The 83,981-nt window shown below is 63.9% G+C and carries 65 protein-coding genes; 26 read left to right on the top strand and 39 right to left on the bottom strand.

Annotated features, from left to right (window positions below; translation table 11 throughout):
• Positions 1-141: 141 nt before the first annotated feature.
• Positions 142-1,773, bottom strand: coding sequence for an ABC transporter substrate-binding protein (locus RCO31_RS29255; protein WP_308971832.1), 1,632 nt, complete (start codon positions 1,771-1,773; stop codon positions 142-144).
• A 91-nt stretch (positions 1,774-1,864) separates the two neighbouring features.
• On the opposite strand from RCO31_RS29255, the gene RCO31_RS29260 reads away from it, so the two are divergent.
• Positions 1,865-2,923 carry a D-2-hydroxyacid dehydrogenase gene (locus RCO31_RS29260; protein WP_308971833.1) on the top strand — a complete coding sequence of 353 codons (1,059 nt, stop codon included), beginning with the start codon at positions 1,865-1,867 and terminating at the stop codon, positions 2,921-2,923.
• 59 nt (positions 2,924-2,982) lie between these two features.
• Here RCO31_RS29260 and RCO31_RS29265 read toward each other — a convergent pair whose 3' ends face one another.
• Positions 2,983-3,960, bottom strand: coding sequence for a tripartite tricarboxylate transporter substrate binding protein (locus tag RCO31_RS29265; protein WP_308971834.1), 978 nt, complete (start codon positions 3,958-3,960; stop codon positions 2,983-2,985).
• A 211-nt stretch (positions 3,961-4,171) separates the two neighbouring features.
• Between RCO31_RS29265 and RCO31_RS29270 the strand changes: the two genes are divergently transcribed.
• The gene (locus tag RCO31_RS29270; protein WP_308971835.1) at positions 4,172-5,215 is read left to right on the top strand and encodes a phosphotransferase; all 1,044 of its coding nucleotides are present in this window, start codon (positions 4,172-4,174) and stop codon (positions 5,213-5,215) included.
• Positions 5,216-5,615: 400 nt separating this feature from the next.
• Complete coding sequence (locus RCO31_RS29275; RefSeq protein WP_308971836.1) at positions 5,616-6,380, top strand: SDR family oxidoreductase; 765 nt, start codon at positions 5,616-5,618, stop codon at positions 6,378-6,380.
• 1 nt (position 6,381) lies between these two features.
• Here RCO31_RS29275 and RCO31_RS29280 read toward each other — a convergent pair whose 3' ends face one another.
• A complete protein-coding gene (locus RCO31_RS29280) occupies positions 6,382-7,428 on the bottom strand; it encodes a cyclase family protein (RefSeq protein WP_308971837.1) in 1,047 nt (348 codons plus the stop codon).
• Between the two features lie 285 nt (positions 7,429-7,713).
• Positions 7,714-11,118: a carboxyl transferase domain-containing protein gene (locus RCO31_RS29285; protein ID WP_308971838.1), complete on the bottom strand. Its 3,405-nt coding sequence runs from the start codon at positions 11,116-11,118 to the stop codon at positions 7,714-7,716.
• Between the two features lie 388 nt (positions 11,119-11,506).
• Between RCO31_RS29285 and RCO31_RS29290 the strand changes: the two genes are divergently transcribed.
• Positions 11,507-12,613, top strand: a complete 1,107-nt coding sequence (locus RCO31_RS29290) for a hypothetical protein (protein ID WP_308971839.1) — start codon at positions 11,507-11,509, stop codon at positions 12,611-12,613.
• A gap of 153 nt (positions 12,614-12,766) precedes the next feature.
• On the opposite strand, the gene RCO31_RS29295 is transcribed toward RCO31_RS29290, so the two are convergent.
• Entirely contained in the window at positions 12,767-14,176 is a 1,410-nt protein-coding gene (locus RCO31_RS29295) for an amidase (protein ID WP_308971840.1), read from the bottom strand.
• Between the two features lie 155 nt (positions 14,177-14,331).
• On the opposite strand from RCO31_RS29295, the gene RCO31_RS29300 reads away from it, so the two are divergent.
• From RCO31_RS29300 to RCO31_RS29310, 3 genes are read left to right on the top strand one after another with little or no spacing between them, the layout of a single operon-like run.
• A complete protein-coding gene (locus RCO31_RS29300) occupies positions 14,332-14,739 on the top strand; it encodes a cupin domain-containing protein (RefSeq protein ID WP_308971841.1) in 408 nt (135 codons plus the stop codon).
• Positions 14,736-15,470, top strand: a complete 735-nt coding sequence (locus RCO31_RS29305) for an SDR family oxidoreductase (protein ID WP_308971842.1) — start codon at positions 14,736-14,738, stop codon at positions 15,468-15,470. Before RCO31_RS29300 ends, RCO31_RS29305 begins: the two co-directional genes overlap by 4 nt.
• A 55-nt stretch (positions 15,471-15,525) precedes the next feature.
• Positions 15,526-16,974: a protein adenylyltransferase SelO family protein gene (locus RCO31_RS29310; protein ID WP_308971843.1), complete on the top strand. Its 1,449-nt coding sequence runs from the start codon at positions 15,526-15,528 to the stop codon at positions 16,972-16,974.
• On the opposite strand, the gene RCO31_RS29315 is transcribed toward RCO31_RS29310, so the two are convergent.
• The 7 genes from RCO31_RS29315 to RCO31_RS29345 form a co-directional block, all read right to left on the bottom strand.
• Positions 16,949-18,553 (bottom strand): ABC-F family ATP-binding cassette domain-containing protein, encoded by a 1,605-nt coding sequence (locus RCO31_RS29315; protein ID WP_308971844.1) that lies wholly within the window; start codon positions 18,551-18,553, stop codon positions 16,949-16,951. The two genes, RCO31_RS29310 and RCO31_RS29315, sit on opposite strands and share 26 nt — an antisense overlap.
• A gap of 115 nt (positions 18,554-18,668) precedes the next feature.
• A complete protein-coding gene (locus RCO31_RS29320) occupies positions 18,669-19,820 on the bottom strand; it encodes a PepSY-associated TM helix domain-containing protein (protein ID WP_308971845.1) in 1,152 nt (383 codons plus the stop codon).
• Positions 19,821-19,833: 13 nt separating this feature from the next.
• The gene (locus RCO31_RS29325; RefSeq protein WP_308971846.1) at positions 19,834-22,140 is read right to left on the bottom strand and encodes a TonB-dependent siderophore receptor; all 2,307 of its coding nucleotides are present in this window, start codon (positions 22,138-22,140) and stop codon (positions 19,834-19,836) included.
• A 155-nt stretch (positions 22,141-22,295) separates the two neighbouring features.
• Complete coding sequence (locus tag RCO31_RS29330) at positions 22,296-22,637, bottom strand: hypothetical protein (RefSeq protein WP_308971847.1); 342 nt, start codon at positions 22,635-22,637, stop codon at positions 22,296-22,298.
• Positions 22,638-22,731: 94 nt separating this feature from the next.
• The gene (locus RCO31_RS29335) at positions 22,732-23,817 is read right to left on the bottom strand and encodes a lipocalin-like domain-containing protein (protein ID WP_308971848.1); all 1,086 of its coding nucleotides are present in this window, start codon (positions 23,815-23,817) and stop codon (positions 22,732-22,734) included.
• The gene (locus RCO31_RS29340) at positions 23,807-26,269 is read right to left on the bottom strand and encodes an FtsX-like permease family protein (RefSeq protein WP_308971849.1); all 2,463 of its coding nucleotides are present in this window, start codon (positions 26,267-26,269) and stop codon (positions 23,807-23,809) included. Before RCO31_RS29340 ends, RCO31_RS29335 begins: the two co-directional genes overlap by 11 nt.
• Positions 26,266-26,919, bottom strand: a complete 654-nt coding sequence (locus RCO31_RS29345; RefSeq protein WP_308971850.1) for an ABC transporter ATP-binding protein — start codon at positions 26,917-26,919, stop codon at positions 26,266-26,268. Before RCO31_RS29345 ends, RCO31_RS29340 begins: the two co-directional genes overlap by 4 nt.
• A 121-nt stretch (positions 26,920-27,040) precedes the next feature.
• Here RCO31_RS29345 and RCO31_RS29350 point away from each other — a divergent pair, with 121 nt between their 5' ends.
• The 3 genes from RCO31_RS29350 to RCO31_RS29360 all read left to right on the top strand — a co-directional run bounded on the left by RCO31_RS29350 (position 27,041) and on the right by RCO31_RS29360 (position 30,427).
• The gene (locus RCO31_RS29350; RefSeq protein ID WP_308971851.1) at positions 27,041-28,033 is read left to right on the top strand and encodes a tripartite tricarboxylate transporter substrate binding protein; all 993 of its coding nucleotides are present in this window, start codon (positions 27,041-27,043) and stop codon (positions 28,031-28,033) included.
• A 17-nt stretch (positions 28,034-28,050) separates the two neighbouring features.
• Positions 28,051-28,365 (top strand): hypothetical protein, encoded by a 315-nt coding sequence (locus tag RCO31_RS29355; protein WP_308971852.1) that lies wholly within the window; start codon positions 28,051-28,053, stop codon positions 28,363-28,365.
• Between the two features lie 193 nt (positions 28,366-28,558).
• On the top strand, positions 28,559-30,427 hold the full coding sequence (locus tag RCO31_RS29360; RefSeq protein WP_308971853.1) for an NAD(P)/FAD-dependent oxidoreductase: 1,869 nt from the start codon (positions 28,559-28,561) through the stop codon (positions 30,425-30,427).
• An 80-nt stretch (positions 30,428-30,507) separates the two neighbouring features.
• On the opposite strand, the gene RCO31_RS29365 is transcribed toward RCO31_RS29360, so the two are convergent.
• The gene (locus RCO31_RS29365; protein ID WP_308971854.1) at positions 30,508-31,383 is read right to left on the bottom strand and encodes an MBL fold metallo-hydrolase; all 876 of its coding nucleotides are present in this window, start codon (positions 31,381-31,383) and stop codon (positions 30,508-30,510) included.
• Between the two features lie 93 nt (positions 31,384-31,476).
• Positions 31,477-32,337, bottom strand: a complete 861-nt coding sequence (locus RCO31_RS29370) for a methyltransferase domain-containing protein (protein WP_308971855.1) — start codon at positions 32,335-32,337, stop codon at positions 31,477-31,479.
• A 179-nt stretch (positions 32,338-32,516) separates the two neighbouring features.
• Here RCO31_RS29370 and RCO31_RS29375 point away from each other — a divergent pair, with 179 nt between their 5' ends.
• The 3 genes from RCO31_RS29375 to RCO31_RS29385 all read left to right on the top strand — a co-directional run bounded on the left by RCO31_RS29375 (position 32,517) and on the right by RCO31_RS29385 (position 35,643).
• Entirely contained in the window at positions 32,517-33,515 is a 999-nt protein-coding gene (locus tag RCO31_RS29375; protein WP_308971856.1) for a tripartite tricarboxylate transporter substrate binding protein, read from the top strand.
• A gap of 111 nt (positions 33,516-33,626) precedes the next feature.
• Positions 33,627-34,124 carry a tripartite tricarboxylate transporter TctB family protein gene (locus tag RCO31_RS29380; protein WP_308971857.1) on the top strand — a complete coding sequence of 166 codons (498 nt, stop codon included), beginning with the start codon at positions 33,627-33,629 and terminating at the stop codon, positions 34,122-34,124.
• A 10-nt stretch (positions 34,125-34,134) separates the two neighbouring features.
• Entirely contained in the window at positions 34,135-35,643 is a 1,509-nt protein-coding gene (locus RCO31_RS29385; protein ID WP_308971858.1) for a tripartite tricarboxylate transporter permease, read from the top strand.
• Between the two features lie 21 nt (positions 35,644-35,664).
• Here the strand turns inward: RCO31_RS29385 and RCO31_RS29390 are convergent, their stop codons facing one another.
• Both RCO31_RS29390 and RCO31_RS29395 read right to left on the bottom strand, forming a co-directional pair.
• A complete protein-coding gene (locus RCO31_RS29390; RefSeq protein WP_308971859.1) occupies positions 35,665-36,447 on the bottom strand; it encodes an enoyl-CoA hydratase/isomerase family protein in 783 nt (260 codons plus the stop codon).
• A 38-nt stretch (positions 36,448-36,485) separates the two neighbouring features.
• Entirely contained in the window at positions 36,486-37,490 is a 1,005-nt protein-coding gene (locus RCO31_RS29395) for a tripartite tricarboxylate transporter substrate binding protein (protein WP_308971860.1), read from the bottom strand.
• Between the two features lie 137 nt (positions 37,491-37,627).
• Here RCO31_RS29395 and RCO31_RS29400 point away from each other — a divergent pair, with 137 nt between their 5' ends.
• From RCO31_RS29400 to RCO31_RS29425, 6 genes are all read left to right on the top strand, one after another.
• Positions 37,628-38,857, top strand: coding sequence for a CoA transferase (locus RCO31_RS29400; RefSeq protein WP_308971861.1), 1,230 nt, complete (start codon positions 37,628-37,630; stop codon positions 38,855-38,857).
• A gap of 108 nt (positions 38,858-38,965) precedes the next feature.
• Positions 38,966-39,718, top strand: a complete 753-nt coding sequence (locus RCO31_RS29405; protein ID WP_308971862.1) for an IclR family transcriptional regulator — start codon at positions 38,966-38,968, stop codon at positions 39,716-39,718.
• Positions 39,719-39,751: 33 nt separating this feature from the next.
• Positions 39,752-40,921 (top strand): CaiB/BaiF CoA-transferase family protein, encoded by a 1,170-nt coding sequence (locus RCO31_RS29410; protein ID WP_308971863.1) that lies wholly within the window; start codon positions 39,752-39,754, stop codon positions 40,919-40,921.
• A gap of 147 nt (positions 40,922-41,068) precedes the next feature.
• On the top strand, positions 41,069-42,085 hold the full coding sequence (locus RCO31_RS29415) for an alpha/beta fold hydrolase (RefSeq protein ID WP_374991548.1): 1,017 nt from the start codon (positions 41,069-41,071) through the stop codon (positions 42,083-42,085).
• Positions 42,086-42,252: 167 nt separating this feature from the next.
• Positions 42,253-43,827 (top strand): ABC transporter substrate-binding protein, encoded by a 1,575-nt coding sequence (locus RCO31_RS29420; protein ID WP_308971864.1) that lies wholly within the window; start codon positions 42,253-42,255, stop codon positions 43,825-43,827.
• Between the two features lie 8 nt (positions 43,828-43,835).
• Positions 43,836-44,678, top strand: a complete 843-nt coding sequence (locus tag RCO31_RS29425; protein WP_308971865.1) for a DeoR/GlpR family DNA-binding transcription regulator — start codon at positions 43,836-43,838, stop codon at positions 44,676-44,678.
• 58 nt (positions 44,679-44,736) lie between these two features.
• Here the strand turns inward: RCO31_RS29425 and RCO31_RS29430 are convergent, their stop codons facing one another.
• From RCO31_RS29430 to RCO31_RS29470, 9 genes are all read right to left on the bottom strand, one after another.
• The gene (locus tag RCO31_RS29430) at positions 44,737-55,725 is read right to left on the bottom strand and encodes a filamentous haemagglutinin family protein (protein WP_308971866.1); all 10,989 of its coding nucleotides are present in this window, start codon (positions 55,723-55,725) and stop codon (positions 44,737-44,739) included.
• A 228-nt stretch (positions 55,726-55,953) separates the two neighbouring features.
• On the bottom strand, positions 55,954-56,928 hold the full coding sequence (locus RCO31_RS29435; protein WP_308971867.1) for a FecR domain-containing protein: 975 nt from the start codon (positions 56,926-56,928) through the stop codon (positions 55,954-55,956).
• A complete protein-coding gene (locus RCO31_RS29440; protein WP_308971868.1) occupies positions 56,928-57,533 on the bottom strand; it encodes an RNA polymerase sigma factor in 606 nt (201 codons plus the stop codon). The genes RCO31_RS29435 and RCO31_RS29440 overlap by 1 nt, the downstream gene beginning before the upstream one ends.
• Positions 57,530-58,165, bottom strand: coding sequence for a TonB family protein (locus tag RCO31_RS29445; RefSeq protein ID WP_308971869.1), 636 nt, complete (start codon positions 58,163-58,165; stop codon positions 57,530-57,532). Before RCO31_RS29445 ends, RCO31_RS29440 begins: the two co-directional genes overlap by 4 nt.
• A 225-nt stretch (positions 58,166-58,390) precedes the next feature.
• Positions 58,391-59,344: an arginase family protein gene (locus tag RCO31_RS29450; protein ID WP_308971870.1), complete on the bottom strand. Its 954-nt coding sequence runs from the start codon at positions 59,342-59,344 to the stop codon at positions 58,391-58,393.
• A 12-nt stretch (positions 59,345-59,356) separates the two neighbouring features.
• Complete coding sequence (locus RCO31_RS29455) at positions 59,357-60,625, bottom strand: M20/M25/M40 family metallo-hydrolase (RefSeq protein ID WP_308971871.1); 1,269 nt, start codon at positions 60,623-60,625, stop codon at positions 59,357-59,359.
• On the bottom strand, positions 60,612-61,277 hold the full coding sequence (locus RCO31_RS29460; RefSeq protein WP_308971872.1) for an amino acid ABC transporter permease: 666 nt from the start codon (positions 61,275-61,277) through the stop codon (positions 60,612-60,614). The genes RCO31_RS29455 and RCO31_RS29460 overlap by 14 nt, the downstream gene beginning before the upstream one ends.
• Before the next feature lie 27 nt (positions 61,278-61,304).
• Positions 61,305-62,135: an ABC transporter substrate-binding protein gene (locus RCO31_RS29465; RefSeq protein ID WP_308971873.1), complete on the bottom strand. Its 831-nt coding sequence runs from the start codon at positions 62,133-62,135 to the stop codon at positions 61,305-61,307.
• A gap of 16 nt (positions 62,136-62,151) precedes the next feature.
• Positions 62,152-62,913 carry an amino acid ABC transporter ATP-binding protein gene (locus tag RCO31_RS29470; RefSeq protein ID WP_308971874.1) on the bottom strand — a complete coding sequence of 254 codons (762 nt, stop codon included), beginning with the start codon at positions 62,911-62,913 and terminating at the stop codon, positions 62,152-62,154.
• A gap of 137 nt (positions 62,914-63,050) precedes the next feature.
• Between RCO31_RS29470 and RCO31_RS29475 the strand changes: the two genes are divergently transcribed.
• A complete protein-coding gene (locus tag RCO31_RS29475) occupies positions 63,051-63,947 on the top strand; it encodes a LysR substrate-binding domain-containing protein (protein WP_308971875.1) in 897 nt (298 codons plus the stop codon).
• A complete protein-coding gene (locus RCO31_RS29480) occupies positions 63,944-65,218 on the top strand; it encodes a M28 family peptidase (RefSeq protein WP_308971876.1) in 1,275 nt (424 codons plus the stop codon). The genes RCO31_RS29475 and RCO31_RS29480 overlap by 4 nt, the downstream gene beginning before the upstream one ends.
• A gap of 67 nt (positions 65,219-65,285) precedes the next feature.
• Here RCO31_RS29480 and RCO31_RS29485 read toward each other — a convergent pair whose 3' ends face one another.
• Entirely contained in the window at positions 65,286-66,176 is an 891-nt protein-coding gene (locus tag RCO31_RS29485) for a LysR family transcriptional regulator (RefSeq protein ID WP_308971877.1), read from the bottom strand.
• 123 nt (positions 66,177-66,299) lie between these two features.
• Between RCO31_RS29485 and RCO31_RS29490 the strand changes: the two genes are divergently transcribed.
• The 3 genes from RCO31_RS29490 to RCO31_RS29500 all read left to right on the top strand — a co-directional run bounded on the left by RCO31_RS29490 (position 66,300) and on the right by RCO31_RS29500 (position 67,877).
• On the top strand, positions 66,300-67,025 hold the full coding sequence (locus RCO31_RS29490) for an SDR family oxidoreductase (RefSeq protein ID WP_308971878.1): 726 nt from the start codon (positions 66,300-66,302) through the stop codon (positions 67,023-67,025).
• 10 nt (positions 67,026-67,035) lie between these two features.
• Positions 67,036-67,512, top strand: coding sequence for a carboxymuconolactone decarboxylase family protein (locus tag RCO31_RS29495; protein ID WP_308971879.1), 477 nt, complete (start codon positions 67,036-67,038; stop codon positions 67,510-67,512).
• 92 nt (positions 67,513-67,604) lie between these two features.
• The gene (locus tag RCO31_RS29500; protein WP_308971895.1) at positions 67,605-67,877 is read left to right on the top strand and encodes an Atu4866 domain-containing protein; all 273 of its coding nucleotides are present in this window, start codon (positions 67,605-67,607) and stop codon (positions 67,875-67,877) included.
• Positions 67,878-67,958: 81 nt separating this feature from the next.
• On the opposite strand, the gene RCO31_RS29505 is transcribed toward RCO31_RS29500, so the two are convergent.
• The 7 genes from RCO31_RS29505 to cyoA are packed head-to-tail and all read right to left on the bottom strand — an operon-like array spanning position 67,959 to position 74,938.
• Complete coding sequence (locus RCO31_RS29505; protein ID WP_308971880.1) at positions 67,959-68,492, bottom strand: response regulator transcription factor; 534 nt, start codon at positions 68,490-68,492, stop codon at positions 67,959-67,961.
• A complete protein-coding gene (locus RCO31_RS29510) occupies positions 68,482-69,867 on the bottom strand; it encodes an ATP-binding protein (RefSeq protein ID WP_308971881.1) in 1,386 nt (461 codons plus the stop codon). The genes RCO31_RS29505 and RCO31_RS29510 overlap by 11 nt, the downstream gene beginning before the upstream one ends.
• A 5-nt stretch (positions 69,868-69,872) precedes the next feature.
• The gene (locus tag RCO31_RS29515; RefSeq protein WP_374991549.1) at positions 69,873-70,745 is read right to left on the bottom strand and encodes an SURF1 family protein; all 873 of its coding nucleotides are present in this window, start codon (positions 70,743-70,745) and stop codon (positions 69,873-69,875) included.
• Positions 70,742-71,131 (bottom strand): cytochrome o ubiquinol oxidase subunit IV, encoded by a 390-nt coding sequence (gene cyoD / locus RCO31_RS29520; protein ID WP_308971882.1) that lies wholly within the window; start codon positions 71,129-71,131, stop codon positions 70,742-70,744. Before cyoD ends, RCO31_RS29515 begins: the two co-directional genes overlap by 4 nt.
• A complete protein-coding gene (cyoC, locus tag RCO31_RS29525) occupies positions 71,128-71,757 on the bottom strand; it encodes a cytochrome o ubiquinol oxidase subunit III (RefSeq protein ID WP_308971883.1) in 630 nt (209 codons plus the stop codon). Before cyoC ends, cyoD begins: the two co-directional genes overlap by 4 nt.
• 3 nt (positions 71,758-71,760) lie before the next feature.
• A complete protein-coding gene (gene cyoB, locus RCO31_RS29530; RefSeq protein ID WP_308971884.1) occupies positions 71,761-73,764 on the bottom strand; it encodes a cytochrome o ubiquinol oxidase subunit I in 2,004 nt (667 codons plus the stop codon).
• A 7-nt stretch (positions 73,765-73,771) separates the two neighbouring features.
• Positions 73,772-74,938, bottom strand: coding sequence for a ubiquinol oxidase subunit II (gene cyoA / locus RCO31_RS29535; RefSeq protein WP_308971885.1), 1,167 nt, complete (start codon positions 74,936-74,938; stop codon positions 73,772-73,774).
• 181 nt (positions 74,939-75,119) lie between these two features.
• Between cyoA and RCO31_RS29540 the strand changes: the two genes are divergently transcribed.
• A complete protein-coding gene (locus tag RCO31_RS29540; RefSeq protein WP_374991550.1) occupies positions 75,120-76,478 on the top strand; it encodes an MFS transporter in 1,359 nt (452 codons plus the stop codon).
• Here the strand turns inward: RCO31_RS29540 and RCO31_RS29545 are convergent.
• The 6 genes from RCO31_RS29545 to RCO31_RS29570 are packed head-to-tail and all read right to left on the bottom strand — an operon-like array spanning position 76,475 to position 82,266.
• Positions 76,475-76,990 (bottom strand): zinc ribbon domain-containing protein, encoded by a 516-nt coding sequence (locus RCO31_RS29545; protein WP_308971887.1) that lies wholly within the window; start codon positions 76,988-76,990, stop codon positions 76,475-76,477. The genes RCO31_RS29540 and RCO31_RS29545 overlap by 4 nt on opposite strands.
• A gap of 54 nt (positions 76,991-77,044) precedes the next feature.
• Positions 77,045-77,401 carry a nuclear transport factor 2 family protein gene (locus RCO31_RS29550; protein WP_308971888.1) on the bottom strand — a complete coding sequence of 119 codons (357 nt, stop codon included), beginning with the start codon at positions 77,399-77,401 and terminating at the stop codon, positions 77,045-77,047.
• Between the two features lie 17 nt (positions 77,402-77,418).
• Positions 77,419-78,336: a hypothetical protein gene (locus tag RCO31_RS29555; RefSeq protein WP_308971889.1), complete on the bottom strand. Its 918-nt coding sequence runs from the start codon at positions 78,334-78,336 to the stop codon at positions 77,419-77,421.
• A complete protein-coding gene (locus RCO31_RS29560) occupies positions 78,333-80,048 on the bottom strand; it encodes a radical SAM/SPASM domain-containing protein (protein ID WP_308971890.1) in 1,716 nt (571 codons plus the stop codon). Before RCO31_RS29560 ends, RCO31_RS29555 begins: the two co-directional genes overlap by 4 nt.
• A gap of 14 nt (positions 80,049-80,062) precedes the next feature.
• Positions 80,063-80,563 (bottom strand): hypothetical protein, encoded by a 501-nt coding sequence (locus RCO31_RS29565; protein WP_308971891.1) that lies wholly within the window; start codon positions 80,561-80,563, stop codon positions 80,063-80,065.
• The gene (locus RCO31_RS29570; RefSeq protein WP_308971892.1) at positions 80,557-82,266 is read right to left on the bottom strand and encodes a LysM domain-containing protein; all 1,710 of its coding nucleotides are present in this window, start codon (positions 82,264-82,266) and stop codon (positions 80,557-80,559) included. Before RCO31_RS29570 ends, RCO31_RS29565 begins: the two co-directional genes overlap by 7 nt.
• Before the next feature lie 223 nt (positions 82,267-82,489).
• Here RCO31_RS29570 and RCO31_RS29575 point away from each other — a divergent pair, with 223 nt between their 5' ends.
• On the top strand, positions 82,490-83,866 hold the full coding sequence (locus tag RCO31_RS29575) for a M20/M25/M40 family metallo-hydrolase (protein ID WP_308971893.1): 1,377 nt from the start codon (positions 82,490-82,492) through the stop codon (positions 83,864-83,866).
• Positions 83,867-83,981: the final 115 nt, after the last annotated feature.

An 83,981-nucleotide genomic window follows, 5' to 3' on the forward strand; every position in this document is an offset into this window, starting at 1 on the left:
ACAAACTCGCTCTCGTCGCCTGCGCCAGAAAGCTTCTCGTCTTCGCCAATACCATCCTCGCCCGAAGCACTCCTTGGATCAAATCCCCGGCCGCCGTTTAATGGTTGCTCGCAATGACGGAGGCCAGCCGCGTCAGAACCGTCACTTATCCAGCCATACGTCATCATACCTTACGTAATTGTACTGGCTGTTGTCGTGCGGGACGTAGTTCTTCACGTAAGAGTGCCAGCAATTTCCGGCGACGCTGAACTGGATGACCGGACGAGCGGTATCTTCCACCAGCAGACGCTCGATATCCCAGACGAGGCGCTTGCGCTTCTCGCGGTCCATCTCGCGTGACTGGGCGGCGAGCAGCTTGTCGACGTCGGCGTTGCAGTACTGTGTGTAGTTGCGCTCCGAGCCGCAAGAATAGTTCTCGACGATATTGCCGTCGGGATCGTCGACACTGACGCCCATGACGTTGAGGGCCAGCGTGTAATCCTTTCGCGCCATCCGCGCATACCACTGCGGCGAGTCGATGATCTCCAGTTCCCCTTCGACGAAGATCTTCTTCAACTGGTCGATGACGATGACCGCCGGATCACGATAGGTGACGAGATTGCGGGTCTGGACTTTAAGCTTCAGCGGATTGGCTTCGCTGAAGCCGTGCTTCTGCATCAGCTCACGCGCCCGCGCGACGTTCTTTGCGATGTCGGAGCCGTAGCCGGTGAGCTGTTCCAGCATCTCTCGCGGCATGCCCCATTCGCCGACGGGTTTCGGCAGCATGGCGCCGCCGATCAGCGCCTTGCCTTCCATGAGGATCGTGTTCAGCGCGTTGCGATCGATGACCAATGACAGCGCGGTGCGGATGTCCGCATTGTCGAACGGCGGATTGACGCGATTGACCATCAGCGTCGCCATGGTTCCGGTCGGCACCATCTCGCAGACGGCCTGTGGCGTGCGCGCCTTGATATCGTTGAACAGGGGAACGCTGACGTCGGAGGGGAAGGTGATGTCGAACTCGCCGGTCGAGAACGCCAGCATCCGCGTCGAACGATTCTCGACGATCTTGAAAGTGATCTCGTCGAGATACGGCCGGTCCTTTCTCCAGTAATCCGGGTTGCGCACCAGGCGGATCGAGTCGCCGCGCCTGAACTCGACGAACTTGAACGGCCCGGTGCCGACCGGACGGGTGCGCATCACATTCTGCGGAACATGACACGGATAGACGGGCGAAAGTGCGCTCGCGAGCAGCGCGGGAAGGCTCGGCTGCGGCTCGCTCAGTTCGAACGTCGCTTCATAATCGCCGTTGATCGAAACGTCCTGCACCTTGTTGTACCAGACGCGGCGCGGGTTCCTGCGAAAGTCGGCCACCTCGCTCTTGCCGATCAGCATCCGCCAGGTGCACTGGACGTCCTTGGCCGTGAACGGCTTTCCGTCGTGCCATTTGACACCCTGGCGAAGCTTGAATGTCAGTTTCGTGTTGGTCGGATCCCACTGCCAGCTTTCGGCAAGGTCCGGGATGATAGTGTCGAGGCTCTCATGCACCTTGAGAGGATCGAACCTGACGAGATTGTTGAACACCGACGCGAACGGCGTCACCGAACCGATCGTCGATTCCTCGTGCAGCGACGCACTCGGCGGATTGTCGAGGACGTACAGGCGCAGCGTTCCACCGCGCTTGCCGCTCTCTGCCGCCGTCGCGGGAGATACGACCAGTGCCGCGACGAGCGCGACGACGGAGCAGGCAAGCGACCGGATCGTCGATTGCCGCAATGATGGTCTGGCACACATGTCAACCTCCCCCTATCTCTCTTCTTGTTTTGCGTAAGCTAACGCGCAGGTAAAGCGTGTGGTCAAGCTCGAATGCTTTGGGCAGAATGCAATGCAGCCAGTCAAAATCCTCAGCCTCCAGCGTCTTTCCAGGGGCGCGGCGAAGAAGATCGAAGCGGTCGACGCGCGCGTTCAACTGACGGACGCCGGCGGCTGGTTCGACGGCGAAATCCGAGAGACCTGGCCTGAGTTCAACACACGTCGCTATATGACGGCGGACGCACAGGGTCATGGCAGTCGCGAAGAGCGAAACCGTCTGCTTTCGGACGCAGAAGTCGTTCTTGGAAGCTGGCCCTATCCGCTCGACCTCCGCCAACGTGCGCCCGCGTTGAAATGGTTTCATCAGCTTCCTGCCGGCGCGAGCAACCTGCGCATGGGAGATCTCTGGAACAGCGACGTCATGGTGACCACGTCACGCGGTGTCGGCAGCACGCTCGCCATTGCCGAGCACGCGCTCGCCGGCATCATGCATTTCGCCAAGAGCTTTCATCAGGCAAATTTCGACCGCGTGGCCGGCGAGTTCGACGTCGCGGCCTATCGACCCCTGCTGCTCGACGGCAAAACCGCCTGCATCGTCGGCGCCGGCGGCATCGGCCAGGATGTCGGCCTGCTGTGTGCGGCGCTCGGCATGCGCGTGCTCGGCATCCGCCGTCGGCAGCATGGGAGCGCACCGTTGCCTGAAGGCTTCATCCGGATGGGGACGGCCGCCGACCTCGATGGATTTCTTGCGCAAAGCGATTTCGTGATCGTCTGCGCGCAATGGACGCCGGAAACGACGAAGCTGATCAACAAGCAGCGGTTCGCGGCGATGAAAGACGGGGCGACCCTGGTCAATATCGCCCGCGGCGAGATCATCGATGAAGACGCGCTGCTGGATGCCTTGAAAGCTGATCGCCTGCGCGGGGTCGCGCTCGACGTCTATGTCGGCGAATTCGAGCATCTGCCGCCGGATACGCTGTGGTCCGACCCGCGCGTGCTGATCACACCGCACACCTCCGGCGCCGCCGACGACAACCGCCACGGCGGCATCGACCTGTTCTGCGAAAACTTGCGTGCATACATCGACGGGCGGGCACTGCAAAACGTAGTCGACTGGCAGCGGGGGTATTAGGCCCGATTGACGCAAGCCGGGTGTAAAGCGGATGCATTTAGCCATCCGTGGTGACCGGCCTAATCGGCCTTGATGCCCGCGAACTTGATCACCCTCGCCCACTTTTCCGTAGCTTCGGAGATGATCGCCCCGAATTCCGCGGGCGAGCCCCCAAGCACTGTGCCGCCCAGCTCGACGATACGGGCCTGGACTTTGCTATCGGCGAGGCCGGCATTGAGCTCCTTGTTCAGCATCGTGATGATTTCGGTCGGCGTGTTCCGGGGCACGCCAATGCCCGCAAAGCCACTGGCCTCATAGCCGGGGACAAAGTCTGCAACCGTTGGAACGTCCGGCAACACGTCCAATCGGGACGCGGTCGTTACCGCCAGGGCGCGCAGCTTGCCAGCCTTGATGTGCTCGATCGACTCCGACATCGGGCTGAAAATCACCTGTATGTGGCCGCCGACCAGGTCGGTCGTCGCAGGCGCGCCGCCCCGATACGGAACGTGAACCAGATTCACGTCGGCCATCATCTTGAAGAGTTCGCAGGCAATGTTTTGCGGGGTGCCGCTGCCGGCCGACCCGTAGTTGATCTTGCCCGGGTTGGCCTTGGCATAGGCGATGAACTCAGGGATCGTCGTGACGGGGACCGACGGATGCACCACGACGACGTAGGCCAGCCGCGCCGCGCACACGACCGGCGCGATGTCCCGGACGAAGTCAAAATTGAGATTTGTATAGAGCGCGGCATTGATCGCATGCGGGGTCACGACTTGAAGCAGTGTGTAGCCATCCGCAGGCGCCTTGGCGACCGCCTCGGTCCCGATGTTGCCGCTGGCGCCGGGGCGGTTCTCGACAATGAATTGCTGGCCGAGACGATCGGAAAGCCATTGTCCCATCAAGCGCGCCTGGATGTCGGTGGCCCCGCCGGCAGGAAAGCCGACGATGATGCGCACCGGCCGTGACGGATAGGCTTGCGCGCGGGCAATGCGAGGCATGGTCGGCAACGCAGTGGCACTCATGGCAAGATGCAGGAATGTGCGGCGGGAAAATTTCATGGTGCCCCCCTCCATGTGTCACTACGTCGCGGACATGCAATCCGGCGGGACACGCTGCGGGAAGAGGCTACACCTGACCTGTACGGAGTTGGAAGGGCGAATGTCTCCTCTCGGCCAGTGACGAGCTGGCGGCCGAGCGAGCCTTGCGGTACACCGTCGCGATTGGAACCATATCAGTACGTTTGGCATGAGAGCGGAGCCCTTGCGAACTGTGGCCGACGCCGGACGTATTACAGAGGCACTGCGTCGATCTGGTGCGGCAGGTTCGGCGCGGGTCAGCAATGTCGCAGTGCTGAGCTCGCTGAGGAAAGCCCGCTCCCATACACTGCGGCTGCGGCTGAGCTATGAAGGTTCGGCCAGAGGCGCACCAGGTTCTATCATTCTGAAGATGGGCGACCTCGACAGCGAAGGTCTTCCGTCTTACGCAAATCGTCATGAGATCGTTTTCTATCGTGACGTTTCGCCGGCCCTCTCAGGGCACGTTGTGCCGTTCTGTTTTGAAGCCGTCGAGGCCACCGAAGCCAGCGCGTGGCATCTGCTGCTCGAAGACCTGACGGACTCGCACTTTATTGCCACCGAATGGCCGCTCCCGCCGACGCCGATGCAAAGCGAGAGCATGGTGCAAACGCTTGCCCGGTTCCACGCCGCCTGGTGGGATCGTTCGTGCCTCGGCGTTTCGGTGGGAAGCTGGCGCGACGCGGCCACGTTAGCCAAAGGTCTGCGGAATTTCGCAGAGCAGTTCGCACGCTTCAACAATCGCTACCCAGAACTGATACCTGCCGACAGGCGCGCGTTGTACGAAGGATTGCTCGACAACGCCCCTCGCCTGCTCGCGCGATACCATTCGCGTCGCCATCTGACGCTCATCCACGGCGATGCGCATCCATGGAATTTCTTTCTTCCGCGACCCGGGAGCGGCGGCGACGTCAAACTCATCGATTGGGAAGATTGGAGCATCAACACTGCCACCGATGACCTCGCTTATATGATCTCAATGCTGTGGTATCCGGATCGAAGGCGCAGAATGGAACGGCCGCTGCTGGACCTCTACCATGCCGAGCTCCTGGCTCAGGGCGTAAGTGGATACGACCGTCAGGCTCTGGACGATGACTATCGCCTGTCCGTGCTTTGGCTGATTACCCGACCGATACACCAAGCGATGATCAACATTCCCGCGCGCGTCTGGTGGAACAACTTCGAGCGCATCATGCTGGCGGTGGACGACCTCCGCTGCCGCGATCTGCTAGTCCGGTAACCATTGCACGTGGCTTGCGGCCGGAGATGCCCGGCCAGGATTCCATTCGGGCATGCAATTTCGCTTTCGATGACTTTGCACGCCTTGAAAGGACAAAGCGCCGCAAGCAAACCCGCCCGCGCTGGATCTGAGCTATACTTCAGGTCATCCTGCGAACGCTGAACACTCAAATCGGCTTTTCACGGACCCGCTCCAGAAAGGAGACAGGCCATGAACAGTGAAGCGATACTTCCCGTTGTAACCGTCACTGACGCACCGGATTCATATTCCGATCTTGTCGACTCCGCTCGGACCGACGGTGAGGGAGATCGTCTTCGGACGGCATGGAGGTGAAGGGCGCGCGGCATATCATACCGACTCTCATCAAAGATCTCCTGTCACCGACAAGGAAGGATCAATCATGAAGTTCGTCGTGATCGGCGGCAGCGGCCTGATCGGCTCGAAGACCGTCGCCATTCTGCGTCAGGGCGGCCACGAGGTCGTCGCCGCTTCACCCAAAAGCGGCATCAACACCATCACCGGCGAGGGCCTCAAGCTGGCCATGGCCGGCACGACGGTGGTGATCGACCTTGCCAACTCGCCTGCATTCGAGAATGCAGCGGTGTTGAAATTTTTCGAAACCTCCGGCCGCAACCTTCTTGCGGCGGAGGTCGCGGCAGGCGTGCGGCACCATGTGGTGCTATCCATCGTCGGAACCGACCGGATGCCCGACAATGGCTATTTCCGCGCCAAGGTCTCCCAGGAGAAACTCGTCGAAGCCTCCGGCATTCCCTACACGATCGTGCGCTCGACCCAGTTCCTGGAGTTCCTCGGCGGCATCGCCGCTTCAGGTGCGCAAGGAAACGTCGTCAGGCTGTCACCCGGACTGTTTCAGCCCATTGCGGCGGACGACGTCGCGGCCTTCGTCGCCGATGTGGCGCTCGCGCCGCCGCGAAACGGCATCGTCGAGATTTCCGGGCCCGAACGAGCGCCGTTCAACGAAATCGTCGCGCGCTATCTGAAGGCGATTGGCGACCCGCGTGAGGTCGTCAGCGACCCCGAGGCCCGATACTTCGGCGGCCGGGTCGAGGAGCACTCGCTCGTACCCTTGGGCGAAGTGCGCCTCGGCCGCATTGGTCTTGACGAATGGCTCCGCCGCTCACGGGCGCGCATCCAACCGGGCTAGATCAACGCAGAGCGAGCGGCCGCAAGGCCGTGCCGGCGACTGTGCCGCGTATGGCGTTCGTGGTCAGGATATAGGCGAACTCGTAGGCGCGATCGGCGGCAAGCTGCTCGAGGTTGTTAAACTCGAGGATGTGGACGCCCTGCTGGACGAGCAGATAGACGTGAACCGGATTGAAGCTGCCGCCGACAGCCTGCGAGTCCGCCGGCTTCGGCGGCACATATTCGAGCCCGGACGTATCGGAACCGATGATCAGCGCGCCCTTCTCCTCGACCAGCCACTTCGCCGCTGTCAGGCCGAGACCGGCCGAGTCATGCTGGGCGAGCTTGGCGTGGTCGCGACCGTTCTCGCCCCAGTAGCGCGCGGTTCCGGTACGCAACAGAACGACGGAGCCTGGCGTGACGTCAACGTTCTGCGCCCTCAGCGCGCCCTCGATGTCCGCGACGGTGATTTCATAGGACGCCGGAAGGGCCTCCATGTTCTTGAACCCCGCGACGTCGACCAGGACGCCGCGTGCGACGACCGGCGGGATCGTCGTCACGTCAGCCTTGCGGAGACCGAAGTCGCCGCCCCATTCGTCCGCCCTAAAGCCGTTGTAGAACTCGTTGTTGGGGCCGTGGGTGATGTGGCCGAGCCCGTCGATCTGGGTGGCCACGTTGTCGTTCATGAAGATCGCGTTGCTATGCCAGGCGGTGTGGCCGGTATTGCCACCCTCCGGCGTGGCGAACGACAGGTCCTTCTGGCTCCTCACACCCGCAGGCGAGCGGAAGCTCATGACTTCGCCCGGGCTGTGGCCCGGCCATTTGTAAGAATAGCGGTCGTAGGCAAGACCGAGATCATAGGCTTTGCCCTGTGTCACAAGCTTCAAGGCAGCCAGACGCGACGCATCGGTCATCTCGTTGAGGTTTCCGACTTCGTCGTGGGGTCCCCAGACCCAGCCCCAGCCCTTTCCCTTTGTCCACTTCTTCATGCCGCCGTCCTGCGCATCGGCACCGCCGGCTGCGAGGGCGAGAGCGGCCACGGCGAGCAGGCATCGCGAAACTGCCTTCATGGCATCCTCCCCGGAACGATTTATGGATGGCTTTGAGTCCGGACAGACTAGGCCCGAGCGAAACGTGGATCAACGAGATTGCGACGGCGGTTCAAACCTTCAAACAACGGCGTCGCTTCGCTCGCCTATGGAAGGCGGGCATCCAATACTCCACAGCGAGCGTAGCCCGGATGGAGCGAAGCGAAATCCGGGGCCGATTCAGTGATCCCGCATTGCGCTTCGCTCCATGCGGGCTACAGCTGAATCTGTGGAAGCCGCTGCGTCCCGTTACATTGGGACGAAATCTCACCACGGATCGATGTACGGATACTTCTTTGTGGTGCGGAGCGGCAAAGGCGGCAGGCGCTTCAAGCCGTTGACGATCCACTGGCGCGTGGCGGCAGGATCGATCACGTCGTCGATGCCGCCGCCCATGACGGCGTTGACGGCCTTGGCAGTGTCGTAGGCCTCCGCAGTGCGGCGCTGGAATTCGGCCAGGCGCGCGTCGGGATCCTCGATCGCCATCAGTTCCTTGCGGTAGCCGAGCTTCACCGCGCCCTCGATGTTCATGCCGGCGAACTCGGCGGTGGGCCAGGCGACGGAGAAGAAGCCGACCAGCGAGCCCGCGCCCAGCATCGCCTGGGCGCCAAGGCCATAGGCCTTGCGCACTACGACGGTGAACAGCGGCGCCGTCATGTTGGCACCGACATTGAACAGCCGCGTGCAGTGGCGCACCAGTGCGGTTCGCTCAACCTCCGGACCGACCATGATTCCCGGGCAATCGATCAGGTTCAGCACCGGAATGTCAAAGGCATCGCACAACTGCATGAAGCGCGCGCCCTTGTCGGCGCCGTCGGAATCGATGGCGCCCGCGAGGTGATGCGGATTGTTGGCGATCACGCCCATCGGCCGGCCTTCGAAGCGGGCGAACGCGGTGATGATGCCGATGCCGAACTTGGGACGGATCTCCAGCACCGAGTCCTTGTCGGCGAGCGCGTGCAGGATCTCGCGCATGTCATAAAGCCGCAGCCGGTTCTCCGGCACCGAAAACCGCAGCTTGCGCTGGTCATGCGCCTCCCAGTGCGGGATCGCGCCCTGGAAATAGGCGAGATATTTCTTTACCGCGTCGATGGCGGCAAACTCGTCCTTGACCAGGATGTCCACCACGCCGTTCGGCACCTGCACCGACATCGGCCCGACCTCTTCCGGCGTGTAGATGCCGAGGCCGCCGCCCTCGATCATCGCAGGGCCACCCATGCCGAGCGTCGAGCCTTCGGTGGCAATGATCACGTCGGAGCAGGCGACCAGCGCGGTGTTGCCGGCAAAGCAGCGGCCGTTGACGACTGAGATCATCGGCACGAGGCCGGAGAGCTGCGAGTAGGTTGTGAAGGTCTTCGTGTCGATCGCCACGCGCGGACCGATATGATCGTCGCCGGGCCGGCCGCCACCACCCTCCCCGAACAGGATCAGCGGCAGGCGAAACCTGTGCGCCAGTTCGAACATGCGATCCTGCTTGTAGTGATTGCGGCTGCCCTGCGTGCCCGCAAGCACCGTGTAGTCGTAATGCACCAGGGCCGCGCGCGAGCGGCTTTCGTCGAACAGGTCGCCGTTGATGTTGCACATGCCGGCGACGACGCCGTCGGCGGGCGTGTTCTTCCGCAGCTCGTCGAGGGAATTGCGCTGATGCTGCCGCGCCACGATCAGCGGCCAGTATTCATTGAACGAGCCCGGGTCGACCAGCCGATCGATGTTCTCGCGCGGCATCTTGTGGCCGGTCTTGCGCCGACGGGCGACGGCCTCGGGCCGGTTCTCGTCCAGCGTCAGCGCGTGGCGGGCGATGTTCTCCTTCAGATCATCGCGGACGTGATCGAGGTCGAGCTCGGCCGCAGCCGCCACCGCGTCGCCCGCAACCTCGGCCTCCTTGATGAACACAATCGGGAAGCCTTCGCGCACTACATCGCCCGCAGCCATGGTGATGCTGCGGACGATGCCGGCATGCGGCGCTGCGATGACGTGCTCCATCTTCATCGCTTCGACCACCGCCACCTGCTGGCCCTTGCGCACCGCATCGCCCTCGGCGACGTCGATCGCGACGATCGTGCCCTGAATGGGCGCGGCGACGCCGACCGATCCATCCGGGCCGGCCAGATCGGGCGCGTCGGCCTCATCCGCGGCCTGCACCATCCGCTCGGCCTTGACCGCGGCGTCGTGGGCGAACAGCGCCAGCGGATCTTTCGATTTCACATTGGCGCCGGCGAAACCCGCGCCGCGCGACGCAGCCGACGCCGGCTGCACGAAGCGCTGCCGCCGCTCGGTCGCCGCAGCGAGCGCGGCAACGTGTTCATCGAGCCAGCGCGTGTGGACGCGACCTTCGACGAAATCCGGATGCTCAAGCACGTTGCGCAGGAAGGCGATGTTGGTGGCGACGCCTTCGAGACGGAATTCACTCAGCGCGCGCGAGGCGCGGGCAACCGCATCTGCAAAATTCGGCGACGGCGCGTGCACGATCACCTTCGCCAGCAGGGAATCGAACGCGCTCGAGGTGCGATAGCCGGCGTAGCCGAAGCCGTCGGTGCGCACGCCAGGCCCGTTAGGCGCCTCGTAGATGGTGAGGGTGCCGCCGCCGGGCCGTACGGCGCCGTCTGGCAGCAGCGTCTCCATGTTGACACGCGCCTGGATCGCGTAGCCGCGCGGCGCGAGCGCGTTTTCGCGGTCAAGCCCCAGCGCCTTCAGCGTCGCGCCCTGGGCGAGACGGATCTGCGCCTGCACCAGGTCAACGCCGGTCACGGCTTCCGTCACGGTGTGCTCGACCTGCAGCCGCGCATTGGCTTCGATGAAGGCGAAAACCTGTGCGCCCTTGCGCCCTGAGACATCGACCAGGAACTCGAAGGTGCCGAGGTTGAAATAGCCGACGCTTTTTGCAAGCCGCACGGCGGCGTCGACGATGGCGCGACGGAGCTTGTCGTCGAGCGCCGGCGCCGGCGCGATCTCGACCAGCTTCTGGAAACGGCGCTGCACGCTGCATTCGCGCTCGCTCAAATGCGTGACCGCGCCGGTGCGATCGCCGAGGATCTGCACCTCGATGTGGCGGGCGCGCGGGATCAGCTCTTCCACATAAAGCTCGTCGCGGCCGAACGCGGCGCGCGCCTCGGAGGCACAGCGTGCGAACGTCTTCTCGATCTCGTCGGCGCTGGTCACGACGCGGGTGCCGCGACCGCCGCCACCGGCGAGTGCCTTGATGATCATCGAGGCTTCCGGCCCGAGCGACGCAAAGAACGATTTCGCATCGTCCAGCGTGCAGGCGCGGTCGATGCCGCGAATGACAGGCACGGACGCCGCAACCGCTGCCTGGCGTGCGCGGGCCTTGTCGCCGAACAGGTCGAGATGCTTCACCGCAGGCCCGACGAAGGTAAGCCCGGCCGCCGCGCAAGCCGCCGCAAAATCCGCGCGCTCGGCGAGGAAGCCATAGCCCGGATGGATCGCGTCACAACCGGCAGCCTTTGCCGCGGCGATCACTTGCTCCCCGTCGAGATAGGCGGCCGCCCCCTGTCCTTTCAGCACCTGCACCGCATCGGCAAGCCGCACATGCAGGCTCGCCGCGTCATCCTCGGAATGAACGGCGACGGTCGGCAATCCCATATCGGCAGCCGCCCGCGCGACCCGAATGGCAATCTCGCCGCGATTGGCAATGAGGAGCTTGGTGACAGGCATGGATGAGGCGTTTCCCGTGGTGGTGTTGGTTCAGATTTGCCAGCGATGATAGCGGGTTTTTCCCCTTGGCGACCCTCATTGCGAGCAAGGGTGAGGCTGCTGGGGGCATGACTCTGCACGGTGCGGCCGATGCGCCGCGCAACCGCTGCAGACTGCACGCGATGGTCCCGGACCGAACGAATCACGACGGCGGACGTTCCGGGCGAAGGTACAAACCTGGCCAGGATCGCACTGTCCTACGCCGTACCGATCACTGACTCAAAGAGTGATGACGCAGCTCGCGAACCTTCGGTGTTCGTCGTGCGTCTCATTCGAATGGACGACGTGTGCCCTCGCCCGGCCGCCTAGCCTGATCGCGTCAGAACCTCCGCCCGAAAAGGACGACGCGATGAACAAGCACGCAAGAAACTACGAGGCAAAAGTGACGGTTGAGGACAAGTTGACACCGCTGACGCTGCACGAGCTTGCGTCGATGAAGGACGTGCCGGCGACCGAGCCCGTTCCGGCCTTCGATCAGGCGGTTGAGTACGTGTTCGAGATCGAGGGCGACGCAGCGCCGGCGGTGATCGCCGTTGCGGCCCAGAACCGGCGGCCGGCGCGGACCAAACTGGTCGTCAGGGCAAAAGGGACCATCGCCGAAAGCGGCCCGCTGGCTGTCGGCGAGAGCGTATCCTCAGAGGAGCTGTCGCAATCGGTCGTCGGCAAACCGGCGCCGCACGCGTACCGGCCGAAGTGGCTGGATCTCGTCCATCTGCCACGGCTGGTGACGATCCCGGCGTGCGACGACTTCGGCGTTCCGAATGCACTCAGCCCGCGCGTCGCCGAGCAGACGGCGCGCGACTGGCCGTGGAATTGCGTCGGCAAGGTCGAGATCCGCCGCCCGAACCAGCCGAACAGCGTGGATGTCGGCAGCGGCGTGATGGTCGGCCCCAATCTCATGCTGACGGCAAGCCATGGCATGCCGTGGGGCGCATCGGACTCGACCGTCAAGTTCACGCCCGCCTTCCGCAACGGCAGCGACCCGCGATTCGGCCATGCCTTCGTCGAGCGCTGGCGTGGCATACGCACCGGACCGAACGATCCGAACGGGCTGGACTACGTCATCTGCAAGCTGAACTGGCGGATCGGCGACCGCACCGGCTGGATGGGATCGTTCCATTCGACCGACGACGACTTCTATGAAGACAGGCGCTGGATCAGCGTCGGCTATCCGCGCGCGTTCGCCGAAGGCAAGGTGCCGGCGGTCGAAGTCAACGTTCGTGTCGCCGATGTGGACAACGAAGGCAGCGACGGCCGGGAGATCGAGACCAACCGCTTCCTCAGCGGTGGCTGGTCGGGTGGTCCGCTGTGGGGATTTCTCAATGCCGGCGACCCGCGAGTCGTGGCGATCGCCAGCGGCGCGGAGAAAGACGGCCAGGACCCGCGACGCGACGTGCATGCCGGCGGCAAGCACCTGGTCGACCTGATCAAGTACGGGTTCGCCAACTGGGCGTAAGAAATTCGCCGTCATTGCGAGGCATAGCCGTTCGAAGAACGGCGTCGCTTCGCTCTTCGCCTATGGACGACGAAACAATCCAGCGCAGCGTATGTCGCAACCTCCGACTGGATTGCTTCGCTTCGCTCGCAATGACGGCGGAGAGCCCGCTGCTTACCCGACAACCACCGGGCTTACAGCGCCGGCGAGCCAGCGGGCGAAGCCGGTGATGCGCTCGTCCTCGTGCGGCCGGCCCATGAGTTGCACGCCGACGGGCATGCCGCCGACGGCCAGCAGCGGCATGGTGACGGCCGGCGCGAACAGCATCGAGCTCGGATAGTTGAAGACGGCGTCGCCGGTGGGGCGCGGCGCCAGCGGCTGGCCGGGCTGATCGCCGGCCCACAGCGGCGCCGGACCCGGACAGGTGAGCGTGATCGCCGCATCGGCAACATGAGCGATACGCGCGTATGTGGCCTGCGCGAGCTCGCGTTCGAGCAGCAGCGCGCGATAGTCGGCAGGCGACATCGCTTCCGCCTTCGCGAGCACAGTCTTGGCCCGCGCACTGACGCCTTCGGGGTGCTGATCGACGAGATTGCGCGTGGCCCAGCGGTTCTCCCAACCGGTGATGCCGCTTGCCACCGCCGTGGCATTGGCGATCGCCCGCTCCATGGCTTCAACTTCGGCGCTCTTCTGCCGCGTGACGAGCGTGACACCTTCGCGCGCGATGGCGTCCAGCACTTGCGTAAACGCTGACTTCGACGGCTCATCCAGCCGCGACCAGCCTTCGGTCTCGAGCACCATCAGCCGCCGCGGCTTCTGCGCGGGTGGCGGTGTCATCGATCCCGTCAGGCCTTGACAGCCGCGGTCGCCACCGGCGCGCGCGGCGATCTCGATCGCCACCTGCCACATGTCCTCGATGCAGCCGGCGTGCACTCCATGGGTGCTCATGCTGGTCGCCTGCCGCTCGCCGCGATTGATGCCGCCCTGCGTCGGCTTCAGCGCAAAGTTGCCGCAGAAGGCGGCGGGGCGGATGATCGAGCCGCCGACCTGGGTGCCGATCGCCGCAGGCAGCATGCGCGCGGCCACTGCGGCCGCTGAGCCCGAGGACGAGCCGCCGGCGGTGCGGGCGGGGTCGAACGGATTGGTCGTCGCCGGCGGGTGCGAACCGCCGAGCTCGGCAGTCGTCGTCTTGGCAAGAATGACGCAGCCCGCCTGGCGCAGCGCCCACACCGCCGCGTTGTCGCGCTTCGGGAAATTGCCGCGATAGGCTTCGCAGCCCATCTCAGTCGGCATGTCCTTGGTCTCCAAGAGATCCTTGATGCCGATGGGCAGGCCGTCGATCGGCGACAGCGCGCGGTTGGACTTCCAGCGGGCGCTGCTTTCGTCGGCAGCCGCACGTGCAGCAGGGACATTGGTGGCGGCAAACGCCTTCACGACCGGCTCGCGCGCGGCGATCGTCTCAAGGCAACGCTCGAGATAGGCGCGCGGCGTGTCGCCGCCATCGCCAAAGCGGGCGACCGCGTCGTGGAATGTCAGCGCCTTGAACGTGCGCGGGTCGTAGCTGGAGGCTTTGGGCGTGTTCATGCGTTTGCCGAATCCGGTCGTGGAACGATGTTTGCGACTGCCTGTTGCGCAAGTCAGGCGAATTGACGGAGGATAGCGGCAGACCGTTCCGCTTCGCAATCGTGTCCCGCGCAACGCCGCTGTGCATGGATGCTTCTGACTCAAGGAGTTCAACGATGGACATCAAACGAGCTGGCTCACGGCCGTCGGGCAAGGGTCCGGCGGAGTATTTCACCGGTGCAGTGCGACTGGACCCGCTGTTCCAGGCAGGCGATCCCACGCGCGTCGCCGGCGCGCACGTCACATTTGAGCCGGGCGCCAGGACCGCGTGGCATACGCATCCGCTCGGGCAGACGCTGATCGTCACGAGCGGATGCGGCTGGGTGCAGCGCGACGGCGGCCCGGTGGAAGAAATCCGGCCGGGCGATGTCGTGTGGTTTCCGCCGGGCGAGAAGCATTGGCACGGCGCAACGGCGACGACGGGAATGACGCACATTGCGATCCAGGAAGCGCAGAACGGCAAGACCGTCGAGTGGATGGAGAAGGTAAGCGACGCGCAATACACATCACCGAAACGCGCATGACCGCGCCCGATCTCAAGTCCCACATCGCGCTGGTGACGGGCGGCTCGCGCGGCATTGGAGCCGCGATCGTGCGAGCGCTCGCCGAGGCCGGCGCCGCGGTGGCGATCAACTACCGCGCCGAGGCCGCAGCGGCGGAGGCACTCGCGGCGGAGATACAGAAGGCGGGCGGACGCGCACTCGCGATTGCCGCCGACGTTTCGCAGGCCGATGCCGTCGCGGCGATGTTCGAACGCGCGGCTTCCGAGCTCGGACCGGTCGACATCCTCGTCAACAATGCCGGCATCGCCATCTCCCGCAATGTGGATGATCTCACCGAGGCGGACTTCGACCGGACCATCGCCGTCAACCTGAAATCGGTGTTCCTGTGCACGAAGGCGGCGCTGCCGGCGATGCGGCGCAAGCAGTGGGGCCGCATCGTCAACATCTCGTCAGGTGCTGCACGCGGCGTCGGCGCGATCGGCCCACATTACAACGCGTCGAAAGCAGGCCTCGAAGGCCTGACACGCGGTTATGCCGCGCGTCTCGTCAAGGAGGGTATCACCGTCAACGCGGTCGCTCCCTCGCTGATCGAAACCGACATGATGAAGGGCGCGAGCAACAGCGTCGCGCGCATTCCACTCGGCCGTTTCGGCACGCCCGAGGAGGTCGCCCAGGCCGTGATGCTGCTGGTCGGCAACGGTTACATGACAGGACAGACGATCGCCATGAGCGGAGGAATGGCGTTCAACTGACGCGCCGTCCACCCGCGTTGTGCCATAGCCTTGCGCGCACTACATAAGGGCCATCATGCAGTTTCAGTTCGACAACAGCTATGCCGCCCTGCCTGAACGTTTCTTTGCGCGTGTTGCGCCGGAACCGGTGGCTTCACCGCGCCTCGTGAAACTCAACCGGCCGCTCGCCCACGAACTGCGGCTGGACGCGGACTGGCTCGCGTCCGCCGACGGCGTCCGCGTGCTGGCCGGGCAGACTGTTCCAGACGAGGCCGATCCGATCGCCACCGCCTATGCGGGGCACCAGTTCGGAACCTTCGTGCCGCAACTCGGCGACGGCCGGGCGATCCTGCTCGGCGAGGTGGTCGACCGGTCAGGCCAGCGTCGCGATCTGCAATTGAAGGGCGCGGGGCGGACGCCGTTCTCCCGCCGCGGCGACGGCCGCGCGGCGATCGGGCCGGTGCTCCGCGAATATATCGTCAGCGAGGCGATGGCCGCGCTCGGCATTCCGACCACGCGCGCGCTTGCGGCGGTGCTGACCGGCGAAAAGGTGCAGCGCGAGCGGATGCTGCCCGGCGCGGTGCTGACGCGGATCGCCGCGAGCCATATCCGGATCGGCACGTTCCAGTTCTTCGCCACGCGCGGCGACGACGAGGCCGTCCGAAGGCTCGCCGACCATGTCATCGCCCGGCACTATCCGGAGCTTGCCGGCGAGGCAAAGCCCTATCGCGCATTGCTGTCGCGCGTGATCGAGCGGCAGGCACAACTCGTGGCGAAGTGGATGCAGGTGGGCTTCATCCACGGCGTGATGAACACCGACAACTGCTCCATCGCCGGCGAGACCATCGACTACGGGCCCTGCGCCTTCATGGACGAATTCGATCCGTCCGCGGTGTTCTCCTCGATCGACCAGACCGGCCGCTACGCCTTCGCCAACCAGCCGCGCATCGCGCTGTGGAATCTGACACGTCTGGCGGAGTGCCTGCTGCCGCTGCTGGCGGACGAGCAGGAGAAGGCCATCGAGATCGCAAAGGAAGCGCTCGGCGAATTCTCCGACGCGTTCGATGCTGTCTTTACCACCGGAATGCTCGCCAAGCTCGGCGTCGCCGGCGGCGCGGACGACGAGGGGCTCATCGCCGAGTTCCTGGCATTGCTGGCGGAGAACCAGGCTGATTTCACCTTCGCCTTCCGGCGACTGTGCGATGCCGCCGACGATGACGCGAGCGGCCTTCGCGCGATGTTCGCCGAGCCTGCCGGCTTCGACGCCTGGTCGGTCAAATGGCGGCATGTGCGGGAGCAGCGGCGGCTGGCGAGCGGCGAGATGCGGAAGATCAATCCCGCGTTCATTCCGCGCAATCACCGCGTCGAAGCGGTGATCCAGGCGGCGCTGCGCGACGATTTCGCGCCGTTCGAGGAACTGCTGACCGTGCTGTCACGTCCCTACGACGACCAGCCCGCGTTCGCGGCCTATGCCGAGCCGCCGGCACCCGAGGAGCGCGTCACGCAGACATTCTGCGGGACCTGAGGGCGGTCAGCGCGATCCTCCGCGAGATCCCGATCGCCTGCAGGAACGCCTCGTCATGGCTGACGACCAGCAGCGCGCCGTCGTAGGCGCGCAAGCCTGCCTCGATCGCTTCGGTCGAATGGATATCAAGATGGTTGGTCGGCTCATCGAGGATCAGCAGCGACGGCGGCGACACGCCGAGCACGCAGGCGAGAGCGGCGCGAAGCAACTGCCCGCCGCTGAGCGTCGAAACCGTCTGCAGCGCGGCGTCCGCGCGGAACATGAATCGCGCAAGCGCAGCGCGGCAGGCGGTCTCGTCGGCCTGAGGATTGAGCTTCAGGAAGTTGTCGCGGATCGTGCGTGAGGGATCGAGCAGCCTCGCCCGCTGATCGAACATGGCGAAGCTTACCTTGACCACCACCGATCCGCTCCAGGGGCGCAACTCCCCCGCGATGACCTGCAGCAGCGTGGTCTTGCCCGAGCCGTTCGGGCCGGTGACGACGATGCGTTCCGGCCCGACGATCGAGAACGACAGGTCGCGCAGCACCGGCCGCTCCGGTGCGTAACCGGCCGTCAGCGCGTCGAGCGTCAGCACAGCCCTGCCGGCGGGCAGCCCTGTGCTCGGAAGCGCGACGGTGAGGGATTGAAGGGTCTCGACACGCTGGCGCGCGCTGGTGACGTCATCGCGCGCCTCGTCGTTCCGGCGCTCGGCGAGGCGCGCCATGACGCCGCCGGTCGCCTCGCTCCGGTTCTTGCGCGCGCCGAGCAAAATGCGCGGCGTGCCGCCGCCGGCGCCATGCTTGCGGCCCGCGCTAGTCTTGCGCGCCTGCCGCTCCGCTGCGGCCTGCGCATTTCGCTTGGTCTCGGCAAGACGCTTTTCGGCGTCGGCAAGATCGCGCTCGGCCGCCGCGAGCTGGTGCGCCTTGAGCTCGCGATAGTGGCTCCAGTTGCCGCCATAGCGGGTGACGCCGAGCGACGTCAGCTCGACGATCGCATCCATCCTCTCAAGCAGTTCGCGGTCGTGGCTGACGACGATCGCCCCGCTTCGCCAGCCGGCGAGAAGGTCGATCATCGCCCGCCGTCCCTCGCGGTCGAGATTGTTGGTCGGCTCATCCAGCAAAACAAAGTCGGGTTCGGCAAAGACGAGGGATGCCAGACCGGCCCGCGTCGACTGCCCACCGGACAGTGTCGCCAGCGGTGTTTCCGCCGGCACGTCCAGACCGACGCGGGCAAGCGCCGCAGCGATGCGCGCCTCCAGCGTCCAGTCGGCCGATGTGAGCTCATTCGTGGTCGCTTCACCGCGTTCGGCGCGCCGCAAAAGCGCCAGCGCGTCTCGTGCGCCGAACAGGTCGGCGACCGCTTCATCGGCCTGCTGCTGAACGCGCTGCCGCAGCCAGGCGAGCCGGCCATTCACCGTCACGCGGCCCGATTGTGGACAGAATTCGCCCGCGATCAGCCTGAGCAGCGTGGTCTTGCCGACGCCGTTGCGGCCGACGAGACCCGCGCGCTCGGCGCCGAAGGCGATGTCGAGATTGGAAAAGAGCGGCCGGCCGTCAGCCGGTGACCACGTGAGATCGGAGAGAACGATGGAGACAGGCATGACGACGGACATCCTCAAAGGCAAGGCGGGTAAGCGTTGCGATTGAGTTGATATCCATGTCTGCTCCGGTCCGATGATTAAGGCACACGTCACATAGCGACTTCGCCGCCCACATTCAAGATGCAGCTGTCGCGCCGCGGCGCTCGTCGATGCCGATCACGTGATCGGCGCGCAGTCTGTGCTTGCGCAGCCATAGATAAAGACCGCTGACAAGGACGACGATGGCGAGGACGTCGAGCAACGCCCAGATGATCTTCAGTGGCAAGCCACCGTAATCGCCAAAGTGAAGCGGCTGCGACAACAACAGGGCTTTCGCGTACCACGGCATGTCCAGCACGTCCGAAAGCTCGCCGGTTTCCGCATCGATCAGCGCCACATAGAACAATTTCGCCGTAATCGGCCTGTCGCCGCGCGCGAACACCGCATAGTGATGCGGCGTACTGAAGCCTGCGCCGGGGAAAAAGAACGAGACGAGCTTGCCGCCGGGGAGCGCCGTGCGCGCGGTGGCAATGGCACGATCGACGGAGGACAGGCTTGCAGGTGTTGCGCCACCGTGCCGCTTCGACATCTGGAAAATCTCAGCGCGCACTTTTGCGGCGACGATGTCATGCAGCGTGTTGACGGCGCCGGTGGCGCCGACGACCAGCATCCACACGGCTATCGCGGCGCCGACGAGGTTATGCAGGTCAAGCCAATACAGCGGCCGGCTTCGCTCGCGCCGAAGCGCGCCGAATGGCAGCCTGCGCATGAACGGCGCATACACGACAAGGCCGGACACCAGCGAGGCGATGAACGTCAATGCCATCGCGCCGAGGAACAGCGAGCCATACAGTCCGGCGAACATGTCCGTATGCAGAGAGCGGATGAAATCCGTGAATGCACCGCGCGTCTGCGCGCGCTGGTCGCTGAGCGCGCCGGTCCGCAGGTCGAACGTTGTCTGATGCGAATCCTTGAACGGCGTCCGTACCGTCGGCGCAGACTGCGCCAGCACCGCTGGCCGGTCGCTCACGAAACCCAGCGACACCATGACGTCGCCTGGATACTTCGCCAGCGTCTCTGCAACGATCGCATCGAGCGTTGGCGCCCCCGTGTCCGGTGCGACGGCGGCGAGCTCCGGACGCGGATCAAGCCAGTCGTCGATCTCTTGATGGAAAACGAGCGGCAGCCCCGTCAGGCACAGCATCAACAGGAATGCCGTCGCGACGAGGCTGGTCCATTTGTGGACGAAGGACCAGCGTCGGACGCTTGCTGCACTCAGGCCTCTCATCGGCGCGCGCTGTTCACCACCGGTAGCTCAGCGTCGCAAGGATCGTGCGGCGCGTGCCGAGCGTGCAGCCCTGACCGAAGGTGCATTGGCTCACATAATACTTGTCAGCCAGGTTGAGCGCGTTGACGGACAGCATCGTTCCTTTCAGCTGGGGCGAGAGCCTGCCAAAGTCGTACTGAACGCGGGCATCGAACAGCGCGTAGTCGGGCACGACCCGCGTGTTGGTCACGTCCCAGGTCTCGCCGACATATCGCACGCCGCCGCCAAAGCCGAGACCGCCAAACGTCCCATCCTGCACCTCATAGAACGCCCAGAGCGCCGCCTGATCGACCGGCGTCTGCGGCAGCCGGCGGCCGATCTCCAGCGGATCCGTGCTTTTCGTAATTTCATGATTGAGATGCGCGTAGGACGCAATCAGGCTAAGGCCCTGCACCACTTCGGTCTTGGCCTCCAACTCGAAGCCGCGCACGCGCGCTTCACCGATCTGCACAAAGGAGCCGGATTGCGGAGGCAGGCTCGGGTCCGCGGTTTGGCGATTTTGCTGAGTCAGGTCGAACACCGACGCAGTGATCAGCGTTCTGGTGCCGGGCGGCTGGTACTTGACGCCGGCTTCGATCTGCTGGCCGGTGGTCGGCTTGTAGGCATTGCCACGCAAATCGATGCCGATGGTCGGCCGGAACGAGGTGGAGTACGACACGTAAGGCGTGACGCCATTGTCGAACAGGTAGTTCAGACCGACGCGGCCGGTGAAGGCGTCGTCGTTCTGCGGGGTCGAGAGTCCCGTCCTGCCGTTCAGCGTCGTCGCATCGGCGCGGTCGTAGCGGCCGCCAAGCGTGAGGACGAAGCCGCCGAACTTGATCTGGTCCTGCGCGTAGACGCCGATCTCGTCGGACTTGGACGATGTCCGCACGAAGTTGCTGGTGCCGGGATCAGCGATAGCGACGCCATAGAGCGGATTATAGATGTCGATGGGCGGCGCGAAGCCGCGACCGACATTATAATGGCTGTCCTCATTGCGATACTCGACGCCGAACAGCGCCGTGTGCGCGAACGGCCCGGTGAGGAAGCGCACTTCCGCATTGTTGTCGACGACAAGCGCCTCAGCGCCGGCGTCGATGCCGAACGCCGCTCGATTGAGCGTGCGGTTGTCAGGCAGAAGCTCGCCGTTGCGGTTCAGTGCCTTGAGATCGGCCTGGACGTCGAAGTAGCGCAGGTTCTGCCGTACCGTCACCGCGTCGTTGAAGCGATGTTCGAAAGCATAGCCGATAGTGCTCTGTTCGCGGTCGAAGCGGTCGAAGCTCGGCTCGCCTGCATAGCGCTCGAACGGAATGCGGCCGTTCGGATTGGGCAGCAACGTTCCCGAGGTCGGCAGATAGTTGAAACCGGTCTTGCCGCCCCACTCCCGCATATGGCTCGCAAGGATCGTCAGTGAAGTGTCCCAGGTGGGCCGCCAGGTGAAGGCGGGGGCGATGAAGCCGCGGTTGTTCTCCATGAAGTCGACTTGCGTGTCGGAGACGCGGCCGAGACCGGTGAGCCGGTAGAGGAACTTGCCCTCCTTGTCGATCGGCCCGCCGAAATCGAACGCGCCCTGCGCACGACCAAAGCTTCCGGTCTGGCCCACGATCTCGCCAAAGGGCACGGCCGTCGGCCGCTTGCTGACCATGTTGATCAACCCGCCCGGCGTGCTTTGCCCGTAGAGGCCGGACGCCGGGCCCTTCAGCACTTCGATGCGCTCGAGCCCGTAAGGCTCGGTCACGGTGCTGGCCCAGAACGTGCTCGCACCGCCGTTCGGCAGCCGCAGCGCATCAAGATAAAAGTCGGCCTGAAAGCCGCGGATCTGCGTGTAGGCATCGAACTGTGATGCCGTACCGTACGTTTCGGTGAACACGCCGGGCGTATAGCGCAACGCCTGACTGACACTCTGCGCGCCCTGCTCGCGGATCTGGTCGGCAGTGACGACGTTCACGGTCTGCGGCAGCTCGCGGATCGGTGTATCGGTCTTGCTGCCGGTGCCGCTGCGGGTAGCGACGTAGCCTTGCACCGGGCCATTGGCGCGCTCAGGCCCGGAACCTCCTGCCGGATCGAGGGGCGCCGCCGGCTGCGGCGTTGGCGCGGCCACGCGGCTTGCGCGACGCGCGCGCACAGGATTCGCGCTTCGCGCCACACGCCGCGCCTGCTGCGAGACAGGCGCATCAATGGTGACTGCGGGAAGGTTTGAGGGCGAGGATTGGGCCTTCGCGCCGCTGTCCATGCCAACCGAAAGCGCAAGGCCGCTCACTGCACCCAGGCACGTCGCCTGGGTGAACTTCATCACGTTCATTTTTATTGTTGTCCGAACTCTGTGCCGCACGTCCTTGTAGGCTGCACAGGGCCCATAACACGCGCCCGGCCCGTGACGCCGGCGGGCGCTTTAGAATCGTTTTAAGTCTGCCGTTCGAGACGAAGGTGTGTCCGTCGTGCAGCAGTCCGTGCGCCCTACCGACGCGTGTTGCCGACGCCGCCCGGGAAGCCTGGGGCATTGCTGCTGTCGCCGGGCAGGCCACTGGGCGCCGCGCCTGTTCCGATCGATCCCGGCGTCGACGTGTTCGGAACACCGGAAATCGATGGCACGGACGTCGCACCCGGCGATGACAGGCCCGACCCCGTCGTGCCCATCGAAGGTGGAGAAGGGGTCGACGGCGCACCGATCAACGGACCGGTGCCCGGCGTGGCGCCGATGCCCGAACCCGCGGGGCCAGAGGTTCCCCCGGCAGTCTGAGCGGCGGCCGGTCCGGTGAAGGCAAGAAGCGCGATGATGGCGTAGTGATGCACTCGCATTGGATTTTCTCCTTTTGCGCCTTTTGCAGACCAACACCTGAGGGCAGGCCCTGTTCCTGCTTGTCCATGCGTGACGCGCGGGCTTGCCCCGCAATCAATACCCCGTCATCTCCAGGTAGCCTTCGCCCGCATGACTGCCGGTCACATGCACCGGGCCTTCCCAGTACTTGAAGCGGGTGTCCATCCAGCTCCGCGGGTTCAGCGGCGCGGTCGTGATCTCGAGCCCGCGCGAGGGAATCGAAATCCGCCAGCCAGTCGGCACGTCGCGGTCAGCGATCCGCGTCGTCGCTGTCGGCGTCATACTGATGGCGCCCGGCGCGAGCTGTTCCGATCGCCCGTCGCGGCTGATCCAGTTGCCCGCGAAGAAATGTTTGCCATCGGCATGACGCAGACGGAACAGCATCAGCTTGTCGCCCGAAGCAAGATGCAGCGAGAACCAGTCCCAGCCGGTCTGATCTGCCTTGAGCGGCTGACTGCTCCACTCGCGGTCGATCCAGCCCTGGCCCGTGACGGCGATGGTCTTGCGGTCGAGGACCAGAGAGCCGGTGACGCGCAGATAAGGCTGGCTGTAATAATACGAAGCGTGGCCCTGCTCGGATTTCTTGCTGTAGCCGGCATCGCCCTGCAGAACGAGCTGACGGTCGCCGTCGAGACGCAGCGAATAGGAAAAATCCTTCGCCGACGCGCTCACCTGCAGCGACGCGAAAACCGACGGATCGGCAAACAATGTCCGCATCTGCCAGTTGTCGATCCACGCCTTGAACGGCGCGGCTTCGACACCCGCCTGACCGACGCCGCCGCGCGCAAAGCGCTCGGCGAAATGATGGGTCGCAGCACTCGTGACCGCCGCATGTCCCATCCAGAGCTGCCGGCTGGCCCAACCGCTTGCGTTATCGTTGGGCTTGTTGGCCTGACGAAACAGCGTCCACTGCACGCCGTAGCTGGTCCCTTCCGCATCTTTCAGGTTCGCGGTGAAGTACCACCACTCGATGCGGTAATCAGGATGTGCGCCGTGATCGGCAGGAAACCTCAGCGGCTTGCCGGGCATGACCTGCGCGAAGCCGTCGACGTCCTCGCCGAGACCGGCAAAGCCCTGGGCGTGCGACAGCGTCGTTTGCATCGCGAGCAACGCGACGATTGCGGCCTTCGAAATTATTTCTGTGAACCACCTAACGTTCATCGGCGAAAATCTTCAAAAGCGTGATCGGCTTGATACGCGCGAGCTTGATAGTCGGAAGCAGCGTGGCGAACAGCGCGGCGATCATCGCAACGATCAGCAACTGACCAAGCTGCGCGGGAAATATCGTCAGCGGCAGCCGCCAGCCGAATGCCTTGACGTTGACGACCTCGATCAGACACCAGGCGACGATGATCCCGAGCGGCAGCGCCAGCAGCGCGGTCAACAACGCCAGCAGCATCGTTTTCAGAAGCTCGAGGCCGGCGATCCGCCGACGCGTCAGGCCGATCGCCCACAGCGGCGCAAGCTGCGGCAGCCGCGCCTGCCCCAGCGTCAGAAGACTGGTGAACAGCGCCGTGCCCGCGACCGCCAGCGTGAACGCGTTCAGCGCAGCCGTGATCGCGAAGGTCCGACTGAAGATGCGGCGGGATTCGGCCTTCACCGTCGCCTGATCGGCTAAGCTGGTGCCGCCGAGCGCAAATCTCGCCTGGAGCTCCGCCATCAGCGCCGCCACTTTCGCAGGCGCGATCCGCACCCCGAAGCGCGTGCGCTCCGCGTTGTCAAAGCGGTGCAGGAGCTGGTCGACGTTGACGATGATCTGCCCCTTCGGATTGCCGTAATCAGCGTAGATGCCGCCGACCGTCGCGATCCATTCGCCGGACGACGGAATGCGTAACCTGTCACCGATATGCAAGTTCAACCGGCGCGCCAGCTGCTCGCTGATCAGGATCGCGGTGCCGTCGCGGACACGATCCCAAACGTCCGGCGAGAATTCGAGCAGCGGCCAGAATTCGCGGTACGTGGCATGATCTGCGAGGCCCAGCACCTCGACCTGTTCGCCTGAGAGCTTCGTTTCCGCGCGCGCGCTGGGCAACACGGCGTCCACGTCCGGTCGGCTGCGCAAGTCAGCCTCGATTGCTGCGGCCTGCGCTGGATCTTTGGCGACGAGGTAGATTTCCGACGAAAGGCGGCCATCGAGCCAGCGGTTGAACGTCCTCTCGAAGCTGCCGACCATGGTGCCGACGCCGACATTGACGGCGAGCGCCAGCAGCAGCGCCATCAGTGCCAGCGACAATCCGGACAGTTGCTGGCGGCTGTCCGCCCAAGCCCACATTGCGACCGGCCGGCGCGACATGCCCTCACCAGCGCGCAGCAGCAGATTGAGAAGCGGCGGCAGCAGCAGCGCCGCACCGAGCAGAATACCGCCGAGCACAGCAAAGGCCGCGACGAGGCTTGTGCCAAGCGTCAGGCAGACCGCAGCGACCACGAACGCGGCGCAGGCGAGCACGGCCTGCCAGCGCAGCCAGCGCCGCTGCGCATCCTGCCACGCGAACGGCTGCGCCGAGGCGAGCAGCGGCAGGCGAAACACCTTGACGAGTGCGTGTGCGGCCGCGAGCAGCGCTCCGGCGATGCTCATGCCGAGCCCGGCAAGCCACCATTGTGGCGCAAGCCCCAGTTCGCCGGAAACACTTGCGCCATAAAGCCCGCGCAAACTTGCCGCCACGTCCGGCAGCAGTGCCGAGGCAAGAAAAAAGCCACTGACGACGCCGCCCAGCCCAGCAACGAGAGCCAGCAGCACCAGCTCAACAACGAGCGCCGCAAGAAGCCCGCGCGGCGACACACCGCAGGCGCGCAACGTGCGCAGCATCGGCAGCCGCTGCTCGAACGCAAGCCCGATAGCGGAGTGCACGAGGAATAGTCCGACGAGAAACGACAGCAGGCCGAACGCCGTCAGGTTGAGATGAAAGCTTGCGGTCAGACGCTGCAGATCGGTCTGGGCGCCCGCGTCGACCAGATCAAGGCTATCGCCTGCAACGTCGGCGAGCGGCGTCCGCTCGCCAGCCGCGGCCGAATCGAGCAGAAAACGCGAGATCCGATCCGGCATCCGCAAGGCCCGCTGCGCCCAGGCGATGTCCATCACCAAAAGGTTCGGGGAAAGCTCGCTCGCGAGATGCAACGGAGGGAGCGGCTCGCCGGCGTCAGTCTCGAGTCTGGCGCCTTCTGTTCCCGCGATCTCGCGCGCAGTCTCAGGAGCGATCAGCGTCTGTCCTTCCGCCGCGAGAAATTTTTGCAGCGCCGCCTGATCGATCGACGGCGCAGGCCCTGCGCCGCGCGGCAGGCTGATCGGCTCGATGCCAATGAGCCGGATCTGCCGTCCGTCGATCCGCACGCGGCCCTCGACGACAGGCGAAACGAGCCAGCCCGCGCGGCGCAGGTCCGAGAACAGCGATTGCGGGACGGTCGTCGCATGCGCCGGCACCAGCATCGCCGTCGCTCCGCCGCCAAACGACGCCGCGGCGCGGTCGTAGCTCAGGCGCGCCTGGGTGTTGATCGCCTGCACGCCGCTTAACAGCGCAGTCGCCGACATCAATCCGATCAACAGCGTCGCGAGCTGCATCGGATGCCGTGTCCAGTGACTGAACAGCACCCTCAGCGTCCAGGCGCCGCCCGTCATGCGATGCGCCCACCCGTCAGATGCGTGCGCCGGTCGAGCAGGCTCGCAAGCCGCATCGAATGCGTCACCATCAGCAGGCTGCAACCGCTGGCCTTTACGAGATCGGTCATCAGCTGCACGACCTCGTCCGCCGTCGCCTCGTCGAGATTGCCGGTGGGTTCGTCCGCCAGCACCAGCTGCGGCCGATTTGCGAGCGCGCGGCCGATCGCCACGCGCTGCTGCTGTCCGCCCGACAGTTGCTCGGGATAGCGATCAAGCAGGTCGCTGAGACCCAACCGATCGGCGAGCTCGCGCTGCCATGCCGCGTCGAAGCGATCGGCAATGCGCGCCTGAAACGCCAGGTTGTCGGCGACCTTCAAGCTGGGGATCAGGTTGAATTGCTGGAATACGAGGCCGAGGCGGTCGCGCCGCACGCGCGCCCGCTCGTTCTCCGACAAGCTCGAGATCTGCGCGTCGTCCAGCAGGATGGTTCCGGCGTCAGGATCGTCGAGACCGGCAATCAGGTGCAGCAGCGTGCTCTTTCCTGAGCCGGATTCGCCGGTCAGCGCCAGGCTCTCACCGCGCGCCACCTGCAAATTGACATCGCGCAAGACGGACAGCGCTCCGGATGGAATCCTGTAGCTCTTGTTCAGGCGGGAAACGGTCAACATTCGCGCGAATCTGAAGCAACTTGACGGCCTTGGCCAGAGATATCGGGGCCAATCATCCGTTTGAATGACGTCAATACGACCGGCTTCCCTCTAAACCCGAGTGAATGCAAGGGAGCCTGAAATGACGCGCACCGTGCAAGCATCTGTCGCAATGATCCTCCTGGCGCTGACGGCCATCGTCGGCCTGGCGCCAGGATCAGCCTTCGCGTTTCCTGCGTTCAGCGATTGGCCGTCGCGCACGGTCAAGATCATCGTGCCGTTTCCCGGCGGCTCGCCAAATGACATCGCCGGCCGCACCTATGCCGCCGGCCTCGCAAAACGCTGGCGCCGGCCGGTGACCGTCGAAGGCCGGCTCGACGCCGAGATGATTGCAGCCGGTGGGCCCCTCGCCGACGTTTGGGACGACCACACATTACTCTACGGCACCGCCGGCATGATCGCCACCAAGCCGCTGGTGCGACGAGCGCCTGCCGAAGATCACGTACTGGACATGGCGCCCATCTGCTCCGGCGCCCGCACCATTCTGGTCATCGCGGTGTCGAGCAGCCTACCGGCGCGATCATTGAGGGATCTGGTCGAGCTCGCCCGATCAAGGCCGGGCGAGCTGACCTGGAGCGCAGGGCCGAGCGTGCCCCATCTGGCTTTTGCCACGTCGATCAGACGTCACGGGCTGCATCTTCTGCAAGTCCCCTATCGCGACGCTGCGACCGCGCGAGCCGATCTCCGCGACGGGCGCGTGCACGTGCTGTCGCACTCGTTGCCGGCAGTGGCCGATCTCGTCGCGCAAGGTCAGGCCCGTATCCTCGCGGTCACCAGCCCGCAACGCGAACCGGCGTTGGCAGATATCCCGACGGTGACCGAGGCCGGCTTCCCCGAGATGTCGATCGAAAATCTGTCGGGATTGTTCGGCTCCCGCGCCATGCCGCCCGAAGTGCGGGACCGGATCGCCGCTGACATGCGCGCGGTAGCCCGCGATGGGGCCCTCGTGGCACGTCTCGAGGCGAACGGTCAGCGTGCGCTTGGCAGCACGCCGGCGGATTTTGCCGCTGCGATCGGGCGATATCGCATCCGCGTTCAGCAGATTCTGCACATCGTCGATCCGAAAGCGTATTGAGAATCAGGGTCACGCCAATGCAATCCGCTGACGTGATCGCGCTTGCGTTCGGTGTATTCAACGCGCTGCGGCTCGTCTCATACCTGCCGCAGATCATCGCAGTTGCGAGGGATGCGAACGGAGCGACAGCGATCTCATTGTCGTGCTGGTCGATCTGGATCGGCGCGAATGCGACGGCGGCACTCTATGCGTGGGTCAATGTCGGCGACGCGACGCTCGCGCTCGTCAGTGGCTTCAACGCCCTGAGCTGTCTCGCCGTCTTTCTGCTCGCCGCCCACAAGCGCCTGCGCAGGCACCTTGGCCTCGCGGCGCATGGTGCACAGCAGCACTAAATCACGCCCGTCTCCGATCCCTCGCTATGGGAAGGGCAGCTCCGCAAAAACCGCTGCGACCCGACCCTTCAATGCGCTGCGGAATGAGTTACTCTTTTGATGCCTGGGAGGCAAAAATCAGTCATTGTCGGGTGGCAAACGGCCAGACGCGGCCCGAAATGTCGAATAATCGATTGTGAGAGCCAAATTAAAAATGAACGCACCAATCCGGATCGACGAAATCACAGGGCTGAAAGTCTTCAATACCCGCGCCGCCAAGGCCACAGAGAAGATCACCGGCAAAGGGTATTCAGCCATCGATGATCGGGCGCTGAAGGAACTCCCCCCACCCCCGCCGGGCGCAGTCTTCAATGCCGAGGAGCAGGCCAAGTACCGCGCATACAAGGAGGCGCGACGGGGTGCGGCCGACTACATGGCCATGGAAGGCGAATTCGCGCGGTATCTCGACGACGTCTATTCGGCGCCGCCGGTTCCGCGCGAGCCTTTGACTGACAACTGCGAGATCCTGGTCATCGGCGCGGGCTTCGCAGGCCTGCTGCTCTGGTGGAAGCTGAGAGATGCGGGCTTCAAGGATGTCCGCTTCTGCGAGAAAGGCGGCGACGTCGGCGGCACGTGGTACTGGAATCGCTATCCCGGCATCGCCTGCGACGTGGAAGCGTACAGCTACCTGCCGCTGCTCGAGGAGATGGGCTACTTCCCATCCATGAAGTTCGCTTCGGGCTTCGAGATCCTCGAATACTGCCAGGCGATGGCGAAGAAGAGCGGCTTCTATGACCGCTGCCTGTTTCACACGACGGTGGAACGAACCGACTGGGACGAGAAGACCAGCCACTGGACGGTGTTCACCGATCGCGGCGACAAGATGCGCGCACGTTACGTGGTGCTGGCGAACGGCATCCTGACAACACCGAAGCTCGCACGCATCGAAGGCATGGAGACCTTCAAGGGGCAATCGTTCCACACTTCGCGATGGGACTACACCATCGATCTCACCGGCAAACGCGTCGGAATCATCGGTACCGGCGCCACCGCCGTCCAGGTGATCCCGGAAATCGCCAAGGTAGCCAAAGAGCTCTACGTCTTTCAGCGCACGCCTTCGACGATCGACGTGCGCGACCAGCGCGCGACGACACCTCAAGAAATCGAGGAATGGTCAAAGCAGCCTGGTTGGGCAAAGGCCCGACGCGAACGGCTCGCGACGATCTCGGCGGGACGAACGGCATTGCAGGCCAACGATGATTTCCTCTCGGGCAAAATCGCCGATTTCAAACCACGCAAGCAGCATGAGCGCGAGCTTACGCCTGACGAACTGCTGAAAAAGCAGCTCGACACCAACTTCCGCATCATGGAGCAGATTCGCGCGCGCGTGGACGCTATCGTCAAGGATCCGAAGACCGCTGCGGCGCTGAAGCCCTATTACCCTTACGGCTGCAAGCGGCCGACGTTCCATGACGAGTTTCTGCCGACATTCAACCTGCCGCACGTGACGCTGGTCGACACCGCGCCGAACGGAGTCGGCAAGATCAACACAAAAGGCGTCGTGCATGACGGCAAGGAGTATCCGCTCGACGTGCTGATCTACGCCACCGGTTTCCAATGGATGGCGACGTCCACGTTCAACATGATCAGCGGCCGCGGCGGGCGGACGCTGCGCGACAAGTGGACGACGGAGGGCACCAAGACCTTCCTCGGCCTGCACAACCACGGATTCCCCAACCTGTTCATCATGTCCGGGCCACAGGGCGGCGGCGGCCAGTTCAACTTCACCCGCGGCATCGAGGCGCACACGGATTATGTGGTGTGGATGCTCGACACGATGCGCGCCCGCGGCGCTGGCATCATCGACATCAAGAAGGAGCCGGAAATCGTCTACGCCGCACACTGCCGCGAGGCCGACATCCGCACGGCCGCGTTCCGCGACTGTCTCTCTTATTATAATGGCGAGGGCAACGCGGAGCCGGGCAGCCTCGCCTATTACGGCGGTCCCGACAAATGGCACGCGCTGCGGAAAGCGGCGCAGGAATCGCTGGAGCCGTATGTGTTCGAGCCGGCGCGGGAGTAGAGCCCGGTTTTCCGCGGAAAATGCGAGCAAGTAACCCGATCTATGCGTCACTGCGTTTCGCGCAGCAACGACGCCAAGGCCTACTCCCGCTTGAAGCGATAGTCGAACCGGTCGCCATCCGCCTTGATCAAGCCGACGGTTGGCGTCGGAAAATGGATCGGCAGGATCAGCGTATTGGTGTCCGCCACTTCGGCGAAGAACTTGCGGCGTGACACCGCCGATTGCTTTGCGTCCCAGTCAGGACGCGCAGACCACGCCGGTTCGCGGCATTGGATCGCATGATGCATCAGGTCGCCGGCCACCACCGCGCGCTGGCCGCGCGAAGAGATGTTGATGCAGCAATGGCAGGGGGAATGCCCGGGCGTGGGCGTCAGCGTCACCGTGTCGTCCAGCGCATAGTCGTCATCGACGAGCAGCGCCTGCCCCGCCTCGACGACCGGCAGCACATTGTCGCGAAACACGGTGCCGGGCGGATTCGCGCCCTTCTTGTTCTCGGCTTCCCACGCCGCGTATTCCTTTTTGTGAAAAATGTACTTCGCATTCGGGAAGGTCGGCACCCAGCGGCCGTCGCGCAGCGTCGTGTTCCAACCGGTGTGGTCGATGTGCAAGTGAGTGCAGAATACGTAGTCGACCTTGTCGTAGGAGACACCGAGCGCGAACAACTCATCGCGCCAGCGCTCCTTGCCCGGAAAATCGAACGGCGGCGGATGCCCTTTGTCCTCGCCAGTGCAGGTGTCGACCAGGATCGTATGGCGCGGCGTACGTACGAGGAAGGTCTGATAGGTGATGACCATCTTGCCCGATGCCGTATCGAACACCTCCGGCTCCATGGTTGCGAGGTGTCGCTTGAACACGCCCTCGTCATAGGCCGGGAAGAAATCTTGCGGCTTCCGCCACGGTCCCTCGCGTTCGATCACCGCATCGATCGTGATGTCGCCGATTGTGATTTGCTTCATGCGCTTCCCCCGTCGTTACGTGGCCAAGCGTAACGGCGGCGCGGCGGACCTTCAAGCTGCGAAGTCCGTTCCCCGTTCACGCGCGGCGGCAGCTCAGGAATTGAGCGCCGTGACGATCCAGATCGAGCCGCCAAGCGACACTCTATTATCCTGCAGGAACGGCGCGAGTGCGACGCGGATCGTTTCGGTGGCGGCGGCGATCGCTTCCGCCGGCTGGCCATCGAGCGCCCGACTCGCCGGCCCCATTTGAACGGCGGTTTTCACCGCGGCGTCCAGACCACGTCCGGCCGCCACATCGAGCGAAAGGTCTTGCCGCTCCAAGGCAATTGCCGAGAAGCCAGCCTCACCGAGAATGCGACGAACGCGCTCCTCACTTGCGAACGCGAAGGGCCCCGGATCCTCAGGGCCAAGCTCGGGCAATTTCGGAACATGCTTGTAGGCGGCTTGAAGCGGCACCATCAGCCAGGGATTGTCGCGCGGGGTTCGCCAGCAGGCGAATGCCACCCGTCCACCGGGGCGCAGAGCCCGGCGCATATTAGCGAACGACAGTGCCGGCTCCGCGAAGAACATCACGCCGAACCGCGAGACCAGGAGATCAAAGCTCGCCGGCTCGAAGGCATGCACCGTGGCATCGGCAAGCGCAAACTCCAGCGGCGCATTCGCCGGCGCAAGCTCGCGAGCCCGTGTCAGCATCGGCGCGGAGATGTCGATGCCGAGAACATGCCCGGCTGTGCCGACCCTTTCGGCAAAAGCAACGGTCGTCGCCCCGCAACCGCAGCCGACATCGAGAACGCGATCTCCCGCCTTCGGTCTGGCGCGATCGAGCAGCATCCGGGAGATCGGTTCAAGGAGGATGTCCTGCATTTCTTGCCGATCGACCCAGTGCTGGCCGCCTGGACCATTCCAGTATTCGATCTGATCGGTGTTGCGCTGGTGTCCATGGGGAACAGTCATGGCATCCTCGGTCGCTATTGCCCGCGCCCACTGTGCCGGAAAATCGCCCGGGCGCAAAGCCGCCGAGGATTTCATCTGGCGCATCCGCTTTCTTGTCATGGCCAAGCACTGTGGCTAGCTTGGTCCCTAAGAACACGAGCGGGCGAAGTTCCGTCAACACAATATCCAGGGAGGATTGGATGACCAGACTGACCCGCCGTCAGTTGTTGTCGGCAAGCGCCGCGGCGGGTGCCGCGTCGATCGTTGGCCTCGATGTTGCCAGCGCGCAAGCTGCCTGGCCTGCCCGTCCGGTGACGGTGATCTGCCCTTGGGGCGCCGGCGGCGGCACGGACGCAACGGCGCGCATCGTCGCCGCCATTCTGGAGAAAAACCTCGGACAGCCGTTCAATGTCGTCAACCGCACCGGCGGCTCGGGTGTGGTCGGCCATGCGGCCATCGCCTCTGCGCCGGCCGACGGCTACACCATCGGCATGATCACGGTCGAGATCACGATGATGCATCATCAAGGTCTCACCGAACTCAATCCGACCAGCTACGCGCCGCTCGCGCTGATGAACGAGGATCCGCCGGGCGTCCAGGTCAATTCCGCAAGTCCATACAAGAGCGTCAAGGAGCTGGCCGACGCGATCAAGGCCGCACCGCACGGCAAACTGAAAGCGTCCGGCACCGGCCAGGGCGGTATCTGGCATCTCGCTCTCGTCGGCTGGCTGACAGCAATGGGCCTGAAACCCGATCATGTGGCCTGGGTGCCGTCGAACGGCGCGGCGCCTGCCGTGCAGGATCTGGCGGCCGGTGGCCTCGATATCGTCACCTGCTCGGTGCCGGAGGCGAAAGCGATGATCGATGCCGGCAAGGTGAAAAGCCTTGCGGTCATGGCCAGTGAACGCAATCCAGCGTTCAAGGACGTTCCGACGCTCAAGGAGGCGGCCAGCATCGACTACACGGTCGGCGCCTGGCGTGGCATCGCCGGACCCAAGGGGCTTCCCAAGGAGATCGCCGACAAGCTGACCGCAGAATTAAAGAAGGCCAACGAGTCGAAGGAGTTTCACGAATTCATGTCCAACCGCGGCTTTGGCGTGAAGTGGGCCGATGCCGCGGGCTTTGCGAGCTTCATGGCCGAAGGCGACGCCAAGATGAAGACGGCGATGACCGCGGCGGGCCTCGCGAAGAAGGCCTGATGGGGCTGCGAGTGGCGAGGCCGTCTCGTGCCCATTCGTGCTGGCGACGACCGCACGATGCTTCGCCCCTGCATCTCGACGTAAATCTTGTGCCGCGATATCCGCAACGCAATGCTCATCCCCGATAGAGTCTCGGGCATTATGCTCGTCGGTCTCGGCGCCGCGGCCGCCTATGGCGGCTCGTTACTGCCGCCGGTGCCGGGCCAGCAGATAGGACCCAATGTCTTCCCGATGGTGGTTGGCATTGGACTCTTGCTCTGCGGCGGCCTGATCGCGTTTGGCGTCGGCTCGACGCTGGAGCGCGAAGCCGAAGCAGAGCTTGCGGCACATTCCGACCAGCCGGCGCCGGAAACGGCGCACTCACCGCTGATGAACGGCGCGAAGACGCTGCTGCCGCCTGCCCTGCTCCTGGCTTACGTCTTTGTCGGCGATGCGCTCGGCTTCATCCCGACCGCCTTCGCCATCGTGCTGACCGTCGCGCTCGCCATGGGCGCGCGTCTGCGGCTGGCACTGCCGCTCGCATTGATCGCGCCCGTGTTCGTGCACCTGGTGTTCGTCAAGCTGCTCCGCGTGCCGTTGCCGCCGGGCATTCTGCCAATGCCATGGTGAGGAGACGCGAATGCTGAGCACACTGGCTGAAGCGTTCCGCCTGGTCGCAGCGCCCGACGTGCTCCTCGCGATCCTGCTGTCCTCGATCTATGGTCTCGTGGTCGGATCCCTGCCGGGCCTCTCCGCCACCATGGCAACAGCGCTGTTGGTGCCTGTCACCTTCTATCTGTCGCCGATCGCGGCTGTCGCCACCATCATCGCGGCTTCGGCAATGGCGATCTTCTCCGGCGATATTCCAGGCTGTCTCTTACGCATTCCGGGTACGCCCGCCTCGGCCGCCTACACCGACGAAGCCTATGCAATGACGCGCAAAGGAGAGCCCGAGCTGGCGCTGGGGATCTGCCTGTGGTTCTCGGCCATCGGCGGCATCATCGGCACACTCTCACTGATCCTCCTGGCGCCGCCGCTGGCCGAAATGGCGCTGAACTTCTCGACCTTCGAATACTTCTGGCTGGCGCTGCTCGGATTGATGTGCGCGACCATGGTGGCGCGCTCCAATCCGGTGAAGGCGATCGCCAGCATGCTGCTCGGCCTGCTCGTATCCTGCGTCGGCATCGACAACCCGGCGGGCACGCCGCGATTCACCTTCGGCTCGACTGACCTGCTCGGCGGCATCGAGGTGATCCCCGCGCTGGTCGGCGTGTTCGCGCTCGCTGAAGTGATGCGCAGCATGACCGAGCCCGAACCGCCAAAGATGCCGCGCCGAAAGTTCGGATCACTCCTGAAGGGCATGTGGAAGCTGACGCGCGAATATCCCTGGCCGCAACTCCGCGGCAACGTCGTCGGCATCATCATCGGCGTTCTACCCGGCGCGGGTGCCGACATGGCCGCGTGGGTCAGCTACTCGATGTCGAAGCGCTTCTCAAAAACGCCGTCGAAGTTTGGCACGGGGCATCCCGAAGGGCTGATCGAGGCCGGCGCGTCAAACAATGCCAGTCTCGCGTCCGGCTGGGTGCCGTCGCTGCTGTTCGGCATTCCCGGCGATACCATCACGGCGATTGCGATCGGTGTCTTGTACATGAAGGGATTGAACCCCGGGCCGTCGCTGTTCACGGAAAAGGCGTCGAGCATGTACGCGCTGTACATCATCTTCATCATCGCCAATATCATCATGATCCCTCTCGGCATCGTCATGATCCGGCTGGCATCGAAGCTGCTGTCGGCGCCGCGCTCCGCCATCATGCCGGTGATCGTGCTGCTGTGCGGGGTCGGATCGTTCGCCACCGGCAACAACCTGTTCCTGGTGGTCACGGTCGCAACCTTCGGCGTCATCGGCTATGTGATGGAACGCAACGGCTATCCGGTGGCGGCGATGGTGCTGGGCATCGTCATGGGCACCATGGTCGAGCAAAGCTTCGTCACCTCCCTCATCAAGTCGGACGGCAGCATCTGGCCGTTCTTCAGCCGCCCGGTCGCCGCCATCCTTGCCTTCCTCACCATAGCTGCGGTGCTGTGGCCGGTCGCGTACTGGGCCTGGGGCATGGCACGGCAAGCGAAGATGGCCACGCAGCGCGGGTGAGCCGGGGCGAAACTGAAAGATTCACGTTCCGTTGTAGCGACCGCGCCGCTTTTCTCTAAAGGCCTGTACCGCCTCCTTGTGATCGTCGGTACTCGCAAGTATGGCGGCCTGAGAAGATGCCAGCTCCAGGGCCGAAATCATTTCACTCTGAAGGCTCTGGTACGTGAGTCGCTTCGTTGTCTGCACACTGAGCGGTGGCAATGATGCAAGCTTGTGAGCTATCTCGTGAGTCCTGGTCTTAAGCTCGCCGTGCGGCACCGTGTGGTTGACGATTCCGAGGCGCGCCGCTTCGGTCGCATCGACGAAATCGCCGGTCAGAAGCAGTTCCAATGCGCGGCCGAGCCCTATCAGCCTCGCGAGAAAAAAGGCACCTCCGTCGCCGGGCGCCAATCCCAGCTTGACGTAAGCCTGGGAGAACCGCGCCTTGTCGGAGGCGACACGAATATCGCACATCAACGCGATGTCCATGCCGCCGCCGACTGCGTCGCCGTTGATCATGGCGATCACCGGCTTGTCGATCATTGCCAAGGTCTTCGGGACAATCTGCATCCTGTTCCAAAGATCTGACTTGCGCTGTGCGACCGAGATGGGCCGTCCCATGCTTTTGACGTCGCCGCCTGCACAGAACGACTCTCCAGCGCCCGTGATGACGATGACCCTCACCTGCGGGTCGTCACGAAACGCCAGCAAAATTCGGGCACACTCTTCCAGCATTTCCAGCGTAAAGGCGTTCCTGCTTTCAGGCCGATTGAACATGATCGTGCCGACGTGGTTCTCAACCGAGTGGATGATCGAACGGTTCAAGTGCACCTCCTGATTGTCCATTGCTTCAACGCCATCAGTTACTCAGGCTTGATGTCGGCCTGTCCGACGATTGACTTGAGGGTGTGCATGTCCCTCCGGATGATGGGTTTCAGCTCATCCAGCGGTGGCTGAATTGCGACTGCGCTCGATCCCAGCTCCTTCAACTGCTTTGCAAACTCTGCAGTTGCCTGAATGCGGGTGAATGCCTCGTTCAACCGCTTCACGATCGGCGCCGGCGTTCCGGCCGGCACGAGCAGAAAGTTTCGCCAGCTGAACTCGAAATCTATCCCTTGATCCTTGAATGACGGCGCATCCGGAAAGGCATCGGAACGACCCGCACAGCTTGCCAGCACCTTCAATTTGCCGGCCTGGATCGGGCCGTAGGCGGAAACCGAATCGGCAAAGCCGACCTTGATGTGACCTCCAATCATATCGGTCACAAGCGGCGTTCCACCCTTGTAGGCGACATGAATCATCTGAATGCCGGTGGCGGACGCGATCATCTGCATGCAGACATACGCTGGTGAGGCCGGTCCCCAGGTTGCATAACTGATCTCGCCCGGCGCCTTCTTGGCCATCGTGACCAGCTCGCGAAGATCGTTCGCAGGAAAGTCCGGGTGAGCGACCAACAGGATCGTGCCTTCGCTGATGATGCCGACGGGATCCAGCTCCTTGATGGGATCGACGCGCAGCGACGGCATCATCAGCGGATTGACAATCAGGCCCGTGGACGATGCCAGAAGCAGCGTATAGCCGTCAGGTGCCGAGCGGGCCGCAAGCTCCACACCGATGGAGCTGGAGGCGCCGGGCCGATTCTCGACGATGACCGGCTGGCCCATTGCCGCAAACAGATGCTTGGCGACGACGCGGCCCAGCGAGTCTCCCGTGCCGCCGGGAGGTTGCGGAACAATCAGCCGGATCGGCTTGTGCGGATAAGGTGCGGTCTCGGCGTCAGATGCCGATGCCCCCGTCACCGACGCCATTGTCGCAGTGACGACCAAGAAAGCGATGAGCGCGGCCGTGGTCTGAAAGTGCGGCTTCATCCAGCTCCTCCCGCCTTTGTGCTTTTTGCGGGACGGCTCCCCGCGGGCTTCGCGCCACCTTATGGCGCACAAAACGACTCCACAAGTATGAAAAATTCAGCGTATATATGAATTATGATCTTCGGGGAGAAAGTCAGATGGCCGGACCGCTGAACGGTGTACGGGTACTCGACGTGACGAGCGTCCTGATGGGGCCATTTGCGACACAGATCCTCGGCGATCTTGGCGCCGAGATACTGAAGGTCGAGCCACTGCGAGGGGACGATACGCGCTTTACCGGCTATGCGCGTCACCGCGGCATGGGCTCGAGTTTCCTCAATACGAATCGCAACAAGAAGAGCATCGCCGTCGACTTGAAGAGCGTCGCCGGCCGCGAACTCGTGCTGCGCCTTGCATCGAGTTGCGATGCGTTTGTTTCGAACATTCGCCCAAACGCGCTGACCCGGCTCGGGCTGGATTACGCCGGCGTCTCGATCGCCAATCCGTCCATCGTGTATGTCAACCTTGTTGGCTACGGCCGGAACGGCCGGTATGCGAACCGGCCGGCATACGATGATCTCATTCAAGCCGTGTCGGGCGTCGCAATGCTGAACCTGCGCGCGTCGGGCGACGCACCGCGATATGTACCGTTGGCAATGGTCGATCGGATCGTCGGAACGTCAGCGGTCAATGCAATCCTCGCCGGCCTTCTGCACCGTCATCGTGCCGGCGTGGGACAGGAAATCGAAGTCCCGATGTTCGAGACGATGACGCAGTTCGTGCTCGGCGATCATCTGCAAGGGCGCTCATTCGTGCCGCCCGTTGGTCCGGCCGGATATGCTCGCCTGTTGTCACCGAACCGACGACCATTCGCAACCAGCGACGGATTCGTCGCCGTGCTGCCGTACAATGACGCCCAGTGGCGCAGGTATTTCGAGGCGGTCGGATTGGCCGAGCTGGCCGGCGACAAGCGTTTTTCCGATATGGCAAGCCGCGCCGCCAATATCGATGCGCTCTATGCCATCGTAGGAAAGGTGCTGCTCGAACGCACCACTGCCGCATGGCTCGAAATTCTGGATGCCGCGGACATTCCCGCCATGCCGCTACATACGATCGATACGATCCTGGACGATCCCCATCTGCGGGATGTCGGCTTTCTCAGGACGATGGAACATCCAACGGAAGGCGAGATCCTGACGATCGGCGTTCCAACGAGCTGGTCAGCCACCGCGCCGGATCCCATTTCGCCTGCGCCGCGGCTCGGCCAGCATACCGAGGAGATTCTTGCAATCGCCGGGCTGTCGAGTGCGGAGATTTCCGATCTGATCGGCAGCGGCATTGTCCGTGCGTCAGACGAGATCGGTGACGCAGCCGCCGGCGGGACGTGACGATGTCGGCGCGCTTGCGATCTGGTAACACTGGTTGCATCGCTTCCGCGCGAGGCAGCGCCGCTGTTCTTGTGCCTGATGTTCTTGTGCCTGACCTGCAGGGATGACATGACCGTAAGAACGGCCGACCGTACGCTCGATATCTTCGAAAGCTTCGCCCATCGACAAAAGCCCGTTACCGTATCCGAACTGGCGCGAGAGCTTTCGCTGCCAATGTCCACGTGCTTTGCGCTCGTGAGGACGCTCGTCGATCGGGGTTACCTCTACTACCTGCAACCCCGCGGAGCCTTTTATCCTACCCGACGCCTGTCCCGTGTCGCCGACGAAATCGTCGCTCATGATCCGATCGCACAATATTTGCAGCCGCTGCTGAAAGCCCTGCGGGACAAGACCGGCGAGGCTGTCATCCTCGGCAAGCTGCAGGGAACGGGCGTCATCTACCTCGAGCTCATCGAGTCCGTTCATCCGATTCGTTACACCATGCACGTCGGGTCCATACGCGAGATTCATGCATCCTCGATCGGCAAGGCGATCTTGTCGGCCATGGACGACGGGCCTCGCGATCAACTTCTGTCGCGCATGCGCTTTCCGAAGCTCACCGAACATACGTTGCGAACGCGCGCGCAGCTCTTGCGCAGCGTCGAAGACGGTCGAAAGCGCGGTTACTGGATGAACGTCAGCGAAAGCAGTCCGGACGTCACCGGAATTGCGCAGCCGGTGCATATTCTGGGCGATCTGTATGGCATCGCCCTGATCGGTCCCGGTTTTCGCTTTGAGAAGAACATGACGCGATTCGTCGAGGCGCTAACCAAGACGGCGCGGAAGATTGCCGATGTCTGCGCCCGGTTGGAACGCAGCTAGCGCTCTGCGGCGCCATTGCTGGAGGTGCAAAGAATGAGTGATATCGATCATGGGAAGCGAGGAGGACCACTCGCGGGTCTCAGGGTTCTGGAATTCGCTGGTGTGGGGCCGACCCCGATGGGGACGATGCTGCTCGCAGACATGGGCGCAGAGGTCGTCACTCTGGACCGGATCGAGCCCGTCGAGCTTGGCAATCCCAAGGTGCCCGGCTTCGATCTGCTTCGCCGCAATCGGCTGGTCGTCAAGATGGATCTGAAGAAGGCCGAAGCACAGGCTTGCGTCCTGCGCCTGGCAGATAGCGCCGACATTCTCATCGAAGGTTTTCGCCCTGGCGTGATGGAGCGACTGGGACTTGGGCCGGACGTCTGTCTTGAGCGTAACCCGAAGCTGATCTATGCACGCACGACAGGATGGGGACAGACGGGACCGCTGGCAGACAGGGCTGGCCACGACCTCAATTACATTTCTCTCACCGGCGCGTTGCACGCGATCGGGCGCGAGGGAGGTCCGCCTACGCCGCCGCTGAGCCTGGTCGGTGATTTCGGCGGGGGAGGACTTTACCTGGCCGTCGGCGTGCTTGCCGCACTCCATTCGAGGCAGACAACGGGACTTGGGCAAGTCATCGATGTTGCAATGGTCGATGGCGCGTTGTCGCTGATGACATCGTTCTACGGCGGCTATGCGTCAGGACGAATGTCGCTCGAACGTGGAACCAACGTGGTCGACGGGGGCGCTCCCTATTACGACGTCTATCTGTGCGCGGATGGCGAGTACGTCTCGGTGGCGCCGATCGAGACGCGCTTTCGACGCGAACTCTATGAAAAGCTCGGCCTCGATCCGGACATTCTGTTAGGGAGAGATAGCCCCGCTGAACGCCACAGCGTCAAGCCGAAACTCGCAGCAATCTTCCTTCAGCGGACGCGGGCGGAATGGTGCAAGGTGTTTGAGGGCAGCGACGCCTGCGTCGCACCGGTTCTGTCGGTCGCCGAGGCGGCGACGCACCCGCATCATGTGGAACGCGACTCGCTCCTGACGATTGCAGGCGTCGTGCAGCCCGCGCCGGCGCCGCGCTTCGTCGGCACACCATCGCCGACACCGTCGCCGCCGCGCCGATCGGGTACCGATACGGACGACGTCCTGCCGCGCTGGGGTATCGACACCGAGACCATCGCACGGCTTCGCTCTCTCGAAGCGCTGGAGTAGGCCGCTTCGCCGCAACAGACGGACCCGCAGACGCGGCTCCGGTCGGCGCCCCGGCCATTTTGGATGGATAGCTGCCGATATCGTGACTTCCCTGGTGCAGGTTGCGGCCCTACTTCAGGGCCAGCGCTCTTCTCAGGGATCGATCCGATGAACAGTAAGTCCGTTCCGTCCATGGCGTTGGCCGCCATACTTGCATCGCTGGCGCCGGTGCAGGCCGAAACGCGCCCCGCCTATGGTCCGCAGCTCGAGGGCTTCACCTACCCTCATCCTGTCCAACGCTTCGAGTTCCCGTCGCAACGCCAGACAGTCTCGATGGCCTTCATGGATATCGCGCCCGAAGGACAGGCCAATGGTCGCACCGTCGTTCTCCTCCACGGCAAGAACTTTTGCGGAGCGACCTGGGAGAGCACCATCCGGACACTGACGCAGGCCGGCTTCCGCGTGATCGCGCCCGACCAGATCGGGTTTTGCAGTTCGACAAAGCCGCAAGCTTACCAGTTCAGCTTCGACCAGCTCGCAGCGAACACGCGCGCGTTGCTTGCCTCGCGCGGCATCGAGCGGGCCACGATCCTTGGTCATTCCATGGGCGGCATGCTGGCCGCACGCTACGCGCTGAACTATCCGCAGACGGTCGAGCAACTCGTCCTGGTCAATCCCCTCGGCCTGGAGGATTGGCAGGCGGAGGGCGTTCCTTACGCAACCATCGATCAGCTCTATCAAGGCGAGCTGCGCACCAACTTCGACAGCATCAAAGCCTATCAGCTGCGCTTCTACTACAATGGCCAGTGGAAGGCCGATTACGACAAATGGGTCGCGATGCAGGCGGGCATGTATGCGGGACCGGCCAAGGAGATCGTCGCCTGGAATCAGGCGCAGACGTCCGACATGATCTTCACCCAACCCGTGGTTCACGAGTTCGGCCGCATCGAAGTCCCCACACTTCTGCTGATCGGCGGAAAAGACCGAACCGCGCCAGGTGCCAATCGCGCGCCGGCCGACGTCGCGCAGCGGCTCGGCAACTATGCGGAACTCGGACGCCGCGCGGCCAAGGCCATCCCGCGAGCCACCCTCGTGGAATTCCCCGAACTTGGTCATTCCCCTCAGGTCGAGGCACCCGACCAGTTTCATCAGGCGCTTTTGCGCGGTCTCTCCAACAAGAACTGAACACCTGAGCAACAGCGGCGAGAAGATAAGACAGCTCCCGCGAGGGGCGCTGTAAGCGCCCGCTTGTCTCACACGGTCAATAATCCACATAACCGCACAAAATCCGTCATCTGGGCTTTGCAGTGCCTCCCTAACCTGCCCTCGGATTTGTTGGAGGGAGGCGCACGATGACTGATTTTCACCCGAGCCGCCGGCACGTGCTGATCGGCGCGCTCGCGACCGGCCTTTTCGGCGGGCGAGAAGCCGGCGCAACCGACGGCGAAACGAAAGCGTGGCGACGACTGACCGTCGGTATGTCGGGATTTCCGCAGGCGCTTGAACCGATACTCTTCAACAGCACCGCGACGCGTCGGGTGGTGCCGCAGATGTTCGACACGCTGATCGCCTTCGATCACGCAAAGGGCATGACGTTGCGACCTGCTCTCGCCGAGCGCTGGGAACGGATCGACGCACGGTCGCTTCGCCTCGCCTTGCGCAAGGGCGTCGTCTTCCACGATGGCAGTCCATTTACGGCGGATGATGTCGAGTTCAGCTTCAGCCCGGATCACCTGCTTGGGCCGGGCCGATCCGGCCGCACCATTGCGATGCAGACGCTCGATCGGATCGATCGCGTGGAAATCGTCGATCCCTACACGATCATCATCCATGCCAAGGGTGACGACGCCTTGCTCGAGCAGCGCCTCGCCTCCTGGGCAGCCGAGATTGTCAGCAAGCGTGCGTTCGAAGCGGCTGGATCATGGGAGCGCTGGACGGCGATGCCGATCGGCAGCGGTCCCTACCGGCTCGTCTCGCAGAAGCTCGATATCAACGTCGTGCTCACCGCGCACGAGGCCTATTGGGGCGGTCGACCGCCCTTTTCCGGTGTCGAATTTCGGATCGTGCCCGAGGTCGCTGCGCGGATGAATGGGCTTCTGACAGGCGAGCTCGACATCGTGACCGATATCCCGCCGGACCAGTTCGCGACGATTCAGGAACGACCGAACCTTGAGGTCGCAGGCGGCGCGGTGCAGAACATCCGCTATCTCGGCATCGATCCGGAAACGCCTGGGCTGACCGATCCGCGAGCCCGCAGGGCACTCAGTCTCGCACTCGATCGCAAGCTGTTCGTGGAGACATTGTGGGACAACCGCGTGCCGGTACCCAACAGCTTTCAGTTTCCAAGCTTTGGAGCCGGCTACATCGAGGACTATCCGGCACTCGCCTACGACCCGGACCTCGCGCGCAAGCTGCTGAAAGACGCGGGATACCAGGGTGAGCGGATCACCTACCGGCTGCTCAACAACTACTACACCAACCAGGTCGCCGGCGCGCAGGTCATGCTCGACATGTGGCGGGCGGTCGGCCTGAAGGTCGAGATCGAGATGATGGAAAACTTCACCCAGATCTACAAAAAACCGGTGCGTGCGATCTATGATAGCTCCTCGACCGCGATCTTCCCGGATTATCTCGGCCATGCCTGGCGCGAATTCGGCCCCAACGGCACTTTGCCGAAGCTGGTTGGCATCTGGAGAAACGAGGAGCACTTCGCGCTCGGGGCGGAGCTGCAAGGCACCTTCGATCCAGAAGCGCGTCGCGTCCTGATCCGCCGCATGCTGGAGATCATCGATCGCGACGATCCGCCATGCGTGGTGCTGCACGCCTCCGGTCAGTTCTACGGCAAGCGCCGCGACGTCCCCTGGATCCCGGGACAGACGCTTGACCTCGACTTCGGACCGCGCAACCAGGCCTTCTCAAGGAGCTGATTCATAAAGTGACGAAGCAGGACCAAACGCGTGGGCGCGACGGCGCAAGGCTCAGCGCCGCGCGCCAGCAGCTCATCCTCTCGTTGATCGGCCGCGGCGACATCATCTCGGTCGGCGACCTCGCCATCCGCTTCGGCGTCTCGCAGGAGACGATCCGGCGCGACATTCGCGCGCTGGAGAAGGCGGGCGGGCTGCGCCGGGTTCATGGCGGCGCAGCGCCGACCGGCGCGGTCGACCTGACCGCGCGCCGACCGGTGACTGAGCGGCTCGGCGTGGAGCGCGAAGCAAAAGCGATCGCTGCGGAGGCTGCCCTGCCGCTGTTCGATGCCGGGATGACGGTTTTCCTCGGTGGCAGCTCCACCATGCTGCTGCTGGCCGAGGCGCTTGCACAGCGCGGACCAGCTCTGTCGGTGACCACCAACATGATCGACATCGCCACGGTCCTCGCCGGCTGCGGGCATTGCAAGGTCACGCTGCTCGGGGGCGTGATGAAAGCCTCGACACGAACGCTGGTAGGCCCCGACACGCTCAGGATGCTCGAACATCGCCTGTTCGATCTCGCCGTCTGTGGCACCAGCGCAATCGGTGCCATGCACGGTTTCCTCGGACCCTCGGAATGGCATGCTGCGATCGGCGCGACATTGGCCGAGCGCGCGCGCTTGCTCGCCTTCGTCGCCGATGCCAGCAAGTTCGGCCGCGGTGACGCCTATGTGGTGCAGCCACTCCACAAGGTCGACGCACTCGCAACCGACCACGTGCCCGAATCCGAAATGGTCGCAAGCCTCAATGATGCGGGAGTGAGGCTCCTTCTCCCGCAGCCGGAGGGAGCGCGTCGAGCAGCTTCGAGCTGACATGCGAAGCAAGGCCGTCGGAACGGTTCGCCTCGAAATGCCGGGAAGTCACGACTCTTCAGAGAGAGCCCGGCTCAACAACGAGTGCGTTGAGACGGCTTCGCTCTTCGTCTGTCAGCCTTTTCTTTTGCTCGTCGCTGAGCTTGCCATTGCCGAGCATGTTTACGGCACTGTTCGGATCATAGACATCCAGGCTGCTTCGACGCTCGCGCCGACTTTCGAGCTGCTCGTCCGGCGTCGTTCCGTCACCACCGCCGAAACCTAGAACCTCGACGATGATGATTGAGGCCTGAGCCGCGCCGCTCGAAGCCGCAGGTGTGGTCGCTTGCTGGGCGGCAGCGCCCGCAACATTGGAGGCCTCGGTCAGGCCCGCGATACTCGGCACTTCAACGACCGGAATGCCCTTTGAATTCCCGCCGATCTGAATATTGCCGACATTGAGTACCTGCAGCGCCGCCACGTTGAAATTGCGGGCGACGCGGATGCCCGCATCGCCAGCATTGACCGTCCCCCCAGGTGCGACGAGGTCGACGTCGCCATCGCCAATGGTACCGATGCCGCTGCCCTCCACGTCCGGGCGTTCCAGAATTTTCGTATTGCCATCGAGGTCGGTCTCGATGTCTGGCGCCGAAGGCGTGCGTAGCGTCTTGGCACCACGGCCGGCATCGATGTCGCCGAGCGTCGACCAGATGATCATGTCGTTGCCCCGCGCAACCGCGCTCGGAACGAAGGTCAGGATGCGCGAGCGGTTCACGACGACGTCGTCCCTGGTGAAGATATTGATGTGCCCGGAGCCGAGCGTGATGAGACCGGCGCCCGCCGGCACGCTGGTGCCGAGCGCCGCCACCTGCAGGCCGCCACCCGGGGTCAGCACCTCGATGTCGCCTCCCGCCATGGTACGATAGAGTAAGCGCTGGCTCACCACGTCGCCCCTCCAGTCGCTGCCCGGAAACATCGCCTCGATTGCCGCGTAACCGCGATTGTAGCCGCCGTTGTACGGCTGTCCCCGGCTGTCCGGTGTGTTCTGGTCGCGGCCGGCATCACGCAGCTCCTGCATGTACATGCGGCGCAGGAACACTTCGCGCGTGAATTCCGGCAGAGCCTGGAACCGGGCCCACGCATCCATCGGCGACAACATCTCACCCGTCATGTCGGCGATGAACGATACCAGTCCGCGGCGCACGGTCTTTTGCTGCCCGTTTTTCTCCACCTCGATCAGGTCGGTGAGGTAGATCGGCAGCACTGATCCGTCCGGCATGGTTGCCTTCAGGTAGTCGGGCATCGTCGCCACGTTGGCCGGATCGAGATAGGCTTCCTTGAAGGCTTCGTAGGCCGGCCGCTTCCCCTGCAGTCCCGCCATCAGGCTTATCGCGGCGCCCTGCTCCGGAAGGCCACGAATCTCCGACTCGAGAATGGGGCGATTCGTGAGTGGATCCCATCGCTTGTTGCCGGTGCTGACGACGTTCGAATTGTAGATGTCGCGGCCCGCCGTCAGGAGCAAAGCGCCCGGCCCCTGGATGGTGGCCGCCCAGAGCGTGTTGAACGAGATGTCGTTCTGGAACGAGCCGGCGATGTGTTGAATGTCGTTGCCCGCCTCGAGCAGCGATACATCGGTCGGATGGTTGTTGCGCAGATTCAGGGAAAGCGCACGGATGTCTTCGCCTGCGCGCAACCACGTCTGCTCGTTGCTGAGAATATTGCCGCCGTTGATCGAGCCGGAGCGCGAATAGATGCGGCTCGGCTCATAATCGTCGGCTAGCGGCAGGCGCTCCGGATTGGCATCGCGCGGCCGATACCTTTCGTCTCCCAATACATCGACAATATCGTTGACGAGCGCAACGTCGATATTCGTACCCCACCAATGATATGGATCGCCGCTTGGCCGACCCATGGGCATGAAGGGCTGCGGGATGATGGCCCAGGGCGCACGCGACATCACAATCGTGCCGACTACGACATCAGCGTCGGCGACGAGGCGGAAATCTGCCTGGTCGCCGGGCATGGTGTAGATTGCACCTCGGTTGATGATCGATCCGTTCAGCGCCGCGATATGCGTCCTCGCGGCATAGCGGTCGCGCGCATGAGCGACAAGATCTGCGAAGAAGGGAAGAGAAGCAGGATTCGAGCCGCCCAGCGTGACATCGCCGCCGACAGCGACGAGGCTGAGCGCGGTATCGTTCGTGTAGCCGCTCATGAACGCGTCACGACCTACGATGTCCCACGCTATTGTTCCGAGCGGCACGCGCGAGAGCAGAGGATCGGCCACGGTCGCCACATGCATGGCGCCGCTCGTCTTCACCGAAAGCGCGGAATCGCCGAGCGCGAGCACCGGCGCCAGATTGGCGATGCCCCGGCTGATCGCCAACTCACCCGCCATGATCGCGCCTTCACCACGGCCGATGTAATATTGACCTCCGTGGATTGCCCCACCGGCATCGACCGTCAAGGCGCCGCCGTTGCGCAGCTCCAGTAGCTTGCGCTCGCCTTCGGTGCGGCCGCCGCGCACGCGACCGTTGGTGGGCAGCGCCACCGTGAGGTCGTTGATGTCGCCACCGGCGCTGACCGAGACGTTGCCGCCGCCGAGCGCGCCCACGCCCTGGTTGAAGACGGCGTAGTTCACGAACCACGTGCTTTGATTGTACGGATACAGGAAGTGGGACTCCAGCGTGGCAGGACCTTGGTCGGGGCCCCATTCGAGACTTCCCATGCGATCGAGCCAGGTGCCGAAGAACTGGTAGTTCGCCGGATCGCTAAGTACGGAGCTCACATTGCCCTGTGCTGCGATATCCAGATGGCCGCCCTCGATTCCATAAGCTGCAGTCGCGATGGGAACAAACTGATTGTCGATGAAGGCGGATGGCACCGTCGTGAAATCTGGCCAGGCGGTCGTGTCTCTCCGACCCGCGGTGTAGATTACCGATTCCTCATGCGCCAGATTGAGGTCGCGCCCGACGCGTACGATGATGTCGCCAGTGCCGGTTCGGACCAGTTTGCCGGCGCTCGCGCTACCAACCGTGAGCGAGCCCTTGCCCACCGCCAGTTCGGTCAGCGGAGCAAGAGCCAGTGCATCAGCAGAATCGAGATCGGCGCCCGCAACGAGCCGGATGTCCCATGACGCCGCATCCTGCAGGATGCCGGTGCGATCGGCGAGGTGGAATCCGTCGCTGATGTGGCCGTTAATGAGCAGGTTGCCGGCCGCGCGCAACGTCAGCGTGCCTTCCCGCTGGGTCGCGAAATCGGCGTAGAGATTCCAGTCGCCGTCGACCGTGAGATCACCGTTGCTGCGGATCTCGATGCCAGCCATCACCTGTTTCGGAGCGAGACCGAGTCGGGCGGCGATGGCTCCTGCGTTCGTTGCAAAAGTCGTGGCATCGGCCTTGGCCTCGTCCTTGATCGCTTCCGTCGTAGCGCTTTCGTAGACCGAGAGGCCTTCGAGCACCGTCGAGCGCGCACCGGTGATCGTCGCATTGAGCGTCGTAACCGCGATCTCGTCATGACCAGTAGTTTGGCGCGCGCGAAAGCGGACCTTGCCGCCTTCGCCGCCAGCGACATCGATCCTGCCCGCGCGTATCTCGAGCATCCCGTCGCCGGCTTCAAGCGTCACGCGGCCCGAACCAAGCAAGTTGCTCGTCGCTCCGGCCCTGAGGTCGGCGGTGGCAGTCATTGCAAGACCGCCTCCGCCCCCGATCAGGATCGATCCGCCATAAGTCGCGCGGGCATCGACCGTGCCTGCGATTGTGACGAGGCCGACATCGGCCGAGAGCTGGAAGTCCTCGGTCGCGGCAACGCCGGTGATGACGACATCGCCAGTGCGGATACGGAACTGGCGCGACCGCGTGAACCCGGCAGCGTTCAGCCGTTCGTTCATCGCGGCATAGTCGAGCTCGTTGATGTCGAGCGCGAACGAACCGCCCTTGCCGCCTGTACCGGTCTGGGCGGTGATCGCGCCGTCAAACGCGACTGCGCCGCCATCCGATTTCACCGACAACGCCCCGGCATTGCCGCCGCCCTGTGGCGCCGCGAGGTTCAGCGCTGAGCCGACCAGCAGCCGCACGTCGCGCGATGCCGTCAAAGCGATCCGTCCAGCATCGGCATATTCGGCCACGTCGTAGAACTGCTTGCCGAAGCCGCCAACATCGATTACGGCGCCCGAACCAAGCACGACGTTGCCGGCAGTCGCGATGACTTCGACCGCACCACCGAGTGCGACGATGTGGCTCGCCACATCAACCGAACCGCCCTGCAGGATCAGCCGAGTTCCGAGGCTATCCAAGGCGTTCTTCGGACCAGATCCTGCTCCTGTCAGCCTCAGCGCCCCCGTGGTCGCGAGTGTCTGGGCCGCCCCACCGCGCCCGGTCAGGACCGGCGTCACGAGCGTCAGCGTGGCATCTCCGACATTCACGCGGCCGGCACCTTCGCCGATGATCTGACGCGTGCCCGTCAGCACGACGCTGCTGAAGCCGGTGATCTCCTTCGTGCCGCGTCCGAGCACGAGCTCGTCGGCGACGAGGTTCAGCGTGCCCGTGCCATTGCCCGCCTGCACCATGCTCCCACCCGTGTTCTCCAGCGCAATCGTCCCGCCCGTGATCATGACGGCGCGCGCACTGTGGCCGGCGAGGCCCGCGGCGTCGAACGTCACCGAGGCGAGCCCGGCGCTGCCGAGATCGAACGAGGCGTGGAAATCCATGCTCGTATAGCTGCGCAAGGTCAGGTGCCGTGTCGCCGCGAGCTGCCGCAGCGAGTCGAGCGACAGGACGAGTCCCGTGTTGCCGCCACCGAAGCCGATACGCCCCGACGCCACGGACAGCGATGCTCCCGACAGCGACGCCGTGCCGTCCAGCTCGGTATTGCTGGTCGCATCGATCAGCAGAGAGGCGCCGCCCCTTAGCTGAGCCGCGGCCCCAACCTTCACCACGCCGCCGATAGCGATATCGACATTCTCGCGTAGCACCCGCACCGCATCGCCATTCGAGATCCGGATCAGCGCTCCGTAGTCCTTCGACGGAGTCACGATGATATCGTCGGACGGATCGCCGTCGTCCCAACCGTCGGGATCGGCGATGATCGCCGCCTCCTGCGGAGTTATGACCAGATCGCTGGCCCCGACTGCCGCCTCGCCTTTCGCGAGGATCACGCTGCCCGCTCCGACATCGACCAGGCCGGAGGCGGCGAGGATGATCTCGGGGCCAGTCAGCGCGGAGCTTCCGTCATTGCGCACGACGATGTCGCTCGCGATCACGTCGAGCCGCAGACCGAGCGGATCACCCTTGCGTGTGCCTCCGATCAGAAGGCTGCCGGCACCGAAGTTGGACAGGCTCACCGCATCGATGACAAGATAACCATCGGCCCGGAGTGCTGCCGCATCCGCTCCCGCACCGGCGATGGCGATCCTTGCGCCTGCGATGTCGACCAGGCCGCCGCGGCCACCTGCCGCCGCCTGCGACCTCAGCGAACCATCGAGGATGAGCTGCTGCGTCGCCTTGAACACCACCGAGCCACCGTCCATCGGCAGTCGCGGCGTCACCACGTCCTGCCCGGTCAGCCGGTACTGCGTCAGCTTGAAGGCGTCGGATCCGAAGAAGGTGTTGGCGAAGGCCTCGTTGTACTCGGTGTACCGGCGCAACTGCGCGCCAGTCATCACCCGCCACGATGATGCGAGCTGATCCTGCACGCCGGTCGTTCCGTTGCCGCGCCGACCATTCATCATCATCGAGCCGTCGGCCAGCGGGATCGATCTCGGCATCGGGCTGCTCAGACCGTCTGCCGCGAGTGATACTGCGTAGGCGCCCGGCAGCGTCGCATAGGTCGCGGGCAGCAGTGTATACCATCCCGCTGCCAGCCCATTGCCGCCGGCGAGCCAGATCCGCTCGCCGATGTCCATGCCGCCGCCGGCGGGAGCGATTCCGCTGAAGCCGGGGATCACCGCATATGTATTCGCCGTCGCCAGAATGTCGTGCGAGCCACCCGGCCCCGGCACGAATTCGCGCGCATAAAGATCGCCGCCGCCACGAATATCGATCACGGATCCTGCCGTCGTATCCACGACAGGAGCCTCCAGCGTAATCCGTTTCTCAGGCGGTGCTACGAGATTGCCCTTTGCCGGATCGCTGGGATCGACCACGGTCCCGGACGGCAGCCAGTACTCGCCGTTGCTGAGGTATCCGTACGGCACGATCAGGCCGTCACCTGACACTGAGGTAATGCTGCCTGCGCCGAGCACCAGGCGGTCGCTTGCCTTGAGCGTGATCTGGCCCAACGGCGCCCTCAGCGTGCCGTTCTGCTCTATTACCGGCGCGTCAAGCGTCAAGCTGGCGCCGGCTGACAGGGGCAGAGCGGCGTCGCCGAGGCGCTCGACCGTGATGCGATCGCTCGCCTTGATCGTCGCCACGATACCCGTCGACGGGTAAACCTGACCCGTCCGAAGAACCAGATTCCCTTCGACATCCAGGAGCGCCGTCGGCGTCACAGTTCCCTGCTGCTGCCGCGCCGTCAGACGAACGTCCGAGGCTTCGAACAGCGTCTGCGAAAAGCCGCGGATCGTGCTTCCGCCGGTGATATCGATGACATTGCTCGTGAGGGTCAATGTCCCGGCCGTTGATGCAGAGACAGCAGCAGATGTGTGAAATTCCAAGCCGATATGCGGCGCATGAATGGTTGAGCTCAGCGCGCCCGCATTCGAGATCGGCCCCTGTAGCACGATCGAACGAGCGGAGGACAGCGACACGCCGTCGAGCCTGATCGCATCACTTGAATTGAACTGCAGATCCGCGAATCCGCCCGCCGTCAGCGCCGCTGGCCGCACAAGCAGCGTGTAATCGCCTGGTGGTGACCGCAGGCTCTCGCGCAGAATATCGCTGCCGATAAAGTTATCGCGTAGCAGATCGAGAGCTTCTTCGGTCAGGCCGAATTTCGCCAGATCAATCGCGCCGATGCCCTCGGATCTTGCTGCCTTGTCGGAGACGATCAGCTCGGAGCGAGTCGGCAAGGACAGTCGATCGATCAGCGCTTGCGTGATGATCATCTCGGGCCTGTCGCCAAAGTCCAGCTTCCCATTGTCCGCCCAGTCCCATGCCTCCAAGATGAGACCAAAATCGAAGCCTAGCGGGCTCTGCCCCTCGCAGGTGAACGGCTCCATCTGGCAAGTCGGGTCCATCCAGCTGATCCTCGACCAGATCATTTCGCCAGGCGTCTGGTCTCCTTCACTGGCGGGGGCCCCGAGGTGATCGAGGAGCAGCTTGCCTCCCGCGGCCCCGGCGCCTCCAGGCCGGCCGACGAGCTTTCCCTCGATCGTGCCGATCCCTTTAATCGATATCGTGCCGGCGTCGCTTGCGAGCTGGACGGTCGTGGCCGTGTTCCCGCGCAATCCGCCTCGCGGCACGTCGATTTCGCCGCTTGCGCCGCTGACATCGATGAGAGAATCGCTTTCGACCATCAGCCGATTGCTGGCTTCAAGGCTCACGGACCCGCCGGGAAGCACCTTTCCGCTGCGCAATCCGCGGCCGTCGCGGAAGATGAGCGGCGTACCGCGTGCCAGGAGGCTGCCGCCTGCCGCCAAACGCAACTCCTCGGCGGCCGTGAGAACAATGGTGCCGGCCGGAGCATTGATCACGCCGCGAATGATCACATCGCCGCTGCTGAGCCGTCCGGCGCTCAACGCGACACGACCACCTGGATCCGTGCGCACGACAGCTTCCGCGCCGACCGTGATATCTCCGTTGGTGGTTGACAGAGCAAGCTCGGTCGATTGCAAGCCCGCACGCAGGTGCGGCGGCAGGATGCCGACCGTCCCGACGTCGGTAATCCTTGCACCCGAAGCCGCGTCGAGATAGCCGGAATTCAATTGAACGTTGTACGGCGCATGCTCGATCGTCGCGCCGTCCGGAACGATGATATCGCCGTACGCCAAGATCGACACCGATCGGAAGCCGCGCTCCGCGTAGAGCGAGCCGGGCACATGCAGGATCGATGGATCGGTCGGCGCAATGCCGCCGAGTTGAACGGAGGAATCAATCTCGAAGCTCAGGCTGCCGCCCGATCCGGCGGCGAAGGCACGCAGCTCCAGTCTCGCCATCTCCTCGCCTGCGACCTTCGGCAAGGTGATCTCCCCGGCATCGCCGACTTCGAGCTTGGATTTCCCCGCCTTCAGCCACACGTAGCCGCCACCCGAGACATCGAGCCGCGCGCCGGATTCGACACTCATTGTTATCGCCGACAGGCTGATCGTGCCGCCGTGGATTGCCGGCCGAGTGACCAACGGCCCATCAATCCGCTCGTTGATCCATTCGCCGCTGACATCAATGACCGCATTTGCGCCGAGGTCGATGTTGCGCAGACCGACACCCGCCATGCCGAGGGACACCTCGCCGCCGGCAATGCGGATCGTTCCGTCGATATCGAACACGACACCCGTCGAGGCATTGGATTTCACCGACAGTGACGCTCCAGCGTCGAGCTCAAGCCGGCTGCCACGGTCCACCGCAAAGCTGCTGGTGACGAAAAGATCAAGCGTGCCCAACCCGGACTGGCTCAACATGTCCGCGGCAAGCCAGGTCGTCTTTTCGGAAAGCGGCCAGATATCCGGACGATAGTATCGTTCGCCCACAGGCGTCGTCGCGGCGAAATCGTCCGGCAGCACGACCGGCCGGGCCGTGATGATCAGATCGGCCGGCGTCCAGCCGCGATCGTCGTCGCCGCCGCCACCGATCTCGAGCGAGCCTGCCCGCGGTAGATCGCCGAGCGCCTGTCGCTCGCCGACGATCACGCCGCCCCACATGTCACCCTCGAGGACCAGCGCCTCGCCGGAATAGATTGCGATCTTGCCGGCGTCGCGTCCCTCCGTATAGCCGCGCTCGAAGGTGCGCCCAGATTTGCTGAGCGGACCGGTCCAGGTCTCGGTGATCCCCCAGCGCTCGCTACGGCGGGTGAACCCGCCGCCCAGCGCGACGTAAGTCTGGTCCGGCATCGCCGCACCGATATTGTAGATTCGGCCATCGGCCCCGAGCAGCTTGGTGGTATTGTTCCAGCCGTCCGAATAGCGGACCGAGCCGCCCGAGACGTCGAGCAGCGAGCCCGCACGCGTGATCACCGAACCGCCCGCCTTCAGGATGATCGAGCCGCCCCTGGTCGATAGCTCCTGCAGGTCAGTCTTTCCAAGCCCGACCCAGCCGGTGACGTCGGCGAGCGGCGTGCCGACCCACGCGCCGGGAATGTAATTGCCGGCCTCGTCCTGCACCCATTGCACGCCGGACATCGGGCCGGCACCGAACAGGCCGCTGACACGGCGATCGACGACGACCTTCGTGCCGCGCAGCCAAGAGTCGCGGTAGAGTGGCGTGTCGCGCAGCTCGTTGATGTAAAGCTGCGCTTCGATGAAGTTGCGCTCCATCGCCACCAGTACGTCCTGCACGCCTGCAACGCTCAAATAAGCGTCGCGGTCGATGTAAACGCGACTGCCGTCCTTCTCAGTTGCATCGCCCTGAACCAGATCTTCGCTCGGCCCGTTGGCAGGGGTGAGAATGCTGCTGATCGGAACGGCGCTCGCCACGGCACTAATGTTGCCGGACGGAACCAGCACGCTGGCCAAGCTCTGGACGTCGATCAGCTTGCCACGTAGCTCGACCTTGCCCGGCTTGTAGCGCGTCGCAAGCGCCGACTGTTCGATCTCGCTTCTATCGTTCAGATCCGGCGTTACTGCGGTGACGCTGTCGGGCCTCAAAGTCAGCGTGCCGGCCGACCAATGGAGCATTTGCGGCCGATCCAGGGACGAACTGTGAGCCATCATGCCCTGGCCCCAGGCACGCAGACGGATCGAGCCTTCGCGACTGTTCAGCGCTGATGTCGCCGTCAACGCGCCATGCTGCACCACCTCGCGTGACTGCAGGGTAATGTTGCCGCGCTCGGAGTGGATCGCACCGGTATTGGTGACGTTATAGCCGGCAGTGATAGCGCGAGCCTCCATCCCGGGAAGGACCGTGGTGCGCAACAGTGCTATGTAGCCAGGATCGTAAACTGCCCCCAGGTCAAGCGCGCCAGCCACCTCGCCGTGGTTGAGAAGCCAGGGAGCGGGCGCGGAAACCGCAACATCGAAACCACGTACGCCGCTTAAATCGGGCGCGAGCCAAACCTGCTCGCCCGCCGCCAGGATCACCTGTCCGTCCGTAGCCTCTAATCGGCCGGCATTCGCAATCCTTGGGCCGAACAGCATCAGCTTCCCGCCGCTGCCGGTTCGCAACTGAGCCCCCGCTTCAACGGTCACATCACCGGAAACGCCGGACGGCGCAAACGGAGCCCCCTGCCCCGAGTGGCCCGTTGCATGCTCGCCGAACTGCGGGATGCCCCAGTGGGTGCCTCCCTGCCCATCCTCAATGACGAAGGAATTGTTGATTCCCGCCATGAACTGCTCGTTCGACAGCGCGAGCGACGAAGCGATCAGGGTTCCGACATTCACCTGGCTTGTGCCGCCGAAGATGATGCCATTGCGATTGATCAAATAGACTTGACCGTCCGCCGTGACTGAACCGAGGATGCGGCTCGGCGATGTCGACGGATCGTTCACGCGGTTGAGCGCAATCCAGTTTCCGGCGTTGGTGCCACCGTAAGTCTTCTGGTCGAACTTGAGATCGGTCCTCTCCGAAACGTTGAACGTCTGCCAGTTCAGGATCGCCTTTTCCTGCGTCTGCTGCACCGTCACCTTGATGCGGTCGCCGTCCTGGAATTCGGTCGGAAGGTTCGCACCCTGCCACAGCTGCGTGCCCGGTGCGGCGCCGCTTGCGACCTGCAATCCGCCCGGTTTCAAGCCATGCGGAATGCCGCTCGGTGCTGCCTGAAGCGCCGCGCGTGCTGCATCCCGTGCGGCCTGCTGCGTCGCCTGCATCACCTGGATCGCAAGCGTCGCCCGCTTCAGCGCGTTCTGGGCTTGCCGCGCTACCCGCGAGGCTTCAGCCGCGCCGGATTGCGCCGCCGTCACCGCCGCCGCTGAAGGCGACGGCGGCCGTCCGCCGAGGGGGCGAGCCTCTGCACCCGGAGCCGCAAGCGTCAGTGCGAGCACGCTTACTCCGGCCAGCAATGCGAGATGACGGCGCTTATGACGGGACGGCGTGGCGTGGAAAACAGGGCCGCAGCTCAGCATCGGATCTTCTCTCGGCAGGAGGACGGGCGTCGTTCTGCTCCGCGGAAGAACAGAACGAATGCCTCACTGGTCTGACACCGGTCGAGGATCGAACCTGAACCAAAAACTTGATGACAGGTTTGTGTCACCACGAATGGGCCGGCGGTGTCAGCTCAGCAAGACAATTCCACCAGGCAACGAACGGGACGTGGCGCCGGCTACCCGCTCTATCCAGCCGAGAATCTCATCCGTGCGCTCGATGCGAAACCGGCCGCTGATCGTTTTCTGAGCGAGCGCCGCGCTGAGCACCACGACCTTGCCCGACCGGTAGCGATTGATCTCCGCCACCGCGGCGGAAAGCGGTGTCGAACGAAATACGATGAAGCCATCCTGCCACGAAGTGGCCTCGCGGGGATCGATTGAGACTGCTGGCTGGAGGCCCCTGTTATCATAGGCAACCTGTTGCCCCGCCCTGACTGGTGCCGACCGCTCGCCGAGCTCGACCTGCACCTCGCCATCGAGACAGGTGACAGATGTAGTCGCAGCAATGCTGCGGACGTCGAAGCGGGCGCGGCTGGCGATCGTCTGGCCCTCGCCCGCGAGCACGACCAGTCGATACGATGATTGCACCGGCATCGAGAACGATGCTTCTCCAGTGACCAAGCGAATGCTGCGGGCGTCACCTGCACCCGACGGAATGGCGATACTCGTCTGGGTGTTCATCTGCACCGCGATATCCGCCACTGTCACGCGCTTCTGCTCGCCGATGGCCGTGCGGTAATCCGCCCCCAGTTCTTCCAGCGACGGCCACAAACCCAGTGGCGATTTGACGATCGCGTAGGCCGCCGCAGATGCGGCGATCGCGCCGGTCCCTCCCAGCATCGCGCGGCGCGTCATGGTCGCACGATGCGCGGACCATACCGGCGCGCCCTGCGTTTCGATGAATGCGCGGCCACCCGGGCCCAGGCTCTTCCAGACGCGGATCGCCTCGGCGAAGGCCGCCTCATGGGCCGGACCTTGTTGACGCCATCGCTTCAGTGCATCGGCATCGGTCGTCGTCGCCTCGCCTGATGCGAGCCGCCTGACCCAGCGGCGCGCATCGCGCTTCAACACATCGGCTTCGCTGTTCAGATCCCCGCTCATCAATCGTCTGTTCCTGACCTCGTCGGTCTCTCGCCGACCGGCCCGAAAGCCTTCTGACCAGTTGACACCTCTCGCCGGAACGACCTGAACCGACCGCTCATCATTTTTTCCAGGCGCGTCGCACAGTAGTCGTGCGCCTCCTGCAGCTCCCGCTGCACGAAACGCTCCGACACACCGAACCGCGCGGCAAGTTCGCGCCGCGGCGTGCCGTCGATCCGCGCAGCCAAAAGGATGGCCTGCTGGCGCACGGGCAATTCGCCGATAATGGTCACCAATGCCTCCAGCTCCGCGCGCGCCTCCAGCATGCGCGCAGCATCCGGCGCACCGTCCGCGACGTCGAGCAAGGCATCGACTTCCGACGCGGTCAAGCGGCGGCTCTCGGCGCGCCTGTGGTTGGAGGCGATGTTGATCGCCATGCTGTAGAGATACGTATCCGGATTGCGCACCGTTGTGAGCTCGCCGCCCCGCGCCAGCCGCAACCAGGTATCGTGCAAGGCATCGCTGGCGAGGTCGGCCGATCCGAGATAGCGCGTCAACCGCTTCCTGAGATCCACGTATCGCGTCAGCAGGTGGCGCTGCAGCGCGGCCCAACCCGCCTCCGTCATCGCGCGCTCCTCGCCGGAGACAGGCCCGCAGCATGACATTGACCGAGAAGATCGGGCGTGACGAGGATGATGACAGGCTGCTCGAAACCCGGCGGTGGCGGCGACCCGACGGAGAGCCTGCGCACGGCGCGATCGAAGGCCTCGTCCATCTCCGCTCGTCCGGTCGAACCGAGCGATGCGGCACGCGTCACGGAGCCGGACGGTCCAATCCAAAAGCCAATGGCGATCCGGTGGGCGCCAGACCGGATCTGCGCATCTGCGCAGAACGCGCGCTTGAGGCTCGCCTGGACGCGCCCATAGTAGGCGCGAACATGCGCCGGCGGCTCGTACGGCGTTTGGCGCGCCACGCCCGGGTCCGGGACCAGCATGACTCCATCGGCCGCCAGGAATTCCGGCACGAGCCCCGTTCCGGCGAGCAACATGCGCAACGCTGCCGGAGGCGTAAACTCGCCTTTGACGGGCGCGGACCTGCGACCGATGGCCAAGGCTGCGTCATAGATGATCTGCCAGCCGGAGGCGACGCTGTAGGCTTCAATGGCCGAAGCCAAGGCCTGCGTGGCGAGATCGAAGTTGACCGGCTCATTCGAAGCGGCCGGCGCGGTCCGCGGCCCGGCAGCCGCACTGCCGTACATCAATCCCGCGCCGACAAGCGCGAGCCAAAGGGCACAGCAATACGCTTGGCAATTCCAGCTCACGACCTAACCAACATCGCAGCCGGAACTGATCAAGAAAATCTGCACCGGAGGCTCGCCTCCGCCCGGCAAAGCCTCACGCTTAAGGCTTCTGTCTGACAGTCTTATGTCAGCAGTTCCTCGCTTCCATGCGCCGAGCGCCAGGACAGCGGCGCCTTAGGCTTGTCAGGACCTACGAGTCGGGCAGTGCTGCAGCAGGAGTAACGTCTCGAAAGCCATATAGGCAGCAAGATAGGCCGTCATCTCGTTGACGTCGTGCGGCGGACTGACCGTGTTGATGTCGACCGCGACGATGTCGAGACCCGCTAGGCCGCGCAGCAACTGCAGCCCCTCGCGCGCGCTGAATCCGCCCCAGGTCGGCGTGCACACGCCGGGCGCCACCGAAGGGTCGAACGAATCCATGTCCCACGACAGGTAGACTGGGCGTCCCTTCATCGCATCGTGCAACTCGGCCAGCACGTCGGCCTCGCCGCGCCGGACATAGTCGCGCATGGTGATGATATTGTAGCCCAGCGAACGGGTGTGATCCATCACACCCGGACGGTAGGTCGGACCGCGAATGCCGACGTGATAAGACGCGCTCGGCGAGACCCGCTGTTCGAGCGCCGCGTGACTGAACTGGGTGGCCGCGTCGTAGGGATGTTCGGGATCGACCGGATGACAGTCAGTGTGGCTGTCGATGTGCAGCACGCACAGATCCGGCCATTTGCGGGCGGCGGCGCGGACCAGCGGCACCGAGATCGAGCCGTCACCACCGAAGCCGACCGGCGTCGCGCCGGCATCGACAATCCGCCATGCCGCCTCCTCGATACGCGCGAACGCATCCTCGATCCGGCTCGGCGTCAGTACGACGTCACCGCAGTCCACCAGGTTGAGTCTTGCGCGGATATCGTAGTCGGCAACCTCAGACTCGTAGGCACGGACGAGCCGTGATTGCGCGCGGATCGACGCAGGCCCCTGGCGCGAGCCGATCCGGAACGCATGCGTGCCGCAATCGAACGGCACGCCGAGGATCGCCGCCTTCGCGCCCGCGGCGGAGGTGGCCCAGGGCACGCCCATGAATCCGCGGGTGGTTGCGAGCAGTTGCGCTTCGGTGAAGCTGGAGGCCTTGATTGTCATGTCGTGCCTTCTCTACGGGTCGCTCAAATAGGCGAGCGCGGTCAATGCATGCACCTGGGCGACGGCAACGAGTTCATCCACCAGAATGTGCTCGTCCGGTCCGCCCATCCCGAACGGCGTGCAGCCAAAGACGACGCTGGGCACATCGAACATGCGATAGAGTCGCGCATCAGACGCGCCGACGCGCATGTTGACGACGGGCGCGCGCGCGAGGATTTCGGTCGCGGCCGCCACCGTGTGGCGCACGATCTCGTGGTTCGGTGGCGTGAACCGTGGCGGATACTTCTCGATGACACGCCAGCTTATGCCGTCGATGGCATCGAGCTCGCGCCGCAGTGCCGTCTCCACCTCGTCCAGCGTAACCCCGACCGGGATACGGATATCGGCGGCCGCGCGCGCCTGGGATGGCACGAGATTCGGCGATACCCCGCCGGCGATGGTGCCGATGTTCACCGTCGCGCGTTGCAGCGTCTCCGCTTCCCCCGCGCCGGAAAGGGATTCCGACACCGGCTTTGCGGCCATGATCGCCGCCGTGACCTCAGGCGGCGCGTTGACGGCCAGCGCTTCCAGCCGCTTCAACCCATCGAGTGCGGCGCGTAGCCGATCGATGGCATTGATACCCTTGTGGACATGCGCACCATGCGCAGGCTGGCCCGTCGCCTCGATCTCGATCCAGCAAAGGCCCTTTTCACCGAACCGGACGACCAGCGGCGAGCCGACGTCACCGCTGACCATCGCGTCGCCCTTCGCGTGCGGCACGTTCTCCAAAAGCCAGCGTGTGCCGAGCGAGCCCATGTTCTCCTCGTCACCCGCAAGCGTGACGACGATCTCGCCGCGCCAGGCGTTGCGATGACGCGCCAGCACCTGTGCGGCAAGGATCGAGGCGGCAATGCCGCCTTTCATGTCCGACACGCCGCGTCCATAAAGCTTCCCGTCACGCAAGACTCCGCCAAGCGGTGGAACGGTCCAGCCGAGATCCTCGCCAAGGGGAAACGTATCGAGATGGCCGTTGAAGATCAGACGCCGACCGTCGCGCCCGCTGTCGATCCTCGCCACCAGGCTGACGAGGCCGGGCGCCGGCTCGAACCGATCGATACGGACGCCGTCGATCTCAGCCAGAAGCGCTGCGGCAACTTCGGCGGCCCGCATCACCTCGCCGGGCGGATTGGGAGACGGCGCTGCGACGAGACGTTGCGTCATCGCAATCAGCGTATCGCGGCCGGCTGCGACCTGATCGGCAATCTGGCGCCGCGCGTCAAAATTTCGCTCAGCGTTGTGCAAGACGGTGTTCCCAGATGCGGATCGCCATCGACAACGGCCAACAGATGAAGAAGTAGACGACTGCGACGAAGGTGAAGATCTCGAGCGGCCGGAATGTCGAGGACGACAGCTCCATCCCGCGCCGCGTGATCTCGGTGACCGAGATCACCGCACCGAGCGACGAGAACTTGATCAGCTGCACGAAGTTCGAAGCGAGCGGCGGCAGCGTGAAGCGGATGGCCTGCGGCAGCACGATGCGGCGAAAGCTCTGGAACGGCGTCAGGCCGAGAACCTGCGCGGCCTCGCGGTGGCCCTTCGGCACGGCCTGGATGCCACTGCGGTAGACCTCCGACATGAAGGCGGCCATATAGACCGACAAGCCGATCAGGATCGCCGCGAGCGAGGAGATGCGGATATTGAAGACAATCGGCAGCACGTAATAGACCCAGAGCAACTGTACCAGGATCGGCGTGTTGCGGATCACTTCGCCGATCGTCAGTCCGATGGCCCTCGCGGCGAGATAGCGCGACATGTCGAGGGCCGCGAGCAGCAATCCGCCGATCATCGCGAAGACCAGAGCGGTCGCCGAAATGATCAGCGTCATCTGCAATCCCGACATCAGGAAATCGATGTTGTTCGGGATGATGTCCCATCGGAACTGATAGGTCGGCATCGCGCTGCTCCCGCCGGTCAGTCCGCGTTATGGGGCGACGATCGGGCCAAGCTTGTTCTTCTCGGCGTACTTCATCAGCCGTCCGTCGAGCTTGATCGTATCGATGAACAGGTTGATGTAGTTGAGCCAGATCTGATCGCCCTGCGGCACGACATAGGCGTAAGGCGTCACCGCCAGCTTTTCCTCCGGCACGATGGTCTCGGCCCAGTCGAACTCGTCAGTGACTTTGATTGCTGTTGGATAGTCGGTGATGATCACGTCGACGCGCTGGGCGACCAGCTCGCCTTCGCGCGTGTTGGGCGGCGCGACCGACACCAGTTCGGCGTTCTTGAGATAGGACTTCATGAACGGCTCGATGTAGCTGCCGAGCGACACGGCGGCCTTGACGCCCTTCTTGTCGACATCGGCCCAGCTCTTGATCGGTCCACCCTTGCGGGCGACCGCATAGATGTTGGTCACCAGATAAGGCTTGGAGAACTCTACCGCCTGCGCCCGTTTCAACGAGGCGCCGACGCCGAACATGCCGATCTCGCATTTGTTGGCCTGGAGATCGGCGATAAACGTGCCAAAGCTCGACTCGACGATCTCCAGCTCGGCGCCGAGTTCCTTGGCAAGCTCCTTGGAAAGGTCGGCGTCGATGCCTTCGATCTGTCCGCTCTTCGGATTGCGGAACGAGATCGAGTAATAGAGCGGGTACTGGCACACGCGGAGCTTCTTCGATTTCGTGACCTCGAACAGACGCGACTGCAACGCCTGCGCGCAGGCCGGCGACGGCGCTGCGACAGCGGCTGCGAGCGCAGCGATGCACAGCACGGGCAAAAGGCGAAACGGCAAGCGTGTCAAAGCAAGGCTCGGCATGTTTGTCCTCCTCTGGTCATTCTGCGAACAGTGATAGGAAGCGTCGGGCCCGGTCGGTCTTCGGCGCAGTGAAGAAGGTCTCGGGCGGGGCCTCCTCGACGATCTCGCCATGATCCATGAAGACGACGCGCGTGCCGACCTGGCGCGCGAATCCCATCTCATGGGTGACGACAAGCATGGTCATGCCCTCGGCGGCGAGCTGGCGCATGACGAGCAACACCTCGCGCCGCAATTCCGGATCGAGCGCCGACGTCGCTTCATCGAACAGCATCACCTGAGGTGACATCGCGAGCGCACGAGCGATCGCCACACGCTGCTGCTGGCCGCCCGAGAGGCGCATCGGATAGACGTCGCGCTTGTCGGCGAGGCCCACCTTGGCGAGCAGTTGTTCCGCCAGCGCGATCGCGGCGTCACGCCCCATCCGCTTCACGCGCAGCGGCGCCTCGATGAGGTTCTCCAGAACGCTCATGTGGGGCCACAGATTGAAGTGCTGGAAGACCATGCCGATGTCGGGCCGCACCGCTCGCGCCGCACGCCGCTCCGCCAAATCTGGCTTGGACGATGCGATCGTCGTGCCGCGCATGGTGACGCAGCCGGCGCTCGGCTGTTCGAGCAGTGCCAGGCAGCGCAGCAGGGTGGTCTTGCCCGAACCCGACGGCCCGATCACGCAGACCATGTCCTTCTCCGCGACGGGCAGGCTGACCCGCCGCAGCACCTCGTTGGGGCCGTAGCTCTTGGAGACCTGGTCCGCAGCGATGATCGGCCCTGACGACGGCACCCGGAGCGCTCCGTGTAAGGCAGAACCAGAAAATTTGGTTATGCCAATAGCCAGCCAATAAATAGCTCTGAGCTGAATTACATTACGTACTTGCCAAAAACACAATAACCAAATTTTATGCAGGCATGGATATTCGGTTGCTCGAGGCATTCCGCGCCGTTGTGGAGTCGGGATCGGTGACCCATGCGGCTTCGGCCCTGGGCATCACCCAGCCCGCCGTTAGCGCGCAAATCGCCAGGCTCGAAGGCGAACTCGGCTTTTCCCTCTTCACGCGGACGGGCAACCGCCTCCGCCTGACATCCGAGGGCATCACGTTCCGCGCCGAAGTCGAGCGCACGCTCGATCGCATCGACGATCTAGGCCGTGCGGCAGAGCATATTCGACAGGGACAAGTCGGTTCTTTGACCGTGGCCTCGCATCCAATGGCAGGCGTGGCACTGCTGCCGCCGGTCATCGCCGCTTTCGTCCGGCAGCGACCGAATGTGCGGGTGCAGGTCTTCACGCGTAATTCGGATCTGGTCCGCGGCATGTTTCCGTCGCGCACGATCGACATCGGTATTGCCGAGTTGCCGATCGACCCGACCGGCCTCAACGTCACCCGCTATCGCATGGAATGCGTGGCTGTCCTGCCCAAGGACCACGCACTGTGCGCCCACGAAATCATCACGCCCGCGCTGATGTCCGGACTGCCTTTCGTGGGCATGTCACGGGAGTGGGCGGCCTATCACCTCGTCAACAATGTGTTCGCGGAGGCTGCGACCCGCCTCAACGTGGTGGCGACGTCGGAACTGTTCGCGACGATCTGCGGGCTGGTTGCCAATGGCGTCGGCGTCTCGATCGTCGATCCTGCCTCCGCGCAGCAGTTTCAGGCTGCAGGCCTCGCGATCCGGCCGTTTCGTCCGCTCGTCCCCTATGACATCGCTATCTTTCATTCGACCGATCAGGAGCTGTCACTGATCGGCCGCACCTTCCTGGATGCGTTCGATATGCATCTGAAGCGTTTCAACGCGCCAGCCACGGAGACCGACCGATGATCCTCTCGCCGGACCTCACGGGACGCATCGCGGCCGATCCCGACCTGATGCGTGACTTCGAGCAGCTGTGCGCATTTGGCGGCAGGCTGGCCGGGACGGAGAGTGAGCGCCTTGCCATGGACTTCGTTGCTGAGCGCGGCGCGCAAGCGAGCCAGGTGTCATGCCGAAGCCTTCCGGTAAGCTATGGCGGCTGGCGGGCCTTGCGAGCCGAGTTGCGCCTCGGCGACGGCAGCAGCGTGGCTTGTCATCCGCTCGTGCGGTCGATCGCAACGCCGCCGGGCGGATTGACGGCTGAGGTCGTCGATATCGGACGCGGCACGCCGGAAGAATTCGAGGCGCATCGCGGCGAGATCGCCGGACGCTTCGTGCTGGTCCGGCACGAACTGATGTTCGCGGCGGGCACGATCCATCGGCGTCGCAAATACGACATGGCGCGCGAGGCTGGCGCTCTCGGCTTCCTGATCGCCGGCCCGCTGCCCAACAGTCTTGTCACCGGTTCATCTGGTCGCGAGGTCGGTACGCCTGGTATTCCGGCTATTGGCATTGCTCCCGAAACCGCTGCACGTCTCGCCCGCACCGCGCGCGGTTTCCCGCGCGCTACGCTGCGCCTCGACACCGAGGAGCAGCAGGCCGAGACCAGAACGCTTCTTTTCGACATCCCAGGTCGGGAGGACGAGTGGGTCGTGCTGAGCGCCCATGTCGACGGCCACGACTTGAGCGAGAGCGCCATCGACAACGCTTCGGGCGTGGCTGCGGCCCTGGCTGTGGTCCGCGCGCTGGCGGCCCATGTCGCCAATTGGCGCCGCGGGCTCCGGCTCGCCTTTTTCAGTGCCGAAGAATGGGCCTTGACCGGCTCGGCGCTCTACGTTGCGCAGTTGAGTGAACAGGAACGGAGCCGCATTGCATTGAACGTCAATCTCGACAGCGTGGCCGGCGGCCCGCGGCTTGCCGCGCTGACCAGCGGCTTCGCGGGGGTCGAGCCGTTCCTGCTTTCAGTTGCCGATGCAAACGGTCACGATCTTCGCTGCGTGCGTCCGCTGATGACGAATTCGGATCACGCCAATTTTGCGCTCGCAGGTATTCCCGCCTTCCGGATGGTGGCGGGCTACGACGATCCGGCCGCGCCCGTACGCCTCGTTCTCACAGCCGCCGACACCCGCGACAAGGTACCGCGAGCCGAACTCTCAGCAGCGGCCCAGCTCGCGGCCTGCCTTGCTGCTGCAGCCTGCCAGGCGGACGGGCAGACGGCCGACAAATGGCGCGCACGCTGATCGACAACCAGGATTATCGTGATCGCTTGCTGCGCCTGATTCAACGCGCACCGGCACGACCACGACGTCATCTGAAGCGCTGCAGGTGATCGACAAGCGCACGCAACTTCGGCGCCAGGTTGCGGCGACTTGGATAGTACAGGTAGAAGCCCGCAAAGCGCGGGCAATACTTCTCAAGAACAGAGACAAGCTCTCCCCGCGCGATCCAGGGACGAAAACTCTCCTCCATCCCGAAAGTGATTCCGGCGCCGGCGACGGCGAGCTTTATCATCAACGCCATGTCGTTCGTCGTGATCTCCGGCGCGACAGCCACGCTGAACTCCTTGCCGTCCTCGGCAAATTCCCAGCGATAAGGCGGGACCTTTGGCGCGGGTCGCCAGCCGATGCAACGGTGGCCAGCGAGCTCGCCGGGATGTGCAGGCACGCCAAAGCGATCCCGGTACGCCGGAGCGCAGACGGCAAGCTGCCGCTCCTCACCAGCGACAGACACCGCGACCATATCCTGTTCGATCACCTCGCCGAGCCGGACACCGGCATCATAGCCTTCAGCAACGATATCGAATTCCTCGTCGGTGACGGTGATGTCGATCTGAATCTCAGGATTGGCCTCGGCAAAGGCCGCCAGGAAGGGTCCTGAAAGAAAGCGCTCGGCGATCGACGACACAGCGAGGCGCAACTGTCCGCGTGGACGTCCGCGCAAGTTGTCAGTTGCCTCGATGGCCGCACGCATATCCGCGATGGCGGGCGCGACCTCGGCAAGAAGACGCTCGCCGGCCTCCGTCAGACTAACGCTGCGCGTCGTCCGTTGCAGCAGCGCAATGCCGAGAGTCTCTTCCAGCCGCCTGATGGTCTGACTGACGGCCGACCGGGTGATTCCCATGCGGTCGGCAGCCGCTCGGAAGCTCCGCTCCTCGGCCACGAGCGCGAAGACGGCGAGCGCATTGAAATCCGGCTCCATTGGTTAGCCACACTTTCCAACGTGGGAAGAAATGGTCGTCTTATCGCAACAATGGCGCAAAGCTATCTACGGAGCAACCGCTGCCACGCGGCTTCAAAGATCAATTCACCAACGGAGACCCACATGTCCCTCAGCAAGGTCGTCCTCATAACCGGGGCTTCGAGCGGCATCGGCGCCGCGATCGCCCGGGAGCTGGGTGCCGCCGGCGCAAAGGTGATGCTCGGCGCGCGCCGCACCGAGCGGCTGGATGCCCTCGCCGCCGACATCCGCGCAACGGGCGGAGAGCCGATGACCCGCCGCCTCGACGTCACCGACCGCGCCGACGTTGCGGCCTTTGCAGAAGTCGCGCGTCGCGCTTGGGGCCATGTGGACGCGATCGTCAACAACGCCGGTGTCATGCCGCTTTCGCTGATGGCCTCACTGAAGGTCGATGAGTGGGAGCGGATGGTCGACGTCAATATCAAGGGCGTTCTCTACGGCATCGCCGCAGTGCTGCCGGAGATGGCGGCACGAGGCTCAGGCCACATCATCAACATGGCCTCCATCGGCGCCCTGAGCGTATCGCCGACTGCGGCCGTCTATTGCGCGACCAAATATGCGGTGCGCGCGATCTCCGATGGCTTGCGGCGGGAGCACGACAACATCCGCGTCACCTGCATTCATCCAGGCGTCGTCGAAAGCGAGCTCGCCGACACGATCACTGATCCTGCGGCAGCCGAGGCGATGAAAACCTATCGCGCCATCGCGCTGCAGCCCGATGCAATTGCTCGTGCGGTGCGTTTCGCGATCGAGCAACCCGACGATGTCGACGTCAACGAGATCGTCGTCCGACCAACGGCGACAAGATAAGGAGGCAGAAATGGGTTCTCACTTTCGCAACGCATCCAAAGCCATTGCCGGCGCGCTTTTGCTCGGGGCGGTTCCGACGACGGCCGTTCCGCAAACGACGGACGAGCGCCTCAGACGCGGTGATGCCGTTATCAGGAGCCTGAACAACGGCGCTCCGCAGCCTGCCCTGGAGCGCATGAGGCGGGAGTTTCCCTTCCTCGCCGACGCGACAGAAGGCTATGCGCTCGGCGACGTATGGTCCAGATCGGGCCTCGACAACCGCACACGTCAACTCGCCACCGTCGCCATGTTCGCAGCCATGGGCGAACCCACCTTCATGAAGATCCACGCCGGTTACGCACTCAACGTCGGCGCATCCGAGGATGAACTGAAGGAGATCGTCTACACGGTGACAGTTGCGGCAGGTTTTCCTCGGGCGATCTCCGCGTCCCAGGCATTGTCCGAACTCTTTGCGGAGCGCCGTGCAGCTTCCACCTCACGGCCCTGAGGGAGTGTCCCATGAAGCAGCTCTCAATGCTTGCCGCGGCCGCTCTCCTCGCCGGCACGTCATGTCTATTGGTCCAGAAAGGTCTTGCCCAGATGAACATCCACGACAAAGCGACAACTCAACCGGCACAAAGCCATCCCTATGTCGGCATGTGGGTCACGGCGGACGGCTATATCCGCCACAACCTGCTTCCGAATGGGCGCTACGACGAGGCGCGCGGACGCCGCACCAGCGCCTATCAGGGGCGTTACGAGGTCCGCGGAAATCATATCGATTACTGGGACGATACCGGCTTCACGGCCGATGGCGAGTTCATCGACGGCGTGCTGCACCACGGCGGCATGATCCTGTACCGCGAGAAATAGCGTGCGCTTTGCGTTCGACGGCCAACGATCGGCAGTCATGATTGGAGACTGCGCCCGATCGGGAGTCGTTGCAGACCGCAATTATTTCACGGGACGCTTTTCCAGCTTGCGGGCCAGCGTGCGGCGGTGCATGCCGAGCCGCCGCGCCGTTTCCGAGATATTGAAATCGGTTTCGATCAGCGTCTGGTGAATGCGCTCCCATTCCAGCGTCTTGATCGACGTCGGCCGCTGCTCCACGGCAACCGCCGCGTCGCCTGCCGCCTTCCGGAAGGCAGCTTCGATGTCGTCGGTGTTCGAAGGCTTGGCGAGATAGTGGCATGCTCCGAGCTTGATGGCCTCGACGGCCGTCGCGATGCTGGCAAAGCCCGTCAGCACGACGATGAGCATCGCCGGGTCGTGCGCGTGCAGTGTTTCGACGCAGGAGAGGCCTGAAGCGCCGGCAAGCTTGAGATCCACCACCGCGTAACCGGGGGATTGCGTCTCCAGCAACGTCTTGAGTTCGTCAAGCCCCGAGGCGATCAGCACGGTGTAGTCGCGGCGTTCGAATGAGCGCTTGAGCGTTCGCGCGAAACCTGCATCGTCCTCGACGATGACCAGCAATCGATCACTCGGCATGATCGCCTCCGATCGCGAGCATCGCCAGCGGCAGCGTCAACGTCACGGCCGCGCCACCCTGCGGCCGGTTCTGCGCCATGACCTGGCCGCCGAGCTTGCGCACGACGTTGACGACGAGGAACAGTCCCAGGCCGCCGCCAGGCCGGCCCTTGCTCGAATGATAGGGTTTGCCCAACTGTGCAAGCATTTCGGACGAGAATCCTGGACCATTGTCGCTGACACGCAGCAGGAGCGCTTCCGTGTTCCGCTCGGCGGCGAGCTCGAGCCAGTCGGGCGACGCTTCGAAGGCATTGTCCAGCAGGTTAAACACCACCTGCTTGAGTGCCGCATCCGAGGCGATGGCGAGATCAGCGCCGAACGAATTCTTGAAGGACAGCGTCGTCACCGAGCGCGCGGCACGCCACTCCTCAACCAGCTCAGCGAGAAAGGCGTTGACCGTCGTTGCAGACGAGCCCTCGCCGCGCGCTTCACCGGCCGAGACCAGAATGCCCGTAACGATGGATTTGCAGCGCTGAAGCGAGGACTCCATTTCAGAGAGATCTTCGGCAAGATCCGGATCGGACGTGAATGTCGGCATGCGACGCCAGTCGCTCAAAATCACCGACAGGGACGCGAGCGGCGTGCCGAGCTCGTGCGCGGCGCCCGACGCCAACAAGCCCATCCGGACGATATGATCCTCCTCGGCGGCATGCTGCCGCAAGGCAGCCAGATGCGCGTCGCGCTCGCGCAGATTCCGGTTGATGCGCGTCACGAACACCACCAGCAGCACTGCATCCAGCGCAAAGCCGATGAACGTACCGGCGATGTAGAGGGTGAACGGGTCCTCAAAGCCATATCGGGGTAATCCGAGCGGGCGATAGAAAAGGGTCAGGCCGGCAAAGCTGGCACAGGCCAGCGCGACGAGTGACCAGGTTGACCGTGCGTCCAGCAGAACCGCGCCCAGCGTGACCTGCAGCAGATAAAGAGACGTGAAGGGGTTGGTGGCTCCGCCGCTCAAATAGAGCTGGGCGGTCAGCGCGGCGACGTCGAGCATCAGCGCCAGCAACAACTCGCGATTGCTGATGTCGGCGCGATGGCGCATCCACATCAGGCTCGCGAGGTTCAGCGCGATCAGACCGCAAAGCACCGCCGCCATCTGGGGAAGCGGCAAGGCGATGCCGAGCCCCAGATGCACGAACGCGATCGTCGCGATCTGGCCGATTACCGCCGTCCAGCGCAGCTGGATCAGCAGCGCCATGTTCTTCCGGTTCGTCGTGTCGTCCGCTCCCGACGCCGGAAGAGCGTTGGCGCCGGCTTCTACGCGCGATTGTACGGACAGCGATGCAGCTGCGCCTGCCAAAGCAGGGCTGCTGCCACCTCCATTCGTATTCGACATCCGGTTCAGCATCTCAGTCCCGCGCGGCGAGCAGAACGGCGTCGCCCGGGAAACTGGCTGGCGACGACGCTCACACGTGAATCTATGTCGCCTTGGCGCAAGCGCCACTCGTCGCGGAAGACAAAGACGGCCGCCCCGCCGAGCATGAGGGCCAAGGTAAACCAGGTCAAAGCATAGACCAGATGGTTGTTGGAGAACGCAATCACCGTCAGTCCGCCCACAGGCCAGCCTCCGGGGTTCGGCGTCGCATCGGCATCGATGAAGAACGGAGCAACGTCGGGGAGCCCGCGCGCCGCTGCGATGGCCGAGACGTCGCGTGAATACCAGCGGTCAGCCGTCGGATCATTGGCCCTGAGGAACGCGCCGTTCGGCTCCGTCATCCGCACCAGCCCGGTGACACGGACGGTGCCTCCCGGTTCGCCGTCGCGGCGCATGGCCTGATCGCGGCGTTCCGGCGGAACAAAACCTCGATTGACGAGGATCGTCGCACCGTCGCCGGTCCGCAACGGCGTGAGAACCCAGAAGCCTCCGCCGAGCTCGGTCACGGCCTGCACGAGCGTTTCGCGATCGTGAAGGAAACGGCCGTCAACGCTCACGCGCCGGTAGGCATCACGGTCTGCGTTGATCGACGGCCATGCGTCGACGGCGGGAACCGGCACGGGCGCCGCATGAATTCGCTGCTCGACCCGTTGGATAAGATCGAGCTTCCAGGTCCGGCGTTCGATCTGCCACACGCCGAGCGAAGTCAGGACGGCGACGCCGAGAAGCGACAGAACCGCAAGCGTACCAAGCGCCAGCGGGGATCTTCGAGCGCGGCCTGTTCGTCGGCCAGGCTGCCCGGCGACATTACGCTCCCTGTGCGTCCGTGCCGCTGTCACGGCATCCGGCTCATGTCATGCACCGGCATCATGTTGGCGTTGAGGTGATACATCACCCATAGCGATCCGGTGAGCGCGATGACGACCATGATGATGGTGAAGATCAACGCCATCATGGTCCAGCCCTCCTCTGCGCGCGTGTTCATGTGCAGAAAGCAGATCATGTGGACGACGATCTGCGCGGCGGCGAAAGCCATGATGACGAGAGCGGTGATCTGCTTGCTGGCGAGTACGTCCGTCATGACGAGCCAGAACGGGATCGCCGTGAGGACGACGGACAGACCAAAGCCGATCAGATAACTGCGCAGCGAGCCATGCGCATGCAAATCGCCGGCATGATCGTCATGCGCATGCAAACCGCCCTCTATCTTCGTATTGGCGCTCATCGCAGCATCCCCATCAGATAGACGAACGTGAAGACACCGATCCAGATCACGTCGAGGAAGTGCCAGAACATGCTCAGGCACATCAGCCGCCGCCGATTGGCTTCGATCAGGCCGTAGCGTGCGACCTGCCCCATCAACGTCGCCAGCCAGACGAGCCCGAAAGTGACGTGCAGGCCATGCGTGCCGACCAGTGTGAAGAACGACGACAGGAAGGCGCTGCGCTGCGGCGTTGCACCTTCGTGGATCATGTGGGCGAACTCGTACAGCTCGATGCCGATGAATGCGAGACCGAACAGACCGGTGACGGCCAGCCATGCCTGGGTCGCGCCGACGCGCCCCTTCACCATCGTCAGCATCGCAAAGCCGTAGGTGATCGACGACAAGAGCAGCATTGACGTGTTGACCGCCACCAGCGGCAGGTCGAACAGGTCCTTTGGCGCCGGGCCCGCAGCGTAATTGCTTCCAAGCACGCCGTAGGTCGCAAACAGGATTGCGAAGATGAGACAGTCGCTCATCAGATAGATCCAGAAGCCGAGCATCGTGCTGCCGCCTTCGGCATGCGCGTGCTCGTCTTCCAGGTGAAAGACCGGGGCTGCGCCCTTTGATAGGGTGACTGCGACGGTCACGGCTCAGGTTCCTGCCGCGAGCAGACGGGTGCGTGCGCCTTCCGCCTGCGCGACCTCGTCGGCTGGAATATGAAAATCACGATGATAGTTGAACGTATGGCCGATCGCGACCGCGAGCAGCGCAACGAAGGATGCCGCCGCAAGCCACCACATGTACCAGATCAGACCGAAACCCAGCGCCGTGCTCAGACCGGCCAGCACGATGCCGGTTGCCGTGTTGCTCGGCATGTGGATCGGCTTGAAGTTCGCAAGCGGCCTTCGATACCCGCGCCGCTTCATATCCCACCAGGCATCATTGTCGTAGACGACCGGGGTGAAGGCGAAATTGTAGTCGGCCGGCGGCGAAGACGTCGCCCATTCCAGCGTACGCCCGTCCCATGGATCGCCGGTCACGTCGCGCAAGGACTCGCGCCGCAGCACGCTGACGGCGATCTGCACCAGGAAGGCGACGATGCCGAGCAGGATCAGGAAGGCGCCGATGCCGGCGATGACGAACCAGATCTGCAATGACGGATCGTCGAAGACGCGCAGCCGCCGGGTCACGCCCATCAGGCCGAGCACATAGAGCGGCATGAACGCAAGATAGAAACCGACGACCCAGAACCAGAACGACAGCTTGCCCCAGAATGGATCAAGCTTGAATCCGAATGCCTTCGGAAACCAGTAGGCGATGCCGGCAAACAGGCCGAACAAGACGCCGCCGATGATGACGTTGTGGAAATGCGCGACCAGGAACAAGCTGTTGTGCAGCACGAAATCCGCGGGCGGCACGGCCAACAGGACGCCGGTCATGCCGCCAATGACGAACGTCAGCATGAACGCGATCGTCCACATCATCGGCAGTTCGAAGCGGATGCGGCCGCGATACATCGTGAACAGCCAGTTAAATATCTTGGCGCCGGTCGGGATCGAAATGATCATGGTCGTGATCCCGAAGAACGAGTTGACGCTGGCGCCCGATCCCATCGTGAAGAAGTGGTGCAACCACACGAGATAGGAAAGGATGGTGATGACGACGGTGGCGTAGACCATCGACGTGTAGCCGAACAGCCGCTTGCCGGAGAACGTAGAGGTGACCTCGGAAAAGATGCCGAACGCCGGCAGGATCAGGATGTACACCTCCGGATGCCCCCAGATCCAGATGAGGTTCACATACATCATCGGATTGCCGCCGAAGTCGTTGGTGAAGAAGTTCGTGCCGATGTAGCGGTCCAGCGACAGCAGCGCGAGCACCGCGGTCAGCACCGGAAACGAGGCGACAATCAGCACGTTCGTGCAGAGCGACGTCCAGGTGAACACGGGCATCTTCATCATCGTCATGCCCGGCGCGCGCAGCTTGACGATCGTGCAGATTAGGTTGATGCCCGATAATGTCGTTCCGACACCGGCGACCTGAAGCGCCCAGATGTAGTAATCGACCCCGACATCGGGGCTGTAGCCGATGTTCGACAACGGCGGATAGGCAAGCCAGCCCGTTCGCGCGAACTCGCCGATGAACAGCGACATCATCACCAGGACCGCACCGCCCGCCGTCATCCAGAAGCTGAAATTGTTGAGGAACGGGAACGACACGTCGCGCGCGCCGATCTGTAACGGAACGACGTAATTCATCAGCCCGGTGACAAGCGGCATCGCCACGAAGAAGATCATGATGACGCCGTGCGCAGTGAAGACCTGATCGTAGTGATGGGCGTTGAGATAGCCCTCGGAGCCGTTGAACGCGATCGCCTGCTGAAGACGCATCATGATCGCGTCGGCGAATCCGCGCAGCAGCATGACGATGCCGAGCACCATGTACATGATGCCGATGCGCTTGTGATCCACGGTCGTGAACCACTCGCGCCACAAATAGCCCCAGAGACGAAAATAGGTGACCGCACCAAGAAGGGCCAAGCCTCCGATCGCGACCACCACGAAGGTGGCAACGACGATCGGTTCGTGGAGCGGCAGCGACTCCCAGGTCAGGCGGCCGAAGATCGCTTTGGCGATAGCAGATGTGTCGAACATGATCGCCTCAGGAACCGGACAAGGGACGTTGCCCAACGAAGAATGACGTCGACAAGAGCTTGTTCGCAGTGAAGTCCGGAGGTTTCAGACCCGAGCCCGTGACAGGCGTCATGCGACGCGGCGCGGCGAGAGACTTCGGCATCTCGCTGTCCAATTCCTCGATCGCGCAAATTCCCGCAACAAATGTGGCCTCAGGTCCGAACACGGCGCCACGCCGGGCATACTTGTCATAGGTCAATGGCAGGGTGTTGTTCAGCCCCGCGAGCCCAAGCCCGCCCTTGGCGTCAATTGCCATCATCTCGCTCATGCACATCTTGCCCGGCTCGACGCACATGTTGAGGATGGCCTTGTAGAGGGCGGGATCGACGGCCGCATAGCGACGTACGGGCTCGTTCTCGCTTGGCCGTTCGAGTTCGAGGTATCTGGATCGGTCGAGCCCGCCGCCGCCGGCCTTGACATGCGCGACCCAGTCCTCAAATCCTTTGCCCGCCAATCCATGAAAATCGAACCGCATGCCGGAGAATCCTGCGCCGCTGTAATTGGCGGAGAAGCCCTGGTAGACGCCCGGCTTGTTGATGACGGCGTGCAGCTTCGTCTCCATGCCGGCCATGGCGTAGACTTGGCCGGCGAGCGCGGGAATGTAGAAGGAATTCATCACCGATGACGAGGTGATGCGAAAATGGATCGGGCGATCGACCGGTGCGGCGAGTTCGTTGACGGTCGCGATGCCTTCCTCCGGATAGATGAAGAGCCATTTCCAGTCGAGCGCGACCACGTTCACTTCGAGCGGCCTTGCCGTTTCCGGTACTGAACGTCCCGACGCAATCCGGCCAAGAGTGCGATAGGGATCAAGCAGGTGGGTGCCCATCCATGTGAGCGCGCCGAGACAGATGATGATCAGAAGCGGAGCCGCCCAGATGACGAGTTCGAGCTGCGTCGAATGATCCCAATCAGGCTCGTAGCGCGCCGACGTATTCGAATGACGATAGCGCCAGGCAAAGATCGCGGTCAGCGCCATGACAGGCACGATGATCACCAGCATCAGGACAGTCGAGATAACCACGAGATCGCGCTGCTGTGCGGCGACGTCTCCGGAGGGATCGAGAACGACGAAGTTGCAGCCACTCAAGAGAGCCGCCAAGGGCAGCAGCGCGACAAGTCTCAAACCACTCACGACGGAACCTGCTTGGAATTGAATTTCCTCTGTTCTTCGAACACGTAGCTGCGGCGCAGCACGGTCGACATTGGACAATTTGTCCAATGCCGCCGCTTCCCGAACGGCGCGACAAGCAGGCTCGCGGAGGTGCGCCTCCGGCCCGATGAACATGACTTTCTGCCGAACGGATTGAGTGGCGATGGCGCCAGCAGCGACAATGACCGAACGTGATGGAGGAAGGATCGACCTCCACCAAGGCCACGCCAACCCGGCCGACATTGCCATTGGCGTGATCATTGGGCGGACGTCAGAGTTCTTCGACTTCTTCGTCTATGCGATCGCGTCGGTGATCGTCTTTCCGCGGCTGGTGTTTCCCTATGCGGATCCACTGACCGGAACGCTGTATTCGTTTGCGATCTTCGCACTCGCCTTCATCGCGCGGCCATTTGGCACCTGGATCTTCACAGCCATCGACCGCAACCACGGCAAGGGCGTGAAGCTTACGCTCGCGCTGTTCCTGCTCGGCACGTCGACGGTCGCGATCGCGTTCCTGCCCGGCTATGAAACAATCGGCGCAGCTTCCGCCTGGCTTCTTGCTTTGGGACGCATCGGTCAGGGCCTGGCGTGGGGCGGAGCCTGGGACGGCCTTGCATCGCTGCTCGCGCTCAACGCTCCGCCGCACCGGCGCGGCTGGTACGCGATGATTCCTCAGCTTGGCGCGCCCTTGGGCCTTATCGTCGCGAGCGGATTGTTCGCATTTTTCGCCGGCAACCTTTCGGCGGAAGACTTCTTTGGCTGGGGCTGGCGCTATCCATTCTTCGTCGCCTTCGCGATCAACGTCGTCGCCCTGTTCGCGCGGTTGCGCATGGTCGCAACGCCGGACTACACAAACCTGTTCGAGAGCCGCGATCTGCAGCCGGCCAGTGTCGTCGACACGGTGCGGCACGAGGGCCGGAATATCGCGATCGGGGCATTCGCTCCGCTCGCGAGCTTCGCCTTGTTCCACATGGTCACGGTCTTTCCGCTTTCATGGGTGTTCCTGTACACGAACGATGCGCCGGCACGGTTTCTGGTGATCGAGATCATCGGTGCGGTGTTCGGCATCGCGGCCATTGTCGCCTCCGGGCTCATCGCCGATCGGGTTGGCCGAACATCGCTGTTGATCGGATCCGCGGTCGCGATCGCGGCCTATAGCGGCTTTGCACCGCAACTGCTCGATGCCGGTGTCGTCGGCGAGACGGTTTACATGGTGTTGGGGTTCGTGCTGCTCGGCCTTTCGTTCGGCCAGTCATCGGGCGCCATCGCATCCGTCTTTTCCACGACGTATCGCTATACGGCCTCGGCTTTGACCTCCGACTTCGCGTGGCTGTTCGGCGCCGGATTTGCGCCGCTCGCCGCGCTCGTCCTGGCTAGCAATTTCGGACTGATCTCGGCCGGCGCCTATCTCCTGTCCGGCGCGGTCTGCACCCTGCTGGCGCTGACACTGAGCCGGAAACGAGGCATGCATGACGATCGGACTGAGGTCGCAGATCGCGCGCCCGCGCAGTCGTCCAGCTAGGTCGATCCTCGACCGAACAGAGCGTGGAGCATGCGAAGCATATCGGGATCGTTCTGCAGAGTATGAGCACCGATCGCGAGCCCGCCAAGCGCGTAAACGCCGACGGCGATGCCGCCCAGCGCCCAATAGCCCGTGGCGATGCCGCCTGCGCCGAGCCCCAGCGCCGCCGCAATTCCACCGAAGCACACGAGACCGAGGCTGATGCCGCCGAACGCCGCGAGACCGATTGCGACGCCGCCGAATGCGGCGAAGCCGACGGCGATGTTGCCAACTGCGATAATACCGCACGCAGGTTTAAAGCCGATCAGCCACACCGGGCCGAGCATGACGTGAACAAGCGGCAGGCCGAACAGCGTTCTCCGGGACTTGTATTCATAGAGGTAGAGCGGCCGCCCCGCCCCATCGACAGCGATCGCCGGACCGCGCTGCCGCAAAGGCCTGCCGCATCCGGGGCAGACTGCCGCCTGGTTGCTGATCTCCCGGCCGCAATCCGGGCACCGCGTCAGAGTCATTTGGCATCTCCTGGATCGCCCCCGCGTCCCAGTCCGCCGCTTCTCAGGGCAGGATCAGTTCCACATATGGACGGCGATGAGCCAGCCGCCGCGCCCGTGCGCGAGCACGTTGAGCCAGTTGCCCTCGAAGCTTTGCTGACCGCCGCCGGGTCCGCGAAGCGCCCATCGACCCGACGTGACCAGCGACGAGTCCTTCGCAAACACATCGCCGAGATCGACGGCATAGTCGCGAAAGCCTTGAGCGCGGATATCGGCAAAGAATGTGCAGATCGCCTGCGCGCCGACGAGTGTCGGTCGCCCCGGCGGGACGATCCGCGCATCCGGCGCGTAGAACCGCGCCATATCGGCAACTCTTCCCGCGTTGAAGGTCTGAGCCCACTCGTCGACGAGCGCCTGTGCCTCTCGCTGCATGTCGGACGATTTCTCCTTTACTGCTGTGCCGAATAACCCTGCGCAATTGCGGGCTTCTGGGCGGTGCTCCCGAGCACGGGCCAGAACAACCAATCCTCAAGCGGACAAAGGGACGTTGCGGCCTCCTCGGACCCAACCGGCCGAATGCGCACGCTGTCGGTCGATGGGTAGTCGAGAACAATGCGTGCTGCTCCGAGCCGACGGGCAAAGCTTTGCGAGCCGGACACCGTTTCGACCTCCAGCGGCGCACCTGCGCCGTCGTGGCTGAGCAGAAGACGCGATCCTGCCCGCTGCTTCCTCACCGTCTGAGCGAACGCTTCCGGCGGCATGTCGGTCAGGTAGAAGATGGCCGTGCTCGGCGTCGTCAGTTGCGCGAGGCGCGGAAACCAGCGCCCTTGCAACTGGAGCAGCACGAGAGCAATGCCGTGTGCCCGGCGCAGGAGGTCGACCATGATCCGCAACCGAGGCTCGGGCCGCTGACCTTGGTGCAGCAAAATAACCTGGCCGAATCGTCCAGTCTTGCCAAGGAAAGCGGCCAGCTGAAACAGCACGGAGAACACGCACACATGATGGATCGTATCGACCCAGAGCGGACCGAATCCGTCGAGCCCGCGCGCCTCACGGACGTGGAGCATCTTCTCCACTGCGCCGAGGTATCTGATCGTCTGATCCGTCGACATGCCCTGCATGACCAGCGGCTCAAAGGCGAAGTCGATGATGTTCAGCGCGGCCTTGCGGTTGACGTCATGTGACAACGTCGTGAGGCCGCTCCGCGCGCGCAGAAGCATATGGTCCAGTCGGCCTCCGTCGACCTGCGCAATCAGGCGATCGCGCACGTGACGACCCGCCTTGCTCGCAGCAAACGTGCTGGCGACAAAGGTGTCGAACCTGTCGGGTATGAGATCGAAGGCGCGAGCCGGAGTGATCGCGTTCACGGCTCTGAACTCTCCAGCACCCGGTCCGCCCTGGCCGCCTCAGACGAAGGCGCAGCCTCGAGTGCCGCCTCGCCGGCAAAAAGCATCGCGCTGTCGATCCGTCGTCCATGCAGCGCGCTGACTTTTTCCAGCACGCGCGCCTGGGCGGCCTGCAGCGATTCCAGCGAATGACGCTCGCCGGATTGCATGGCCTCGACCGTTGCTTCCTCGGGCAGCCATTGATCGGCCGAGACCACGCCGAGACCCTTGGCACGACTGAAGACATATTCGGCCGTGTTCCACTTCCAGCTCGGACAGGGTAGCGCCGCTTCCTCCGGATTGCTGTAAACGAAGCGGTGCGCGCAGAAGCCGCCGCACATCGGCAGAATCTTGCACGAAGCGCAAATCGGGTTGTCGAATGGCTCCCATTGCGACCACAGGCTGGCGTTCACGCTGTCGTGCAGCTTGTCCGGCTCGAAGATGCTGCCGGTTCGCTTGCTCGGATCGTGCGCCGTCTCCCAGCACTTGTGCACGTCACCCTCGCCCGACACGACATAGCCGCCGTGGGAGGCCGCCACGCACATTCCGGCGAAGCCGTTCGACGGCGCCTGGATGGAAGCAAAGCCAAGGCGCCGCGCGCGCTCCTCGAGCGCGAGCACCTTACGATTGAACTCCGCGCGGGAGAGCTTCTCCTCGAAGGCGCTGCCGCTCTCCGGCGTGGAGGCTTCGATGGGCGCGAAATAGACGCTGAAGTTGCCGCGCTTGGCGAAATTTCGCTCGACGAGGCGATCGAGCATGGAATTGACGTTGTCAACGTTGCTCTGACCGACATTGACACGCACATTGATCGCAATCGCCGTCTGATCCAGCGATTCGGCAATGTTGTCGAGGATGCGGTCGAAGGTTCCGTGCCCTGAGGTCAGAGGCCGCATCTTGTCGTGTGTTCCGCGGTCGCCGTCGATCGTCACTTGCACCCAACGGATGCGGCGGGTGTAAAGCTGCGCGGCCATTTCGCCGTTGAGGAACCAAGCATTGGAGACGATTCCGGCGCTGTAGGCGATCTTCTGTTTGTCGCAGTACGAAATCAGAATGTCCGACAGCCGGAAGATCGAATCCTTGCCCATCAGTGGCTCGCCGCCGTACCAGACGATGCTGAGCGACTTGAGATCCTTTTTTGCCTTGACGAAATCGACGATGGCATTCTGCACGTCCGGCTTCATCTTCGTCGTCGGCTTGTTCAGGCCTTGGAAGCAGTAGCCGCAGGCAAAGTTGCAGGCCATGGTTGGCGCGATCGTCAGCGTCAGGTTGTTTTTGGCGCTGCGGGTCGCGTCGTAATTGTTTCGCACTACCGCAAGCTCATCGACTGTCGCGCCGACCACGTGGCCGCCGCCGACGAGCGCTTCGAGCAGCAAGCGATCGCTCACGTCTCCGCTCGAGAAAGACGGTCTTTCCGCGAGCTCGCGATAGATACGGGCCTCGCCGTCGGACAGAAGGATGAGCGACCGTGTCCGCGAATTGAAAAGCAGCGCGGCGCCATCGGCAAGCCTGACCGGGATGTCGTAACGCGAGGCCTTGTAGCTGTTCGCCGCGGCGCCGTGCTGGCGCCCGTGAACGGTCGACAGGGTCTGTCGCGCAGCCACCTCCAATGCACTCGCACGCGCGGAATTCTGCGCCAGCGACGCAACCTCCGCCTGTTCATGATCCTGGGGCACCTGGCATTCGAAATCGGGCATGGGTTCTGTCCTGCTTAGTGCGTCTGCTGCGATACCGATCGCGCCATAGCAATGCGCGTCAGCGTGGTTTCCGCGAGCTCTGCAAGCATGTCGTTCCACAAGGCGAGGAACACGTCGGCACGAATCGAGGCGTCGATGATGGCGGTGCCGGCGACCTCATCGAGCGGCAAGCCGGTCAGCGTGACCACCCGCCTGTTGACGACCATGGTGGTGAATTCTCCATGGCGGCCTATTCCCATCACGCGGAGCGCAAAGCGGCCGCCCAGCGTCTCCAGGTGGCGCACGTCGTAAATGCGCGGCAACAATCCAAGCATCAGATTGCGGAAGAACGCGAAGTTTCCCGCCGCGCCGGCCGTATTCCGCCATGTGGCTTCAAGCAGCACCTCCGGCGCGAGCCGCACGCCTGCCATGAAGCTCGCCAGCGCGATCGGGTTCGACGCGTAGCGGCGGCCCGCCGCTGTGATCTCGCGCATGGTGACGCGCGCGGTGCTGTTGCGCATGTCGATCATCAGCATGACGGCAGCACCGGGATGACGTTCACCGCGCAGAACGAAATCGGATCGAGCACCGGCGCGTCGACGCCACAGACGCCACCGAGATTGGCGGCACAGACACCCGTATCGATGGCACAGGCGTCGGCGCCCGCCTTGGCGGCGCAGGCATCCGCATCGGCCGCGCAGGCATCGAGCGACGCGTTGGCCGCACACGCATCGGCGTCGGCAGCACAGGCGTCGGCCGAAGCGTTGGCAGCGCACGCATCCGCATCAGCCGCGCAGGCTTCTGCGACCGCGTTCGCCGCGCAGGCTGCGGCATCCGCAGCGCAGGCTTCGACGGACGCATCGGCTGCGCAGGCGTTGGCGTCGGCGGCACATGCTTCAGCGCCCGCGTCGGCGCCGCAGATGTTGCCGTCAGCGCCGCAAGCCTCGACGGTCGCGTCCGCGGCGCAAGCGTTGCCGTCCGCCGCACAGGCTTCAGCGCCGACATCGGCGCCGCAGACGTTGCCGTCCGCTGCGCAGGCCTCGACTGTTGCATCCGTGCCGCACACGTTGCCGTCCGCGACGCAAGCCTCCGCGCCACCGTCGACACCGCAGACATTGCCGTCCGCAGTACAGGCTTCGACGGTTGCATCCGAGGCGCAAGCGTTACCGTCGACGCCGCAAGCTTCCGCGCCAATGTTGGTTCCGCAGGCGTCGCCGTCGGTGCCGCAGGCCTCGACAGTGCCGTCGGTGCCACATACGTTGCCGTCCGTCCCGCACACGCCACCGCTGGCTTTGGCGCCGCAGGCGAGGTTGCCGTCAACACCGCAGAGCTTCGGCGGGCTGTGCTTCGAGCCGCAGGTGCTGCCGTCGACGCCGCAGAGCTTTCCGTCCGTAAACTTGCCGCCGCAGGTCCCGTAGTTCACGCCGCATCCCGAACCGACACGGGCATTCCCTCCGCAGAGGGTTCCCTTGGCGCCGCATGCTGCGCCGCCGGCTGCATTGCCCCCACAGGAGGCAAGGTCGGTGCCGCAAGCTGTGCCGATCCCCAGATTGCCGCCACAGCCACCCGCCCTTCCGCCACACGCGGTGCCTCCGCTGGCCTTGGCCACACAAGGCGTGACGTTTCCCCCGCAGGCCGTGCCGGCACCCACGTCGACGCCGCACGGCAAGGTTGCCGCCGCAGCGCAAGGGTTGTGGATGCTCGCGTCGATGCCGCACGGAACTCCCGACGCAGGCTGCGGGTTCGGCGTTCCGGTCGGAGCTGGGGTGGGTATTGGCGTGGGTGTTGGTGTTGGTGTTGCCGTCGGAGGCGGCGAGCTCGGCTGCTGCGGCGGCTGGCTCGGCTGTTGCGGCGGCTGGCTCGGAGATGGCGTCTGCTGCGGCGGTGAGCCCATCGGCACGCGCACGGTGTCGCCGGGCTTGATCCGATCCGGGTCCCGCAGTTGGGGGTTGGCCTTGAGCACGTCGGGAAACGGGCGGTCATGCTGGCGCGAAATGCTCCAGAGCGATTCGCCCTCCTTGACGCGATGCTCGACGACGTTGTCGTTGGCAACTTGTCCGACGTTCTGCCCGTTGCCGGCCTGCTGGTTCCGCGGCGCCGACGCGTTGTCAACGCGCGGGGCGTCAGGCCGGCTCGCGCGCTGCAGGCTGTCGGACCAAGATTGAGCGTCGTCTGTTTCCTCTTTCGCCTCTGTCCGCTGCGAACGCGCGCCGACAGCCTTGTCGATGACCTTCGCCATTGTCCAATCCGCCCATTACCAACAATGTCCGCTGCCGAAGCAAAATCTCTGCGCTCCGACTCTTGCGTATTGGATAGCGCGCCGACCTGACATCGACCTGACGGGGTCGCGAGCAGCAGCTCGTGCCAGGCCTTGGTCAAGCCGACGCTTGCAAACGTGGCCTGCGCCAAGCTGATCGCTTCGGTCGTTTACGGGATTCCTGCCCAGTGATAGGCTGAGCTTCATGGTCGCAAAGCTGGAACTATCTGACGTCCTCGCGCACGTCGACGCACAGCGCGAGACATCTCTCCATCGGTTGATGGACTACGTCCGCCATCCAAGCATCAGTGCACACAACATCGGCATCAAGGACGTTGCCGAACTTCTGGTGGACATGCTGAGCAAGCTCGGCCTCGAGGCTCGGCTGGTGCCGAGTGCGGGGCATCCGATGGTCGTCGCGCGCTGGCTCAAGGCCGAAGGCGCGCCGACGGTCCTGCTCTACGGTCACTATGACGTGCAGCCGCCGGACCCGCTCGACCTGTGGCTCAGTCCTCCGTTCGAGCCGACGATCCGCGATGGCCGCATTTTTGCGCGCGGTGTCGCCGACAATAAGGGCCAGCATTTCGCGCAGATCCTTGCGATCGAATCGCATCTCAAGGTCCACGGGCGTTTGCCCTGCAACGTCATCCTGCTGCTCGAGGGCGAGGAAGAAATCGGCAGCCCACACATCGCCGATTTCGTGCGCGACCATCGCGATCTGCTGAAGGCGGATCTTGCGGTCACGGCCGATGGCCCGCTGCATCCGTCGGGTCGGCCAACACTCAAGTTGGGATCCCGCGGCGTCATCAGCTTCGATCTTCACGCGCGACACGCCAGCCGCGATGTTCATTCCGGCAATTTTGGCGGTGTCGTGCCGAACCCGCTGTGGACGCTCGTGCACCTGCTCGCGACGATGAAGAATGATCGCGGCGAGATCACGATCGAGGGATTTGACGATGACGTCCTCGCACCGACCGAAGAGGAGTGCGAGGCCGTCGCGCGGCTGCCGCTCGATCTGGACGAGATCAAGCGTTCGCTCGGCCTTAGTCGCCTGGATGAACCGGCCGGGCGCGACTACTACGAACGCCTGTGTTTCAGGCCCACGCTGACGATCAATGGGCTGCACGGCGGTTATGGCGGGCCGGGTTCGAAAACCGTGCTGCCGCACGAGGCCATCGCGAAGTGCGACATCCGCCTCGTCGCGGCGCAGGACACGGCCGATATTCTTCGTAAAGTCGAGGCGCACGTGCACAAGCATGCGCCCGAAGTCACGGTGGTCTCACACGGATCGGGCATGCAGCCCTCGAAAACGCCGATCAACTCATCCTATGCGGCACCGATCCGCCAGGCGATCGTGGCTGCGCATGGGATCGAGCCGCTGATCTACCCGGCCGGCTTCGGCAGCCTGCCTGGCTATGCCTTTACCCAGATCCTCGGGATAGACGCGTTCGTAACGCCTTACGGCAATGCCGACGAGGCCAATCACGCGCCGAACGAAAACCTGAAGATCGAATGCTTCTTCAATGGCATTCGCACCGGCGCAGCACTGCTGGACACGCTCGGCAAGGCCAATTTCGGCTAGTGTCCCGAATCCGAAGTTCGCCATACTTTGCAGCGAGCTCAGAGCGAACTTCGGATTCGATCAGGACACTAGCAAGTTTATGATTCTAGTGTCGTTTATGGATCAGAAATTCGCA

It is taken from the genome of Bradyrhizobium sp. LHD-71 (genome assembly GCF_031157255.1).
Classification (GTDB): domain Bacteria; phylum Pseudomonadota; class Alphaproteobacteria; order Rhizobiales; family Xanthobacteraceae; genus P52-10.

Bases quoted from the DNA above. Each gene is read 5' to 3' on its own strand.
- RCO31_RS29255 (WP_308971832.1), bottom strand. From the start codon at position 1,773: ATGTGTGCCAGACCATCATTGCGGCAATCGACGATCCGGTCGCTTGCC.
- RCO31_RS29260 (WP_308971833.1), top strand. From the start codon at position 1,865: ATGCAGCCAGTCAAAATCCTCAGCCTCCAGCGTCTTTCCAGGGGCGCG.
- RCO31_RS29265 (WP_308971834.1), bottom strand. From the start codon at position 3,960: ATGAAATTTTCCCGCCGCACATTCCTGCATCTTGCCATGAGTGCCACT.
- RCO31_RS29275 (WP_308971836.1), top strand. From the start codon at position 5,616: ATGAAGTTCGTCGTGATCGGCGGCAGCGGCCTGATCGGCTCGAAGACC.
- RCO31_RS29280 (WP_308971837.1), bottom strand. From the start codon at position 7,428: ATGAAGGCAGTTTCGCGATGCCTGCTCGCCGTGGCCGCTCTCGCCCTC.
- RCO31_RS29285 (WP_308971838.1), bottom strand. From the start codon at position 11,118: ATGCCTGTCACCAAGCTCCTCATTGCCAATCGCGGCGAGATTGCCATT.
- RCO31_RS29290 (WP_308971839.1), top strand. From the start codon at position 11,507: ATGAACAAGCACGCAAGAAACTACGAGGCAAAAGTGACGGTTGAGGAC.
- RCO31_RS29295 (WP_308971840.1), bottom strand. From the start codon at position 14,176: ATGAACACGCCCAAAGCCTCCAGCTACGACCCGCGCACGTTCAAGGCG.
- RCO31_RS29300 (WP_308971841.1), top strand. From the start codon at position 14,332: ATGGACATCAAACGAGCTGGCTCACGGCCGTCGGGCAAGGGTCCGGCG.
- RCO31_RS29305 (WP_308971842.1), top strand. From the start codon at position 14,736: ATGACCGCGCCCGATCTCAAGTCCCACATCGCGCTGGTGACGGGCGGC.
- RCO31_RS29310 (WP_308971843.1), top strand. From the start codon at position 15,526: ATGCAGTTTCAGTTCGACAACAGCTATGCCGCCCTGCCTGAACGTTTC.
- RCO31_RS29315 (WP_308971844.1), bottom strand. From the start codon at position 18,553: ATGCCTGTCTCCATCGTTCTCTCCGATCTCACGTGGTCACCGGCTGAC.
- RCO31_RS29320 (WP_308971845.1), bottom strand. From the start codon at position 19,820: ATGAGAGGCCTGAGTGCAGCAAGCGTCCGACGCTGGTCCTTCGTCCAC.
- RCO31_RS29325 (WP_308971846.1), bottom strand. From the start codon at position 22,140: ATGAACGTGATGAAGTTCACCCAGGCGACGTGCCTGGGTGCAGTGAGC.
- RCO31_RS29330 (WP_308971847.1), bottom strand. From the start codon at position 22,637: ATGCGAGTGCATCACTACGCCATCATCGCGCTTCTTGCCTTCACCGGA.
- RCO31_RS29335 (WP_308971848.1), bottom strand. From the start codon at position 23,817: ATGAACGTTAGGTGGTTCACAGAAATAATTTCGAAGGCCGCAATCGTC.
- RCO31_RS29340 (WP_308971849.1), bottom strand. From the start codon at position 26,269: ATGACGGGCGGCGCCTGGACGCTGAGGGTGCTGTTCAGTCACTGGACA.
- RCO31_RS29345 (WP_308971850.1), bottom strand. From the start codon at position 26,919: ATGTTGACCGTTTCCCGCCTGAACAAGAGCTACAGGATTCCATCCGGA.
- RCO31_RS29350 (WP_308971851.1), top strand. From the start codon at position 27,041: ATGACGCGCACCGTGCAAGCATCTGTCGCAATGATCCTCCTGGCGCTG.
- RCO31_RS29355 (WP_308971852.1), top strand. From the start codon at position 28,051: ATGCAATCCGCTGACGTGATCGCGCTTGCGTTCGGTGTATTCAACGCG.
- RCO31_RS29360 (WP_308971853.1), top strand. From the start codon at position 28,559: ATGAACGCACCAATCCGGATCGACGAAATCACAGGGCTGAAAGTCTTC.
- RCO31_RS29365 (WP_308971854.1), bottom strand. From the start codon at position 31,383: ATGAAGCAAATCACAATCGGCGACATCACGATCGATGCGGTGATCGAA.
- RCO31_RS29370 (WP_308971855.1), bottom strand. From the start codon at position 32,337: ATGACTGTTCCCCATGGACACCAGCGCAACACCGATCAGATCGAATAC.
- RCO31_RS29375 (WP_308971856.1), top strand. From the start codon at position 32,517: ATGACCAGACTGACCCGCCGTCAGTTGTTGTCGGCAAGCGCCGCGGCG.
- RCO31_RS29380 (WP_308971857.1), top strand. From the start codon at position 33,627: ATGCTCATCCCCGATAGAGTCTCGGGCATTATGCTCGTCGGTCTCGGC.
- RCO31_RS29385 (WP_308971858.1), top strand. From the start codon at position 34,135: ATGCTGAGCACACTGGCTGAAGCGTTCCGCCTGGTCGCAGCGCCCGAC.
- RCO31_RS29395 (WP_308971860.1), bottom strand. From the start codon at position 37,490: ATGAAGCCGCACTTTCAGACCACGGCCGCGCTCATCGCTTTCTTGGTC.
- RCO31_RS29400 (WP_308971861.1), top strand. From the start codon at position 37,628: ATGGCCGGACCGCTGAACGGTGTACGGGTACTCGACGTGACGAGCGTC.
- RCO31_RS29405 (WP_308971862.1), top strand. From the start codon at position 38,966: ATGACCGTAAGAACGGCCGACCGTACGCTCGATATCTTCGAAAGCTTC.
- RCO31_RS29410 (WP_308971863.1), top strand. From the start codon at position 39,752: ATGAGTGATATCGATCATGGGAAGCGAGGAGGACCACTCGCGGGTCTC.
- RCO31_RS29415 (WP_374991548.1), top strand. From the start codon at position 41,069: ATGAACAGTAAGTCCGTTCCGTCCATGGCGTTGGCCGCCATACTTGCA.
- RCO31_RS29420 (WP_308971864.1), top strand. From the start codon at position 42,253: ATGACTGATTTTCACCCGAGCCGCCGGCACGTGCTGATCGGCGCGCTC.
- RCO31_RS29435 (WP_308971867.1), bottom strand. From the start codon at position 56,928: ATGAGCGGGGATCTGAACAGCGAAGCCGATGTGTTGAAGCGCGATGCG.
- RCO31_RS29440 (WP_308971868.1), bottom strand. From the start codon at position 57,533: ATGACGGAGGCGGGTTGGGCCGCGCTGCAGCGCCACCTGCTGACGCGA.
- RCO31_RS29445 (WP_308971869.1), bottom strand. From the start codon at position 58,165: ATGTACGGCAGTGCGGCTGCCGGGCCGCGGACCGCGCCGGCCGCTTCG.
- RCO31_RS29450 (WP_308971870.1), bottom strand. From the start codon at position 59,344: ATGACAATCAAGGCCTCCAGCTTCACCGAAGCGCAACTGCTCGCAACC.
- RCO31_RS29460 (WP_308971872.1), bottom strand. From the start codon at position 61,277: ATGCCGACCTATCAGTTCCGATGGGACATCATCCCGAACAACATCGAT.
- RCO31_RS29465 (WP_308971873.1), bottom strand. From the start codon at position 62,135: ATGCCGAGCCTTGCTTTGACACGCTTGCCGTTTCGCCTTTTGCCCGTG.
- RCO31_RS29480 (WP_308971876.1), top strand. From the start codon at position 63,944: ATGATCCTCTCGCCGGACCTCACGGGACGCATCGCGGCCGATCCCGAC.
- RCO31_RS29485 (WP_308971877.1), bottom strand. From the start codon at position 66,176: ATGGAGCCGGATTTCAATGCGCTCGCCGTCTTCGCGCTCGTGGCCGAG.
- RCO31_RS29490 (WP_308971878.1), top strand. From the start codon at position 66,300: ATGTCCCTCAGCAAGGTCGTCCTCATAACCGGGGCTTCGAGCGGCATC.
- RCO31_RS29495 (WP_308971879.1), top strand. From the start codon at position 67,036: ATGGGTTCTCACTTTCGCAACGCATCCAAAGCCATTGCCGGCGCGCTT.
- RCO31_RS29500 (WP_308971895.1), top strand. From the start codon at position 67,605: ATGAACATCCACGACAAAGCGACAACTCAACCGGCACAAAGCCATCCC.
- RCO31_RS29505 (WP_308971880.1), bottom strand. From the start codon at position 68,492: ATGCCGAGTGATCGATTGCTGGTCATCGTCGAGGACGATGCAGGTTTC.
- RCO31_RS29510 (WP_308971881.1), bottom strand. From the start codon at position 69,867: ATGTCGAATACGAATGGAGGTGGCAGCAGCCCTGCTTTGGCAGGCGCA.
- cyoD (WP_308971882.1), bottom strand. From the start codon at position 71,131: ATGAGCGCCAATACGAAGATAGAGGGCGGTTTGCATGCGCATGACGAT.
- cyoB (WP_308971884.1), bottom strand. From the start codon at position 73,764: ATGTTCGACACATCTGCTATCGCCAAAGCGATCTTCGGCCGCCTGACC.
- RCO31_RS29540 (WP_374991550.1), top strand. From the start codon at position 75,120: ATGGCGCCAGCAGCGACAATGACCGAACGTGATGGAGGAAGGATCGAC.
- RCO31_RS29545 (WP_308971887.1), bottom strand. From the start codon at position 76,990: ATGACTCTGACGCGGTGCCCGGATTGCGGCCGGGAGATCAGCAACCAG.
- RCO31_RS29550 (WP_308971888.1), bottom strand. From the start codon at position 77,401: ATGCAGCGAGAGGCACAGGCGCTCGTCGACGAGTGGGCTCAGACCTTC.
- RCO31_RS29560 (WP_308971890.1), bottom strand. From the start codon at position 80,048: ATGCCCGATTTCGAATGCCAGGTGCCCCAGGATCATGAACAGGCGGAG.
- RCO31_RS29565 (WP_308971891.1), bottom strand. From the start codon at position 80,563: ATGCTGATGATCGACATGCGCAACAGCACCGCGCGCGTCACCATGCGC.
- RCO31_RS29570 (WP_308971892.1), bottom strand. From the start codon at position 82,266: ATGGCGAAGGTCATCGACAAGGCTGTCGGCGCGCGTTCGCAGCGGACA.
- RCO31_RS29575 (WP_308971893.1), top strand. From the start codon at position 82,490: ATGGTCGCAAAGCTGGAACTATCTGACGTCCTCGCGCACGTCGACGCA.